Source organism: Altererythrobacter xiamenensis, from assembly GCF_900177715.1.
GTDB classification, from domain to species: domain Bacteria; phylum Pseudomonadota; class Alphaproteobacteria; order Sphingomonadales; family Sphingomonadaceae; genus Erythrobacter; species Erythrobacter xiamenensis.
On record NZ_FXWG01000001.1, the window covers coordinates 445928 to 559200 of the forward strand.

General features: G+C 62.8%; 110 protein-coding genes and 2 tRNA genes (2 of these 112 running past the window's edge). 66 read left to right on the top strand and 46 right to left on the bottom strand.

What is annotated here, in order from left to right:
- Both CCE89_RS02310 and CCE89_RS02315 read right to left on the bottom strand, forming a co-directional pair.
- Positions 1-277: the beginning of a calcium/sodium antiporter gene (locus CCE89_RS02310; RefSeq protein ID WP_086436407.1), read on the bottom strand. Its footprint begins 647 nt before the window's first position; the window shows 277 of its 924 coding nt (coding positions 1-277); it begins with the start codon at positions 275-277; its stop codon lies beyond the left edge, outside the window.
- A gap of 27 nt (positions 278-304) precedes the next feature.
- Positions 305-928 carry a ribonuclease HII gene (locus CCE89_RS02315; protein ID WP_086436962.1) on the bottom strand — a complete coding sequence of 208 codons (624 nt, stop codon included), beginning with the start codon at positions 926-928 and terminating at the stop codon, positions 305-307.
- Between CCE89_RS02315 and CCE89_RS02320 the strand changes: the two genes are divergently transcribed.
- From CCE89_RS02320 to CCE89_RS02345, 6 genes are all read left to right on the top strand, one after another.
- On the top strand, positions 927-2108 hold the full coding sequence (locus tag CCE89_RS02320; protein ID WP_086436408.1) for a PQQ-dependent sugar dehydrogenase: 1182 nt from the start codon (positions 927-929) through the stop codon (positions 2106-2108). The genes CCE89_RS02315 and CCE89_RS02320 overlap by 2 nt on opposite strands.
- Before the next feature lie 188 nt (positions 2109-2296).
- On the top strand, positions 2297-2815 hold the full coding sequence (locus CCE89_RS02325; RefSeq protein ID WP_086436409.1) for a GNAT family N-acetyltransferase: 519 nt from the start codon (positions 2297-2299) through the stop codon (positions 2813-2815).
- Between the two features lie 54 nt (positions 2816-2869).
- Complete coding sequence (locus CCE89_RS02330; protein WP_086436410.1) at positions 2870-3418, top strand: DUF1285 domain-containing protein; 549 nt, start codon at positions 2870-2872, stop codon at positions 3416-3418.
- On the top strand, positions 3415-4023 hold the full coding sequence (locus CCE89_RS02335; RefSeq protein WP_086436411.1) for a CoA pyrophosphatase: 609 nt from the start codon (positions 3415-3417) through the stop codon (positions 4021-4023). The genes CCE89_RS02330 and CCE89_RS02335 overlap by 4 nt, the downstream gene beginning before the upstream one ends.
- Entirely contained in the window at positions 4013-5191 is a 1179-nt protein-coding gene (locus CCE89_RS02340) for a CCA tRNA nucleotidyltransferase (RefSeq protein ID WP_086436412.1), read from the top strand. Before CCE89_RS02335 ends, CCE89_RS02340 begins: the two co-directional genes overlap by 11 nt.
- A 227-nt stretch (positions 5192-5418) precedes the next feature.
- On the top strand, positions 5419-6003 hold the full coding sequence (locus CCE89_RS02345) for a hypothetical protein (protein ID WP_086436413.1): 585 nt from the start codon (positions 5419-5421) through the stop codon (positions 6001-6003).
- Positions 6004-6128: 125 nt separating this feature from the next.
- Here CCE89_RS02345 and parC read toward each other — a convergent pair whose 3' ends face one another.
- Positions 6129-8432 (bottom strand): DNA topoisomerase IV subunit A, encoded by a 2304-nt coding sequence (parC, locus tag CCE89_RS02350; RefSeq protein ID WP_086436414.1) that lies wholly within the window; start codon positions 8430-8432, stop codon positions 6129-6131.
- 98 nt (positions 8433-8530) lie between these two features.
- Between parC and CCE89_RS02355 the strand changes: the two genes are divergently transcribed.
- The 4 genes from CCE89_RS02355 (at position 8531) to CCE89_RS02370 (ending at position 11861) form a co-directional block, all read left to right on the top strand.
- Positions 8531-9073 (top strand): type 1 glutamine amidotransferase domain-containing protein, encoded by a 543-nt coding sequence (locus tag CCE89_RS02355; RefSeq protein WP_086436415.1) that lies wholly within the window; start codon positions 8531-8533, stop codon positions 9071-9073.
- A gap of 320 nt (positions 9074-9393) precedes the next feature.
- Complete coding sequence (locus CCE89_RS02360) at positions 9394-9903, top strand: PilZ domain-containing protein (protein ID WP_159456560.1); 510 nt, start codon at positions 9394-9396, stop codon at positions 9901-9903.
- A 192-nt stretch (positions 9904-10095) separates the two neighbouring features.
- A complete protein-coding gene (locus CCE89_RS02365; RefSeq protein ID WP_086436417.1) occupies positions 10096-10524 on the top strand; it encodes a hypothetical protein in 429 nt (142 codons plus the stop codon).
- Positions 10525-10628: 104 nt separating this feature from the next.
- Positions 10629-11861, top strand: a complete 1233-nt coding sequence (locus tag CCE89_RS02370) for a cell wall hydrolase (RefSeq protein ID WP_086436418.1) — start codon at positions 10629-10631, stop codon at positions 11859-11861.
- Between the two features lie 107 nt (positions 11862-11968).
- Here the strand turns inward: CCE89_RS02370 and CCE89_RS02375 are convergent, their stop codons facing one another.
- Together CCE89_RS02375 and CCE89_RS02380 are read right to left on the bottom strand one after the other, a co-directional pair.
- The gene (locus tag CCE89_RS02375; RefSeq protein WP_234989897.1) at positions 11969-12544 is read right to left on the bottom strand and encodes a LuxR C-terminal-related transcriptional regulator; all 576 of its coding nucleotides are present in this window, start codon (positions 12542-12544) and stop codon (positions 11969-11971) included.
- A gap of 437 nt (positions 12545-12981) precedes the next feature.
- Positions 12982-13584, bottom strand: a complete 603-nt coding sequence (locus tag CCE89_RS02380) for a polysaccharide biosynthesis/export family protein (RefSeq protein ID WP_234989898.1) — start codon at positions 13582-13584, stop codon at positions 12982-12984.
- 298 nt (positions 13585-13882) lie between these two features.
- On the opposite strand from CCE89_RS02380, the gene CCE89_RS02385 reads away from it, so the two are divergent.
- From CCE89_RS02385 to CCE89_RS02415, 7 genes are all read left to right on the top strand, one after another.
- Positions 13883-14632 carry a sugar transferase gene (locus CCE89_RS02385; protein ID WP_086436420.1) on the top strand — a complete coding sequence of 250 codons (750 nt, stop codon included), beginning with the start codon at positions 13883-13885 and terminating at the stop codon, positions 14630-14632.
- Between the two features lie 326 nt (positions 14633-14958).
- The gene (locus CCE89_RS02390; protein WP_159456561.1) at positions 14959-16302 is read left to right on the top strand and encodes an outer membrane beta-barrel protein; all 1344 of its coding nucleotides are present in this window, start codon (positions 14959-14961) and stop codon (positions 16300-16302) included.
- A gap of 28 nt (positions 16303-16330) precedes the next feature.
- Positions 16331-18466 (top strand): GumC family protein, encoded by a 2136-nt coding sequence (locus CCE89_RS02395; protein ID WP_086436422.1) that lies wholly within the window; start codon positions 16331-16333, stop codon positions 18464-18466.
- 35 nt (positions 18467-18501) lie between these two features.
- Positions 18502-19605, top strand: coding sequence for a glycosyltransferase (locus CCE89_RS02400; RefSeq protein WP_327078632.1), 1104 nt, complete (start codon positions 18502-18504; stop codon positions 19603-19605).
- Positions 19606-19617: 12 nt separating this feature from the next.
- Positions 19618-21072 (top strand): glycoside hydrolase, encoded by a 1455-nt coding sequence (locus CCE89_RS02405; protein WP_086436424.1) that lies wholly within the window; start codon positions 19618-19620, stop codon positions 21070-21072.
- Positions 21069-22178, top strand: a complete 1110-nt coding sequence (locus CCE89_RS02410; RefSeq protein ID WP_086436425.1) for a GNAT family N-acetyltransferase — start codon at positions 21069-21071, stop codon at positions 22176-22178. Before CCE89_RS02405 ends, CCE89_RS02410 begins: the two co-directional genes overlap by 4 nt.
- Positions 22175-23680 (top strand): lipopolysaccharide biosynthesis protein, encoded by a 1506-nt coding sequence (locus CCE89_RS02415; RefSeq protein WP_234989899.1) that lies wholly within the window; start codon positions 22175-22177, stop codon positions 23678-23680. The genes CCE89_RS02410 and CCE89_RS02415 overlap by 4 nt, the downstream gene beginning before the upstream one ends.
- Positions 23681-23708: 28 nt before the next feature.
- Here CCE89_RS02415 and CCE89_RS02420 read toward each other — a convergent pair whose 3' ends face one another.
- The 7 genes from CCE89_RS02420 to CCE89_RS02450 all read right to left on the bottom strand — a co-directional run bounded on the left by CCE89_RS02420 (position 23709) and on the right by CCE89_RS02450 (position 30709).
- Positions 23709-24842 carry a glycosyltransferase family 8 protein gene (locus CCE89_RS02420; RefSeq protein ID WP_234989900.1) on the bottom strand — a complete coding sequence of 378 codons (1134 nt, stop codon included), beginning with the start codon at positions 24840-24842 and terminating at the stop codon, positions 23709-23711.
- Positions 24833-26065 (bottom strand): class I SAM-dependent methyltransferase, encoded by a 1233-nt coding sequence (locus CCE89_RS02425; RefSeq protein WP_086436426.1) that lies wholly within the window; start codon positions 26063-26065, stop codon positions 24833-24835. The genes CCE89_RS02420 and CCE89_RS02425 overlap by 10 nt, the downstream gene beginning before the upstream one ends.
- The gene (locus CCE89_RS02430) at positions 26062-27327 is read right to left on the bottom strand and encodes a class I SAM-dependent methyltransferase (RefSeq protein WP_086436427.1); all 1266 of its coding nucleotides are present in this window, start codon (positions 27325-27327) and stop codon (positions 26062-26064) included. Before CCE89_RS02430 ends, CCE89_RS02425 begins: the two co-directional genes overlap by 4 nt.
- Positions 27328-27338: 11 nt before the next feature.
- Positions 27339-28394 carry an NAD-dependent epimerase/dehydratase family protein gene (locus tag CCE89_RS02435; RefSeq protein WP_086436428.1) on the bottom strand — a complete coding sequence of 352 codons (1056 nt, stop codon included), beginning with the start codon at positions 28392-28394 and terminating at the stop codon, positions 27339-27341.
- Positions 28318-29199, bottom strand: a complete 882-nt coding sequence (gene rfbF, locus CCE89_RS02440; RefSeq protein ID WP_086436429.1) for a glucose-1-phosphate cytidylyltransferase — start codon at positions 29197-29199, stop codon at positions 28318-28320. Before rfbF ends, CCE89_RS02435 begins: the two co-directional genes overlap by 77 nt.
- Positions 29200-29201: 2 nt before the next feature.
- Positions 29202-30149, bottom strand: a complete 948-nt coding sequence (locus CCE89_RS02445) for a glycosyltransferase family 2 protein (protein WP_234989901.1) — start codon at positions 30147-30149, stop codon at positions 29202-29204.
- Positions 30150-30400: 251 nt separating this feature from the next.
- Complete coding sequence (locus CCE89_RS02450; RefSeq protein WP_086436431.1) at positions 30401-30709, bottom strand: hypothetical protein; 309 nt, start codon at positions 30707-30709, stop codon at positions 30401-30403.
- 497 nt (positions 30710-31206) lie between these two features.
- On the opposite strand from CCE89_RS02450, the gene CCE89_RS02455 reads away from it, so the two are divergent.
- From CCE89_RS02455 to CCE89_RS02465, 3 genes are all read left to right on the top strand, one after another.
- Positions 31207-31920 (top strand): GIY-YIG nuclease family protein, encoded by a 714-nt coding sequence (locus tag CCE89_RS02455; RefSeq protein ID WP_086436432.1) that lies wholly within the window; start codon positions 31207-31209, stop codon positions 31918-31920.
- 52 nt (positions 31921-31972) lie between these two features.
- The gene (locus tag CCE89_RS02460; RefSeq protein WP_086436433.1) at positions 31973-33100 is read left to right on the top strand and encodes an acyltransferase family protein; all 1128 of its coding nucleotides are present in this window, start codon (positions 31973-31975) and stop codon (positions 33098-33100) included.
- 89 nt (positions 33101-33189) lie between these two features.
- Positions 33190-34407, top strand: coding sequence for a polysaccharide pyruvyl transferase family protein (locus CCE89_RS02465; protein WP_159456562.1), 1218 nt, complete (start codon positions 33190-33192; stop codon positions 34405-34407).
- On the opposite strand, the gene CCE89_RS02470 is transcribed toward CCE89_RS02465, so the two are convergent.
- Positions 34378-35253 carry a glycosyltransferase family 2 protein gene (locus tag CCE89_RS02470; protein WP_159456563.1) on the bottom strand — a complete coding sequence of 292 codons (876 nt, stop codon included), beginning with the start codon at positions 35251-35253 and terminating at the stop codon, positions 34378-34380. The genes CCE89_RS02465 and CCE89_RS02470 overlap by 30 nt on opposite strands.
- 234 nt (positions 35254-35487) lie before the next feature.
- On the opposite strand from CCE89_RS02470, the gene CCE89_RS15210 reads away from it, so the two are divergent.
- The 4 genes from CCE89_RS15210 to CCE89_RS02485 all read left to right on the top strand — a co-directional run bounded on the left by CCE89_RS15210 (position 35488) and on the right by CCE89_RS02485 (position 40322).
- Positions 35488-37002, top strand: a complete 1515-nt coding sequence (locus CCE89_RS15210) for a glucosamine inositolphosphorylceramide transferase family protein (protein WP_159456564.1) — start codon at positions 35488-35490, stop codon at positions 37000-37002.
- A complete protein-coding gene (locus CCE89_RS02475) occupies positions 36999-38288 on the top strand; it encodes a glycosyltransferase family 4 protein (protein WP_159456565.1) in 1290 nt (429 codons plus the stop codon). Before CCE89_RS15210 ends, CCE89_RS02475 begins: the two co-directional genes overlap by 4 nt.
- A 67-nt stretch (positions 38289-38355) precedes the next feature.
- A complete protein-coding gene (locus tag CCE89_RS02480; RefSeq protein WP_086436437.1) occupies positions 38356-39489 on the top strand; it encodes an aspartyl/asparaginyl beta-hydroxylase domain-containing protein in 1134 nt (377 codons plus the stop codon).
- Positions 39465-40322, top strand: coding sequence for a glycoside hydrolase family 16 protein (locus CCE89_RS02485; RefSeq protein ID WP_086436438.1), 858 nt, complete (start codon positions 39465-39467; stop codon positions 40320-40322). The genes CCE89_RS02480 and CCE89_RS02485 overlap by 25 nt, the downstream gene beginning before the upstream one ends.
- Positions 40323-40343: 21 nt before the next feature.
- On the opposite strand, the gene CCE89_RS02490 is transcribed toward CCE89_RS02485, so the two are convergent.
- Both CCE89_RS02490 and CCE89_RS02495 read right to left on the bottom strand, forming a co-directional pair.
- Entirely contained in the window at positions 40344-41201 is an 858-nt protein-coding gene (locus tag CCE89_RS02490) for a proline dehydrogenase family protein (protein WP_086436439.1), read from the bottom strand.
- Positions 41194-42273 (bottom strand): GNAT family N-acetyltransferase, encoded by a 1080-nt coding sequence (locus tag CCE89_RS02495; RefSeq protein ID WP_159456567.1) that lies wholly within the window; start codon positions 42271-42273, stop codon positions 41194-41196. The genes CCE89_RS02490 and CCE89_RS02495 overlap by 8 nt, the downstream gene beginning before the upstream one ends.
- A gap of 128 nt (positions 42274-42401) precedes the next feature.
- Between CCE89_RS02495 and CCE89_RS02500 the strand changes: the two genes are divergently transcribed.
- Positions 42402-43505 carry an NAD(P)/FAD-dependent oxidoreductase gene (locus CCE89_RS02500; RefSeq protein WP_086436441.1) on the top strand — a complete coding sequence of 368 codons (1104 nt, stop codon included), beginning with the start codon at positions 42402-42404 and terminating at the stop codon, positions 43503-43505.
- Positions 43506-43511: 6 nt separating this feature from the next.
- Here CCE89_RS02500 and CCE89_RS02505 read toward each other — a convergent pair whose 3' ends face one another.
- From CCE89_RS02505 to CCE89_RS02515, 3 genes are read right to left on the bottom strand one after another with little or no spacing between them, the layout of a single operon-like run.
- Positions 43512-43847: a 2Fe-2S iron-sulfur cluster-binding protein gene (locus CCE89_RS02505; RefSeq protein ID WP_086436442.1), complete on the bottom strand. Its 336-nt coding sequence runs from the start codon at positions 43845-43847 to the stop codon at positions 43512-43514.
- Between the two features lie 2 nt (positions 43848-43849).
- Complete coding sequence (locus CCE89_RS02510) at positions 43850-44935, bottom strand: cysteine desulfurase family protein (protein WP_086436443.1); 1086 nt, start codon at positions 44933-44935, stop codon at positions 43850-43852.
- A complete protein-coding gene (locus CCE89_RS02515) occupies positions 44932-45978 on the bottom strand; it encodes a cysteine desulfurase family protein (RefSeq protein WP_268762213.1) in 1047 nt (348 codons plus the stop codon). Before CCE89_RS02515 ends, CCE89_RS02510 begins: the two co-directional genes overlap by 4 nt.
- A 135-nt stretch (positions 45979-46113) precedes the next feature.
- On the opposite strand from CCE89_RS02515, the gene CCE89_RS02520 reads away from it, so the two are divergent.
- Positions 46114-46770, top strand: coding sequence for an alpha/beta hydrolase (locus tag CCE89_RS02520; protein WP_086436445.1), 657 nt, complete (start codon positions 46114-46116; stop codon positions 46768-46770).
- 165 nt (positions 46771-46935) lie between these two features.
- Positions 46936-47610 (top strand): energy transducer TonB, encoded by a 675-nt coding sequence (locus CCE89_RS02525; RefSeq protein WP_086436446.1) that lies wholly within the window; start codon positions 46936-46938, stop codon positions 47608-47610.
- A gap of 120 nt (positions 47611-47730) precedes the next feature.
- On the opposite strand, the gene CCE89_RS02530 is transcribed toward CCE89_RS02525, so the two are convergent.
- The gene (locus CCE89_RS02530; protein ID WP_086436447.1) at positions 47731-47940 is read right to left on the bottom strand and encodes a hypothetical protein; all 210 of its coding nucleotides are present in this window, start codon (positions 47938-47940) and stop codon (positions 47731-47733) included.
- A gap of 122 nt (positions 47941-48062) precedes the next feature.
- Here CCE89_RS02530 and CCE89_RS02535 point away from each other — a divergent pair, with 122 nt between their 5' ends.
- Both CCE89_RS02535 and CCE89_RS02540 read left to right on the top strand, forming a co-directional pair.
- Complete coding sequence (locus tag CCE89_RS02535; RefSeq protein ID WP_086436448.1) at positions 48063-48428, top strand: DUF3597 domain-containing protein; 366 nt, start codon at positions 48063-48065, stop codon at positions 48426-48428.
- A gap of 63 nt (positions 48429-48491) precedes the next feature.
- Positions 48492-50345, top strand: coding sequence for a DUF885 domain-containing protein (locus tag CCE89_RS02540; protein WP_086436449.1), 1854 nt, complete (start codon positions 48492-48494; stop codon positions 50343-50345).
- A 32-nt stretch (positions 50346-50377) separates the two neighbouring features.
- Here the strand turns inward: CCE89_RS02540 and CCE89_RS02545 are convergent, their stop codons facing one another.
- Positions 50378-50698: a hypothetical protein gene (locus CCE89_RS02545; RefSeq protein ID WP_086436450.1), complete on the bottom strand. Its 321-nt coding sequence runs from the start codon at positions 50696-50698 to the stop codon at positions 50378-50380.
- Positions 50699-50810: 112 nt separating this feature from the next.
- Complete coding sequence (locus CCE89_RS02550) at positions 50811-52415, bottom strand: phosphoenolpyruvate carboxykinase (RefSeq protein WP_086436451.1); 1605 nt, start codon at positions 52413-52415, stop codon at positions 50811-50813.
- Positions 52416-52649: 234 nt separating this feature from the next.
- Between CCE89_RS02550 and CCE89_RS02555 the strand changes: the two genes are divergently transcribed.
- The 7 genes from CCE89_RS02555 (at position 52650) to CCE89_RS02585 (ending at position 57955) form a co-directional block, all read left to right on the top strand.
- Positions 52650-53399 carry a response regulator transcription factor gene (locus CCE89_RS02555; protein ID WP_086436452.1) on the top strand — a complete coding sequence of 250 codons (750 nt, stop codon included), beginning with the start codon at positions 52650-52652 and terminating at the stop codon, positions 53397-53399.
- Positions 53392-54963, top strand: coding sequence for a sensor histidine kinase (locus CCE89_RS02560; RefSeq protein ID WP_086436453.1), 1572 nt, complete (start codon positions 53392-53394; stop codon positions 54961-54963). The genes CCE89_RS02555 and CCE89_RS02560 overlap by 8 nt, the downstream gene beginning before the upstream one ends.
- A complete protein-coding gene (locus CCE89_RS02565) occupies positions 54960-55391 on the top strand; it encodes an HPr kinase/phosphorylase (RefSeq protein ID WP_086436454.1) in 432 nt (143 codons plus the stop codon). The genes CCE89_RS02560 and CCE89_RS02565 overlap by 4 nt, the downstream gene beginning before the upstream one ends.
- 51 nt (positions 55392-55442) lie before the next feature.
- Positions 55443-56375, top strand: a complete 933-nt coding sequence (gene rapZ, locus CCE89_RS02570) for an RNase adapter RapZ (RefSeq protein WP_086436966.1) — start codon at positions 55443-55445, stop codon at positions 56373-56375.
- 61 nt (positions 56376-56436) lie between these two features.
- On the top strand, positions 56437-56862 hold the full coding sequence (locus tag CCE89_RS02575) for a PTS sugar transporter subunit IIA (protein ID WP_086436455.1): 426 nt from the start codon (positions 56437-56439) through the stop codon (positions 56860-56862).
- On the top strand, positions 56859-57137 hold the full coding sequence (locus CCE89_RS02580; protein ID WP_086436456.1) for an HPr family phosphocarrier protein: 279 nt from the start codon (positions 56859-56861) through the stop codon (positions 57135-57137). Before CCE89_RS02575 ends, CCE89_RS02580 begins: the two co-directional genes overlap by 4 nt.
- Complete coding sequence (locus CCE89_RS02585) at positions 57134-57955, top strand: TrmH family RNA methyltransferase (RefSeq protein WP_086436457.1); 822 nt, start codon at positions 57134-57136, stop codon at positions 57953-57955. The genes CCE89_RS02580 and CCE89_RS02585 overlap by 4 nt, the downstream gene beginning before the upstream one ends.
- 196 nt (positions 57956-58151) lie before the next feature.
- Here CCE89_RS02585 and rmuC read toward each other — a convergent pair whose 3' ends face one another.
- Positions 58152-59561, bottom strand: coding sequence for a DNA recombination protein RmuC (rmuC, locus tag CCE89_RS02590; RefSeq protein WP_086436458.1), 1410 nt, complete (start codon positions 59559-59561; stop codon positions 58152-58154).
- An 87-nt stretch (positions 59562-59648) separates the two neighbouring features.
- Complete coding sequence (locus CCE89_RS02595) at positions 59649-60014, bottom strand: DUF1622 domain-containing protein (protein ID WP_086436967.1); 366 nt, start codon at positions 60012-60014, stop codon at positions 59649-59651.
- A 103-nt stretch (positions 60015-60117) separates the two neighbouring features.
- Between CCE89_RS02595 and CCE89_RS02600 the strand changes: the two genes are divergently transcribed.
- The gene (locus CCE89_RS02600; RefSeq protein ID WP_086436459.1) at positions 60118-60516 is read left to right on the top strand and encodes a four-helix bundle copper-binding protein; all 399 of its coding nucleotides are present in this window, start codon (positions 60118-60120) and stop codon (positions 60514-60516) included.
- A 275-nt stretch (positions 60517-60791) separates the two neighbouring features.
- Here CCE89_RS02600 and def read toward each other — a convergent pair whose 3' ends face one another.
- Both def and recR read right to left on the bottom strand, forming a co-directional pair.
- The gene (gene def / locus CCE89_RS02605) at positions 60792-61364 is read right to left on the bottom strand and encodes a peptide deformylase (RefSeq protein WP_086436460.1); all 573 of its coding nucleotides are present in this window, start codon (positions 61362-61364) and stop codon (positions 60792-60794) included.
- A 54-nt stretch (positions 61365-61418) separates the two neighbouring features.
- Entirely contained in the window at positions 61419-62015 is a 597-nt protein-coding gene (gene recR, locus CCE89_RS02610) for a recombination mediator RecR (protein ID WP_086436461.1), read from the bottom strand.
- Positions 62016-62067: 52 nt separating this feature from the next.
- Here recR and fmt point away from each other — a divergent pair, with 52 nt between their 5' ends.
- The 3 genes from fmt to CCE89_RS02625 all read left to right on the top strand — a co-directional run bounded on the left by fmt (position 62068) and on the right by CCE89_RS02625 (position 64914).
- Positions 62068-62973 carry a methionyl-tRNA formyltransferase gene (gene fmt / locus CCE89_RS02615; protein WP_086436462.1) on the top strand — a complete coding sequence of 302 codons (906 nt, stop codon included), beginning with the start codon at positions 62068-62070 and terminating at the stop codon, positions 62971-62973.
- Entirely contained in the window at positions 62970-63719 is a 750-nt protein-coding gene (truA, locus tag CCE89_RS02620; RefSeq protein WP_086436463.1) for a tRNA pseudouridine(38-40) synthase TruA, read from the top strand. The genes fmt and truA overlap by 4 nt, the downstream gene beginning before the upstream one ends.
- Positions 63720-63801: 82 nt before the next feature.
- Positions 63802-64914: a zinc-binding dehydrogenase gene (locus CCE89_RS02625; protein WP_086436464.1), complete on the top strand. Its 1113-nt coding sequence runs from the start codon at positions 63802-63804 to the stop codon at positions 64912-64914.
- 141 nt (positions 64915-65055) lie between these two features.
- Here CCE89_RS02625 and CCE89_RS02630 read toward each other — a convergent pair whose 3' ends face one another.
- The 3 genes from CCE89_RS02630 to CCE89_RS02640 all read right to left on the bottom strand — a co-directional run bounded on the left by CCE89_RS02630 (position 65056) and on the right by CCE89_RS02640 (position 67748).
- The gene (locus CCE89_RS02630) at positions 65056-65310 is read right to left on the bottom strand and encodes a hypothetical protein (RefSeq protein WP_143255943.1); all 255 of its coding nucleotides are present in this window, start codon (positions 65308-65310) and stop codon (positions 65056-65058) included.
- Between the two features lie 97 nt (positions 65311-65407).
- The gene (locus CCE89_RS02635; protein WP_086436466.1) at positions 65408-66640 is read right to left on the bottom strand and encodes an MFS transporter; all 1233 of its coding nucleotides are present in this window, start codon (positions 66638-66640) and stop codon (positions 65408-65410) included.
- Between the two features lie 124 nt (positions 66641-66764).
- Positions 66765-67748, bottom strand: coding sequence for an asparaginase (locus CCE89_RS02640; RefSeq protein WP_086436467.1), 984 nt, complete (start codon positions 67746-67748; stop codon positions 66765-66767).
- 109 nt (positions 67749-67857) lie between these two features.
- On the opposite strand from CCE89_RS02640, the gene CCE89_RS02645 reads away from it, so the two are divergent.
- Positions 67858-67933: transfer RNA gene (locus CCE89_RS02645), tRNA-Val, on the top strand.
- Positions 67934-68014: 81 nt separating this feature from the next.
- Here CCE89_RS02645 and CCE89_RS02650 read toward each other — a convergent pair.
- Entirely contained in the window at positions 68015-68491 is a 477-nt protein-coding gene (locus CCE89_RS02650; RefSeq protein ID WP_234989903.1) for a TlpA family protein disulfide reductase, read from the bottom strand.
- A 112-nt stretch (positions 68492-68603) separates the two neighbouring features.
- Here CCE89_RS02650 and argH point away from each other — a divergent pair, with 112 nt between their 5' ends.
- Genes argH through CCE89_RS02670 form a run of 4 tightly spaced genes read left to right on the top strand, consistent with a single transcriptional unit; the run spans position 68604 to position 72306 of the window.
- Complete coding sequence (gene argH / locus CCE89_RS02655; protein WP_086436469.1) at positions 68604-69980, top strand: argininosuccinate lyase; 1377 nt, start codon at positions 68604-68606, stop codon at positions 69978-69980.
- The gene (locus CCE89_RS02660) at positions 69980-70228 is read left to right on the top strand and encodes a hypothetical protein (protein ID WP_086436470.1); all 249 of its coding nucleotides are present in this window, start codon (positions 69980-69982) and stop codon (positions 70226-70228) included. Before argH ends, CCE89_RS02660 begins: the two co-directional genes overlap by 1 nt.
- Positions 70229-70243: 15 nt before the next feature.
- Complete coding sequence (gene lysA, locus CCE89_RS02665) at positions 70244-71506, top strand: diaminopimelate decarboxylase (protein ID WP_086436471.1); 1263 nt, start codon at positions 70244-70246, stop codon at positions 71504-71506.
- The gene (locus CCE89_RS02670; RefSeq protein WP_086436472.1) at positions 71494-72306 is read left to right on the top strand and encodes a precorrin-2 dehydrogenase/sirohydrochlorin ferrochelatase family protein; all 813 of its coding nucleotides are present in this window, start codon (positions 71494-71496) and stop codon (positions 72304-72306) included. The genes lysA and CCE89_RS02670 overlap by 13 nt, the downstream gene beginning before the upstream one ends.
- Here the strand turns inward: CCE89_RS02670 and CCE89_RS15380 are convergent.
- The 5 genes from CCE89_RS15380 to CCE89_RS02690 all read right to left on the bottom strand — a co-directional run bounded on the left by CCE89_RS15380 (position 72303) and on the right by CCE89_RS02690 (position 76566).
- Positions 72303-72746: a winged helix DNA-binding protein gene (locus CCE89_RS15380; protein WP_327078633.1), complete on the bottom strand. Its 444-nt coding sequence runs from the start codon at positions 72744-72746 to the stop codon at positions 72303-72305. The genes CCE89_RS02670 and CCE89_RS15380 overlap by 4 nt on opposite strands.
- 161 nt (positions 72747-72907) lie before the next feature.
- Positions 72908-73276, bottom strand: coding sequence for a hypothetical protein (locus CCE89_RS15385; protein ID WP_234989904.1), 369 nt, complete (start codon positions 73274-73276; stop codon positions 72908-72910).
- An 84-nt stretch (positions 73277-73360) separates the two neighbouring features.
- Positions 73361-73957 carry a L,D-transpeptidase family protein gene (locus CCE89_RS02680; protein WP_086436473.1) on the bottom strand — a complete coding sequence of 199 codons (597 nt, stop codon included), beginning with the start codon at positions 73955-73957 and terminating at the stop codon, positions 73361-73363.
- 50 nt (positions 73958-74007) lie between these two features.
- Entirely contained in the window at positions 74008-75297 is a 1290-nt protein-coding gene (locus CCE89_RS02685; RefSeq protein ID WP_086436474.1) for an adenylosuccinate synthase, read from the bottom strand.
- Positions 75298-75486: 189 nt separating this feature from the next.
- Positions 75487-76566 (bottom strand): AI-2E family transporter, encoded by a 1080-nt coding sequence (locus tag CCE89_RS02690; RefSeq protein ID WP_086436475.1) that lies wholly within the window; start codon positions 76564-76566, stop codon positions 75487-75489.
- Between the two features lie 108 nt (positions 76567-76674).
- Here CCE89_RS02690 and CCE89_RS02695 point away from each other — a divergent pair, with 108 nt between their 5' ends.
- Complete coding sequence (locus CCE89_RS02695) at positions 76675-77496, top strand: aldo/keto reductase (RefSeq protein ID WP_086436476.1); 822 nt, start codon at positions 76675-76677, stop codon at positions 77494-77496.
- A 20-nt stretch (positions 77497-77516) separates the two neighbouring features.
- Here CCE89_RS02695 and CCE89_RS02700 read toward each other — a convergent pair whose 3' ends face one another.
- From CCE89_RS02700 to CCE89_RS02710, 3 genes are all read right to left on the bottom strand, one after another.
- A complete protein-coding gene (locus CCE89_RS02700; RefSeq protein ID WP_086436477.1) occupies positions 77517-78635 on the bottom strand; it encodes an ATP phosphoribosyltransferase regulatory subunit in 1119 nt (372 codons plus the stop codon).
- Positions 78636-78663: 28 nt separating this feature from the next.
- Positions 78664-80247, bottom strand: a complete 1584-nt coding sequence (gene serA, locus CCE89_RS02705; RefSeq protein ID WP_086436478.1) for a phosphoglycerate dehydrogenase — start codon at positions 80245-80247, stop codon at positions 78664-78666.
- 87 nt (positions 80248-80334) lie between these two features.
- Positions 80335-81498: a phosphoserine transaminase gene (locus CCE89_RS02710; RefSeq protein WP_086436479.1), complete on the bottom strand. Its 1164-nt coding sequence runs from the start codon at positions 81496-81498 to the stop codon at positions 80335-80337.
- Positions 81499-81797: 299 nt separating this feature from the next.
- Between CCE89_RS02710 and CCE89_RS02715 the strand changes: the two genes are divergently transcribed.
- On the top strand, positions 81798-82991 hold the full coding sequence (locus CCE89_RS02715; RefSeq protein ID WP_086436480.1) for a glycosyltransferase family 4 protein: 1194 nt from the start codon (positions 81798-81800) through the stop codon (positions 82989-82991).
- Positions 82992-83004: 13 nt separating this feature from the next.
- Here the strand turns inward: CCE89_RS02715 and CCE89_RS02720 are convergent, their stop codons facing one another.
- Positions 83005-83451, bottom strand: coding sequence for a hypothetical protein (locus CCE89_RS02720; protein ID WP_086436481.1), 447 nt, complete (start codon positions 83449-83451; stop codon positions 83005-83007).
- A 110-nt stretch (positions 83452-83561) separates the two neighbouring features.
- Complete coding sequence (locus tag CCE89_RS02725; protein WP_234989906.1) at positions 83562-84200, bottom strand: PadR family transcriptional regulator; 639 nt, start codon at positions 84198-84200, stop codon at positions 83562-83564.
- 103 nt (positions 84201-84303) lie between these two features.
- Between CCE89_RS02725 and CCE89_RS02730 the strand changes: the two genes are divergently transcribed.
- From CCE89_RS02730 to CCE89_RS02780, 10 genes are all read left to right on the top strand, one after another.
- The gene (locus CCE89_RS02730) at positions 84304-85620 is read left to right on the top strand and encodes a replication-associated recombination protein A (protein WP_086436482.1); all 1317 of its coding nucleotides are present in this window, start codon (positions 84304-84306) and stop codon (positions 85618-85620) included.
- The gene (locus CCE89_RS02735; protein ID WP_086436483.1) at positions 85607-86491 is read left to right on the top strand and encodes a hypothetical protein; all 885 of its coding nucleotides are present in this window, start codon (positions 85607-85609) and stop codon (positions 86489-86491) included. Before CCE89_RS02730 ends, CCE89_RS02735 begins: the two co-directional genes overlap by 14 nt.
- Positions 86492-87609: 1118 nt before the next feature.
- The gene (locus CCE89_RS02740) at positions 87610-87996 is read left to right on the top strand and encodes a helix-turn-helix domain-containing protein (protein ID WP_086436484.1); all 387 of its coding nucleotides are present in this window, start codon (positions 87610-87612) and stop codon (positions 87994-87996) included.
- Positions 87993-88385, top strand: coding sequence for a hypothetical protein (locus CCE89_RS02745; protein WP_086436485.1), 393 nt, complete (start codon positions 87993-87995; stop codon positions 88383-88385). The genes CCE89_RS02740 and CCE89_RS02745 overlap by 4 nt, the downstream gene beginning before the upstream one ends.
- A gap of 421 nt (positions 88386-88806) precedes the next feature.
- Positions 88807-88882 (top strand) — tRNA-Thr (locus CCE89_RS02750).
- 243 nt (positions 88883-89125) lie between these two features.
- Positions 89126-90568 (top strand): methyl-accepting chemotaxis protein, encoded by a 1443-nt coding sequence (locus CCE89_RS02760; protein WP_234989907.1) that lies wholly within the window; start codon positions 89126-89128, stop codon positions 90566-90568.
- Between the two features lie 126 nt (positions 90569-90694).
- A complete protein-coding gene (locus CCE89_RS02765) occupies positions 90695-91813 on the top strand; it encodes an efflux RND transporter periplasmic adaptor subunit (protein WP_086436487.1) in 1119 nt (372 codons plus the stop codon).
- Positions 91803-94907, top strand: a complete 3105-nt coding sequence (locus tag CCE89_RS02770; RefSeq protein ID WP_086436970.1) for an efflux RND transporter permease subunit — start codon at positions 91803-91805, stop codon at positions 94905-94907. The genes CCE89_RS02765 and CCE89_RS02770 overlap by 11 nt, the downstream gene beginning before the upstream one ends.
- Positions 94907-96295, top strand: coding sequence for an efflux transporter outer membrane subunit (locus tag CCE89_RS02775; protein ID WP_086436971.1), 1389 nt, complete (start codon positions 94907-94909; stop codon positions 96293-96295). Before CCE89_RS02770 ends, CCE89_RS02775 begins: the two co-directional genes overlap by 1 nt.
- A gap of 161 nt (positions 96296-96456) precedes the next feature.
- Positions 96457-98487, top strand: coding sequence for a CHAT domain-containing protein (locus tag CCE89_RS02780; protein WP_086436488.1), 2031 nt, complete (start codon positions 96457-96459; stop codon positions 98485-98487).
- 9 nt (positions 98488-98496) lie between these two features.
- On the opposite strand, the gene CCE89_RS15215 is transcribed toward CCE89_RS02780, so the two are convergent.
- Genes CCE89_RS15215 through queF form a run of 4 tightly spaced genes read right to left on the bottom strand, consistent with a single transcriptional unit; the run spans position 98497 to position 103333 of the window.
- Complete coding sequence (locus CCE89_RS15215) at positions 98497-98664, bottom strand: hypothetical protein (protein WP_159456568.1); 168 nt, start codon at positions 98662-98664, stop codon at positions 98497-98499.
- A gap of 10 nt (positions 98665-98674) precedes the next feature.
- Positions 98675-99268, bottom strand: coding sequence for a DUF6338 family protein (locus tag CCE89_RS02785; protein ID WP_086436489.1), 594 nt, complete (start codon positions 99266-99268; stop codon positions 98675-98677).
- 27 nt (positions 99269-99295) lie between these two features.
- Positions 99296-102820 (bottom strand): bifunctional proline dehydrogenase/L-glutamate gamma-semialdehyde dehydrogenase PutA, encoded by a 3525-nt coding sequence (gene putA / locus CCE89_RS02790; RefSeq protein WP_086436490.1) that lies wholly within the window; start codon positions 102818-102820, stop codon positions 99296-99298.
- Positions 102821-102862: 42 nt separating this feature from the next.
- Complete coding sequence (gene queF, locus CCE89_RS02795; RefSeq protein ID WP_086436491.1) at positions 102863-103333, bottom strand: preQ(1) synthase; 471 nt, start codon at positions 103331-103333, stop codon at positions 102863-102865.
- Positions 103334-103442: 109 nt separating this feature from the next.
- Here queF and CCE89_RS15065 point away from each other — a divergent pair, with 109 nt between their 5' ends.
- The 9 genes from CCE89_RS15065 (at position 103443) to CCE89_RS02845 (ending at position 111892) form a co-directional block, all read left to right on the top strand.
- The gene (locus CCE89_RS15065) at positions 103443-104597 is read left to right on the top strand and encodes a hypothetical protein (protein ID WP_159456569.1); all 1155 of its coding nucleotides are present in this window, start codon (positions 103443-103445) and stop codon (positions 104595-104597) included.
- A gap of 65 nt (positions 104598-104662) precedes the next feature.
- Positions 104663-105505 carry a sulfurtransferase gene (locus CCE89_RS02810; protein ID WP_086436493.1) on the top strand — a complete coding sequence of 281 codons (843 nt, stop codon included), beginning with the start codon at positions 104663-104665 and terminating at the stop codon, positions 105503-105505.
- A gap of 7 nt (positions 105506-105512) precedes the next feature.
- Positions 105513-106721 (top strand): cystathionine beta-lyase, encoded by a 1209-nt coding sequence (metC, locus tag CCE89_RS02815; protein WP_234989909.1) that lies wholly within the window; start codon positions 105513-105515, stop codon positions 106719-106721.
- On the top strand, positions 106718-107806 hold the full coding sequence (locus tag CCE89_RS02820; RefSeq protein WP_086436495.1) for a mechanosensitive ion channel family protein: 1089 nt from the start codon (positions 106718-106720) through the stop codon (positions 107804-107806). Before metC ends, CCE89_RS02820 begins: the two co-directional genes overlap by 4 nt.
- A 97-nt stretch (positions 107807-107903) precedes the next feature.
- A complete protein-coding gene (gene cobA, locus CCE89_RS02825; RefSeq protein ID WP_086436972.1) occupies positions 107904-108686 on the top strand; it encodes a uroporphyrinogen-III C-methyltransferase in 783 nt (260 codons plus the stop codon).
- Positions 108683-108979, top strand: coding sequence for a DUF2849 domain-containing protein (locus tag CCE89_RS02830; RefSeq protein WP_086436496.1), 297 nt, complete (start codon positions 108683-108685; stop codon positions 108977-108979). The genes cobA and CCE89_RS02830 overlap by 4 nt, the downstream gene beginning before the upstream one ends.
- Before the next feature lies 1 nt (position 108980).
- Positions 108981-110612, top strand: a complete 1632-nt coding sequence (locus CCE89_RS02835) for a nitrite/sulfite reductase (RefSeq protein ID WP_086436497.1) — start codon at positions 108981-108983, stop codon at positions 110610-110612.
- Between the two features lie 39 nt (positions 110613-110651).
- A complete protein-coding gene (locus CCE89_RS02840) occupies positions 110652-111113 on the top strand; it encodes a DUF934 domain-containing protein (protein WP_086436498.1) in 462 nt (153 codons plus the stop codon).
- Complete coding sequence (locus CCE89_RS02845) at positions 111110-111892, top strand: phosphoadenylyl-sulfate reductase (protein WP_086436499.1); 783 nt, start codon at positions 111110-111112, stop codon at positions 111890-111892. Before CCE89_RS02840 ends, CCE89_RS02845 begins: the two co-directional genes overlap by 4 nt.
- 1 nt (position 111893) lies before the next feature.
- On the opposite strand, the gene CCE89_RS15220 is transcribed toward CCE89_RS02845, so the two are convergent.
- The 3 genes in view from CCE89_RS15220 to proB are tightly spaced (each overlapping or abutting the next) and all read right to left on the bottom strand, a layout consistent with a single transcriptional unit that may run on beyond the window.
- Positions 111894-112067 carry a hypothetical protein gene (locus tag CCE89_RS15220; RefSeq protein WP_159456570.1) on the bottom strand — a complete coding sequence of 58 codons (174 nt, stop codon included), beginning with the start codon at positions 112065-112067 and terminating at the stop codon, positions 111894-111896.
- A complete protein-coding gene (locus CCE89_RS02850; protein WP_086436500.1) occupies positions 112064-112981 on the bottom strand; it encodes an NAD-dependent epimerase/dehydratase family protein in 918 nt (305 codons plus the stop codon). Before CCE89_RS02850 ends, CCE89_RS15220 begins: the two co-directional genes overlap by 4 nt.
- Positions 112978-113273, bottom strand: partial view of a glutamate 5-kinase gene (gene proB, locus CCE89_RS02855; RefSeq protein ID WP_086436501.1) — the final stretch only. Its footprint extends 838 nt past the window's final position; 296 of the gene's 1134 nt are visible here — the last part of the coding sequence; its start codon lies beyond the right edge, outside the window; the stop codon is at positions 112978-112980. Before proB ends, CCE89_RS02850 begins: the two co-directional genes overlap by 4 nt.

The window sequence follows — 113273 nt, forward strand, 5'->3', positions numbered from 1 at the left end:
GGGCAACCAGCGCCGTAAAGCCGAGGATCAGCAGCGTGTTGGCGATATTCGACCCGATCACATTGCCCCAGGCAAGCTCTGGAGAGCCCTGCAAGGCGGCTTCGACGCTGGCGACCATTTCCGGCATCGAGGTGGCGAAGCCGACGATGACGAGGCCGGTCACGAGATTGGACACGCCAAGACGGTGCGCGATGCTTACCGAACCGCGCACGAGAAACTCGCCGCCGACGGCCAGGCCGACAAGGCCGACGATGCTGAAAAGGATCGCTTCGATCATGTGGCGCTATGTAGTGAAGTCCGCGCGTTAGAGAAGCGCCAATTGTGCGATGGGCGCAAAACTCTGGCGGTGGAGCGGCGAAGGCCCGTGATGGCGCAAAGCCTCCATGTGCTCGCGGGTGCCATAGCCCTTGTTCCGCTCCCAGCCGTAATGCGGATGGTCCTGCGCCGCTTCCAGCATCAGGCGATCGCGCCATTCCTTGGCGACGATCGAGGCGGCGGAAATCGCAGGCTCCAACCCGTCGCCGCCGACGATCGCGCGCGCTTTCCAGCGCCATTCCCTGCAGCGCCCATGAGGCGTGAGATTGCCGTCGATCAGCACGTCCTCCGGCTCGCAGCCCAAACGCTCGACCAGCCGCTCGACCGCCAGTGTCATCGCACGCATCGTGGCGATCAGCACATTGACCCGGTCGATTTCCTCGGCCTCGATGACCCCCACGCCCCACACGCAGCTATGGCGGATATGACTATCGAGTTCTGCGCGGCGCTTGGCGGAAAGTCGCTTGGAATCGTCGAGCCCTTCGGGATATGCGCTACCCAACACGACGGCTGCGGCGACGACAGGTCCGGCGAGCGGACCACGACCCGCCTCGTCGACGCCGACAATCAGGCGCTCGGCACCGAATTCATTTTCAGGAGTTCCAGAAAGCATGAACATGATCGCAAAGCCCTTCGCCCTCTTCTCGCCCGCCCTGCTCGCAGCCGCAAGTTGCAGCGCGCAGTCAAATGTGGACAGCGCCAGCAATGGCGATGCGCTGTCCGGAACCATGGACGCGGACGAGGTCTTCGTGATCGAGGAACGCGGCACTTATGACGAGCCATGGGCTGCGGCCTTCGTGCCTGGAACCGAAGTTCTGGTGATCACGACCAAGCCGGGACAGCTGATCGGCTATGACACCGCGGCGGATCGCGAATTCACGATCTCGGGCGCACCGCAGGTCGACTATGGCGGCCAGGGCGGGCTGGGAGACATCGCCTTCCTCCAGAGCGAGGCGGCCGATACGCTTGCCTCGCGCACGATCTTCCTCAGTTTTGCCGAGGCAGGCCAGGGTGACACCCGCGGTGCAGCCGTCGGCAAGGGACAGATGGTGTGCGACGATCAGCGGAGTTGCGAGATCCGCGATTTCGAAGTGATCTGGCGGCAGACCCCCAAGGTCACCGGGCGAGGCCACTTCTCGCACCGCCTGCTGTTTTCGCCGGACGAGCGCTATCTCTATGTCGCGAGCGGCGACCGGCAAAAGCTTGAACCCGCCCAGGACACCTCGAACACGCTGGGCACGATCGTCCGGCTCAATCTCGATGGGTCGGCAGCCGAGGGCAATCCGGAAGTCGGTGACGACACGCCGAGCAACGAGATCTGGTCGTACGGACACCGCAACATCCTGGGAATGGACTGGGACGAGCAAGGGCGACTGTGGGAAGTCGAGCATGGCCCTGCCGGCGGCGATGAGCTCAACCTCGTCAAGAAGGGTGCGAACTATGGCTGGCCGACACGTTCCAACGGCGACCACTATAACGGCGACCCGATTACCGATCACAGCGCCGACGATGGCTTCACCAAGCCGGCAGTGAGCTGGAGCCCGGTGATCGCGCCGGGGGACATGCTGTTCTACAGAGGCGATCTCTTCTCCGCCTGGCAGGGCGATGCGCTGATGCCTGGCCTCAAGACCCAGGCGCTGATCCGCGTCGAGATCGATGGTGAAAATGCCCGCGAAGCTGCCCGGTACGAATTCGACGATCGTCTGCGTGCAATTGCCGAAGGCCCCGACGGCGCGCTGTGGATCCTTGAAGACCGCGAGGGCGCGAGCCTGTTGAAGCTTACGCCCAAGTGATCTTCCGCACACCCGCCCGGGCGTGCGATTTCCTCGCTCACGCGACCTGACGGTCGCATCGCTGCGGGCGGGCTTGCAGGTGTCCTTCGGACAGCTGCGTCTTCGACTGCGCTTCCGCCCTTGCGGCCCTGCGGGCCGGTTCTATTTTTGTCGACAGCGCGCGCGCGTGAAACTAAGCGCGCTTCGCCATGGCGACACTGATCCCTCTTGCGAATGTCGAACCCGACATGATCGAGCAATTGCTCGACCGTGCTTTCGGGCCCGACCGGCATGCCCGCACCGCCTATCGTATTCGGGGAGAGGCGCAGTGGCTCGAGGCGCTGAGCTTCGCCGCGCTCGACGACGAGGACATGCTGGTGGGGACGATCCAGCTCTGGCCAGTCGCGCTGACCGACAAGGAAGGCCGCGCCCATCCGATGATCATGGTCGGTCCGGTTGCTGTGCTGCCGGAGCATCAGGGCGGCGGCTATGGCAAGGCGTTGATGTTTGCGGCACTCGACGCGGTGGAGCGAAGCGGCGGCGACGCCCCCGCCCTGCCGCTGGTGATGATTGGCGATGCAGAATATTACGGCCGCTTCTTCGGTTTCAGCGCCGAGCACACGCGCGGCTGGCACTGCCCGGGCCCGTTCGATCCCGCGCGATTGCTATTGAGATACGCAAATCCGGCGGTGCTGCCGGACGAAGGAATGCTCGGCCCCTGGCAATAGTCGTCAGGACAGGGTTGGCGAATTAACCACCTTCTGGCATCGATCCTCGCACCTATGCCTTACACTCCGCCCCCGCACCTCGCAGAGCTGTCTTTGCCTGAAATCGCCAAGCTGGTGGCGGAGCGAAAGCTGCCGCCTGTCGAGCAATGGGCACCCGAGGCAAGCTCGGACAGCCGTATGCGGATCGCGGCGGACGGAACGTGGTATCACGACGGCTCACCCATCCGCCGCGAGGCGATGGTGCGCGCCTTCGCCAGCCTGCTGATGCGCGACGATGCGGGCCAGCACTGGCTCGTCACGCCCTATGAGAGGCAATCGATCGAGGTCGAGGATGCGGCGCTGATAGCCGTCGACGTGAAGCAGGACGACGGCGCGCTCGCCTTCCGGCTCAACACCGACGATCTCGTGATCGCCGGTCCCGACCATCCACTGCGCGCGGCCGGCGACCCGGAGACGCCTGCGATCTACCTGTCAGCGCGGCGCGGCTGCGAGGCGAAGCTGAACCGCAGTACCTACCAGCAGCTCGCCGATATCGCGCTTGCAGCGGGCGACGACTGGAGGGTCACCAGCATGGGCGAGCGTTACTCGCTTCTTCCCGAATGAGCCCTCTGTTCGATCGCCTGGCCGACCTGTTCGAACGCGGGCATCGCACGCCTGCGAACGGACTGCTGAGCGATGACCGTTTCATCAAGGACAGCCCGACCGCCGATGCCGCCGTTCTGATCGCGGTGACAGATCGGGACCGGCCGGGCGTGCTGCTTACCCAGCGCCCCAACGACATGCGCGATCATCCGGGGCAGGTCGCTTTTCCGGGCGGCAAGGTCGACGAAGGCGAGGATGCGGTCACCGCCGCGCTGCGCGAAGCCGAAGAGGAAATCGCACTCGCCCGCCATCATGTGCAGGTGATCGGCACGACCGACCGCTATCAGACCGGCACCGGTTTCGACATCACCCCGGTGCTCGGCGTGGTCCCGCCCGATCTCGACCTCACGCCCAACCCGACCGAGGTCGAGGACTGGTTCGAGGCACCGCTAGACCTGCTGCTGAAGCCGGAGAACTGGACCGAACACGAGGTTATCTGGCGCGGCCATCCTCGCAAATATCTCGAAATGCACTATTCCGGCTTTCGCATCTGGGGCGTGACTGCAGCGATCATCTTCAACCTGTCGCAACGCATCACTTACGAGGGGCTGTTCGGTGAAGGCTGATCTGTCAGATGCCGCATGGACGAGGCGCGAGGGGCTCGCCGAACTCACGCAGGCTCTGGGCGCCGAGGCGATCCGCTGGGTCGGCGGCGCGGTGCGCGACAGCCTTCTCGGCCACGAAGTCGCCGATGTCGATTGCGCCACCACGCATCTGCCCGACGCCGTGATAGAACTGTGCAAGCAGGCTGGCATCCGCACGGTCCCCACGGGGATCGATCACGGCACCGTGACCGCCATACTGTCGGGCGGGCCGGTCGAGATCACGACCCTGCGCCATGACGTCTCGACCGACGGACGGCGCGCGACAGTCGCCTTCGCGCAGGAATGGAAGGAAGACGCAGCGCGGCGCGACTTCACCATCAACGCGCTCTACGCCCATCCCGAAACACTCGCGATATCCGACTATTTCGGCGGGCTTGAAGACCTCGCGGCGCGGCGGGTGCGCTTTATCGGCGATGCGCGCGAACGGATCCGCGAGGATCACCTGCGGATCCTGCGCTACTTCCGCTTCCAGGCGCGCTTCGGAGCAGAACTGGACCGCGAAGCAGAGGAAGCCTGCGCCGAACTCGCACCAATGCTCAAGGGGTTGAGCCGTGAACGCATCGCGAGCGAATTGCTCGCAATCCTTTCCCTGCCCGATCCGCATGAAGTTATCGCGCGCATGCATGAAAAGGGCGTGCTCAAGGTCATCCTTCCTGAAACCTGCCGCCAACATATCGCCGCTCTCGAACGACTGATTGCCGCGGAGCGTGATCAAGGCTTCGCGCCATCGCCCATCCGCCGTCTCGCTGCCTTGCTTCCACCCGTTACCGATGTTGCTGGCGACGTCGCGGCTCGCCTTCGCCTGTCGCGCGCCCAACGCGGATTGCTCGTTACGCTGGCGGAGCGAAAGCCCGAAGATTGCGAGGCTGCAAAAGCCATCGCCTATACCGAAGGAGTCGATGCGGCAGCCGGCCGTATCCTGCTGCAGGGCGGCGATGCCAGCGCGATCAAGGACTGGGTTCCGCCGCAATTTCCGTTGAAGGGCGGCGTGATCGTCGAGCGCGGTGTGGCTGCCGGACCCGAGGTCGCGCGGATCATGCGTGCGGTTGAATCGCAGTGGATTGCCGAAGGTTTTCCGGGCGAGCAGCGGATCGCGGAATTGCTCGAACAGGAGCTGGCCAAACGCTGAGCGGCTCCTTCAGCGTAGCTTCAGGCTGGGACAGCTATCACAAGCGAGGTTGCAAAAACGCGCCTCTATTGGTTATTGCGCACAACCGCGAGGTGGCCTGGCCCCACGCTGGCTAGGTCGTCGGTTCATTCCCACCAAGCCGCCTACAATCGAATATCTACCGGTAGCAGCGCTCGGGGACTGTGCGCAGCAATGCCATTGAAGTTGAGAAATAACGGAGACAATTCATGAAGTTCACGAAGCTTGCCCTGCTGGCCACCGCTATGGCCGCCGCTCCTTACGCCGCGAACGCGCAGGACGTTGGCGCCACCGTTTTCGGTAACGACGACGCCGCAATCGGTACCGTCACCACCAATGACGGCAGCGTCGTGACCGTCGACACCGGCAAGCACAAGGCTCCGCTGCCCGCCAATCTTCTCGCCGAGCGCGAAGGCAAGTGGACGGTGAATGCCACGAAGGCCCAGATCGACCAGATGATGGACGCCCAGGTTGCTGCCGCCAATGAAGCGCGCGACGCTGCGCTCATCGAAGGTGCTGCAGTAATGAGTGCGGACGGCCAGCCGGTCGGCACCGTCTACACTGTCGACACCGAAGACATGGTCATCATCAAGAACGATGCCGGCATTATCACGCTCACGCGTGACAGCTTTGCTGCCGACGCAAACGGTGCGCTGATCGTGCTCTATTCGGCTGCGGATATCGCTTCGAACACCACGCCGGTCCCCGAGGGTGCAGAAATCCTCACCCCGGCACAGGCTCGCGCCAAGGAAGCTGGCGCAGGCGCAGGTGACGAGGCCGAAGCCGAAATGTAATCACGCCTGATTGCCTGCTTCCAGCGGGAAGCATCTAGAAAGCCGCGCTCGCCCTTTGGGGTGGGCGCGGTTTTTCTTTGCGATGAAGCTTGAGGCGCGGGTTTCAGCAATCCCGGCGCGGCCCACTACTCGTCTGTAAACCTGTTGTCCTTGGGGAAGCCCTGCGGCGGCATGCGTCCAGCCGCACCGCGTGCGACCTTCCATTGCCAGATATCGTTCTCGGTCCGGGTGCGGTCGCCCTTCCCGCCCATCTGCCAGCTCAGGCCTTCAGCCAGAACGAAGGTCTTGGCATCGGACAGTCCGCCGTCGCGATAGCGTTGCAGCATGACACCCTGGCCACGCCCCATCACCGGCACTTCCTCCAGGTTGAAGACCACCAGCTTGCGGTTGTCGCCCACGCAGGCCACGTGGTCATGCCCCTCAGCGATCTCGCGCATCACCTGCAGCTTCGCATCGCCCTTCAAATTGACGACCTGCTTGCCCTTCTTGGTCTCGGCGACGAGGTCCTTGGTCTCCGCGACGAAGCCCTTGCCGATGGACGATGCGAGCAAGAGGCGCCCGCCTTCGCGGTTTACCACCATGCCCGCAATCCGCGTCTCCGCCTCGAGGTCGATCATCGACTGGACCGGCTCGCCAAAGCCGCGCGCACCGGGCAGCTTGTCCGCGCCCAATGTATAAAAGCGCCCGTTTTCCGCCGCGATCAGCACCTTGTCGGTGGTCTGCGCATGGACGATGAAGCCGAGCTCGTCGCCTTCCTTGTACTTGAATTCCTGATCGAGCGGGACGTGACCCTTGGCCGCGCGGATCCAGCCTTTCTTTGAGAGGATGACCGTCACCGGCTCCTTCTCGATCATCGCGTCCATGCTGAACTCGACCGCAGGGGCGGCTTCCTCGATCCGCGTGCGGCGCGCGCCGAGATCCGTATCCTCGCCATACTCCTTGCGCAGCGCCTTGAGGTCGCGCTTCAGGCGCGTGCGCTGGCGGGCAGGGGAGTCCAGCAGTTTCTGCAGTTCGTCCTGTTCGGCGAGAAGATCATCCTTCTCCTGCCGCAGCTGCATTTCCTCCAGCTTGCGCAAGCTGCGGAGGCGCATGTTGAGGATCGCTTCGGCCTGGCGGTCGGTGAGCGAAAACTCCTCCATCATCACCGCCTTGGGTTCATCCTCGTATCGGATGATCTCGATCACCCGGTCGAGGTTGAGGAAGGCGATGATATAGCCTTCGACCAGCTCCAGCCGCCGCGCGATCTGGTCGAGCCGGTGCTGGCTGCGCCGCTGCAGGATCTCGATCTGGCTGGCGACCCAGTTCTGCAGCAGCTCCTTCAGTCCCATCACCATCGGCGTGCGCGAAGCGTCGAGCACGTTGAGGTTGAGGCCGAAGCGGGTTTCCAGATCGGTCAGCTTGTAGAGCGATTCCTTGAGCAGTTCGGGATCGACATTGCGGCTGCGCGGGACGAGCACGATGCGGATGTGCTCGTCGCTCTCGTCGCGCACATCGTCGAGGATCGGCAGCTTCCTGTCGGCAATCGCCTGCGCGATCTGCTCGATCAGCTTGCCCTTGGGCACCTGGTAGGGGATTTCGGAAATGACGAGCTGCCATTGTCCGCCGCCCAGCCGTTCGATCCCGGCATCGCGATCCTCGGCCTTGTCCGCTTCGGGCGCATGGAAGCGGCCGCGCACGCGGAAAGAGCCGCGTCCCGTTTCGTAGGCCTTTGAAATCGCTTCCGCGCTTTCGGGGACGATCCCGCCGGTGGCAAAGTCCGGCCCCTTGAAGACTTCCATCAGTTCCTGGTGCGTGACATCCTTGTTGAACATCACCAGCTCGGTCGCGTCGATGATCTCGGCGACATTATGCGAGGGGATATTGGTCGCCATGCCGACCGCGATCCCGCTCGCCCCATTGGCGAGCAGGTTCGGGAACAACCCCGGGAAGATCTCCGGCTCCTGCTCTTCGCCATTATAGGTCGGGATGAAATCGACCGTCCCTTCGTCCAGCCCTTCCATCAGGCGCAGAGCGGTCCTGGTCAGGCGCGCCTCGGTATAGCGATAGGCGGCGGCGTTATCGCCGTCGATATTACCGAAATTACCCTGCCCCTCGACCAGCGGATAGCGGAGCGCGAAATCCTGCGCGAGGCGCACCATCGCGTCATAGACGCTGGCGTCGCCATGCGGATGGTATTTACCGATGACGTCGCCGACCACGCGCGCAGACTTCTTGAACGCGCTCGACGGGTCGAGCTTCAGCTGCCGCATGGCCCAGAGCAGGCGGCGGTGGACCGGCTTCAGCCCGTCGCGCAGATCGGGCAGCGAGCGCGCCGTGATCGTCGAGAGGGCATAGACGAGATAGCGTTCTTCGAGCGCGGAATCGAACGGCGCATCGACGATCGCATCGAAGGGATCTGGGCCGGAATCATCGAGATCGGTGGTGGACATACAAGTCGGCTTATCAGAGCCACGGCTCGCCTGTCAGCAAGGAACATTTGCCTGTCCCCACTCATTGAAGGAGTAACAGCAAATCAAGGAGTTATACTATGACACGCGTGCTTATTATCGCCACCGACGGGTTCGAACAATCGGAACTCATGAAGCCCAAGGCCAATCTCGAAGACGCCGGCGTATCGACGACCGTTGCAAGTCTCGAAGATGGTGAGATCAAGGGTTGGGACCAGAAGGACTGGGGTGAAAGCGTCCAAGTAGACATCACGGTCGATGAGGTATCGAGTAACGACTATGACGCGCTGATGCTGCCGGGCGGTCAGATGAACCCGGACATCCTGCGCATGAACGACCGTGTCATCGATCTCGTTCGCGAGTTCGACAAGGCGGGCAAGCCGATCGCAGCCATCTGCCACGCACCGTGGTTGCTCGCCGAAGCCAAGATCATCGAAGGCAAAACCGTGACCGGTTGGCCGTCAATCCGCACCGACCTCAAGAATGCCGGTGCCGCCGTGGTCGATGAAGAAGTCGCACAGGATGGCAACCTCATCACCTCGCGTAATCCGGACGACATCCCCGCATTTTCGAAGGCGCTCATCGGCGCACTCGACAAGGTGAAGGTCTCGGAGAACGCCTGATCCGACAGCTTCTGGGCCGGTCCATCCCCGGTCCACAGCGAGGACCCCGCTGCGTCACTGGCGCGGCGGGGTTTTTGCTGTCCGTCGCTCGTGCGAATCTGCTATCGAGAACTCTCGATAATACGCCTTGTCGGCTTCATGATCGCGTTCGCCCAGTTCGGGTTAGGCCGGTATAACCCCAATGAGCGTCAATTTTCGGTCGATATACTGACAACGCGTGCTTGATAAGCGGCAGGCTCCCTTTAGGAATTTGCAAGGCGCATAATTCTTATGTGACTATGATCGTAAGTTCCGTTCCGCAGGTGGGGTTGGATGGCCGAATGGGTGGATTTGCACGCCCTCTCCTTGCTGAAATACATCAGGACAGCCGCCGGGCCGAACGGCGGACTCTGAGCCTGTCGACGCAGGTCTCATCCTATGAGGATTCGACCAAGGCGCTGATCCATGACCTGTCCGAGAACGGGCTGATGATCGAAACCTCGGCCGAGCTCAAACCGGGTGACAGCCTGTTCGTGGACCTTCCCTTCGTCGGCACCATCGAGGCGCGCATCGTGTGGCAGAAGGATTCGTCCTACGGTTGCGAGTTCATAGAACCTGTCTCGCAAGCTACGGTCAGCGCCGCATTGTTGCGGTCCACCCCCGAGATTCCCCAAAGCCGTCCCGAAACGGTGATCGAGGAGCTCAAGGTAGGTGTGAAGCCGACGCTTGAAGAAATGACCAGTTGGGAAGTCGAATTCGAACGCACCAAAGGTGCCACCGGATACCAGCTTATCGGTTTTCGCCAGACCCAGGACGGCACCATTATCGCCATGGTCACGAAGACGAATTGAGGCGGATTTCCGCTCTTTTTCCCGGTTTTTCGTGCCGATAGCAGCAACCCTTTAGAGTAATATCCATTGGCCGTCAGCCGATGTAACCTGCCATCACAATCTGGCGGTTCAACAGGCGTCCTGCCCACTATTCAGGTGCGCCCGCAGCCGCCAGCTTGGCGATTGCCGCAAACCTTGAAACGGGGGGTTGTTATGAACCAGGACGGAAATGCACGGGGCACGCGTTGTCTGGCCGGAATCGAAAGCGATCTGATGAAAGCGGAAGAAGCCTTCATCGATGCCGACACGCGCTTCAAGAAGGCCGAGCTTGATCGCCAGGCCGCGCTGGAGACGATCAACAAGCATCAGATCGAAATGGACAATTTCATCGCCGAGATGCGTCAGCACAGCGTTCCTGGAACCAAATGGCATCCGTCACAAGACGACAACGGAGCCGATACCCTGGAATTGCACAACGAGGACATCGTTCGTGGCGAGGCGCGCGATGAACCTGTCGACCTTGCGCTTTCGTCCGAGGAGAACAAGCGGCTTCTCGAATCCGAGTTCAAGGATGCCAAGGAGCCGGTCCGCGAGCGGAGTGATGACCCCGTTCTCAAGGTCGTTTCCGGCAAGCGAGCCTGATCGGACCTTCTTAAAAGCCCAGCGATAACCCCAAAGCGCAATAGCGGGTCGGACCTGTGCGATGCTAATTTCTCGACATTGATCGAGAGGGCATCGAACGAGGCATGGAATCCGATCTTGCCAGCAGGCTGAGGACTGTCACCGGCACCGCTACCGAGCGGGTCCGGTCAGCCCTGCAGCATCGCCGCGCCAAGCCGTTATCGCTGGCAATCGCATCGAGCTGCGCTGCCGCCCTCATCTTTCCGAGCCCCCTCGCCCGCCACGAAGGCTGGACGCACATCGGTGCCGGAAGCGCGCGGGCGAGCACATTTGCAGCGGGCACCGAGTTGCCTGATGCCGCCCGCACGAACGCCCTTCTTTCCACCGTATCGGCACAGGCGATAAGTGCAGCGCCGACGCTGCGAAACGCCCTACCCTTCCGCTACAGCGGCAGCGATGCCAATCGCTCTCGCGCAGCAGAATGCCTTGCGGCCGCTGCCTGGTACGAGATCGGCAACGATCGCGAGGGCCAGAGGGCAGTTATCCAGACGGTGATCAACCGGGTGAACCATCCCGGCTTTCCCAATTCGGTTTGCGGCGTGGTATTCCAGGGATCGCACCTAAGGACGGGGTGCCAGTTCACCTTTACCTGCGACGGCTCGCTGCAGCGCCGCCGTCCCTCGGCCGCCTCATGGAAGAAGGCTTTGGCCGTCGCGGAAGAAGCGCTCGACGGTTTTGTCGACACATCGATCGGGACCGCGACTCATTATCACGCGGACTATGTTTCGCCCTGGTGGAGCTCCCACCTACAGCGCCTGACCGCTGTCGGACCGCATGTGTTCTATCGCTGGTCCGGTAGTCGCGGCAATTTCTCGAGCCGCGTCAGGCTCGATGCCGAACAGGACTACGACGCCCTGGTTCGCAAGAGCGCAGAGACCGAGCGCGATATCGAGGCGGGCAGAGAGATCGCCGGCGGCACGGCCGAGACACAACTCGCCAGCCTGTCCGGCCCGCCGACCTCCCCGGGCAAGATGGCGCCGGTCCAGCCAAGCGATAGCGCGATCGTGGTTACGCTAGCTGCCAACCAGCCGAGCGGCCGCTGGGCAGTCGAAGCGATGAAAGCTTGCAGCGGAAGCAGCGATTGCCGCGTCATCGGTTATCGCAACAGCGGTCTTGCTTCAGCCAACCGCGCACGCGCCGCCGGCATGCGCGACCGGCCGACGTTTCTCTTCCTGCGTGACGAGGTATCAGGGATGAACCTGGCCCTATGGGACTGCGAAACCATAGAGCGGCCGCAGAAAAGCCAATGCCTCCCCGATGACGGAGCGGCTCTGCGCAAATTGATGGTGGAAAGCTGACGTAGCCGAAGAGCCTCCGACAGCACAGGAAGTCATCGACCAGTGATAGCCGGGGAGGACAGGCGCAGTTGTCCAGCCTGCGCTTATCTACTCAACCCGATAGCTGATCAGCCGTTTCCGACGGCAACACGGTCCTGCGATGCAGAGTGATAGTTGGAAAAGCCGCGCGTGCTTGCCCACATGGCTGCCTGCGTGCGGTTGCTCACGTCGAGCTTGCGCAGGATCGCCTTTACATGGACCTTCACGGTGGCTTCGCAAACATCGAGTTCGCGCGCGATCACCTTGTTCGAATAGCCTGCCATCAGGCAGCAGAGCACATCACGCTCACGCAGTGAGAGCTTGGCATCCTCCATCTCGTGCTCGAGATCGGGAGCCGGCATCGCCTGGTCGAAATTGTGACGACCCAGTACGTCGGCAAGCTGGGAAGGCAGCACCTTCTCACCCATCGCGACAAGCTGCAGCGCGGTGATCAGAGGATCGGAATTCATCGATTTCACGATGTAACCATCGACCCCTGCATCGAAGCACTCGATGAGCCGATCCATTTCGAACTGATCGACCAGCACAGCGATCCGGGCCGATTCATACTCGGCCGCAATCTGCCTGATGGCATCGAGCTGGGCCGTGCGGTCCGGAAGGTCGATCAGCACGGTGAAGTCGGCATCGAGTCCGGCCTTCGCCACTCGCTCCACCCCTCGGCAGGACATCAGGACATTGAACCCGTTGGCCGACAGAATCCTGTGTAGCCCCTCCCGGGAGATATCGTTCAAGCTAATAAGGCAAAGGTCGCTGGACATAGCGAGTTTCCTCGAAAAATTATCTACGGTTACCCCAAAGCCGTAAAGGTCAGCAAAACCACGGTTGGGTTATCCTTTTAGATATTGGCCGTGGCAGCGACTCCGAACGGCTAACGAGGATGATGCTGTAAACCCGACTAAGAATCAACGCCCTTTTTGAAATTAGATCGAAGCGCCCCAGAGCGGGTCAGTTTGAGTTAGTCTCTCGGACTTACAGCATTTCGGCACCGCTGACTTGTATCAAATCGACGCGCGACAAGGCTGCCTGACGATTCAATCGATTGCGCGTTCGATCTGCCGAATTTTCGCCGATTTTGAGCGGATCAGAAGAAGGATTCGCGCACCGTGATGGTGTCGCCAGGCGCCACTTTGAGCGGAGCCTGGCCGAGTCGCACCAGCTTGCTCTCGGGCCAGATCTGGCGCTTCAGAACGACCGAATTGCGCTCCGCCCGCGGCGTGAAACCGCCAGCCTTCGCGACCGCCTGTTCCAGGGTAAGTTCGCCATTGTGCGGATATTCGCCGGGAGTCGCGACTTCGCCAAGAATGAAGAAGCTGCGATGCTCGAGTATCTCGATCGACACCTTGGGATAGAGAACATAGCCCCCGTCGGAGAGGCGCGTCTCGATCAGCTTGGCGACCTCTGACGGCGTCTTGTCCTTCACCACGATCGGTTCGATCAGCGGCATCGCCAGCGTGCCGCCAATCCCCACGTCGTAATCGCCGGTCAGCGTCTCCTCGTCGAAAACGGTGACCTTGAGCTGGTCGCCCGCGTCGATGAAATAACCCGGTGCAAGCTCGCTATTTGCCTGCGAAGCGGACATGACTGAAAGATCGCTTCCCCCGCAGGCCGCAGCCAGCGAAATCGCTCCTGCAACAATAAGGCCGCGTGCCGCGATGGGCATTCTGGCGAGCATTCGCTTGGACATCGCACAACCCTCCTCAACTGGTCTGCCAGAAGCGCATCCGCGCACCCGGCGTGTCGTGTCAGATAGTGCCAGATTATGCCAAGGCCTCAGCCGATTACATTACCATTTGGGGGGAGCGCGGCGGGAAGTGGAGCACCCTCTTATGCCCCCTTTGGCGGGAAGGGTTTACACCCGATGCGCGATTGTTCGCAGAGCCAATCTGATGGAGTTTGATGGTCGGCTCTCTCCTCGTTCGAACCGCACGGGGAGAGGGCTTCCACAGGGATCTTCTCGACCAGCGATCAAGCAACCGGACCAGATGCATACGACGAGACATGACAGCGCTTTGGGGGAGGCGAGAACGTCTGCGGACGCAGGCCTTTTCAGCTCGACCTCTTCGCTCTCGGAGCGGGAACTGATCGCGACGGCGTCGCATCTGGTAACCGCTTCGCGTGAGCAAGAGAGCTGGCATTACCGCGCTGTCGACATAGTGGTGGCCACCGCGCTGCTCGTCTTTCTCGCGCCGGTAATGCTGCTGGCAGCACTTGCCATCAAGCTCTCCAGCCCGGGGCCGATCATCTTCAATCAGACCCGCGTAGGTATGAACGGGCGGACCTTCGGGTGCCTCAAGTTCCGCACCATGCGGATCGATGCAGCAGAGCAGCTGGCAAATCTTCTCGCCAACAATCCGGAACTTGCCGAGGAATGGGCGCGCGACCAGAAGCTGAGCAGCGATCCGAGGATCACGCCGGTCGGCGCGTTCCTGCGCCTTTCGAGCATCGACGAATTGCCGCAGCTCTTGAACGTCATCCGCGGTGAAATGAGTCTCGTCGGCCCGCGTCCCATCGTCGAAGACGAAGCGCTGCGTTACGGCCGCTATATCACGAGCTACTTCAGCGTCCGCCCTGGCCTGACCGGAATCTGGCAGGTCAGCGGACGCAACGACACGTCCTATCGCAGGCGCGTTGCCGCCGACGTCGTTTACGCACGGTCGCGCTCGTTCTGGCTCAACATGAGAATATTGCTGGCAACAATACCGGCGGTGATCAATGCGGAGGGGGCGCGCTGACTATGCTGAATGAAGCGGTTCAAATCAGCCAGAAAATGAGGGCCCAGAGCCCGACGGCCAGCGGCGCCGCGAACATGAGCCCGCGGGCGAAGCTGCCGGAGCGTGGCGCACGACCGCGCGCCCCGCGCGATTTTACCGGCGCGGACGACTCTTTCGCGATCACTGCCCTATCCATAATGGCTATCGATCTACTCCTTTTGGCGGAGAAATGCCAGAGGGCACTACTACCTAGTCGCACCTTCTTCTCAAACCCCCTGCGGGCGGTGAGGTTCCTCAGGAACGCTGAGTCGAGCGCGCGGCGGTCCATTCTCCATGTCTGGCGCGAGATGGAAGACATCCTTTTCATCCTGCGCCTACTGATCGAACCGAAACCCAAATGCCGCCGGAGCCTGCACCGCGCGATCACCGATCGTTCGCGTAAACGGCGTGCGCGCCAACCCGCTCTCGTCTTGCGGATCGCGGCCTTCATTCTGCTGTGCCTGATCGCTCCGCGGCTTGCCATCGCGCAGCCCGAGGAGGTCGTCACACCGGTCGAGATGTTCGATGCCGATGCGGGTGAAGGCGTGCGCCTCTCCTCGTCCTATATCTTCTATCCGCGCGCAGTGATCGACCTCACCTACGACTCCAATGTCTACAACGTCGATGCGCCCGAGACCGAGGATGCCTACGTCTCGTTCCAGCCGGGATTTGCGCTCAAGTCCGACTTCGGCCGCCACGCAGTCGGCCTCGAAGCACGCGGCGAGATCCGGCGCTATTTCGACATCTCGGACGAAAACAGCGAACAGTATGATATCGTCGCCACTACCCTGCTCGAACTGGGCGAAGGCATCGACGTCGACACCTATGTGGGCTTCGCGCGCGGGATCGAGCGGCGCGGTACGCTCGGCGACGTGTTCTTTACCGACGAGCCGGTCGCTTACCACGAGAAGCGCGCGGGGCTCGACATCACCCGTGACGGAGGGAGGCTCGTGCTCGGCGCGGGCGCGGCGATCCTCAAGCGCGACTATTCCGATACGTTGGTCGGCGGTGTGCCGACCGATCTGTCGATCCGTGACGTAAAGGTCGCCAATGCGAAGCTGCGCGCCGACCTCGGTCTTGACCGGCGCACCGGCCTCTTTGCGGAAGTCGGCGTGAACCAGATCGACTACGAACTGCCGACCGTCACACCGCGCGATTCCGATGGGCTTTCCGCTCTCGTCGGGGTGCGCCACGAGGTGACCTCGCTGCTCGAGGTGGAAGCGGGCGTCGGCTACATTCACCAGAATTTCGACGATCCGGCGACTCCGTCTGCCAACGAGTTCAACTATCGCCTCGCGGCAAGCTGGACGCCCCGCCCGCAATGGCGGTTGACGGCGGCTGCAGCGCGGCTGGTGGACGCCAGCCGCAGCCAGGAATCTCCCGCCATCATCACCAGCGATTTCCGCCTCGGCGCACAGCGCGCCCTGGGCGACCGGATCCTGGTCGGCGCGGAGGCTGCCTATACCGAGGAAAACTACCGCGGTTCGCCGCGCAAGGACGAGCGCTTCACTGTCGCCGCCTCCACCACATACCGGCTGGCAGAACGCATCGGGATCACCGCGAAGGCGGGATACAGGGATCAGGACGGCGGCGCATTCGGCCGCTCCTACAACGGATTTACGGCGAGTATCGGCGTGAGGGCGGCATGGTAATCCCCCTCGCCCTGCATGGAGAACGATCATGAGTGGATCACGTGATCTGGTGGCTACCGGCACGGGTGGCACGGCGGTTGCCAATTATGGCGACTATGCCCCGCTGAGTGCCGATCGGATGGACCTGTCGGAAAGCGTCAGCTTCTTCCGACGCCAGTTCAAGCTGATCGCGATCATCACCGCTCTCGCTCTCGCGGCGGGCGCGTTGATCTCCATCCTCGCGGGCAAGACCTATCTGGCGGAATCGACGGTCATGTTGACCAATGATGCGGCCATCGTCACCCAATCAACAGCCGCCACGACGCCCCAGCCAGCGCTAAGCAGCGAAGTCGTCGACACGCAGATGCAGATCATCTCCTCGCAGGAAATGGCGCAGCGTGTCGCCCAGTCGCTCGGCCTCACCAACGGTCTCGACGGCGCAGGGCAGCGCAAGGTCATCGACGAGCTGCAGGAGAATGTCGGCGCGCGGCGGGCTGGCGAGAGTTACGCGCTGACGATCAGCTATCAGGCGGAGAAGGCCGCAGACGCTTCCACGATCGTCAACGAGTTCACGCGCCAATTCGTCAATTGGGAGCTTTCGGCAGAGCAGGAGCGCAATGCCGAAGCGCGTGCGATAGTCGAGGAACGCCTCGGCGAACTGCGCGACAGGGCGCAGGCGGACACGCAGGCGCTCCAGCAATATCGCATCGCCAACAACCTGCCGAGCATGACCGGCGCCTCTCTCACCGAGCAGGAAATCTCGACCTACAACCAGGAAGTGACGACGGCCCGTGCAGCGGCAGCCGAAGACCAGGCACGGCTAAACACCGCGCTCGCCCAGCTCCGTTCGGGTTCGAGCGGCGACGATGTCGGTGAAGCGCTCGGTTCGCCGGTAATCGCTTCGCTGCGCGCGCAGGAAGCGCTTGCGGCCACGACCGTTGCCGACCTCTCGGCCAAATACGGGCCCAATCACCCGCAGCTGATCCGGGCGAACAGCCAGCTTTCCGAAGTGCAGAACCGTATCCAGTCGGAAATAGGCCGCGTGATCTCCAACTTGCGCGCGAAGCAGGAAGTTTCCGCCCAGCGGCTCGCCTCGCTCAACGGCAGTCTCGCCAATGCGCGCGCGAAGCTTTCGCAGAACAACAGCGCGATGGTGGGCCTGAGCGAGCTCGAGCGCGCCGCAGAGGCGTCGCAAGGCATCTACGAGACCTATCTCAACCGCTTCAAGGAGCTGATCGCGGCCGAGGGTAGCGAGAAGCCCAATGCCCGGATCCTGACGCTGGCGGAAACCCCGATTTTCCCGAACTCGCCGAACATTCCGCTGAACCTCGCGCTGGCGCTGGTCATCGGCCTCGGCCTCGGCATCCTTGCCGCCTACATCAAGGAAGCGCTGTTCCACGGCATCTCGACGCCGGACGAGGCGGAGCGTGACCTGGGCGTGCCCTGTCTTGCCTCGATTCCGCTGCTGGAATCGATCGACGGCGGAGAGGATCATCCCGCCACCGCAATCCAGGAATCGCCCAAGTCCGCCTTTGCCGAGAGCTTCCGCTCGCTCGGCGCATCGATCGATCTCGCAACGCAAGGACAGGCGAAGGTGATCGCGATCACCTCTGCATTGCCCGGCGAAGGCAAGACGGTGATGTCCTGCTGCCTCGCAAGCGTGCTTGCGGCAGGCGGCCAGCGCACCATGCTGATCGATTGCGACCTGCGTCGCCAGGGCATCAGCCGCCTGCTCAACATGCAGGAAGGTCAGAAGGGCCTCGTCGACGTGCTCGACGGCTCAGCCCCGATCGACCTCGAACAGTATGACGGCGACAATGTCTTCTGCGTCCTGCCGCTTTCGCCCAGTCGCGAGGAGCCGGAGCACTTGCTGCGCGGGCAGGAGTTCGTCGATCTGCTCGAACAGCTGCGCGGCCACTTCGACCGCATCATCCTCGACCTGCCGCCGGTCCTGCCGATTGCCGCAACGCGGATCCTCGCGAGCCGGGCGGACGTGGTGGTGATGGCGACCAAGTGGCGTGACACTTCGCGCTTCGCCATTCGCGCGGCCCTGCGCCGCCTGCCGCCTGATCAGGTCAATGTGCTGGGGGTGGTGCTGAGCGGTGTGGACATGTCCCGCCGGTCCTTCCTCAACCCGCACGACCCCTATTTCTACTACTCCCAGTACAAAGAGTATTATGCGTAGCGCGCCGGAAACGGGCGCGGGGACGGGCTAGATCCTTGGCGCGGGGTGGCTTCTCTGACCGGCGGGTAGCGATCGTCCACTACTGGTTCGTCTCCATGCGCGGCGGCGAGCGGGTGGTCGAACGTCTGCTGCACCTGTTCCCCGATGCCGACATCTTCACCAACGTCTATGACCCCAGCAAGATGTCGGCGACGCTCAACCGCGCGCCGATCAAGGCAGGATTCGTCAACCGCCTGCCCTTCGCCAATCGCTTCTACCAATATTACCTGCCGCTGATGCCGATGGCATTGGAAGGGCTCGACCTCACCGCCTACGACCTAGTCATCAGCAGCGAGAGCGGCCCGGCCAAGGGGGTCATCACCCGGCCCGATACAACGCATCTGTGCTATTGCCACTCGCCGATGCGGTATCTGTGGGACCACTACCACCAGTATCGTGCCGAAGCCCCTTCCCTCGCCCGCCGCGCCATGCCGCTGATGTATCACCGCCTGCGTCAGTGGGATGTTTCCTCCAGCGCGCGGGTCGATCGCTTCGTCGCCAATTCCAGCTTCATCCAGCAGCGCATCCGCAAGGTGTGGCGGCGCGAATCCGATGTCATCCATCCACCTGTCGAAACCGGGCTGTTCTCGCCTGCGGACGAAGTGAGCGATAGCTACCTCTGGGTCGGCCAGATGGTCCCCTACAAACGCCCCGACCTCGCCGTCGAAGCCTTCAACGCCAACGGCCTTCCGCTGACGATGGTCGGCACCGGCAGCATGCTCAAGCGGCTGCGCGCGATGGCGAAACCGAACATCACCTTCATCGATCATCTCGATTTCGCCTCGCTGCGGGCAGCCTACGCGAATGCCCGCGCCTTCATCATGACGGCAGAAGAGGATTTCGGGATCACGCCGGTCGAAAGCATGGCATCGGGCCGTCCGGTGGTGGCTTTCGGGCGCGGCGGGGCGAAGGACAGCGTGGTGCCCGGACGTACCGGCCTGTTCTTCGACCGGCAGGAGCCGGAGGCCCTGATCGACGCTGTCCAACAGATGGAACGCTTTCTGCCCGACTATAACCCCGAATGGGCGGTGCAGCAGGCGAGCAAGTTCGCGCCCGAGCAGTTCGACCGCAAGTTCCTCGAAACGGTCGAGGCCAGCTGAGGGCGGCGCGGCATGGAACTCACTTTCATCGGCCTCATCCAGATCGCCATCGGCACACTGATCGTGCTGGTCGGGAGCGTGCGCAGCGCGGTGATTTTCCTGGTCGTCAGCGCTCTGTTTGACGGTTCCGCCGCGATCGCGCTCCCCGAACTGGGCGGCTCGTCGATCCCGCCCGTGCAGTTCGCGCTGCTCTTCACCACCTTGCGGATTATCGCGCCACGCGGCGGCTATCTCGGCTATCTTCCCGCCGCCATCGCAGAGAACAAGTGGATCGTCTTCTTCGCGATCTACGGCGTGGTCGCGGCCTATCTCGCGCCGCGCATGTTCGGGACATCGATAGAGGTTTTCCCGATGCGCCCTGAGCTGGGCATGGGGCCGTTCGACACAATCCCGCTCGTGCCCTCACCGCAGAACCTTACCGCAGCCTTCTATCTGATCGGCACGCTTCTGCTTGCGATTTCCAGCTATATCTTCTGCCGCATGCCACAGGGCGGCGCGGCGCTGGTCGCGGCGCTGCTGATCGCCAGCTGGCTCCACATCGCGACGGGCGTCATCGATCTGGCAACCCGCGGGACAGCTGCGGAAGTCATTCTCTCGATCTTCCGCAACGGCGGATACACGCCGCTCGACCTTTCCATTTCGGGCTTCATCCGCATCAGGGGCGTATTGCCCGAAACCTCCAGCTATGCGGGGCTCGGCTTTGCGCTTTTCGTGGCCAATGCGGAGCTCTGGTATCGCTCGATCCGTTCCCGCACGACGGGCCTTGCGGCGAGCGCGCTGGCCCTGCTGCTCGTGCTCAGCACTGCCTCCACCGCCTATGTAGCGCTCGCCGCCTACGTGCTGTTCCTGGTGTTTCGCGCCATGCTGTTCCCTGGCGCAGCGCCGCGCGGCAAGCTGCTCAGGGCGACCTATCTGGCGGCGGCCATCGGTTTCCTGATCGCGCTCCTGATGGCGCTCGTCCCGCGCCTGCCTTTCGCGGTGTATGAGCTGGTGCTCGACATGACGGTCGCCAAGCCTGCGACCGATTCAGGGCAGCAACGCCTGTTCTGGGCGCTGCAGGGTTGGGACACTTTCCTCGCGTCCTACGGGCTTGGCATCGGCCCGGGCAGCTTCCGCAGCTCGAGCATGCTGACCGCGATCCTCGGGTCGATGGGGGTCGTCGGGGCTGTCACCTTCGTGATGTATTGCAAGAAGGTCTTCGCCGCCTCGCGCCAGTCGACTTGGGGCGAAGCGGCGAGCCCGCTGCTATCGGTCAGTGGCGCCTTGGGAACTGCGGCCCTGATCTGCCTCGTTCCCGCCGCCATCGCATCGCCCCACGCCGTCCCGCCCGCGCTGTTCTCGATCATGGCGGGTGCGGCGATCGCCCTGCGAAGCGAGATGGTGCTTCCCACTCGTAACGAAGCTATGCCGCGCCGCCCCTTCCGCTGGCCGCCCGAGCGGCCGAGTGAAGAGGTGCCGGCAGAATGAGCGCGCTGCTTCATCCCGGGGACCTGACGCCTGACCTGATCGAGCGGTGGCGTGGTTTCTGCCTGGCCGATCCGCTCTATCACAGTCCGTTTTACGCGCCCGAGTTCACCCAGGCCGTTGCGCATGTGCGCGATGACGTGCGCATTGCGGTGTTCGAGCGGGCCGGAGATGTGGTCGGCTTCCTCCCCTTCCACCTTACGCGTAGCGGCACGGCGAAACCGATCGGTGGGCAGCTCAACGATTACCAGGGCCCCGTTACCGCTCCGCACACGAGGCTGACCCCGGGCGAGTTGCTGAACGGCGCGCAGGTTTCGAGCTATGACTACAACCACCTGCCGACCAGCTTCACCGCGCTGGCGCAGGACGCACACAGCTTTTCCGCATCGCCGCAGATGGACTTGTCGCAAGGCTACGAGGCTTTCGTCGGGCGCAAGGATTCAAAGTGGACCAAGGCGAAGCGCGAGATCCGCCGCCGCTATCGCAAGACCGAGAAAGATATCGGCCCGATCCGCTTCACCTTCCACGACCCCTCGGACACGATCTTTGCCGAACACATCGAAATGAAGAATGCCCTGCTGAAGCGGGTCGGATCGCATCTGCAAATCGGTGACGACTGGCTCGGGCAGGTACTCGACGTGTTGCGGTACAGCGAAGGGCCCGGCTTTGCCAGCGTCATGACGACGCTCCACGCCGGCGACAAGCTGATCGCCGCGCATTTCGGCATTCGCACGGCGGATGTGTGGCATTGGTGGTTTCCGTCCTATGACCTCGCCGCCTACAAGCTCGGCCCCGGCATCAATCTCGTCGATCAATGCGCCCAGGCGGCGCGGGACCATGGCATCGACACCATCGACTTCGGCCGCGGCGATGGCGCGTTCAAGCTGCTGTTCGCCGATCGCCAGGTCGATCTATGCGAAGGCGCGGTCGCGCGCCCCGGTAGCCTTGCCAAATTCGTGCGGCAGGGCACGCAGTCGCTGGTGTCTGCGGCAGAGCGCCTTCCGCTGGGTCGTTACAGTTCCTATCCGCGCCGCGCAGCGGCCAAATTCGTGACTGGCGTCGCGCTTCCCGGCATGGCCGCAAAAGAGACCGAAAGCAGGGCGCTGTGAACCTGCGCCAGGGGGTCATGCGCGGAGCGTTCTCGCTCGGCAGCGCGCGGGTCGCGTCGAACCTCCTCAATGCCGCAGCGATCCTGATCCTCGCGAGGCTGCTGACGCCCGAGGATTTCGGCATCGTTGCCATCGCGATGGCGGTGCTGACAGTCGTCCAGTCGGCGACCGAGCTTTCGCTTAACAACGCCCTGATCCAGAAAGACAAGGTCGAGCGTTCACACATCGACACGGCGTGGACCATGGCGCTGATCCGCGCCGCGATCATCGTCGCTTTCTTCGTCCTCGCCGCATGGCCGCTGTCGATGATCTATTCGCGGCCCGACATGGTGCCTGTGTTCATCGTATCCGGTGTGACGGGCGCGATGATCGGGCTGCAGAACCCGCACATCTGGCTCGAGACCAAGTCGATGCGGTTCTTCCCGCTCGCGCTCGTCCAATTCGCCTACAAGGGCTTCGGCGTATTTGTCGCGATCGGGCTCGCCATCGCGCTCGAATCCTACTGGGCGATCATCGCCGGCAATGCGATCGGAGCATTGGGCGCAGGCCTGCTGAGCTATATCCTCGTCCCCTATCGCCCGCGTTTCACGCTCGAGCACTGGCGCGAAATCTGGGCCTTTTCGGGCTGGATGTTCTTCAACCAGCTGTTCGAGACGCTCAACTGGCGCATCGACCAGCTGATCATCGGCCTCGTGGTGCCCAAGGGGGCGCTGGGCATCTATGCCATGGCCGACAATCTGGCGGTGATCCCGACGCGCGAGACGATCCAGCCGATCCGTCATGCGCTCTTCCCCGGCCTCGCCAACTTGTCGAAGGACCTCGCTCGCCTCACCCGCTCGCACCTGCTGGCGCAATCCTCCATCGCGATGCTGATAGCGCCGCTGGGTATCGGCCTCGCGCTAGTGGCAGAGCCTGCCGTTGCGATCGCACTCGGCGATCAGTGGCGCGCGGCGGTGCCCTTCGTCGAGATCTGCGCGGTTTATTACGCGCTCGGCACCTTCAGCATGGGCTTACAGCCGGTCGCGATGGCGCTGGGCAAGACCAAGCTGCTGTTCATTCGCCAGATCGTGGCCGTATGCGTCAAGCTACCGCTGATCATCGCGGGCCTGCTGTATGGCGGCCTGATTGGCGCTGCGCTTGGCCGCCTCGTCAGCGAGTTGATCACGGTGATGATCGAGTTTCTCTTCCTGCGGCACATGCTTGCGCTGTCGCTGTGGAATCAGCTCAAGCATCACGCACTCACGATTTTCGGACTGACAGCGATGACGCTGGGGCTGGCACTGGTCAGCCCGGCGCTTCCGGAAATGGCCGTAGCGCTCGAACTCGCCATCAAGGTCACGGTCGGCGGCGCCTGCTATGCAGCAGCGGTGTTCATCGCCTGGCTGGTCAGCGGCAAGCCTGCGGGACCGGTGACGGAATTGATGGGCGCGGCCGAACGCGCGCTTGCCAAGCGCCGCAGTCCGCAGGCGAGCAAACTCGAACCCGGAACCGCCGAAAACTGATTTCCATAAGGGTTGGTAGAACGGGTGGTCAGGCGAGCCCGATCGGCTGCCCTTCTCCATAGCCGTCGAGCACCGCTTCGGGCGGACGGATAAAGCCCCGCTCGCCATGCGCTTCCGACACCAGGGCCTGCGCCATGTCCTCGACATCCTTGCTGTTGCGCGGCGCCCAGGGCAGCTCGGCATCGTCCGAACGGTGGCGCGGAACCTTCATCACGTCGAGCGCGAAGGGCGCGTAGGATGACAGCGCGTCGCGGATCTTGGGGGCGTAGCGGAAGCGCAGGAAATCGACCTGCGCGCCGATCTTGTCCCCTGCACTCTGCGACGGAATGAAGCCCGCCCAGATCGTGTCCTTCAATTCCTCGCGATACCACTCGGCCGCATGGGCCCAGCGCGGGGGGCGGCGCTTCGACCATGGCTTGGTCGAGGTGTAGTGTTCAAGGTACGGCTTCAGCTTCCCGCCGAAATTGAGATAGGTTTCGTGCAGGTTCCAGCGCGGGTCGAGCGGCGTCCACTTGCCCTCGAGCGCATGATTGAGCGCGTCCTGATCGGGCGCTTCCATGCAGCCTTCGGGATGGTCGACGAGGAACTGCCGCGCGCGTTCGAGCGCGCCGTCTTCGAGCAGCTTTGGCCAGTCGAACACCATGACGCCCGACTGCAGATAGGGCGCATCGTCCGACAGGAAGAGATCACGGCGGCGGCGACGGATATTGCCGGTGAGGTAATAGACGAAGTCATGCACCGCGCCGGCGGGGAAGCCGTTGAGGTCGAAATCGAGCAACGGCTCGACCGACGACATCACGCGCGTATCGGCATCGAAATAGATCAGCCGGTCGTACTCCGGGCCGAAGATCATGTCGAAATAGAGCCTCAGATACGCCGCGCGCGGCCAGCGATCATTGATCGGCCTGACCTTCTCCTCGACGAAATCGGGGACGATGATCCGGGCCGGAACCTCTTTGCGCTCAAAGAAACTCTTCGCCGCTGCAAGGTCTTCGTCACTGACGTCGCAGCACACGAGGAACAGGCTGACATCGCGACCGGCAGGCAGATTGTCGGCGACCGTTTTCAACTGGCAGCAGGCCGCCGGAAGGTAACCGCTGTCGGTCGCGGTCGTGATCGCCGTTTTCATCGACTGCCGGATCGCCATCTCGGTCACAGGCATTCCACCGCACATTCGACGCCGATGTCGGCGAGCGACTGCTTGATCTCGTCTTCGTAGATGCGGTTCATCACGATCACGAGGCCGGGCTCGATCTCGGCCAATTGCTTGGGCGCGACGATCAGCTGACCGGTGCCCGGCATGAAGTGATTGTGGCGATTGGGGTTGATGTCCGTCACGAAATCGACGGAGTCCGAAATGCCGAGCGAGGTGAGGAAGGACACGGCCTTGGAGCCCGAGCCCCACAGGACCACGGTCTTGCCTTCGGCCTTGGCCTTCTCGACCAGGTCGCGCCAGTGCTGCTTGTGCAGTTCGAGCCGCATCGGGAAGCTGCGGACCAGTTCAGCCATCTCCGCGACCTTGGCAGAGACATCGCTCTCCGGCTTTTCGGACGCGGGTACAGCCTCGATCGTGAGGTATTGATCATCATATTCGATCGCGGTGCGGGTCACTTCAAATCCCGATTGCTCGAACAGATATTCGAGCGAGCTTTCGGTGAAGTAGCTGCAGTGTTCGTGATAGATATCCTCGAAAGCGCAGTGGCGGATGATGCGGTCCGCCTCGGGCACCTGGAAGAACACCACGGTCTGCTTTTCCGGATCGAGCCCGGCGCGGATCGTCGTAATGAAGTCCGATGTATCGGTAATATGTTCCAGCGTCATCTTGCAGCACAGGAAATCGGGCTGCTCGTCACAGTGGCGCGGTTCGAAATATTCGGGGATCAGCGTGATGCGCTCCGCGCCTTCGACCCCTTCGAGCCGTTCGGGAATGGCGCTGGGATCGACGCCGACCCCGCGGTTTTCGCCGAGCTGCGAGAGCAGGACGAGGAACTCGCCCTTGCCGCAGCCGATCTCCATCACGTCACGCCCCTTGAGCCCATGACGCTCGATCATCTCGGATGCGAGGTTCGTGTGAAAGCGCGAGAAGGTCGGAGAAAAACCCTGGGTTTCCTCGTAACGACCTGAATACTCAGTCAAATCCTGCCGGAAAGCGGCATTGTAGATGAAGCCGCAATCATGACAGAAGCGCAGCGCGATCGCACCGCGACTGCAATTGAGCGCATCGCCGCGAGTCTCGAACAGGATGCACGAATTGGTCGGGACGTTGTGGACCTCGTGAAATAGCTCGGTCCGGCCCCCGCCGCATGTCGGGCAGGCGAACTCCTCACCAGCGTCTTCGATCTCGGGCGCATTGTCGGTGGCGACGGGCTTTTCGATAAGGGTCATTCGACAATCCTCGGTTCGGGAACGGGCACGATGAAGCGGCCGCCTGCCGCGAGATAATCCTGCTGCTGCGCGATGATCTCGTCGGCGAAGTTCCAGGCGAGCATCAGCACGTAATCGGGCTGCTTCTCGACAAGCGCCTCAGGCGGGAGGATCGGCAGGTGTGCGCCCGGCATATACTTGCCTTGCTTGTGCGCATTGCGGTCCACCACAAAGTCGATCTGCGTGGTGTCGAGCCCGCAATAGTTGAGCATGGTCGCGCCCTTGGCCGCAGCGCCATAGGCGGCAACCGAATGGCCTTCCGCCTTGAGGTCGGAGATGAGCGCGAGAAGCTTCGAACGCAGGCCATCGACCCGCTCGGAAAACTCGGCGAAGAACTCGGGCGTGTCGAGGCCGATCGCGCTTTCATTGGCGAGCATGGTCGAGACGCTTTCGCCGACATTCTCTTGCCTTTCGACGAAGATACGCAGCGAACCGCCGTGGATCGAGAGCTCCTCCACCCGGTTGAGGTAGAGGCCATGGCGACGGAACAGCTTGTCGAGCGCGGTGAGCGAGAAATAGCACAAGTGTTCGTGATAGATCGTGTCGAACTCGATATGCTCGATCAGCGGGAGCAGATAGGGCATTTCGATCACCGCAACGCCGGTCGGCTTCAGTATTTTGCCTATCCCGGCGACGAAACCGTTGGTGTCGGCGACATGCGCGAGCACGTTGTTGCCGTGGACGACATCGGCCTGGCCCTCTGCTTCGGCGACATCGGCGGCCATTTCCTCGGTGAAGAAGCCGCAAATGGTCTTTACCCCGACCTTGCGCGCCGCGGCGGCAGGACCATCGGCCGGATCGATGCCAAGCACCGGAATGCCTTTCTCGACGTAGTTGCGCAGCAGATAGCCGTCATTGCTTGCAAGCTCGATCACGAGACTGTCGGAGCCAAGATCACGGTCCTTGATCCGCGCCAGCGCGTTCTTGCGCGAATGCTCCATCAATGCAGGCGAGAAGGACGAATAATAGGGATAGGCATCCGCGAAGAGGATTTCGGGCGATACCGTCTCGAGCATCTGGACCAGCGAGCAATCCTTGCAGAATGCCACGACGAGGGGGAAGGTCAGCTCCTCTTCGGTGAGCATCTTTTCCGTCAGCAGACGGTCCGCCAGCGGCGTCGATCCGAGATCGAGAAAGGCTTCCAATGCGCCGCTGCCGCAAGAACGGCAGCACGTTTCGGTGCGCGAATACTTGCCCGGTTGTTCGAGAGTGATCTGGTTCATGTTTTCGCCTTTCACACGCTGACCAGTTGGCGGACGGGGCGCAGGTCCTGATCGACCGATCCCGCTTCGATCCGCTGTTTCATATGCGCGATGCGCTTGTATTTCGGGCCTTCGAACTCATCGAGCTTCAGCCCGCTGGAGACGAAGGCATCGTAGAGCTGCTCGACCCCGCGGCGGCAGGTCCACTGCGGTTTGAAGTTGTGCAGCTTGCGCGCGATGTAATTGCAGTCGACGCGGTAGTTGCGCACGTCGGGGCTGGCATCGTCGGAGAAACCGACCCGCGAATTGGGCACCACGTCGCGCACGATCTCGGCGATCTCGCGGATCTGGTAGTTCTCGGATGTCAGGCCGACGTTGAAGACCTCGCAGTGAACGTCGGTCCGCTCGGCCTCGAGGCTGGCGATATAGGCGAGCGCGATATCCTCGACATGGACGATCGGGCGCCAAGGCGAACCGTCGCTCTTCAGGTGAACCTCGCCGGTGGTCGCCGCCCATGCTGTGAGGTTGTTCACCACCAGATCGAAACGCAGCATGGGCGACAGGCCGTAAGCGGTGGATGCGCGCAGGAAGGTCGGGCTGAAACTGTCGTCGGCGATCGCACGAATGGCGATCTCGGCCTCCACCTTCGACACGCCATAGGGCGTCACCGGATTGAGCTCGCCGCCTTCGTCGATGAAATCGTCGCCCGATGCGCCGTAGTTCGAGCAGGACGAGGCGTAGATGAAACGCGGTACACCGGCCTGCTTGGCCAGATGCGCGAGGTCGATCGAGCCTTGCGCGTTGATTTCCTGTGTCAGGCCCGGACGATAATCGCCGAGCGGATCGTTCGACAGCCCTGCCAGGTGGATGATCGCATCGAGCCCGCGCAGTTTCTCGACAGCATCGGGATCGCGCACGAAGTCACGCACATCGCCGCCGATCGACGGCACCTGCGCTTTCGCAGGGAGGAAGAAGCAGTGTTCGAAGAGCTCGCTGTCGAGCCCTACGACATCATGACCGCGCTCTAACAAGCGCGGCGTCAGCACCGTTCCGATGTACCCCTGATGTCCAGTCAAAAGAACTTTCACTGCCCTCGTCCTTCCATAGTTTCCACGGGGCATTGCCCGAATCCCAGTATTCATTGAGCAGCTGCTTTTCGCGCATCGTATCCATGCACTGCCAGAAGCCGGTGTGGCGGAACGCCATCAGTTCGCCATCGGCAGCGAGGCGCGAAAGCGGACGCTGCTCGAACATTTCCTCTTCGTGATCGATGTAGTTCATCACTTCGGGCTCGAGCACGAAGAAGGCGCCATTGATCCAGCCTTCGCCGATCTGCGGCTTCTCATTGAACTCGGTGATGGCATCGCCATCGAACTCGAGATGTCCGTAACGCGCCGGCGGGCGCACCGCGGTCAGCGTCGCCAGCTTGCCATGCGATTTATGGAAGGCGAGCAGCGCGCCGATGTCGATGTCGGAAACACCGTCACCCCAGGTCACCATCGCGGTCTGATCGCCCAGCCAGTGCGAGAGCTTCTTGATCCGTCCGCCCGTTCCGGCCTTGAGGCCCGTTTCGACCAGGTCGACGTTCCAGTCGGGCACGCAATCGGGCGAGTGGCGCGTGACCGATCCTCGGCGGGTGCCGATCGAGATCGATCCCGACACGCTGAAATGTTCGCGGAACCAGCGCTTGATGTAATCGCCCTTGTAGCCGAGCGCGACGCTGAAATCCTTGAAGCCGTAATGCGAATAAATCTGCATGATGTGCCACAGGATCGGCATCTCGCCGATCTCGACCATCGGCTTGGGCCGCACGTCGGTTTCTTCGGAAAGGCGCGATCCGAGCCCGCCGGCAAGGATGCCGACTTTGACGTTGGAAAGGTCGTGACTGGCCATTGTTATACCGCCTCGCTTGCTTGCTGGCTTCGTGCGGGCCGCACGAAGAGGTTCTTTGCAGCGCCTGCCGCTGCCGGAGAGATCATGTTGGCCAGCTCGAGCCCGTAGCGGCCGAGCTGGATCGGTTTCAGGCTGCGCCCGAGGAGATGCCCGTAGAGCCTCCAGGGCGAGACGATGTCGCCATGACGCGAGGCAATCTCGAACAGATGCTTCGTCAGATTGAGGTGCTCGGCAGCAGCCCCCCGGCTCTTCTTGCCGGTCTGCCACAGGCTGCGCTGCACCTTGTCGTCGATATTGATCGAGCGCTGTTCGTGTTCGCGGTTGTAGAAGATCGCGTCCTCGACCCGCACGAATTTGCCCATGATCGCGTGCTCCGCGATCACGCCGCGATCCGAGCCGTAATAGGGCCGGTGGAGCGTCGACCGGTCGAGATTTGCGCGGCGGAACACGCCGAAAATCGGAAAACAGGTGCCCGACAGCTCGATTGCCTGGCGGAAGCGCAACGCCGGATCGCTATCTTCGAGCGAAGGTGTTTCCTCGCCCGTCGGCCGGGTGATCCGGCCACTACCGGTGATCCCGCGCGTCGAAGCGAAGGCGAGCGCAACGTCGGGGCGCGCATCGAGCACTTCGATACAGGCTTCGAGGTTGTTCGGGCTCAGCGTGTCGTCATGCGCGCACCACTTGAGATACTCACCGCGTCCGTGCTCGTAGCCGAGGTTGTAATTAGCCGAAGCGCCCAGATTGCGCGGATTGCGGATCAGCCGGATGCGGTCGTCCTTGGCCGCATATTCCTCGACCACCGCGCAGGTTTCATCGTCCGACGCATTGTCGCAGACGATCAGTTCGAAATCAGTGAAGGTCTGGGCCAGGATCGAATCCAGCGCATCCCGAATGTAATTCGTCCCGTTGTACACGGGCATCGCAAGGGTAAGCTTCGGATTGGATTGCACCACAGTATGTTTCCAGTTTCGTCCCAACAAGTGCGCGCTTCACGATGGAAGCGCTGTGCGAGGACACCCCCCGTGCCCTCGCGCAGCAATGTGCCGGGACCGGACGGGGTGTGCCCGGTGCGGAACATCGTCTGCTGGAACAAATTACTAGCGGTGCAGAACCCTCAACGGGAGACGCGCACTGTGCTTAGACCAAACGCGCAGGAGGGTAATCCGAAAGGGCAGTTCAGCCCCTAATTGCTATCGGCCCGTCAATTGCTGTCGGCGGCGTCGTGCTCGATCCGATCGGCAAGGATGCGCAGTAGGCCCGGCAGATCGGCCTGCATTTCGAACATCTCGTAAAGATTGACGAGCCCGCCCATCATCGCTGCGCCAACCGCTTCGCGCGGATGGCCGCGTTCGACCAGCCGGGCGTAGCCGGCCATGAGGTTCTCCGAAACTTCGGAAAGGTCGCGAAACGGGATGCTGTCGATACGATCGTATGACAGGCCGAATTCTTCGAGGATCTGGGGGTGCTGCGTAAATATGCCCCCCGCGCGTCCTGTTGCTGGCTTGACCAAGGAACTCTCCCACTTTTCGAAACGACCCAGTGGGACTTGCGCGGTTCTTATTCGCTTCATCCGTCTGGCATCACTGCACTAGGGTAAATAGAGAAACTCTAGCAACAGCTATTCCGGTCAGATTTCCTGTATGATTACGTAATCCACATTCTCTGATGCTGCGCCAAGGGATTGGGAAATTTCCCTAGGTTCTAATACCTTGGAAGCATTGGCCTCATGCCTCGCCCCCCTCCGCCAGCACCCGATTAAAAGGCGGCAAACCCGCGCTGCGTGTGGTCCGTTCACCGCGCCGATTGCGCGACCTGGAATACCCCTTTCGCAGTCAAAATCGGTCTAGTCCGAGATAGCCTTTGCCCACGCACTCTCGCGCGCGATAGTTTTTCCGCCAATTTCGTTCGGCATCGGACGGACTGGCGTGCGGGCATTCACCCAGAGTTCCCTTCAGCACCCCCGACCGTTTCGCACAGCCGCGCATCATACGGCGGAGGGACTCAACGATGAGCGCAAAAGAGGGAACGGTCTTCATCCTGACCAATGACGCGATGCCAGGCTTTGCGCGGCTCGACTTCACGACCAAGGATGATCTCGCGACCCGCATCCGCAAGATCAACCGGTCCGAACTGCCGGTGCCCTTCAGGCTCTATTTCGCTGCGCAGGTCGCCAATTGCGAACTGGTGGAGCGCAATATGCGCTATCTCTTCGCTGACTATGCCGAGGCGCGCGACGCGACCTACTTCAAGGTCAATCCCGACATGCTGCGCGCCGCGATCGAACTGGCCGCGACCGCGATTGTCGAATTGCCGGATGAAGAGATCGGCATCTCGCCCCAGGACCGAGAGCAGATGGACAAGATGCGCGCCTATCACGACGCATTGCGCTTCGAAGCGCTCAATGCCGAACCGGGGGCGACGCTCTGCTTTTCGCGGGACCGGAGCGTGACCTGCACCGCGATCGGCAATGGCATGGTCGAATTCGACGGAACGGCCGCGACACCTGCCGATGCCTCGGCCAAGGCTATGGAATCGCTCGGTTTCGACTGGGGCGAGGTTGCGGCGACGGAATACTGGATACCGCATGCCGGACCATTTGCCGCCACGCCGCGCACGAGCGCCGAAGCGCCCGGAATGGACAGCGTGCTGACCCGCATGCCCAATGGCCGCGAAGAGGCGAGCAGTTCGCCCGTCATGTTCATCCGAAACAACAAGATATGACCCGGCACCAGGCCTCATTCGAGCATAGCCCCCGGCGGCGGAGCGATTGCGTGTGAGGTATTTCTGGGGCCTCGATCTCATCCGCTTCATTTCGGCGGTGATGGTGGTGTTGTTCCACTTCGCAGCCTTCGGCGGCGATGTGCCCGCATGGCCGGTTGACCCTGCCGAAGCACCGATGGGCTGGCTCTCGCCCTACGCCTGGATGGGCTGGATCGGCGTGCAGATATTCTTCGTCCTTTCGGGTTTCGTGATCGCCGCCAGCGCGCGCGGATCGACCTCGATCACTTTCCTCAAGAAGCGCGCGATCCGTCTGCTGCCGGCCCTGTGGATCTCGGCCTGTCTCGCGCTGACCGCTCGCGCGCTCTGGGGCGAGCCACTTGGCGAGTTGATCCCCGCCTTCCTCCGCACGCTCGTGCTCTCGCCCAAGGGGCCGTATATCGACGGGGTCGTGTGGACGCTGGTGGTCGAAGCCGCCTTCTACCTTTGCGTGGTCGTGGTAATCGCCCTCGCCTCGCGGCTGGGCGGCCATGAGAAGGCGCTCGGCCGGTTCGCCTGGCTGCTCGGCGCGGCAAGCGCGGCTTTCACGATCGTGTATTGGGCGAGCACCGCCTCGCCTGGGATCGCCAGCGTTACAGGCACCATAATCCCGCTCGACTCCTTCGTTTTCGACGTCTCCTTGCTGAGACAAGGCGTCTTCTTTGCGCTGGGCATGCTGCTGTTCGAAGCGATCGAGCGCGGCATGACGCCAGCCCGGCTTGCCGTCATCGCGGCGCTCACACCCTTTTGCGCGCTGCAGATTCACAACAATGTCGGCGAGGCACCCGCCTCGCTCGTCCCCATCGCGATCTGGGGGCTGGCGACGGCGCTGATCTACCTTGGCGCGCGCTATGGCGATCGGCTCGTGAAGCGCGACATGCGGCCAATCATGCGCCCGATCGGCCTCATGACCTATCCGCTCTACCTCAACCACTTCGTGCTGGGCGCAGCCCTGCTGCCGATCCTCGCCAACTGGATCGAGAGCTCCGCGATCGTCTTCGCATTGCTTTTTGCGATCCTGCTCGCGAACGCCTGGGTCATGGCGCAATATCCCGAACGCTGGATCCAGCGCCGCCTCAAGCGCTTTCTCCTTGAGCCGCGTGAGCCCGCCAGCCCGGGGAAGATCCAGGTCCTCGCCGGATGAACTACCATATACCTCGGGATGGAACTGACCGGAAGGCCAGTTGCGAGCCCGCGTCCGGGAAGGACAGGCTGCGCATCGGCCTCCTCAATGTGAAACACAGCCCGAACCTTGGCGACGGCATCATCGCCGAATGCCTCGAAACCGAGCTATCCCGCATCCGGCCCGACTGGCAGGTCGCATCGATCGACCTTGCGGGACGCGAGGAATACGGGACGGGCCTCGATGCCTCGCGCGGGCTTGTCCTGCGTATCCTGGAGGCCCTGCCGGGACCGCTTCGGCAAATCGCCACCAGTGCCGCCCTGTCGCTGCTCATCGCGACCAAATACCGCCCGCGTTGGCGTCGGCGCCTTGAAGGCACGGCGGGCGTCGTCGTCGGAGGCGGACAGCTTTTTGCCGATACCGACCTCAATTTCCCGCTCAAGCTACGCGCCGCTCTCGGCGAGGTGCGGCGGGCCGGTGCGCATGCCGCTGTCTTTGGCGTGGGCGTGGCACGGGAAATGTCGAAACCTGCGCGCAGCCTGTTCCTGTCCGGATTGCGCAAGGTCGATCTGTGCCACGTAGCGGTGCGTGACGGAGCCTCGCGCTTCAACTGGAACCGGCATTTTTCGCGATCCGGGTTGCCAGAGGCAAGCCTGTGCTGCGATCCAGGACTGCTGGCCGGTGAGATCTACCCTTTGGCAGAGCAGTCGGAACGCGACCGCCCGCTGATCGGCTTGGGAATCGTCAATCCCCGAACCCTCGACCTTCATTCGCACGACGATGACGACTTCTCGGTCCGCGTCGCGCGCGAGTTCTGGGTGAAACTGGCGCACGCTCTTCTTAAAACAGGTCTGGATGTCAGCCTTTTCACAAATGGCCCGCACGACGACGAGTTGTTCCTCGAGAGCGTCCTTTCCGCCGCGAGTGACCCGCGGATCGCACGTGCAGCGCGGCCACGCACGCCGTCGGATCTGGCGGCAACCATTGCCGGCTTCGACGGTGTCGCTGCGCACCGTCTTCATGCCTGCATTCTCGCCTACGCTTTCCGCGTTCCGCATGTCGGATTGTCCTGGGACCCCAAGCTGGAGGCATTCTTCACCTCGGTCGGCAGGCGGGGCTATGTCGCGAACCATACCGAGGGCGAGGCGGCCGAAATCGCCGCGATGGTCGGCACGGCTCTCGATGAAGGGATCGATCCCGCGACCCATGCGAGAACGATCGCGACAACCCGCCATGCAATAGAGCAATGTGCGGAGAGTCTGGAGCGAGCTATCGGCGGCGCGAATGCCGCCGAGCCATCAAAGATCGAGGATACGGTCGGGGCGTGATCGCCCGCGCATGATGTCGACCAGTCCCACGAGATTGCCCTTCAGCCGGCCACGCCGATCTATGAAGGGTTCGGGCCAGACCGATCTGATCGTGTTCACCACCAGGTATTTGGCAATGTTCTCATACATCGGACGCTTGGGCGCGGTCCCCTTGCGAATGAGATACATCGAGTTCGCGACCTGCGAATAGCCGAGCCGCACACCCGAGGTGCGCCCGGCCTTGATTCCGCGATGCACACCCACCAGCCGGCTCAGCCGCAAGAGCTTGCCCTCGGTCATCAGCTGATAGGTCAGGTCGAGGTCTTCCATCCAGCCGTAGAGCGGCAGGTTCTCGTCGAAACGGCGATTGCCCAAGGCCGCGCTACGGACCGCCATATTGCACCCGTAGAGGCCGAACAGCTGTTCTTCATCGGGATTGCCATTGGGGAAGAGCTGCGTGTGGCGCTCGATCGTCTCGCAGGCTTCGGCGCGGCTGAGCCCGGCGCCATGGACCCCGTCGGCCAATACCAGCCCCGTAGCCCCGACGAGATCGCGGCGCGCCTTGAAGACCTTTTCCAGCCGCTCGAGATAATGTTTCTCCGGAACGAAATCGTCGTCGAAGAAAACCAGCACATCGCAATCATCGGCCACCAGGTCGATCGCAAGGTTGCGCTGGATGCAGCTGCCCTTGTGCTTGCTCAGCAGCGTTTCGTTGCCGAGCTCCTCGTTCGGCGAAGGCGCATCCTGCGGTCGTGCAACGGAGAAGATCGTGCGGTCGGGCTTGCGGGTCTGAGCGCACAGATCCTCCACCAGCTCCTCGGCCGCTTCACGCCGGCCAAGCGTCGCCACGATCACCGCTATTCGCACGCCCTGCTCCCTTCCGATGGATAGCCCAGATGGCGTCATAGCGTGTTTCAGGGGTCAAGCGGCACTGACCAAGAATCGTACCACTTAATATACCATGCTCCGCGCTCGCCGGGCGCGTATGTTTCGTCCGAGATGGGCAGACGCGAAACCTCCAGGTTGCCGTTGAAAGTCGCGATCCTCGTGAAGGAGGATCGTGCGCTTGAATCATGGGAAACCGCCCTATTTGAGCGGGTTATGCGCAATCCGGAAGTCGCGGTCACGGCGTTCGTGGTGGCGGGCCCGAGCGATGCCGCCATCCGCCCCTCCCTTCCATTCAGGCTGGTTTCGGCGCTCGACCGGCGCCTGTTCGGCCGCGCAAACGATGCCCCTTTCGAAGGAGTGATGGGCGCTTACCACCAAATCCCGAAGGTGCATTGGAATGACTGGATAAAACAAAGCGGGGACGTCGACGTCCTGCTTGCGCACTGTGCTACCAAGTCGGCGCCGATCGCGGCAGAGCTGTGGGAATACCATTTCAATGCAGATTCGGGCGCCTCTCCGCAGGCTTTCGGCTTCAGCGAGGTGCTCGCCGGCGAACCCGTTACCGAGCTTGCCATCCTGCGCAGGCGGCCCGATGGAACCCGGGACGTAGCGTGCCGCTGCACCAGCGGAACCAAGTTCAGCGCTGCCTTCAACGCCGCATATGCGAAAGGCATGCTGCCATCACTGGTGGAGCGTGAACTGGTGAGCAGTGCGCGCGGCAGGTCCAGGGCCGACCACACGCAATCGGCAAGCTTCGACATCCCTTCCCCTCCGCGCCAACCGACACTCGTTGAAACCGCGCTCTATTGTGCGAGGTTAACCGCGACAGTGGTCCGCCGCATGGTCACCGGCGCCCTTCGCAAGCTGGGCGGCGAACCGGGAAACTGGTCGCTTGTCGTCAGCGAGGGCGACATCCTCAACTCGCCGCTCGACCGCCTGACCGAGCTCAAGCAGCCCAAGGGCGAGTTTCGCGCCGACCCCTTCCTGTTCGAGCGCGGCGGAGAGAAATACGTTTTCTTCGAAGCCTGCGGCCACGGCGGAGCAAAGGGACGGATCGAGGTTGGCCGCATCGCGGGCGATCGCCTCGAAGATGTCCAGGCGCTCGATCTCGGCGATGCGCACAATTCCTACCCCTACATCTTCGAGCATCGCGGCGACGTTTTTATGATCCCCGAGACGCATGAGCGAAACCGCGTCGAAGTGTGGCGCTGCGTCGATTTCCCCGGGCAGTGGACACTTCATGCGACCGCGCTGGAAGGGGAGTCTCCGGCGGATACCGTGCTGTTCGAATGGGAAGGCCAGCACTGGCTCTTCACCAATCTCGGATCCGGCAGCTTTCATGACCATTGCGCCGAACTTCATGTCTATCGCGTCGATGGACCGGGTCTTGAGACAATCGAGCCGCATCCGCTCAACCCGGTCGTGATCGACACCACCAGCGCGCGCAACGGCGGACGACCGTTCATCCGCGACGGAAGGCTTATCCGACCGGGCCAGATCACCAGCCATGGCCTCTATGGCTACGGTCTCAAGCTGCTCGAAGTGACCCGGCTTTCGATGGACGACTATGCGGAATGCGAGGTCCGCAGGATCGAGCCGCAACTCGATCGCAGCACTACCGGTTGCCATCATTTCGATGTCGCGCAGGACATGTTCATCATGGATGTGCGGCGCGCCTATGGCGCCAAGCTCCTCGGCGCGCGTCCCATCGCGGTGCGTGCGACATGAACCCGCAGCGGATCATCATCCTCAACGACCGTTCGAAAGCGACCGGCGGGGCAACTTCGCTCGCGCTGCTTTCGGCGCGGCAATTGGCTTCCGCCGGATACGAAGTCATCTACGTGACCGGCGACGATGGCTCGGAAAGCGAGCTTCCCGAGGGGATCGAACTCGTGACGCTGGGCGACAGGTCGCTGCTGGAGCTACCCTTCGCGCAGCAGGTTTCCAAAGGCCTCTACAACCGGGCGGCGGCGAGGCTGGTGGAGCGCGTGATCGACCGCTTCGATACGCCGGGCACGGTCTATCACCTGCACGGCTGGGCGCAGATCCTTTCGCCCGCGGCGCTCGGTGCGCTGTCGCGTGTCGAAGACCGGCTGGTGGTGCACGCGCATGACTTCTTCCACGCCTGCCCCAACGGTACCTATTTCGACTTCCGCAAGGAGGCTGTGTGCAATCTAGCGCCGCTTAGCGCCGCGTGCCTCGCCACCAATTGCGACAAACGCAGCCGCGCGCAAAAGGTGTTTCGGACGGCCCGCATGCTGGTGAAGGACCAACTTCTCAGCCTGCGGCACACGCGCGCATTGGTGGCAGTGATCCATCCCTTCATGGCAGAATGGCTCGTCCGGGCGGGAATCGATCCCGACCGCATTCGCGTGGTCCGCAATCCGGTGAAGCCGTTCCGGCCGGACCGGGTCGAGGCAGAGCGAAATGCAGAGATCGTATTCATCGGACGGGTCGAGGAAGAGAAAGGCGCCGATCTGGCGGCGGAGGCCGCGCGCGCAGCAGGCCGCCCTTTGAGTATTATCGGCGATGGATCGGACAGGGCGCGACTTGCCGCGCAGTACCCTGAAATTACCTGGCATGGCTGGCGCTCTCACGCCGAGATCGCCGATCTGATTGGCAGCGCGCGCGCGCTCATCATGCCCAGCAGATTGCCCGAACCGTTTGGTCTCGTCGCGCTCGAGGCCCTGCAAAGCGGCGTTCCACTGGTCGCATTCGACGACAGTTTCGTCGCCCGTGAAGCGGCCGAGCTTGGATGCGCTTTCCTCGCCCGGGGGCGGCACGCGGGATCGCTTGCGAGTGCAGTCACGGAGCTCGATGATGACGAGCGGATCGAGGCGGCCAGCCGTGCCGCATTCGAACAGTCACACGCTCTTTCGCACACGCACGAAAGCTGGCGCGACGGATTGCTCGACCTTTACCGCGAGCTTCTGGAGAGCGAGCCGAGCGTGGTGAGAGAGCCTTCGAAATCGTCCAGCACAAACGCCGGGATACAACAAGTCCTTTCGCCCTGAGCGAAGCGGGCGGCTTGACACGAACATAGAGAAACAGGGCCATTTCAAGGCCCGAAAGGGAAGAAAGATGGACGGGATTGCAGCCTTCAAACGGATATTCACCTTCCTCATCGCGCAGATCGTGTTGCTGATCACTGCCGCAAGCTATCTCACCTATATCGCAATGCACCACGCGGGCAGGCCGGACATGGCAGTTGCCGCCGCGACCGCACTAATCTTCGCGGCAATCGCCCTGCTGGTCATGCGCTATGCTTGGCCGATCGGGATCACCGGGGTCGAGCTGTTCTGGGGAACGAGCGTCAAACAGCATGTCGAACGGCTCATGCTGCCAGCGCTCGCTTTCGGCGCAGGCGCGATGTTCCTCACGGCCGGCGCCTTCGCATTTGCCGGCCGCACAACGGTCGCTCGCCTTGTCGAAGCGCTGCTGGCAGCCTCCGCCATCGGTGTGCCCCTGATCGTCTCCTTGCTTCTGATCGTGTCGGCAACCCGTCGGCTGAGGGCTTATCGGAAAGGCCATGCGATGATGGAGGCCAAGCTGGAACAGATGCCCGAATTGGAGAGGGTTTCCGTTTCGATTGCGAGCGAGGAAGGATCGACCGACACGACGGTGAGGCCCGATCCACAAGGCTTTACCTTCGCCGGACTGACATCGAAACCATGGTACGAGGCGAGCGATTTTCCCTGGGTCGCCGCGTTCGAGGACGCGGTCGACGAGATCACCGCCGAATACGAAGCGCTGCGGGAGCAGCATGCGGACGGCATAAAGGCATACAGCTACGCTGGCCTGGAAGGGGATTTCTGGCAGAGTTTCCAGTTCGTCACGCGGCACCGCGAAATGCCCGAAAGAACCGTACTCTGTCCGAAAACCGCCGCTCTGCTAAAGACGATCCCCCACTATCCGGCCTTCCGCGATGCGATGTTCTCCATCCTCGAGGGCGGCGGGGTCATTAGCCCCCATCGTGACGTGTCGAATGTTTTCCTGACGATGCACCTGCCGCTAATCGTGCCGGGCAACGGCTTCATGGAAGTCGGCGGCCTCAAGCGCGAGTGGAAGCGCGGTGAGGCGATGATCTTCGATTCTTCCTATCATCATCAGGCGCAGAACAATTCTAACGAGGACCGCGTGGTTCTGCTGGTCGATTTCCTCCACCCCGACCTGACCGATGACGAGGCGCGGTGGGTCCACGCGTCGCGGCTATGACGGGTCTCGCGCGACCATGGTTCGCCTCGCTCGCGCTGCTGGCACTGTTCAGCTGCAGCGGCGCGGCCGAGGAAGCCCGCGGTTCCCGAGGGACTGAAGGCCAGACACTCGATCTGGCGGAGTTCGAACCGTCCTTCGCCGAGGAATTCGATAGCCTGGACGTTTCCGAATGGGGCTGTCTCACCAAATGGATCGCGCACACGCCCTGGGCGGGCGACTTCGGCTCGGCGCGCTTCATGGCGCCGGGCAAGGAGTTCCCCTTCACTATCGAGAGCGGCGTGCTATCGATCCATGCGCGGCGGCGCGCAGGGGGAAGCTGGCAATCGGGCATGCTGTCGTCCTGGGACGCATGCAACAGCGGCTTTGCCCAGAAATACGGCTATTTCGAAACGCGGATGCGCCTGCCCGAAGCGCCCGGTTTCTGGCCGTCATTCTGGCTGATCGGTGTCGACAAGAGCCGCGGCACGGCGGAGATCGACGTGTTCGAATATCTCACACATGAGCCAGGCAAGTTCAGCCTCGGTCTTCTCAAGCATCCTGCGAAGGAGGGACAGGAACGGCTGAGCTACACGACCAAGCATCAGATCGAACCCGGCCTGCTCAGCGATCGTTTCAACACCTTCGGAGTGGAAGTCTCGCAAGCGGAGACGGTGTTCTATCTCAACCGTGAAGCGATCTGGCGGACCGAGACGCCGGACGAGTTCAACCAGCCGATGTATATGCTCGTCTCTTTCCCCGCCGATACGGGTGAGATGGACAGGACGACGCCCGACAATGTGCGGATGGAGGTCGACTACGTCCGCGCCTACCAGCGAAAGCCGATCGGATTTTGAATATGTAAGAGGCGGGTCCGCTCAGGCGGGCTCGCGCTCGGGCACCTTGAAGGTCCGGCCCAGGATCGTGTCGCGCGCCAGCCAGTAGAGCATCACCGGATTTCGTGCCGCGCGCGAAAGCGAATAAGGGAGCCAGGCCGATCCATAAGGCAAGTAGAGCCGTGCCTTGGCGCCGAAGCGTTTGCCTTCGGCCAAGGCCGGTTCAACCGGCAGCGGGAAGACGAACTCCTGCTCGAACGGCGTGCCGGCATCGTGGAGTATTTGCATTGCCTTGGCGGCCAATGGCGCGTCATGCGTGGCAACGCCGACGAAGGACGCGCGGCCTGCGAGCCGCTCTATGACGCGCAGATATCCCTCGCGAAGGTCGATGTCGGGATCGGTCGGGTCGACCCACTGCCCCTTCACCACGCGCACCCGTACGCCCATGTCGATGGCGATCTCGGCATCTTCCAGGCTGCGATGCCAGCGCCCCGGAATGGCCCAGCCCATCCCCTCCGGCCCGGTCTTTTCGAGGGCGGCAATAATATCGTCAGACTTGTGCGGATCATGCGCGTCGAAAATGACCTGTTGGCCCAGTTCACGTGCCCGCGCCACGACACGGTCGATCTCTTCCTGCCGTTCCCACAGCGCAGGAATCTTCGCCGCCAGCGCGAGGTCGAGACCGCGTTCCGCGCCCTGTTCCATTATCTTGAGATATTCGTCGGCGACGACGGGGGGCTGCTCCTTGCCATCGTTCCAGTAACACATGGTGCAGGAGAAACCCGCGTGTGCGGCCCGCTCGGCAAAGTCGAGCGCGCCGGGAAGATCGTCTCCCGCGACATAGGCACGCGTGGCATGCTTCACGAGCGGCATGACCATTGGCGCAATGAGTTTACGCATGCTGTTCCCCCGGTTCGGGATTCAGGCGCGCCGCGATCCGTTTGCGTACAACGGCAATGCCGTCCGCCAGAAAGGCGGCGAGCCCGCGCAAATTATACGGATAGGTCCTGAGCGTTGCGATCGGCCGAGCATCGCCGGCCCAAAGCTTGGTCCATTCGGCTTCCTTGCCGAGAAACTCGTAAGTTTTGAGGCCCCTGGCCGCTGCGTGCGAGATTGTCTCGCGCATCAGCAGATTGCCGGGCGAGACCTGCTTGAAGGCATCGTCATAGCCGACCTTGATCAGCCAGAAGCGGTCGTCGCTTTCGACAGCGAACTGCATCGCTGCGGCCTTACCGTCGATCCGCATGAAGCACAGCCGCAGGATACCCGCTTCCATCGCACGCTCGGCATAGGCGCGGTAGAAAGCTTCGGTCCGCTCGTCCTGATTGATCGCGGTGCCCGAACGCCCCTTCCAGCTTTGCGCTTCGACCGCGAAGGCTTCGTCGAGCAGCCGCTGGAGATTTCCGGCATCCGGTTCGACGATCTCGTAGTTTATCTCGCCGAGCGCCTCGGCCTTGCGCGACATCCGGCGAAAATCGGAACGGCGGCGGCTGTTGAAATGGCTCTCCGGCTCGGTCCAGCTTTCGTCGAGTACGATGCGCGGCATGGCCCGCATCGGCTGTTCGGCCACGACGACCTTCGCCTTGCCGCGACAGGCGGTGCGCAGGAGTTCGAGGAAGCGCGTGTCGGTTGGGTGGTGGCCGAAGCGCATCGGCTCGCCCGAATTGGCAATCCGTTCGGCGAGCTCGCGCAGCGCCTGCTCGTCTTGTGCGGCAACCTCGATCGATTCCCACAGGTCCTCTGCGCCCAGCAGCACCTGACGGCGCGGGCCGGACGCAGGCTCGGCGAAGGGGGCAATTGCGACCGGCTGGCCAGGCGAGCCGACCAGTATTGCGCGCACGTCGCCGCGGGCCAGCGTATCCTGATAGGCTCGCGCCCAGATGTACTGGCGCATCGGCGTGCGCGGTTCGGCTGGGGCGGAGTCCCAGATTTCCTGAGCAATTTCAGACAGAGGTGTGGTTGCGGCCAGCATCACGCGCTTTTCTAGCCCAGGCAGGACTGATCCCGGAAAGGCTCTTATGACGTACCGCCTTGGGAGCAATATGGCGCAAAGGGGTGAGGTATCTGGCGCGGGGACCGGCAGCTGGGCTAGCAGCAGGCATGGACGAAGTGGAATGCATCGTGATCGGCGCCGGTGTCGTGGGCCTCGCTTGCGCTGCCGCGCTTGCCCGGGCGGGGCGCGAAGTGCTGGTGCTGGAAGCGCAAAGCGCGATCGGCACGCAGACCAGCAGCCGCAATTCCGAAGTGATCCATGCCGGGATCTATTACGAGCCGGGCAGCCTCAAGGCGCAGCTATGCCTGCGCGGCAAACAGTTGCTCTATCGCTATGTCGAAGAACGCGGGATTGCGCACCGCCGCACCGGGAAGCTGATTGTCGCCGCCGATGAAGAGCAAATCGCGCGGCTAGAGGCCATTCGCGCCAATGCAGAGGCAAGCGGGGTCACCGACCTGCAGAGGATTTCCCGTGACGAGGCTCGCGAACTGGAGCCGCAGGTCGCCTGCTATGCAGGGATGCTCTCGCCGTCGACCGGCATCGTGGACAGCCATTCGCTGATGCTGTCGCTCCAGGGCGATCTCGAGAATGCAAGTGGAATGGTCGTGCTCAATACGCCTGTCGAGGGATGCGCCATCGAGCAGGGTCGCTTCGTCGTCACCACCGGTGGCGAGGCACCGATGCAGGTCCGCTCGCGTATCCTCATCAACAGCGCGGGACTTGCAGCGCCGAAAGTGGCTCGCGCGATTGATGGACTGGATGCGGCCAACCTTCCCGAAGCCCACTACGCGATCGGGCATTACTACCGCCTGTCAGGCCCCTCGCCCTGCAACCGGCTGGTCTATCCGCTGCCGGAGGAAGGCGGGCTCGGCATTCATCTCACGCTAGACCTCGGTGGGCAGGCGCGTTTCGGACCGGACGTGCGCTGGATCGACGGGGTCGACTACAGCTTCGACGATGCACGGCGCGAAGAGTTCATCACCGCAATCCGCAGCTACCTGCCGGACCTCGATGCGGACAGGCTTGCGCCCGATTACACCGGGATCAGGCCGAAGCTGGCCGGACCCGGCAGCGGTGCTCAGGATTTCCGCATCGATGGCGAAGCAGCGCATGGCGTGCCCGGCCTCGTCAACCTGTTCGGGATCGAATCTCCGGGCCTCACGGCGAGCCTCGCCATCGGGGACTACGTTACCGGGATGCTCACAAACTGAGCGCGGCTACATGCGCCGCATGTCGTAGCTTTCGACCGGGATAGTGACCGTCAGCCCGTCCATCTCTGCCGTCAAATCGATCTGGCAGGACAGGCGGCTGGTGCGCCGCACACCGGCGGCAAAGTCCAGCATGTCCTCTTCTTCCTCGACCGCGCCGGGCAGCTTTTCGAACCAATCGGGATCGACGATCACATGGCAGGTCGAACAGGCCATCTGGCCTTCGCAAGTGCCCTCCAGCGGCATGCCCGCAGCCTGCGCCACGCGGAGCAGATTGTCGCCCGGCTCGGCGCTCGCTTCGTGCGTATCGCCGTTGGAATTGATGAAACGAACCGTGATGCTCATGGCTATTGCTCCGTCAGTCCCTGGTCTTGCGCTGCAGCATTGATCTCGGCAGCGGCCTGCTCGATCTCTTCGAGGGTCGTGTAACGCCCGAAGCCCAACCGGATCGAGTTTTTCGCCTGCTTGTCCGAAAGGCCAATCGCCTTGAGCACGTGGCTGGGCCGGCCAGACCCGCTGGCGCATGCCGAGCCGGCGCTGAACATCACATTGCGGCAGTCGGACATGAGGCGGTTCACATCGAGACCCGTGCGGCGAATGTTGAGATTACCGTGCCAGCGCGCTTCGGCGCTGCCGTTGAGCGTCCAGTCGGAAAACAGCTCTCGCGCGCGCTTCCACAGCATTTCGACATGGGCCGCATCCTCTTCCAATCGCTCGCTCGCGACCTCGGCCGCCGCGCCGAAGCCCGCGATCAGCGCCGGACTGAGCGTGCCCGAGCGCAAACCATGCTCTTGCCCACCGCCGGTCTGCTGTTCTTCGAGCGAAACACCATCGCGGACCCACAGCGCGCCGACGCCCTTGGGCCCATGCAGCTTGTGCGCCGATACCGCGATCATGTCGGCACCGGTCACCAGCATCTTACCATAGGCTTGCACCGCATCGCACAAGAACAAGGCATTGTTTTCCTTGGCCTTGCGGTGCCATTCGACCGTTGGCTGGATCACGCCGATCTCGTTATTGGCCTGCATCACGGCGATCAAGCGCGTGTCATTCGGCACGTCCTGATTGGTGTTGCATTGCCCGTCCTTGGCAACGTTGAGAATATGCGCCTGTCCCAGCGCCTGTGCCGTGTCCAGCACGGCGGCATGTTCGATCGCGCTGACCGAGACGCTGCCGTTCTTGCCCGAACCGCGGATCGCGAGGTTTATCGCTTCGGTCGCGCTGCCGGTGAAGATCACCTGTCCTCCGGCGGGGAAAAGCGCCGCGACCCGCTCGCGGGCAAGCTCGATTGCGGCCTTCGCCTGCCGCCCCATGCGATGCGGGGAATGCGGATTGCCAAAGCCAGTGCCATCGGGCCCGTCAAGCCAGCGGAGCATGGCATCGCGCGCATCCGGCGCGAGCGGAGTGGTGGCCTGATAGTCGAGATAGATCATGATTTTGCCATCTCTAACCACACATCACAGAAGCGTTCCACCTCTGCGCGGGTGGTGTCCCAGCCGATACTGACGCGGATCGTGTTGGCCGCAACGTCCGGCTCGACCTGCATCGCCTCGAGAACATGGCTGGTTTTCATCGTTCCGGAAGAACACGCACTGCCCTGGCTGACCGCGATGCCTGCCATGTCGAAGCGCATGACCTGCGCCGTGGCACTCATATTCGGCATGGCGATGGCGCGAATGTAGGGGGTGGGGTTGGACAACCTGTCGGACAGGCAAGTGCCGCCGATGCCGCGCACTTCACCCACAAACTGCTCCAGCGGCTCGACAACATCGGGATCAACATAGGGATCGCTTGCGCCTTGCAGAGCTGCAGCCATTCCCATCGCGCCCGGCAGGTTCTCGGTCCCCCGGCGGTAGCCGCGCTCATGCCCGCCGGAAGGCGAGAGCATGGCATAATCCTTCACTAGCAATGCGCCGATACCGATCGGCCCGCCGAACTTGTGCGCGGAGATGATCGCCATGTCGCATTGCGGCAACGCGAGTTTCCCTGCGCTTTGCGCGCAGTCTGCTAGAAGCAAACCACCCGCATCGCCCACCAGTCGACCGATCGCTTCGAGATCCTGACGGTTGCCCGTTTCCGAATTGATCTGCTGCACCGCGACCAGCGGCTTCTCACGCTGCACTGCCTCTGCCAGCACTTCCATATCGAGCGCACCGTCTGATCCGACCGGCAACCGTTCCGCATCCGGCACAGCTTTCAGCACCGCATCATGTTCGACCGCGCTGACCAGCCTAGCACCCGCCTGCGCATTGTGCAGCGCCAGCGCGGCGGCCTCGCTCGCGCCGCTGGTGAAAATCAGTTCGCCGTCCCAGCCGAGACTCGCCTTGATACGATCGCGCGCATCTTCGAGCGCAGCGCGGGCCTTGCGCCCTTCGGCATGGGGGCTTGAGGGATTGGCCCAGATTGCGATGCCTTCCTCCATTGCCGCGCGCGCTTCGGGGCGCAGCGGACTGGTCGCGGCATGGTCGAGATAAATCCGGTCGGAAATGGTGAAGCCCCGCTCTGTTTGGCTGTATGGTTATCGCAATTGCAGATTTCCCCGCTCGCACTATATAGGCGGGCAAACGGGCAGCGCCAGTTCGGGCGCAGCCGATCAAGCAGGTTACTCACGATGCCGTCAGTCATTTTTCCCGGTCCAGAAGGCCGTCTCGAAGGTCGTTTCTCTCCGCCCCCGCGCCCGCGTGCGCCAGTAGCGTTGATTCTCCACCCGCACCCGGAAGGCGGCGGTACAATGAATGACCGCATCGTGCAGCGGATGTACAAGACTTTTTCCGACCGCGGTTTCGCCACGCTGCGCTTCAACTTCCGCGGCGTCGGTCGCAGCCAGGGCAGCTTCGACAACGGGATCGGCGAATTGTCGGATGCCGCATCGGCGCTCGACTGGGTGCAGTCGATCCATCCCGAAGCGCAGACGACCTGGGTCGCCGGCTACAGCTTTGGCGCGCTCATCGGCATGCAGTTGCTGATGCGTCGCCCCGAAGTGCGCGGCTTCATCTCGGTCGCGCCACCTGCAAACATGTACGACTTCAGCTTCCTCGCGCCTTGCCCCGCCTCGGGCATCTTCATCCAGGGCGCATCGGACACGGTGGTTCAGCCACCTGCCGTGCAGAAGCTGGTCGACAAGCTGCGCACGCAGAAGCACATCACGATCCACCACGAGGAAATTCCGCGCGCCAACCACTTCTTCGAAAACGAAATCGAAGATCTGATGGGTTCGGTCGATAATTATCTCGACTTCCGCCTGGATCCCGACTGCCCGATCAAGTGATCGGGAGCGGCTGCGCGCCGCCCTCTTCCAATTCGTAGCAAACCCGCGCTCGGGCCTGTCCGGCCTGGTGCAAAGGTGCTTGCTTTGACTTGATTTGTGTTATGTTGTAACATTGCAATTAGTCGCAGAGAAACCGCGGCCTTTTGGAGAAGAGGAGCAAAGACAATGGCATTCGCAGACGAGAAGAGCCTGAGAGATCGCAGCGCCGGAATAGGCGGGGTCGTGGTCGTCCATGCAGGATTGGCAGCACTCCTCGTGCTGGGCCTCAGCACAGAGGTCACGAAGCAGATCTTTACCGGCCCTCTGCCGACGAGGGAATTCAAGGATCCTCCGCCGCCCCCTCCTCCCGAACCGCCCAAGCCGCAACCCCGGCAGCAAGCACCGGCGAACCCGGTCGTCACCCCTCCGGTTCCGATCCCGATGCCGCCCAAGCCGAACCTGTTCGAGACGACCATCGAACTGCCGCCACTGAGCGATGACCTAAGGCTCACGCCGCTGCCGAAGGGCCCGATCGAGCCGCCTGCTCCGCCAGCACCTGCTTTCGATCCCGTGCCTGCGATGCCGCGCAACGATGCCGCAAGCTGGGTGACCGACAATGACTACAAGAGCCGCTGGATACGCGAAGGCATGACCGGCACCGCGCGATTCCGACTGGAAATCGCAGCGAATGGTCGCGTGTCGGATTGCCGCATCACCCAGTCTAGCGGTCACTCCGCGCTCGACGAGGCGACCTGTTCGCTCATCACGAAACGGGCGCGCTTCAATGCCGCCAAGGACGGCAGCGGAGCGAAGACGACCGGCTCCTTCAGCAGCTCGATCCGTTGGCAACTGCCCAACTGAGTGACCCGTTTGGCCGGGTGCACTGGCAAACGCTCCCTGATTGCCAAGACGCACCCCGAGGCCGCTTGCCGCCCCCCCCAACCGGCAAGCGGCCCAGCCTTGCTCGACTAAAGTTCGCTCTTAAGTGCGCTCGCTTTCGGAAAGCTTGTCGATCGGAGCATCCCCGCTTGAATCGGGCACGGTCCAGATCGCGACATTGAGCGCCGCGATTGCCGCGAGGAAGACCATCAGAAGGGCCTTCTTCGTATCGCCCGTTCTTTTCCAGAGCACGAAGGCCCCAACCAAGAGCGCTAGCGCGGCAAGCATCACGATCGACAGAACGACACTCATGGCAGACTCCTTTGAAAACTCGCCTCGCGCTATCCGAGATGCCGAGGAATTGGAACATTGGATGCCTGTGATCCGTTGAAAGCAGCGAGCGACGGCCTGTCGCACCAACACGGAGCATCGACATGGGTATTTTCAGCAAGATCAAGAACGCGATTTTCGGCAAGGACGACAAGAAGGCACCGCCCGCCTCCGCTCCCACCCCTGCCGATCCGACACCGGTCGATCCTCAGCCTATCAGCGACGTCGACGTCGAAGCGCGGCTCGATGCGATGGACGGTTCGGACAGGCTCAACTGGAGGACCTCGATCGTCGATCTGATGAAGCTGATCGGCGTCGATTCCTCTTACGAGAACCGCAAGGAACTGGCGCAGGAGCTCGGCAATACCGACTATTCGGGCAGCGCCGATGACAATATCTGGCTGCACAAGCGCACCATGCAGGAACTGGCGGCCAATGGCGGCAAGGTTCCGGCAGAGTTCCGCGATTAGCCATCGCGATCAGCCGGTAGAGTGCGATTGACTCGCTTGGTCGGGCGCTTACTACCTGCCCGCATGAACGATATTCCCACGAACTTCACGCGCCGTCAGGCCCTTGCCGGGCTTGGCGGCGTTTCCGCATTGGCGCTCCTTCCGGGCTGCGCACAGCAGGCGGGTCTTGGCGCTGCTGCTCCGGTTACGCTCACGCCTGATGAAATGCTCGACCAGATCGCTTGGGCGCTGCTCGAGCATGAGCCGGAACGCGCGACGAGCCTGGGTGTCGACACCGGAGAGCATGCGGATCTTCGCAGCCGCTTGACAGACAAGACGCCCGAAGGCGTCGCCGCCTATGCCGCAAGCCTGCGCTGGGGTCTCGAACAGGCACGGAGCTACCCTAAAGAGGGCCTGACCGACGAGCAGCGCACCTCGTTCGACGTGATCGAAAGCGGATACAGCCTTGCCCTCGATGGCATGGCCCTGCCCTATGGCGATATTCCGGTCGGCAGCTGGCGCACTGCGCCCTACGTCGTCATTCAGAATGTCGGTGCCTATCTCGACCTGCCGCGCTTCATGGATTCGATCCATCCGCTGCGCGACACCGACGACGCCGAGGCTTATATTGCGCGGATCGAGGCAATCCCCGGCGTCCTTGCGGGCGAGCTCGAGCGGATGAAATCCGCACGGGCGATGGGTGTCGTGCCGCCTGACTTCCTGATCGCCAAGGCCACCGGCCAGATGCGAACGACCTTGCTCGACGCGATGGAAGGCGGAACGCTCGTCGCTCCGCTGGAGAAAGCCGACACCACGGTCGATCCCGACGGCAGCTATGCGCGCCGTGCGCAGGAAATCGTCACCACGCAGATTGCGCCCGGTTTCGAAGCGCAGCTTGCCGAACTCTTCGCACAGCAAAAGGTGGCGACAGGCGAACCCGGCATGTACGCGCGCCCGCGTGGCGAGGAATGGTATGCCTGGGCGCTGCGCTCAAGCACCACGACCACGCTTTCGCCGGACGAGGTACACCAGCAAGGGCTGGAAGAGCTAGACGCGCTTCATGCCAGGATGGATCCGATCCTGCGAGAGATCGGCTTTACCAGCGGTACTGTTGGCGAGCGAATGCAGGCGCTGGGTGCCGATCCGCGTTACCAGTTTGCCGAGGGCGATCCCGGCCGCGCCGAGATCATGTCCTTCATCGAGGAGCGGATCGACTGGATCAAGGCGCAGATGCCGCGCGCTTTCAACACGCTGGTCGATCCCAATCTGGAAGTCCGCCGTATCCCGCCAGCGGAAGAAGTCGGTGCGCCCGGGGCCTATGGCGGCGCGGGCAGCAAGGACGGCACGATCCCGGGACGCTTCTGGATCAACCTGCGTACCACCGACCTGCATCGCAAATATGATCTCGCCGATCTGACCTATCACGAGACCATTCCCGGCCACGTTTGGGAGGGTGAATATTCGAACCGCCTGCCGCTGATCCGTTCGATCCTCGCCTTCAATCCCTTCAGCGAAGGCTGGGCGCTCTACGGCGAGCAACTGGCGGACGAACTCGGCGCCTATGACGACTACAAGGTTGGCCGACTGGGCTATCTCCAGTCGCTCGCATTTCGCGCCTGCCGGATGGTGGTCGACACCGGGCTCCATGCGAAGGGGTGGAGCCGGGACAAGGCCGTCGATTTCTTCGTCACCCGCAACGGCAGCAAGCGCGCGGAAGTCGAAGGCGAGGTCGATCGCTATTGCAGCTGGCCGGGCCAGGCGACCGGCTACAAGCTCGGCCACAGCCGGATCGTCGATCAACGCGCGCGGGCGCAACGCGAGCTAGGCGGTGCCTACGACTTCAAGGCATTCAACGATGCGGTTGTCCTCGGCGGCAATGTGCCGATGGATGTTCTGGAGAAAAACGTCGGACGTTACATCGCGGCGAACAGCCCGTGATACCCCAAGCGAAAAGCTGACAGGCAGGAAGGCTAGCTCTTCCCGAAGAGCTTGCCGGCGAAACCGGCAATGTCGTCAAACGGATTACCGTCATGATCGGCATCGAGGATCTGCATGAACTTGGCGAGCGAACCTTCGCCACCAACCTGGTCGCGCACGCTGGCAAGCACGCTCTCGTCGATCCCGGTCTTCTTGGCAGCGAGACCGACCGTATCGCCATCCTGGTGATGCGCCTCTGTCAGCGCGGCGATGGCTTTTTCTGCGGTCTCGCTGTCGATCCCAAGTTTTTCGGCGAGGTTTTTCACCGTCGGGTGATCGTGGGCTGCACCGAGAATTTGGTCGAACATACTCATGTCGCTCTCCTTGGATCGAGTCGGTGCCCGATCATGGCGCAGAGTCATGACATAGAAAAGGCCCCGTTCCTTGCGAAACGGGGCCTTCCTCTCCCAACCTTGTAAAAAGGTGTCAGGCGGCGACCGCGTTGCTCGGCGCAGCCTTGCGAACGCCTTCATCGACATGGCTTTCGAACTGTTCGAAATTGTCGATGAAGAGCTGCACCAGCTTTTGCGCGGTGCGATCGTATTCGTCCTTGTCCGCCCAGGTCGAACGCGGATCGAGAATACCGTCATCGACACCCGGCACGCTGATCGGCACTTCGAAACCGAAGTTCGGATCGATGCGGAACTCGGCATCGTTCAGCGAGCCGTCGAGCGCGGCATTGAGCAAAGCGCGGGTTGCCTTGATGGGCATGCGGCTGCCCGTGCCGTACTGACCGCCGGTCCAGCCGGTGTTGACGAGCCAGCAGGACGCGTTGCCATTGGCGATCCGCTCCTTCAGCAGGTTTCCGTAAACGCTCGGATGACGCGGCATGAAGGCAGCGCCGAAGCACGTCGAGAAAGTTGCTTCGGGCTCGGTCACGCCGATCTCGGTACCGGCAACCTTGGCAGTATAGCCGGACAGGAAGTGGTACATCGCCTGGTCGGGCGTCAGCCGCGAAATCGGAGGCAGCACGCCGAACGCATCGGCAGTGAGCATGACCACATTGCTTGGCACCGGGCCGAGGTTTTCTTCCGATGTGTTCGGGATGTAATCGATAGGATAGGCGCCGCGAGTGTTCTCGGTCTTGCTCGTATCGGTAAAGTCGATCGTGCGCGTGTCCTCGTCCATCGCGACATTTTCGAGGATCGTGCCGAACATCTTCGTCGTCGCGTAGATTTCCGGTTCGCCTTCCGCCGAAAGGTCGATCATCTTGGCGTAGCAGCCGCCTTCGAAATTGAAGACCGCCGTGTCCGACCAGCCGTGTTCGTCGTCGCCGATCAGCGTGCGGCTTGCATCGGCAGAAAGCGTGGTCTTCCCCGTGCCCGACAGGCCGAAGAAAATGGCGGTCTTGCCGTCGGGTCCAACGTTGGCGGAACAGTGCATTGGCATCACGCCTTGGGCGGGCAGCAGGTAGTTGAGGATGCCGAAAACACCCTTCTTCATTTCGCCGGAGTATTCGGTGTTGCCGATCAGGATCAGCTTCTCGGTGAAGTTAACCGCGATCACCGTATCGCTGCGGCTGCCGTGCCGCTCGGGATCCGCCTTGAAGCTCGGCAGGTTGATGATCGTGTATTCGGGTTCGAAATCGCCCAATTCTTCCCGGGTCGGGCGAACGAGCAGTGTCCGCGCAAACAGCGAATGCCAGGCCATCTGCGTAATGACGCGCACATTGACGCGATATTCGGGTTGCGAACCTCCGAACAGGTCGGCGACGTAGAGCTCGTCCTGATCCTTCAGCGCCTCGAGGAAATCCGCCTTGAGATTGGCGAAATGTTCCGGGCTCATCGGCTGGTTGATCGCGCCCCAGTTGATCGTGTCTTCGGTGGTCGCATCGCGAACCACGAACTTGTCCTTCACGCTGCGGCCTGTGAATCGGCCGGTATCGACGACCAGCGGACCATCTTTCGCCAGCTTGCCTTCGCCGCGGTCCAGCGCGTGCTCGACAAGCTGGGGCGTTCCCAGATTGGGGTAGATCTTTGCTGAGGTTTCAATCCCTTGGCTCGAAAGGGGATAGGCAAGCGGGGTCGACACGCGATTCTCCTGCGACAGGTTCCGGATGGGCCGGGATGGTCTTGCTGTGCGATTCGCTTGCAACTGCCTGCATACGAATGCACTAGCTTCGTCTGACCCTCTAATGCCCGCTCGCCCGTGCGTCAAACAGACTCGCCTTGCGCTATGTCCACAATAGCGTGCAATTTTCGCATCCGTTGTTTCGCTGGACGGAAGCGGCTAACCGAAAAACCTGTCTGCTGGGAAAGGATCAGGATGGCCGAGGAAACCGGCGAAACATCGAATGCGCGCGAAGATACGGTCATCGCGCTGGTCGACGATGATCGCAATATCCTTACGACGGTTTCGATTGCCCTCCAGGCAGAGGGCTATGTCACGCGCGTCTATTCGGATGGCGAGACTGCCCTGAAGGCGCTGCTCGACAATCCGCCTGACCTGGCGATCTTCGACATCAAGATGCCCAAGATGGACGGGCTGCAACTGCTTCGCGAAGTGCGGCAGCATTCTGCTCTTCCCGTCATCTTTCTCACCAGCAAGGATGATGAGGGCGACGAGGAGCAAGGACTGGAACTGGGCGCGGACGATTATATCGCCAAGCCGTTCAGCTTGCGCCTGCTGCTCGCCCGGATCCGAGCCATCCTGCGCCGCGCCGACCCTTCGCGGCCGCTCGACGGCGACACCGATGCGAGCGAGAACGCCCATGCTTCACTGACGCGCGGCCGGCTGTTCATGGATCCTGCCCGACATCACGTGACCTGGGACGGCGATCCCGTCTCGCTGACCGTTACCGAGTTTCTCATTCTCGAAGCGCTCGCGGCGCGTCCCGGCGTCATCAAGAGCCGTAACCAGTTGATGGATGCGGCTTACCCCGACGACATCTTCGTCGACGATCGCACGGTGGACAGCCACATCAAGCGGATGCGGCGCAAGTTCCGCCAGGTCGACCCGACCTTTGGCGCTATCGAAACGCTGTACGGGGCTGGCTACAGCTTCTCCGATGGCTGACGAATTACCGGCAAATCGCCTCGATCGCGGGCTTGAGCGGCTGACATGGAGCGGCAAGCTTTCGCTCACATCGCGCATCCTGGCGGTCAATCTGCTGCCGCTCCTGCTGCTCGGCGGCGGGCTGTTCTACCTCGATTCCTATCGTACGCAGCTCCTCAACGAGCGCTACAAGCTTGCCCGGATCGAAGCACAGATCACGGCCGAGGCGCTCGCCGGCGCGAGCCGCGAGCGGCAAGAGGCGCTGCTCATCCAGATCGGGAAGGAGCAGCGCATGCGGATGCGCATGTTCGATGCGGAGGGACGGCTGTGGGCGGACAGTTTCGCGCTCGACGAGGAGCCTTCCTTCCAGTTCGACGACATAACCGACGACAGTTGGGATCAACGCTTCGCTCGCTGGCTCGATCGCGCGGTCGATACCATCGTAAGCGCAGAGCCGGTCACCGATTACGTCGAACCGGAAGCGCAAACCGCCGATGCCTGGCCCGAACTGGTCAAGGCGCGAGAGGAAGGCCTGAGCCAGATCACACTTTATGACTGGCGGGACGGGACACCCGTGATCACGGCAGCGGCACCCGTCGGTCTTAACGGAGCGACACTGCTAACCACGCGCAATGCGGTAGACATCACCGAATCCGTGCGCAGCGCGCGCTCGACCCTGGGTCTGGGCGTCCTCCTGGTGCTCACGGCCTCGATCTTGCTCTCGCTCTTCCTTGCGCGAACCATTATCGCCCCCCTGCGCCTGCTGTCGCGCGCAGCCATGCGCGTCCGGCAAGGTCGCGAGCGCGAAGTGGAGGTCCCGCGTCTGCCGGAAAGACGCGACGAAATCGGGCTACTGGCCCGCGCCGTTTCCGACATGACTGGCGCGCTCCGCCACCGCATCGACGCGGTCGAGAGCTTTGCCGCCGACGTGGCGCATGAAATCAAGAACCCGCTCGCAAGCTTGCGCAGTGCCATCGAGTCCCTGCCCCGCGTCGAAGATCCCGAATTGCGGCGGCAACTGGTCGATATCGCAACCCATGACGTCCGACGGATCGACCGCCTGGTGACCGAAATCTCCGATGCGAGCCGGATCGATGCCGAGATGTCGCGCGCGACGCTCGAGACAATCGACCTTGCAGATCTCGTCGAAGCGATCGTCGGTTCACGCGAGGCGCGCGCCGAAAACCGCGACCACCGGATCGAACTCAAGCGCAAGGGCTGGCCCTCGCCCGTTACCGGTGTCGCAACCCGGCTGGAACGTGTAGTCGAAAACCTGCTCGACAATGCCGTGTCTTTCTCTCCGCCCGACGCTCCAATCGAAGTGGAGATCGGCAATGTGGACGACCGCGTAGTACTCACGGTCTGCGATCGCGGGCCCGGCATCCCAGAGGATTCGCGGGAGAAGGTCTTCCGGCGGTTTCATTCGGTAAGGCCCGAGGCCGAAGACTTCGGCAATCATTCTGGGTTGGGCCTGGCGATCGCCCGCACAATTGCCGAGGCGCATGACGGCTCGCTCATCGCTGCAGGTCGCAGCGACGGCAAGCCGGGCGCCTGCCTGCGCCTTGAATTGCCTGCCGCGCAATGAGCAAAGACACGCGCCTGCTTCAGGCCAGCGCAGTGGCGGTAGAAGGGCGCGCCATATTGATCACCGGCAGACCGGGCAGCAGAAAATCCTCGCTCGCTCTCGCCCTCATCGACCGGGGTGCGCAACTCATCGGCGACGACGGCGTTACCCTTGAGCGTGAGGGCGACCGGATAATCGCCAGCCCCCCGCCGAATATCGCGGGCAAGCTCGAGATACGGGGTGTTGGGATTATCGACCTAACGCCTGTCAATGCGCCGCTTGCTCTGATTCTCGATCTTGACGGGGAAGTGTGCCGACTTCCCCCCGAAATACTCGGCACGCGCGAGATTATCGGCTGCGCGATGCCTTGCCTGCCCTTCGACACGTCGGCACCCTCGCCCGCCCTGCGCGCCGAATGGGCGCTGCGGGTCCACGGCCTTGCTGATTGAACCCGCACAAAGGGGGTTTTCATTATGCCGCATCGCAGCGAAAAGAGGCGCATGGAAGAGAGCGAACGAGAGAGCGCTTCGGCTGGGCGCAAATCCGGCCAGCAGCGCGTCCTGCTCGTCACCGGCGTTTCCGGAGCGGGAAAATCGACCGCGCTCGACGTGCTGGAGGACCTCGGTTGGGAGACGATCGATAATTTCCCGGTTCGTCTTCTCAAGCGTCTGCTGTCACGGCCCGACGGTGAACATGGCAATCTGGCGATCGGCTTCGATTCGCGCACACGGGGCTTCGTGCCCGCCAAGATTATCGACATCGTAAAGGACCTCTCGCGGCAGGAAGACCTCCTCGTCTCGACCCTTTTCATCGATTGTTCGAGCGGTGAACTCGAGCGTCGCTACAACGAGACCCGCCGCCGCCACCCGATGGCACAGGGTAGCCCGGTCCAGGAGGGCATCAGGGCCGAGCGCGAGTTGATGGAGCCGCTACGGCGCTGGGCGGACATGGTCGTCGATACAACCGATTTCTCGACCAACGATCTGCAGCAGCACATCCGCGAACTGTTCGCCGCCGAGGCGGATCAGCCCATGACGGTGACCGTGTCGAGCTTCGGCTTCGCTCGGGGTATGCCGCCGCTGGCCGATCTCGTTTTCGACATGCGTTTCCTCGACAATCCGCACTGGGTGGACGAGCTTCGCGAGCAGACCGGGCTGGATCCGGCTGTCGGTGAGCATATCGAGAAAGACGCAGGTTTCGCGCCAGCCTTCTCGCAGATCCGCGACCTTCTCGACACGTTGCTTCCGCGCTATCAGGCGCAGGGCAAGAGCTACGTCCATATCGCCTTCGGTTGTACCGGCGGGAGACACCGCTCGGTATTCACCGCCGAACGTATGGCCCAAGCCTTGCGCCACGCAGGATTTTCGCCCACTGTCCGCCACCGCAATCTGGGATCGCGCGCCACCGATGCGGTCGAAGGGATGAAGCGTTGATGAGCCGGACCGAGAAACAACGGCGTCGCATGACCACCAAGACCGGAAACAGTATTCTCTCATGATCGGCATGATTCTCGTGACGCACGGCCATTTGGCCGAGCAATTCGTCGAGGCAATGGAGCACGTCGTGGGCCTGCAGGAAGCGGTCGCTACCGTATGCATCGGACCCAATGACGACATGGAGCAGCGGCGCGAGGAAATCGCCTCCGCCATCGGCGCGGTCGACAGCGGCAATGGGGTCATCATCCTGACCGACCTGTTCGGCGGCACGCCCTCGAACCTTGCCATATCGCTGCTCGATGCCGGACGGGTCGAAGTGATCGCGGGCATCAACCTGCCGATGCTCATCCGTCTTGCCGGCGCACGCAAATCTATGAGCGTTGTTGAAGCTGTCGAGGCAGCGCAGACTGCCGGCCGCAATTATATCACGGTGGCGAGCGAGTTCCTCGGGCATGAGGATGCGCCGAAGAAGGCCAAGGCATGAGCGAGCATCGCCAGGCCGTCACCATCATCAACAAGCGCGGCCTGCACGCGCGCGCCAGTGCCAAGTTTGTCGGAGCAGTCGCGGCTTTGCCCGATGGCACTCAGGTGCGCGTCGCCAAGGGGGGCAACGAAGCTGAAGGCGGCTCGATCCTCGGCCTGATGATGCTCGGCGCGGCCAAGGGCGACGAGATCGAGGTCATCGTGGCGGGCGACAACGCAGAGGATGTACTGGGCGAGTTGGTGGCGCTGGTCAGCGACGGGTTCGGCGAAGAGTGAGCCCTTCATCCGAGCGGCGGACCATTACGGGTTTTTCAAACTCGACCGTCAAATATCTGAGATCACTGCGGGAAAAGAAGCACCGCAAGCGAGAGGGCAAGTTTCTTGCCGAAGGTCTGCGGCTTCTCACCGACGCGCGCGAATGCGGCCATGTGCCCGAGATTCTGGTGATGTCCGATACTCGCGATCCGCACCCTTTGTTGGCCGAACTCGAAGCGGCAGTCGCGGCAGCCGGTGGCGCCATCATCGAAACGTCGCCCGATATCCTGACCAAGATCACCGGCAAGTCGAACCCGCAGGCAGTGGCCGGGATGTTCGCGGAGTTCGACACTTCGCTGACCCAGCTCGCCCGCAGCGCCGCTCCGATCTGGCTTGTCGCCCAAGAGCTGCGCGATCCGGGCAACCTCGGCACCATGCTCCGAACCTGTGACGCGGTGGGAGCAGGCGGACTGATCCTGATCGACGATTGCGCCGATCCGTTCAGCGTTGAAGCGGTGCGTGCCAGCATGGGCGCGGTCTTCACGCAAGCCATTGCGCAAGCGCGATGGGACGAGTTCGTGCCGTGGCTGCGTGGCGGAGAGGGCCAGCTGGTCGCCGCATCGCTGAGGGACGCAGTGCCCTATCGCGGTGCACCCTACCAAGCGCCCTGCTTCATACTGGTCGGCAATGAATCGCAGGGATTGCCAGAAGATTACGAGGCAGAGTGCGACCTGCGCGTCACCATGCCGATGAAGGGGCGCGCGGACAGCCTCAACGCCGCGGTGGCCGGTGCCGTGCTGGCCTATGAGGTGCTCGACAGCCTTTCCCAACAAACTTGACACAATTGACAGGTTGTCAAGCCGCGTAAACGCCACCTTCCCTTTAATATTCAGATACTTAAGTCGAATCCGGCAACTTGACACCTTTCCAACGCGATCGCGCGTCGGGAGGCGGTGGATGGGCGGCTTCGGCTGGTAAGTCATCGCCCTCGGCTATGCGCCGAAAGGCCCCGAGTAGGAAAGCGCCTGGTCGGCCTTACTCGGCTGCGTCGCGTTTGCCGTCCTCGATCTGTGGGGCGTCGGCAGCGTCGTCATTGTTGTAGCGCGGCGTAGCCTCAACCAGTGGCACATCCTCGATCTCGCGCTTGCCGATCTCGATGCCCTTGTCGGCCAGCCGCCGACCTGAGGAAAGCACGTTGCGCTCAAAACTGCCGACGAACTTGTTGTAGTTGTTCACCGCCGTTTCGAGTCCCCCACCAACGCGCTTCATATGCTCGGCAGCCACGGCCAGACGGTCATAGAGTTCCGCGCCAGCCTTGCCGATTTCCACCGCTTCACGGGCGATCGTATCCTGCCTCCAGACCTGCGCCACAGTGCGCGCGATGGCGACGAGATTGGTCGGTGTCGCAAGCAACACCTTGTTATGAAAGGCGAAGTCCCACAGCTCCGGATCGTGCTCGAGTGCGGCAGCGACGAAATGTTCGCCCGGCACGAACATCACGACGTAATCGGGCGCGTCGTCAAACTGGCTCTGATACCCTTTGGATCCAAGCGTCTGAACGTGGCCCCGCATGGACTTGGCGTGCAGGTCGAGGTGACGCTTGCGCTCCTCATCGTCATCGGCCTCGAACGCCGCCTGATAGGCGTTGAGCGAAACCTTGGCGTCGATAACCAGCTTCTTCTGCCCGGGCACATTGACGATCGCGTCGGGACGCAAGCGCCCCTGGTCGGTATCCATCGATTGCTCGAGATGGAAATCGGTGTGTTCGGCAAGCCCGCATTGCTCGAGCACATTCTGGAGTGCCCGCTCGCCCCAGCGCCCGCGTGCCTTGGGCGCATTGGTGAGCGAATTGCCCAGCCGCTGCGCTTCCTTGCGAACCTCTTCCTGTCCGCGCTGCATTTCGGTGATCTGCTGGTAAAGCCTGCCGAAAGCGTCGGTGCGCTTTTCCTCCAGGGCAGCGACCTGCTCCTCGTATTTCTTCAGTCGATCGCCAACCGGCTGCAGCAGCGCCCTGATCTTCTCCTCGGAGGACTTCTCGGCATGACCGAAGCGTTCGGTTGCGCTGGCAAGGAATTTCTCCTGCGCCGCGCCGAGAACCTTGGCACCGGTGTTCTCGAACTCCTTTAGAAGCTTTTCGCGACTCTCCTCGAGCAGCCGCTTCTGCTCCTCGAACCCCGCCCGTTCCGCCTTGAAGCGCGCATTTTCTTCGCGTGCACGATCAAGCTGTTCGGCAAGGCCGTCCGCTCGCGCAGCACGCTCGGACATGGTCGCAAGCTCAGGCGTCATGCGAGAAAGCTTTTCGGAAAGCTCCTTCGCCTCGCCGTCACGCTCTGCATGGCGCGCCTTCCAGTCGGCCACAGGTCGCGAGCCGAAAAACCATCCGGCGACCCCGCCCAGGGCAAGGCCGATAACGAGCGCGAATATAGTCAGAACAGTGGCATCCATTTCGGGAACATAGCTGGAACGCAGGCTCGCGCCAAGCCACCTCGGCAACTAATCCCCGCGTTGGAAGCTTGCCCCTACGCCTGCCTGCTAGGACTTCCCTTCGGCGCCCTTTTGCCACGGCCACTTGCCGTCGATTTCCACTTCAAGACTGAAGCTCAGGAATGTCCGGATGATCACGATCAGGCCGAGCACGAGGACGGATTCGAGCGTCGGGTCGACCGCAACGGTGCGGATGATGTCGGCCGCCACCAGCAGCTCCAGCCCCGTCAGGATCGAGCGCCCGAGCGTGCTGCGAAAGCGCGCGACCAGATCTCGCTCCCGCCCGGCTTCGCTGCCTCTGCCGACAACCAGATTTCGCCCGAATTTCACGGCGGCGATGATTGCGCCGATGATGATTACGGCAATTCCCGCCAATTCAAACAGCCGCGCCACATCGACTGCGATTGCGAGCATGATCTGATCGGTAAGCATGGTGACTCAACCGGCGAAAGGGAGGACCGGTTCCGCCGGAACAATCGCCATTCTCGCTCGCTGAGGAGATGAAGGAGAATTGACGATGTCTATCAAGGAAATGATCAAGGAACACCCGCAGGTCGGGGCAGACTGGAACGACCAGCTGGGCGAAGCCGTGCGCCACGCGATGTATTGCGCGGCGATCTGCAACAGCTGCGCCGATGCCTGCAGCGCGGAAGAAATGGATATGCGCGAATGCATCCGGCTGTGCATGGATTGCTCGGACGTCTGCACCGCAACCTACCGGGTCGCGACGCGCCGTACCGCTGGCAATGTCGCAGTGATCGAGGCCCAGCTGCGCGCCTGCATCGCGGCATGTGAAGCCTGCGTCGAGGAATGTTCGAAGCACGATAACGACCACTGCCGCCGCTGCGCGCAGATGTGCCGCGAATGTGCCGACGATTGCCTCAAAGCACTCAATGGCATGATGCAGAACGCGTAAGTTTGCGAACCCGCATCCGCGGGTCCGTCCTCGGCGCAGTTCCCTCGCTGCGCTCGGGGCACCTGCGGGGCGGGCGCGTGCCCTTGCGGTCGGCTGGTCGCCGACCGACACCACTCATCTGATCAGCGAGAGATCGATGCCGCAGGTATTGATTTCGTATGAGGACGTTGAATGAGATCGGTCACGGTAGTGACCGCAAGGCCGACCGGCCGTCGCGCGGTTAGCGCGGAAGCCTAAGGGGCCGGATGGCCCCGCCGGCGCTCGAGGCCAACAAACTACGCCGCCTGACGCAGCTTCTTGAGCTTTTTCAGGGCCATCTGCTTCTTGAGGCGGCTCAGATGGTCGATGAAGAGAATGCCCTCGAGATGGTCCATCTCGTGCTGGATGCACGTGGCCATCAGCCCCTCCATCGTTTCCTCATGGCTGTTACCGTCGAGGTCCTGGTAGCGGACCTTGCAGGTCGCCGGACGATCGACATCCGCATAAATCTCGGGAACCGAGAGGCAGCCTTCCTGATAGGTCGTCAGGTCCCCTGCCGGATCGACGATCACCGGATTGATGAAGATGCGCGGCTCTTTCTTGAGAGGATAGTGCACATGCTCATGTCCGTCATGATTGCACGGTTCCGGCTCGTCATCCTTGTCTTCCGGCTGCAGGTCGATCACCAGCACGCGCTTGGGAACGCCCACCTGGATCGCCGCGAGGCCGATACCGTTTGCGTCATACATCGTTTCGAACATGTCATCGACGAGGGTCTTGAGTTCGTCATTGAACTCGCCCTCTGCGACGGGTTCGGACACGACCTTGAGCCGGGGATCCGGCACTTCCAGGATTTCACGAATAGCCATGAGGGTGATTTAGTGTCGGCCGGGCGCAATCGCAAGCGCAGCAATGCGATCACGCTAATCGACAGGCCGCCTCGCCCTGAGCGCCTGCGCCAGCGTCCCCTCGTCGAGGTAATCGAGCTCGCCGCCTACGGGCAGGCCATGCGCCAGCTGGGTGATGCGCAACGGGAAGCCTTCCAGCCGCTCGGCAATGTAATGCGCGGTCGTCTGCCCCTCAAGCGTGGCGTTCATCGCGAGCACGACCTCGTCGATGCCGCCTTCCTCGATCCGGCCTAACAGGCTGGCGATGTTGAGATCCTCCGGCCCGATACCGTCGAGCGCCGACAGTTTGCCGCCAAGCACATGATAGCGTCCTGAAAAAAGCCGCGAGCGGTCGAGCGCCCAGAGGTCCGCGACATCCTCGACCACGCAGAGCGATTTCCGGTCGCGACGCGGGTCGGCGCAGATGCCGCAGGGGTTCTTCGTATCGACATTGCCGCAGGTGTCGCATTCGACCAGCGTGTCCTGAACGGTACCGAGCGCGGTTAGAAGCGCCGGGAGAGCCTGCTCGCGGTTCTTGACCAGCCAAAGCACCGCACGCCGTGCCGAGCGCGGGCCAAGCCCGGGTAGCCGCGCCAATGCGCCGGCCAATGCTTCGATCTCTTGCGATGCCATGGGGTGACAGATAGGGGCCAGAGCGCGACCAAGAAAGGCCACAAACACCGTCATGCGCATAATCTTCATGGGAACCCCCGATTTCGCGGTACCGGCGCTCGAAGCGCTGCATCACGCTGCGCATGAAATCGTGTGCGTCTATACGCAGCCGCCGCGTCCGGCGGGCCGGGGCAAGAAGCTGCAGCCCTCCCCCGTCCAGAAGGTCGCCGAGCGTCTGGAGATCGAGGTGCGCCATCCGAAATCGCTGAAATCTGCCGAGGAGCAGGAGAAGTTCGCCGCGCTGGAGGCCGATGTCGCTGTCGTCGCGGCCTATGGCCTGATCCTGCCGCAACCCATACTCGACGCGCCTAAGCACGGCTGCCTCAACATCCACGCCTCGATCCTGCCGCGCTGGCGCGGGGCCGCGCCGATCCACCGCGCGATCATGGCGGGCGATCCGACCACCGGCGTGACCATCATGCAGATGGAGGCGGGGCTCGACACAGGGCCGATGCTCGCCACCGTCCGCACCCCGATCGAGGACAAGACGACCGGCGAACTGACCGGGGAACTGGCCGAGCTTGGCGCGCAGTTGATGGTCGGCACGCTGCGCGATCTGCAAATCCATGTACCGGTGGCGCAGGACGACGCAGACGCGACCTATGCGCCCAAGATCGACAAGGCGGAGGCGCGGATCGACTGGTCGAAACCCGCAAAAGAAGTTGTGCGTCACATCCACGGCCTTGCCCCCTTCCCCGGTGCCTGGTTCGAGGCAGACGGGGAGCGCGTGAAGCTGCTCCGCGCTGAAGTTTCGGACGGCGCAGGCACTCCCGGTGAAGTGCTCGACGATCAGTTGACCATCGCTTGCGGAGAAGCCGCGATCCGCCCCTTGCGCCTCCAGCGTGCGGGCAAGCCGGCGATGGACCGCGCGGACTTCCTCCGCGGCAGGCAAGTGCCCAGGGGCACGAAGCTGACGTGACCCGTTTCGCCCTCACGCTCGAGTTCGACGGCACGCCCTTTTCCGGCCTCCAGCGGCAGGAGAATGCGCCCTCCGTCCAGCAGGCAGTAGAGGAAGCCGCCAGCGCGATCACCGGCGAAGACGTGACGATGTTCAGCGCGGGGCGCACCGATGCGGGCGTCCACGCGCTCGCGATGCGCAGCCATATCGAGATTGCAAAGGAGATGACGCCTTTCCGCCTGATGGAGGCATTGAACGCGCACCTTCGCCCCCAGCCCATCGCGGTGACCCATTGCGAGGCGGTGGCGGATGATTGGCACGCGCGCTTTTCCTGTATCGGCCGCTCCTATGTCTATCGCATCATCAACCGCCGCGCGCCGCTGACCTTCGACAAGAACCGCGCCTGGCAAGTGCCGCAGCCGCTCGACGAAACCGCGATGCACGATGCCGCGCAGGCGCTGGTCGGGCTGCACGACTTCACCACCTTCCGCAGCGTCCAGTGCCAGTCGCAGAGCCCGGTAAAGACGCTCGACCTCTTGACCGTCGAGCGAGAGGGCGAGGAAGTGCGCGTGCACGCCGCCGCGCGCAGCTTCCTCCACCACCAGGTCCGCAGCATGGTCGGCTGCCTCGCGCTGGTCGGCATGGGGCGCTGGGACAGGCAGCGGCTGGAAGAGGCGCTCGAAGCGCGCGATCGGCAGGAGCTTGGCCTCAACGCCCCGCCGCATGGGCTCTACTTCGTCGCAGCCCAATATCCCGACGAGACTTGACCTAACGTCACCCTAGCCAAGCGCGGATTGCAGGCGTAGCCATGCGGGTAATTCGAATTATCCGACATTGGGAGACACCGACATGAGCACTACCGGCAAACAGCTTTTCACCACCCTGACGAGCGACGGCACGCTGACGGTCGAGATAGAGGACGTCACCTTCCCCGACCCCACCGGCAACCAGGTGCTGGTCAAGATGGAGGCGGCACCGATCAACCCTTCGGACCTCGCGATCCTGACCGGCGCTGCCGACCTCGAGAATGCGGACTACTCGCCGGGCAAGTTCGTCGCCAACATGCCCGAACCCTTCAACACCGGGTCAAAGGCGCGCCACGGCCAGAAACTGCCCGCCGGTAACGAAGGCGCAGGCACGGTCGTTGCGACGGGCGACAGCGACGCTGCCAAGGCGCTGATGGGGCAACGCGTGGCCTGTGTTCCCGGCACTGCCTTCAGCCAGTATGCCATCGCCGATGCCGGTATGTGCCTGCCGCTGGGCGATCACAGCGCCGAAGCGGGCGCGTCCAGCTTCGTCAATCCGATGACCGCGCTTGGCTTTGCCGAGAATGCCAAGATGGATGGCGCCAAGGCGATGGTGCACACCGCCGCTGCCTCCAACCTCGGCCAGATGCTCATCAAGATATGCCAGGAAGACGGGATCGAGCTGGTCAACATCGTGCGCAAGCAGGAACACGTCGACATGCTCAAGGGATTGGGCGCGAAATATGTCGTGAACTCGTCCGACGATGATTTCATGAAGCAATTGCGCGAGGCGATCGACGCAACCGATGCCTTCTACGGCTTCGATCCGATCGGCGGCGGTCAGGCCGTCGACAACGTGTTCAAGGCGATGGAACAAGTCGCGGTTTCGAAGATGACCGAATATTCGCGCTATGGCTCGAACCAGCAGAAGCGCATGTTCATCTACGGCCGCCTCGACCTCGGCCCGACGATCCTGACTCCGAGCTACGGCTTCGGCTGGACGCTGTCGGGCTGGCTGCTGACGCCGTTCCTCGCCAATGCCGGCATGGAAACCGTGGGCCGGATGCGCAAGCGCGTGCTCGACCAGCTCACGACGACATTCGCCAGCAGCTACAAGCGCAAGGTGACGCTGGAGGAGATGCTGACGAAGGACGCGGTGCTCGACTATCGCCAGATGAAGACGGGCGAGAAATACCTCGTCACACCCTGGGGGTAAAACGCCTCGGCATTTGCGCGACTACGGGATCTGGAACTGTGCGGCCCCGGTCTTTGCCGGGGCACAGTTTTCACTTTATAGCGGACCTCTCGGGTCGTCGATCCCGTGTCGCGCTCAAAGCGGAAATGATGCGTGTCGCGATCAATCGGATGGCGGCGTGCTCGGGCCTGGGTCCGATACGTAGCGAGGGTCTTCCGGGCCAATGCATTCGCCGGTGACCGTGGCGCTGGACACTACGATCGCCTCGGTCTTCTTGGAATCGGTTTTCACGAACTGCTTGCCCATCGCTTCACATTGCGCGGCAGCATTTTTCGTCGCACCCTCTTCGAGATAGGTTGCACAACCCGAGAGCATTCCCACAGCGGCAGCTACGGCCGCAATCTGAGCTTTATTCATGAAGCGAATCGACCCTTAGGCCATTGAATTATGGCACGAAGCATCGATTATTCGTTTTCAGAAAAGGCGCAAGAAAATCCGGCATCAATGGCTGGACTCAAGAATCTTCGCCCATGTCTTCCGCCTCGAGCACCGCCACCATCGGCGTCGTGCGCGGCAGGCTCTGGAACAGTTGCTGTTCGCCGGTGGGCACGGCCGCCCGCCTCACGGTACGCCATATGCCGAACAGGGCAGCACCTGCCGAAAGCGCCCCGATCACGGCGAAAAGTCCCGCAGGACCAAACGCGCTCATCGCGCTCGACCCGATCATCGGTCCCGCCATCGCGCCGACCGAATAGGTCAGGACCAGGCCGCTGCTCGCGCCGACACGCTGGTCTTCATCAAGGTGGTCGTTCGAATGCGCGACACACAGCGGGTAAAGCGCGAAGGCGAACCCGCCGAAGACGCTGCCGATTGCGATCGTGCCGATTGCTGGCAGTTCGAGTGCCGCGATGGCAGCGCTGACGGCCGCAGTGATTGCAAAGCAGGCGATGATGACGCGCCGTCTGTCGAATCTGTCGGACAACCTGCCCAGCGGATATTGCAGCGCCACGCCGCCTGCAATGACGCAGGATGTAAACAGCGCGACTTGCGCGAGGCCCATTCCTATGCGCTGCACATAGACCGCGCCCATCGCATAGAAGGCGCCCAACATCGCGCCGTTGGCAAGCGTTCCTATGATCCCGAGTGGTGACGCTGCGTAAAGCTTGCGTATCGAGAAGGGCGTGATCGCTTCGATCTGGGGTTGCTCCATGCGTGTCAGCAGCACCGGCAACAGGGCGATCGACAACAGGACGGCGGAGATCATGAACGGAAGGTCAGGGGCATCCTGACCGAGATTCAGCAGGAACTGCCCCCCCGCCTGACCGCAGTAAAGCGCGATCATGTAGGCAGCGAGCACCGTGCTGCGATTGGTCGGCGTCGCTTGTCGATTGAGCCAGCTTTCGAGGCAAACGAAAACGCCTGCCATCGCGAATCCATCGATGAAGCGCAGCACGATCCATATGGTCGGCAGCTCGAGGATCGCATAGGCCAGGCTACTGGCGGAAAAGACGGTCACGAATGCCGCAAAGGCGCGGATGTGGCCGATGCGCGCAATCAGCAATTCGGCTCTCAGCGAACCGAGCGTCAACCCGGTGAAGTAACTTGTCGCAGCGAGCCCGATGATCAGCGAAGGGACGCCCGCACTCTCGAGCCGGATCGCGATAAGCGTAGACAGAAAACCGCTACCCGCCATCAGGATGAAGATCGCGAGCAGCAATGCGCGCACTGAGAGAGCAGATGCGATCATGTCAGCCGGATAGCGCCCATGCCAGTCGGCATCAAAACATTACTGGCCGGATTTGCGAGGTCATACATTCGAGCAGACCGACAACCTTCCGGAAGACTCGCAGCAACGCGGGCCTTTCCGCTACTCACCGCCCGTCGAATGCCTGCTGGATTTCCTTGAGATCGGTGGTTCCGCTGGCGATCAGCAATTGCGACAGGATGCGCGCCTTTTGCGGATTGAGAGCGCGCGCGGCGACGAAGCCATTGACGTCGTCCTCCGGCTCGCGGTCGACCAGCCCCTCGTCGGCCCGGCTGGCGCGGGCCACCAGCACGCCATCCTCCTTGCGCAGGCGGACGAGTTCGCGGCGAACGCTTTCGGGCATGTTGCCCTCGCCCACCCCCGCGATCACGATCCCACGCGTCTCCGGCCCGATCATGCAGGTCGCGGCCACCGGGTCCATGCCCGCATAGACATAGATCACCGGCACGGCAGGAAGGTTGTCGTCCCATTCGAATTGCGCAGGCTCACCGCTGCGCCACGGCGCGCCGAACCATTCGAGCGAGGACGGCGTGACCAGCCCGACCGATTCGCGCGGGAACCCGCGGAAGGCATCGGTGCCGCGGGTGCGGACCTTGCGCACGTCGCGCGCGCCGAACACCCGGTCGCCCATCACCACCAGCACGCCGCGCCCGGCAGCGTCCGGATCGCTCGCAACCCGCACCGCATTGGCGAAGTTGCGCAGTCCGTCATAGCCGACCGCGTCGGCGGGACGCATCGCGCCGACCACCACAACCGGCTTGGTTGCGGGCAGCGTCAGGTCGAGCAGGAAGGCAGTCTCTTCCAGCGTGTCGGTGCCGTGGGTGACGATGATCCCGTCGCAGCCGTCGTCTTTTAGCGCGTCATCAATGGCGCGGTGGAGCTCGTTCCAGACCTGCGGGCCGATGTCCGCCGAATCGATATTGGCGATCTGGCGCCCGCTCAGTTCGGCTTCGAGGCCTAGCGCGCCGACTTTTTCGAGATAGTCCCCGATCTCGATCTGGCCCGCGCGATAGTCCTTTGCGATCGCTGATCCTGCGATTCCTGCTATCGTGCCGCCGGTGGCGAGAACGGTGATCCTGGTCGATGTCATGGGTGCGGCGATAGGGCAGCGTGGAGCCGAATTACAATCGGCAATTGATTTTGAACGAATCGGCGCTAGATAGCGCCCACCCGCAGCGGCGATTACGCCATGGGCCGTGGGGCGATTAGCTCAGTTGGTAGAGCATCTCGTTTACACCGAGAGGGTCGGCAGTTCGAGCCTGTCATCGCCCACCAGCATTTTGCGACGCGAAACCCTCCGGGGGAGGGTTTCAGCCACAATGCTCCCAAGCGACAGCGCGGGAGGAAACCCGCGCCCTACTCCGCAACCGCCTCGCGCACTGCCGCGATCGCCTCTTCGCTGTTCCAGTGATAGCCGCCCGCCACGCGGAAGACCTCTCGTCCCTGCGCATCGAACAGCACCGTCAGCGGCATTGCGCCGACATCGTCCAGCGCCCCGCTCAGTTGCGCCTCGGGGTCGAGCCACGGCTCCAGATTGCGAAAATCTCGCTCGGCAAAGAACGGGTCGACCACTTCTGCGCCGCGCATGTCCTGGCTGACGGTAACGACCCGAACCTCGTCCCCGAGCGTATCGGCAAGCTCGTCCAGCATGGGCATTTCGACCACGCAGGGCGCGCACCACGTCGCCCACAGGTTGAGCAGCACCGGCTGCCCTTGCGTTGCGCCCAGATTGAGCGTTTTGCCAGAAGGATCGGTCACGTTGATCGCCGGCATCAGCGTGCCCGCCTGCGAGCGGTCGATCTCGCCGCTCAAGCCCTGCTTCTCGCCCGCCAACTCTCCCTGTTGTTGCGCGGGCTCGTCTGCGCCCCTATCGCAGCCAGCAAGAAGCAGCGCCGAGGCAAGAAAAGTGAGCGATAACCGTAAGGACACGGGCGTCTCCAACAAGATGTGGGGCGGGAGGTTCGCCGAAGGGCCTAGCGCGATCATGCGCGAAATCAATGCCTCGATTCCCTTCGACAAGGCACTGTGGCGGCAGGATATCACCGCCAGCCGCGCCCATGCCGCAATGCTCGCCGCGCAGGGGATCATCACGGAAGAGGATGCGGCGACGATCGACGGCGGGCTGGATCGGATCGCCGAAGAATACGAGCGCGATGGCGTGCCCGAGGACTGGGACCTCGAGGATATTCACATGACGACCGAGGCGCGGCTTGGCGCCCTGGTCGGACCCGCCGCCGGACGGCTCCACACCGCGCGCAGCCGCAACGACCAGGTCGCGACCGATTTCCGCATGTGGGTGCGCGATGCGATCGACCAGGCGATTGCCGGTCTGCACGCATTGCAGCATGCGTTGGTTGCGCGGGCAGAAGAGCACGCCGACAGCATCATGCCCGGCTTCACCCATTTGCAGACCGCGCAACCGGTCACGCTCGGCCATCACCTGCTCGCCTATTACGAGATGATTGCGCGCGACGTGTCCCGTTTTTCCGACGCGAGGGTGCGAATGAACGAAAGCCCGCTTGGCTCTGCCGCACTAGCGGGCACGGGCTTCCCGATCGACCGCGATGCAACCGCGAGTGCGCTTGGCTTCGACCGGCCGACCGCCAACAGCCTCGATGCCGTATCCGACCGCGATTTCGCGCTCGATTACCTCATGGCGGCGAGCCAGTGCGCGCTGCACCTCTCGCGGCTTGCCGAGGAGATGATCATCTGGGCGAGCCAACCCTTCGGCTTCATCCGCATGCCCGATACGTTGAGCACCGGCAGCTCGATCATGCCGCAGAAGAAGAACCCCGATGCCGCCGAGCTGGTGCGCGGTCATGCCGGACGGGTGATCGGTTGCACCACCGCGCTGATGATCACGATGAAGGGCCTGCCGCTCGCCTATTCGAAGGACATGCAGGACGACAAGCCGCCGGTGTTCGAGGCTGCCAGCCTGCTCGGCCTTTCCATCGCGGCGATGACGGGCATGGTGGCCGACAGCACGTTCAACACGGACCGGATGCGGCAGGCAGCCGAGCTCGGCTATGCCACCGCAACCGACCTTGCCGACTGGCTGGTGCGCGAGGCGGACATCCCCTTCCGCGAGGCGCATCACATCACCGGCGCTGCCGTCAAACTGGCCGAGCAGCGCGGGGTCGCGCTCGACCAGCTCTCGCTCGATGACCTGACAGAGATCGACAGCCGGATCGGCGAGCGCGTGTTCGATGCGCTCTCGGTCGATGCCTCGGTCGCCTCGCGCGCATCCTATGGCGGAACCGCGCCCGAACAGGTAAGGGCGCAGGTCAAGCGCGCCAAGGCGCGGCTCGCGGAGAAAGATTGATGCGTAGGCTCACCCAAACGATCCTTGGCCTCACGGCCTTTATGGCGCTTTCCGCCTGCGGGCAGCGTGCCGATCTCGAACCGCAGGCCGGGCAAAGCCTGCCACCGGCGGAATATGGCAGCCAGGCGCAGCCCACCGCCGAAGAACTGCTCGAACTGCCTACCCTCGCCGCGCCCGAACGCAGCGTCGAATTGCGCCGCCGCTCCGAAGAGCGCGAAGACGATCCCTTCGATCTGCCCCCCGAATAGGAATACCGACGCACAATGGATCATTTCGCGCTTCGTGACGGCGTGCTTCATGCCGAGGACGTGCCGCTTCCGCGCATTGCGGAGGAGGTCGGGACGCCGGTCTATGTCTATTCGCGCGCCACGCTGGAACGCCATGCGCGTGTCTTTGCAGAGGGGCTGGCAGACGTCCCCGACAAGCTGATCGCATTCGCGGTCAAGTCCAACCCCAACCTTGCCGTGCTCAAGGTGCTGCAACGCGCAGGCTTTGGCGCCGACGTGGTCTCCGGCGGCGAGATGCGGCGCGCCCTGGCTGCTGGCATGGCGCCCGAAGCGATCGTCTTTTCGGGCGTCGGCAAGACGATGCACGAGCTGTCCGAAGCACTCGATGCAGGGATCGGCCAGTTCAACATCGAATCGCGCGAAGAAGGCCGCGAGCTGGCCGAACTCGCCGCCGCCCGCGGACAAAGCGCTCCTGCCTGCCTGCGCATCAATCCCGATGTCGATGCGAAGACGCACGAGAAGATCTCGACCGGCAAGGCCGAGAACAAGTTCGGCATCCCGCTGATCCATGCGCGCGACGTTTTCGCCGAACTGGCCGGTCTGGAGGGCCTCGATCTGCGCGGCGTGGCGGTGCACATCGGCAGCCAGCTGCTCGATCTCGAACCGCTCGAAACCGCCTTCGGCAAGGTGGGTGAACTGGTCGCGGACCTGCGCGAGGCGGGCCACACGATCACCCATGTCGATCTAGGCGGTGGTCTGGGCGTGCCGTACAAGGCGGGTGAAAACCCGCCCTCGCCCGCCGAATATGGCGCGATGGTCGCGCGCGTGACCAAGGATTGGGGCGTGCACCTGACCTTCGAACCCGGCCGCGTGATCGCGGGCAATGCCGGTGTGTTGCTGACCCGCGTGGTCAGGGTGAAGCGCGGCGGCAATGGCCCGCCCTTCGTCATCGTCGACGCCGCCATGAACGATCTCGCGCGGCCCGCGCTCTACGGCGCATGGCATGATTTCGAAGCGGTCGAACCCAGCGGGGAGCGCCTGACCGCGAACATCGTCGGCCCGATCTGCGAGACCGGCGATACCTTCGCGCGCGACCGTGAATGCGATGCGCTGAAATCGGGCGACCTCGCCGTGTTCCGGACCGCCGGGGCCTATGGCGCAACCATGGCCTCGAGCTACAACTCGCGCGGTTTCGTCGCCGAAGTGCTGGTCGATGGCGATAAATATGCGGTGGTGGCAGACCGCATCGATGCAGGCGCGATCATGGATGCCGAGCGCGTGCCCGAATGGCTGGCATAGGCTCGCTTCCGCTGTTCCACCAGATCCGCGGGCAGAAAGTGCTCGTGCTGGGGGAAGGCGAAGCGGCTGAGCCGAAACGCCGACTGGTCGAACGCGCCGGCGGTATCATCGAGGATGACATGCAGCGCGCGGTCGATGAGGGCGTGCGGATCGCCTTCGTCGCCTATGACGATGCGCGCGCTTGCGAGAACGCCGCGATCAATCTGCGCTGCGCCGGAATGCTGGTGAACGTGGTCGACATGCCCGCGCTGTGCGACTTCACCACGCCGAGCATACTCGACCGCGATCCGGTGCTGATCGCGGTGGGCACCGGTGGTGCGTCGGCGGGGCTTGCCAAGCACGTCCGGTTGCGGCTCGAGCGCATCCTGCCAGAGACGCTGGGCGATCTTGCCAAGGCGCTTTTCGGCGCGCGCGACAGGTTGCGCGAACGCTTTCCGCAGGGTGCGGAGCGGCGCCGAGCACTCGACGAAGCTCTGCGCGAAGGCGGCGCGCTCGATGCGCTCGATCCCGCATCTGCGGATCGCGTCGACGCATGGATGGAGGGAGCGGCAGCAGCGCGCCAAGCCACGGGCAGACACGAGATTGCGTTGACCTCGACCGATCCCGAAATGCTCACCTTGCGCGATGCGCGCCTTCTCGGCGAGGCGGATACGATCCTGCTCGACGGCGACATTCCCGAAGCCATTCTGGCCCGCGCGCGCGCCGATGCCGTGAGGCTGCCCTATGGCGGAGTGACACATGACGAGACCGAAGCCGGTCTTACCGTCATCATGCGCGCGCCACCTTCGACAAAGGCCTAGGCCGCAGCCACCAGCGGAGCTTCGATCAGGGCGAAATAGCGCGACATGGGATCGCGCGATTTGGCGCTGAGCGAGATGAATGCGCGGCGCTTGTCACTGGGATCGTCGATCCGTTCGAACAAGCCGTTTTCGGTCATCTGGCGCACCCAGCGCAGCGCGGTCGTCGGCGGAACGCCAGAGGCGATGCACAGCGACGTGACCGAGACCCGCACGCCTTCGCCATGCGCCGCCGTCAGGTCGAGAAGCATGTCCCACGCCGGATCGGCGAAAAGCTCCGCATCGAAGAACTTCGAGCGCGCCTGACGCTCGGTAATGATCCGCCGTACGTGGCTCGGACTGGGAAAGCGCAGTTCCTTCGCGCTGCTATCGTCTTGCGAGAAACCCGAGAACACCGAACGCTCTCCTGCGCCCGCTGCACCGCCTCCGGACTGTCCGGCCATCGCCTGTGGGTTGTTCGAAAGGCCTCGATCTTCTGCGCGATGGCATCGACCTGTTCGGACAGGCGGAGCAGCGCCAGGCGATCGGCCTCCGACAATTCGCGAACCTTGCCGCCCGATATGCTTCCGAGCGTCCGGCCCACCGCGACCACACGTTCGGAGCGTTACGCATCGACAAGGATCTGCGGCGCGGACTGGTCGAAACAGGCGAACACCTCGTCCAGAGCATCGAGCGAGGTCGTGACGATCAGCTGCGCACCGCTCCGGGCGATCCGCATGTCGAGCCGCGAGAGCGCGGCACACAGCTTGACGTCGACCGATACGCAATCGAGCAGGACGACATCGCCGAGGCTCTTCGCTTCCCCTTCGAGCAGTTCCTGCAAGGGGGCGCTGCGCAGCACGCGAAAGCCGGCCGCTTCCATGTCCTCGGCCATTTCGTGGCGCACGCCAGCGCGGTCGGCAAAGATCGCGACACCTGCCCGAAGTCCCGCCGCATCCTCGGCGGAATGATAGGATAAGTCGTTATCGCTCATCGAATCGCCTCCATGTTCTATGGAAACGTAAGTAGAACAAACAGGGTTCATGTCAAGAAAAGCGTTGTGAGATCAGCGCTCTGGCTATTGCCGTATCACGATGGGCGTGCCGTTGGGCACAAGCCGCCACAACTCCTCGATCTCGTGGTTGGCGAGCGCGATGCAGCCATCGGTCCAGTCGCCACGCATCCGCAAATCGCTGGCAAGACCGTTGGGCTGACCGTGGATGAAGATGTCCCCACCGGGCGAACGGCCATAGCTCGCGGCGAAGGCCCGATCCGAACGATTGGGATAGGATATACCGAGGCTGAGGTAATAGGAGCTCTGCGGATTGCGCCGGTCGATGGTGTAGCGCCCTTCCGGCGTGCGCTCGTCCCCTTCGAATCGCTTGTGCCCGAGGGGCGCGTCACCGAACTGTATCCCGCGATAGGCACGGATCGCCTTGCCATCCGAATAGGCGACGAGGATGCGATCCGATTTGTCGACCAGCACGAAGTCGGCAAAGGCCGGTCCGCCCGGTCGCCTGATTTCGCGCGAGGCACCGCGCCGCTGGTAGTCGGCGCTGGCATAGGCGCTCTCGGCGGGGGCGAGACCCGCATCGCCGGACACCGTTTCGGCCCCCTGCTGGTCTGCCGCGCAGCCGAACAGTACGAGCATCGGCAAGAGCACTTCGATACGCATGGGCGAGGAAGCTATCGCGCGATGCGTCGCGGCGCAATCCGCAGCGATGCCTAGTCCATGAATGGGTCAGTTACGAGGATCGTATCGTCGCGCTCAGGGCTGGTCGAGACCAGCGCGACAGGCGTTTCGATCAGCTCCTGAACGCGCTGGATATACTTGATCGCATTGGCGGGAAGCTCGGCCCAGCTGCGCGCACCCGCAGTGCTTTGCGACCAGCCTTCCATTTCCTCGTAGATCGGTTCGACCGCGGCCTGGTCGGCGGCATGAGCAGGATAGTAATCCATGATCTTGCCGCGCAGGCGATAGCCGGTGCAGATCTTCACCGTCTCCAGGCCGTCGAGCACGTCGATCTTCGTCAGCGCGATGCCGGTCACGCCCGAAATCGCACAGCTCTGGCGCACGATCACCGCATCGAACCAGCCGACCCGGCGCTGACGCCCGGTGACGGTGCCGAATTCGTGTCCGCGCTCGCCCAGACGCTGGCCAACCTCGTCATCGAGCTCGGTCGGGAAAGGGCCGCTGCCGACGCGGGTGGTGTAGGCCTTGACGATGCCGAGAACGAAGCCGGTAGCATTGGGGCCGAGGCCGCTTCCGCTCGCCGCAGTCCCGCTCACCGTGTTCGAGCTGGTTACGAAGGGATAGGTGCCGTGATCGATGTCGAGCAGCACGCCTTGCGCGCCTTCGAACAGGATGCGCGCGCCGGCCTTGCGCACCTTCTTGAGGCGCTTCCACACCGGCTGGGCAAAACGCAGGACGGAGGGCGCGATTTCGCGCAGTTCGGCGAGCAACGCCTCGCGATCGACCGGCGGCTGGTCGAAACCGGCACGCAGCGCGTCATGGTGCGCGCAAAGGCGGTCGAGCTGCGGTTCCAGATCATCGAGATGCGCAAGATCGCAGACGCGGATCGCGCGGCGGCCGACCTTGTCCTCGTAAGCCGGGCCGATCCCGCGACCGGTGGTGCCGATCTTGCCCGACCCTGCCGCGGTTTCGCGCAGGCCATCGAGGTCGCGGTGGATCGGCAGGATCAGCGGGCAGTTGTCGGCAATCGCGAAATTGTCTTCGTGGATAATGACGCCCTGGCTTTCGAGCTTTTCGATTTCCGACTTCAGATGCCAGGGGTCGAGCACAACGCCATTGCCGATGATCGACAGCGTGCCGGTGACGATACCCGAAGGCAGCAGCGAGAGCTTGTAGGTGGTGTCGCCGACGACCAGCGTGTGCCCGGCATTGTGGCCGCCCTGGAAACGGACGACGGCATCGGCGCGGCTGGCGAGCCAGTCGACGATCTTGCCCTTGCCCTCATCGCCCCACTGGGCGCCGATTACGGTTACGTTGGCCATGCTTACACCTTACCCCCTGCCCGGGGGATCCTCATGGTCCTTCGACAGGACTCGACCGTGGGATTTGGATGAAGGGACGAGATGCGTCCCGAATGCGCCGCGCGGGTTAGGGCTTGGCATGGGGGCGAGTCAAGCATGTCCCCCGTTCCTTTCTGAATCCAGCGCAATCAACGCAACTTCTCAAGGCTGCTAGCGATCCTCGCCGGGTATCGGCGTTGGTGTATCCAGCGCCTCCTGCACGTAGAGCTTCTTGATGAGGACGTAGAAGACCACCGTCAGGGGCGCAGCCATGAGCACGCCGACCACGCCGAAAATATAAGTAAAGATCAGCAAGGAGAACAACAGGATAGCGGGCGGAAGCTCGACTGCGTGTTGCTGGATAATGGGCGTGATCAGATTCCCCTCGGTCTGCTGGATCACCAGATAGAGACCGGCGGCAAGCAGAGCATGCGTCGGGCTGACCAGCAAGGCCAATAGAATGCCCGGGACCGCCGCCAGTATCGGTCCGAAGAACGGAATGATCTCCAGCAGGCCGGCAAGCAGACCAAGCGCCAGGAAGGATGGGACGCCGATCAACCACAGCCCGATCCCGACGAGCAGCCCCACGCCGATCATTGCAACCAGGCGGCCCTTGAACCACAGCCGCAGGGCTGTCTCCATGTCGTCGAGCGTGGCCGCTGCGACGTTTCGCCGTGCGGCGGGTACGAGCTTGATCAATCCGGTCCGATAGAGTTTGGGCCGCGCTGCCAGAAAGATGCTGCCGACCACGACCACGATGAAATCGGTGAGGCCATTGCCGATGGACATGAGCATGCCGCCAAGGCTGCCTCCTTCGGCAAACGCCCCTGTCAGGCGTTCGACCTGCTGGTCGACCCATCCGCCCACGCCGAATTCGCGGGCCGTGGAGCGAAGCTGGTCCAGCGCGTCGGGCAGTACCGCCGCTATCGATTCGGCCTGTTCGGCAATCTCCGATCCGAACAGATAAAGCATGCCCGCTGTAAAGGCGACCACAGCGCCGACGGTTATGGCGAGCCCGACGCTCTGAGGTACATGGGCGCGATCATGCAGCCAGCGGGCCGCTGCGTGCCACAAGACGCCGAGCAGGACCGCGCCGAATACAAGCACGAGGATATAGCGCATTTCCCAGAGAAGCAGGGCGATACCAATGACGAGTATCGCCAGGATCAGTCGCCGGACAAACCAGCCATCGCTCTTTTGAGCTTGCTCCTCGATGATGCTCTCCTGCTGCTTGCTGGTAATCCAACGCAGTAGCGCGCGATTGGTTCACGCTCGGTAGGCAAGCTGTTGTTTGCAAGGTCGACACGCAATTCGGAAACATATGCGGCGCCGCACCATTGATGGGGCAAAGGAGACTTCATGACTACTCAACCTACACTCGCCCTCAACGATGGCCGCCAGATTCCCCAGCTCGGTTTCGGAACCTGGGAGATTGCCCCGGAGGATGCCGAGGAAGCCGTGCACCACGCGGTCAAGGTCGGCTACTGGCTGGTCGATACCGCCGCGATCTACCGCAACGAGGAAGAGGTCGGCAAAGGGATCGGCGACTGGTCCGATATCTTCCTGCAGACCAAGATCTGGAACGCGAGCCAGGGCTATGACCGCACGCTGAAGGCTGCCGACAAGTGCCTCTCGCGCCTTGGCCGCGAGCATGTCGACATGCTGCTGATCCACTGGCCCTGCCCCGACAAGGGCCTGTTCGTCGACACCTGGAAAGCGCTGATCGAACTGCGCCGCCAAGGCAAGGCGAAGTCGATCGGCGTATCCAATTTCCGCGAGAAAGACCTGAAGCGCATCGTTGGCGAAACCGGCGTCACGCCCGCGCTGAACCAGATCGAACTCCACCCCTCGTTCCAGCAGCGCGACATGCGCCGCGTGCACGAGGAGATGGGCATTCTCACGCAAAGCTGGTCGCCGCTCGGCCAGGGCAATGCCTTCGGCAACGACACGATTGCCGCAATCGCGCAGGAAACCGGCCAGTCGGCGCCGGCCGTCGTCATTCGCTGGCACATCCAGCATGGCTTCAGCACGCTGCCACGCTCGACCAATCCCGATCACATCAAGGACAATTTCTCCGCCTTGTCGTTCGAACTGTCGGACGAGCAGATGGCGCGGATCGATGCGCTCGACAGCAAGGATGGCCGGATGGGTCCGAACCCCTCGAACTTTCAGGACATGTAGGCCGGGAAATCCGGCAGCGCCTAGAGCGCGACGGTATCCTTGCCGTCGAGCCTGTGGGTGCAGCCGAGCGCCTGCGGGTCCTCGCCCTCGCCGATCTGTGCGACCGTGCGCCAGCCGATGGCGCGCAATCGGCGAGCGGCCTCGCGGTCATGGCCGGTCGGCAGGTAGAGCGTGTCCGCCCGTTCGGGATCGGGGACCGCGCTGGCAATCGTATCGAGGAATAGCGAGAAACCGGTTGCCGGTTCCTCGCTGCCCGCGATGCAATAGGTGCCGCCGCGCCCTGCAGCGCCGCGCACATTCTCGGCATAGAGGGTGAAGCCGAACCAGCTCTGGTATTCGAAACCGTGGCGCTCGGTCGGATCGAGCGTGATGCGCGCAGCATCGCCAATCCGCGCCGCGACCTGTTCCAGCCCGGCAATGCGCGTCGCGAGCGCACCGCCCGCGTCGATCGCCCGCAGTTTCTCGACCGCATCGGCAAAGGGGCCGGTAGCAAAGAGCAGCGGCAGGTAAGCCTCGCCGCCTGCATCCTTCAGCCCGCCTGCGTCCTTGGTATCGAGCTCGCGGCGGACTGCTTTGCGCGCCTCTTCAGGCAGCGGCATGGCATTGTCGGCCAAAGTATCGACGAGGTCGGGCAGCGTGAAATCGACCGAGATGCCGGTCACACCCGCAGCTGCCACGGCCTCGATCGCGAGTGTCACGACTTCTGCGGCGGCCTCGACCGTATCGGCCCCGATCAGCTCGGCACCCAGCTGCACGCGCCCGCGCGCGGGGTCGAGCTGGTCGGCGCGGATCACCGCCGTGTCTCCGCTATAGGCCAAGCGAAGCGGACGCGGCGCATTGGCCATGCCGGTTGCGGCAATACGGCCGATCTGCGGCGTGATGTCGCTGCGCAGGGCAAGCGTGCGCAGGCTGGCCGGATCGACGAAGCGGAACATGCGGCGCGGCTGCGCCTCGTCCGGCCCCTTGGCCATCCGCCCGGCGAGCGATTTCTCGAACTCGATCAGCGGCGGCAGGACCCGGTCGTAGCCATGCGCGTCCAGCACACCGAGCGCGGCGCGCATGGCATGGGTGATGCGGCGCGCCTCGTCCGGCAGGCGGTCTTCGAGACCTTCGGGCAGGAGATCGTCTGGTTCGGTCATTGCGCTGGCGCGCTTGCCCTATTGCGGATCAGAACTCCAGCCCCTTCACCGTCTTGACGCCCTCAAGTTTGCAGGCTGCATCGATCACGTCCTGGCCGATCGGCTGGTCGACGCTGAGCAGCAGGACCGCCTCGTCGCCCGCGTCGCGGCGCCCAAGGTGGAACGTGCCGATGTTGATGCCTTTTTCGCCCAGCAGCGTACCGATCCGGCCGATGAAGCCGGGCGCATCCTCGTTGACGATGTAGAGCATGTCTCCGGCAAGGTCGGCTTCGATGCCGACGCCGAAGATTTCCACCAGACGCGGAGCCTCGGGGCCGAACAGCGTGCCCGCAACCGAACGGTCGCCGGTGCTGGTGCCAACGGTGACGCGCAGCAGCGTATTGTACGCCCCCTCGCGCTCGTGGCGGACCGAGCGCACGTCGAGCCCGCGCTCCTTTGCCAGATAGGGCGCGTTGACCATGTTCACGCTGTCCGAATAGCGGCTCATGAACCCTGCCAGCACAGCCGCTTCGATCGGCTTGCCCGAAAGCTCTGCCGCTGCGCCTTCGCGCTCGATGCTGATCTTGGTCAGATTGCCATGCGCCAGTTGCCCGACGAGGCTGCCGAGGCTTTCGGCGAGCTTCATGTAAGGGCGCAGCTTCGGCGCTTCTTCGGCCGAAAGCGACGGCACGTTGAGCGCGTTGGTGACACCGCCGTTGACGAGATAATCGCTCATCTGTTCCGCAACCTGCAGCGCGACATTGACCTGCGCTTCAGTGGTCGAAGCGCCAAGGTGCGGCGTGCAGATGAAACCAGGCGCGCCGAACAGCGGGTTTTCCTTGGCCGGTTCGGTTTCGAACACGTCGAATGCCGCGCCAGCGATATGGCCGCTTTCGAGCAGGTCCTTGAGCGCCGCTTCATCGACCAGCCCGCCGCGCGCGCAGTTGATGATGCGGATGCCGGGCTTTGCATTCTCGAGCCGCTCGCGGTTCAGGATGTTGCGCGTCTGGTCGGTCAGCGGAGTATGCAGGCTGACGAAATCGGCACGGCTCAGCAGCGTGTCCAGATCGACCTTCTCGACGCCCAGTTCGACGGCGCGCTCTTCGGTGAGGAAGGGATCGTAGGCGATGACCTTCATCTTGAGGCCCTGCGCGCGGCTCGCCGCGATCGTGCCGATATTGCCGGCACCGATCAGGCCGAAGGTCTTGCCGGTTACTTCGACGCCCATGAAATCGCTCTTGGGCCATTCGCCCGCCTGCGTGCGTGCGTTGGCAGCAGGGATCTGGCGAGCGAGCGCCATCATCATCGCGATGGCGTGTTCGGCGGTCGTGATCGAGTTTCCGAAGGGCGTGTTCATCACCACGACGCCCTGCGAAGAGGCAGCAGGAATATCGACATTGTCGACGCCGATGCCGGCGCGGCCGATCACCTTGAGGTTGGTCGCGGCCGACAGGATGTCGGCGGTCACCTTGGTCGAGGAGCGGATGGCGAGGCCATCGTATTCTCCGATGCGCGCTTTCAGTTCTTCAGGCGTTTCGCCGGTGATGACGTCGACGTCGCAGCCGCGCTCTTCGAAGATCTTTGCGGCATTCGGGTCCATCTTGTCGGAGATGAGGACTTTGGGTTTGGTCATGATGGAATTGTCCTGTCGTTGCCCGGCTCTTTTCCGGTTCAGGAATTGGGAAATGGCGGCGGCCCGTCTGCCGAGCCGCCAGCCGGATCAGCCGTTCTTGACTTGCTCGTAGGCCCACTCGATCCACGGCAGGAGACGCTTGAGGTCTTCCTGCTCGACCGTACCGCCGCACCAGATGCGCAGCGACGGCGGGGCATCGCGATAGCCGTTGAAGTCGTAGCCGACGTTGCGCTCTTCGAGCATCTTGACGATCTTCTTGGGCACGCCCGCCTTGTCCTCGTCGGACAGGCTTTCGTACCAATCGCCCTGGAAGACGAAGCACACACCGGTGTTGGTGCGCTTGGCAGGGTCGGAGACCATATTGCGCAGCCACGGGGTCGCCTCGATCCAGTCGGTCACGATCTTGGCATTGGCATCGGCGCGTTCGAACATCGCCTTTCGCCCACCGATCGACTTCGCCCATTCGAGCGCGGCGATATAATCCTCGGTCGCGAGCATGGACGGCGTGTTGATCGTCGCGCCCTCGAAGATGCCGCGGTTGATCTTGCAGCCCTTCTTCAGGCGGAACAGCTTGGGCAGCGGCCACGCCGGATCATAGCTTTCGATCCGTTCGACAGCCTTGGGGCTGAGGATCAGCATGCCGTGCTGGGCTTCCGAACCCATGACCTTCTGCCAGCTGTAGGTCGTGGCATCGAGCTTCGCCCAGTCCATCTCCATCGCGAAGACGGCGCTGGTCGCGTCGTTGATCGTTACCCCTGCGCGACCCGGCTCTAGCCAATCGGTGTTGGGAATCTTCGCGCCCGAAGTCGTGCCGTTCCAGGTGAAGACGACATCATTGTCCTGCGGGATGGACGCGAGGTCGGGGATTTCGCCGTAGTCGGCGTCGAGCACCTGCAGGTCGGGCAGCTTGAGCTGTTTGACCGCGTCCTGAATCCACACATTGCCGAAGCTTTCCCATGCGGCGACGGTTGCGGGACGCTCGCCCAGCATGGTCCACATCGCGCATTCGAGCGCGCCGGTGTCGGACGCGGGCATGATCCCGACGAGGTAATCCTCTGGCACGCCGAGCAGCTCTTTCGAGAGGTCGATGGCGTATTTCAGGCGCGCCTTGCCGGTCGCCGAGCGATGCGAGCGCCCGAGCGATTCGGTTTGCAACTTGTCGAAGGACCATCCGGGGAACTTGGCCGTCGGACCGGATGAAAAGAAAGGACGTTCCGGCTTCAGAGCCGGCTCGGCAGTGGTATCAGTCATGTATTCTCTCCTTGCAGAGAGCACGCGCGGCGTTGGGACCGCGTGGCCCGCTGGCGGCATTAGTGTCACGCATGGGCAAGTCAATGCGCAAATGCGTATTCATCGACAGAGCGCATCGGAAAGGTGTTCGGTTCCGTTTTTTGTTTGAGCCCTCAGACGCCGGGCGGCCTTGCGGGCCTGTGGCCCGAACCACCGCCGGATATCGAGCGGTAAACGGTCAACGGATTTCGCGCGTAGGGATTGAGGTGCGGCAAAACAAATATCGCCTTCTGCCCGCAGCTTCTCTATGCGCGTGAGCCATGGATGTCGCAGATCTTCGCATCGCGCTGTTCAGCGGGAACTACAACTACACCCGCGACGGTGCGAACCAGGCGCTGAACCGCCTTGTGGGATACCTTCTGGCGCAGGGCGCCAAGGTGCGCGTCTACGCGCCTACCGTCGAGAAGCCGGATTTCGAGCCGACCGGCGACCTCATTGGCGTGCCCAATGTGCGCATGCCGGTGAAGGGACGCGGCGAATATCGCCTTCCGCTGGGATTGAGCCGCGCCAACAGGCAGGACCTAGAACGCTTCGCGCCCAACATCGTACATCTCTCCTCGCCCGATCCGACCGGCCATGCCGGGCTGCGCTGGGCACAGGATCACGACATTCCCGTGCTTTCCTCGGTGCACACCCGCTTCGAGACCTATCCGCGCTACTACGGTCTCAAGTTCATGGAACCGTCGGTCGAGTGGATATTGCGGCGGTTCTACAATCGCTGCGATGCATTGGTCGCGCCGTCGCAGAGCATGGTCGACACGCTGATCGAGCAGGACATGCATGACGACATCGCGATCTGGTCACGCGGGGTCGATCGCGAGATATTCTCGCCCGAGAAGCGCGATCTGGCGTGGCGCCGCTCGTTGGGGCTGGAGGATGACGACGTTGCAGTGGTCTTCCTCGGGCGGCTGGTCATGGAAAAGGGTCTCGACGTCTTTGCCGACACGGTGATCGAGCTGCGCAAGCTGCAGGCCCCGCACAAGGTGCTGGTGATCGGCGATGGCCCCGCGCGCAAATGGTTCGAACAGGCGCTGCCGGGCGGCATTTTTGCAGGCTTCCAGACGGGCAAGGATCTCGGCCGTGCGCTGGCGAGCGGCGACATCTTCCTCAACCCCTCGATCACCGAGACGTTTGGCAATGTCACATTGGAAGCGATGGCCTGCGGTTTGCCGGTCGTCGCTGCGGGGGCAACGGGTGCCTCCAGCCTGGTCGACGATTGGGAAACCGGCCGCCTTGTCCCGCCGGGCGATGCGACGGCCTTCGCCGAGGCGATTAAGCCCTATTGCAGCAATGACGACCTGCGCCGCCGCCACGGTGAAGCGGGCGCCAGGAAGGCCGCCGAATACAGCTGGGACGCGATCAACAAGGTCGTCGCCGACACCTACGTGCGCCTCGTCGAGGAACGCCGCGCCCTGCAGGAAGCCGAAAACACGGTGGCAGAAGCAGAGGCCTGACCGACGGGTCGACCTAGCGCAGCACGCCCTTCGCCCTCATCCTGACACTGTATACCAACAGCAGGATGGCGATGCCCCAGAGCAAGAAGGGAAACCACGCAGGCTGGATCTCCGCAAGCTCGGGCGGCACCTCCGTCCCTGCCTCATACAGCGTCGTAATCGCGATACCGACAAGCGAGATCGCGAATGCCCATACCGCATAGCGGCTGCGGAAAAGCAGCAATAACGAACCGAGAAAAGCCCCGATCGTACCGAGCGCCCATCCGCCATGGGCCCATGCGGGAAATCCTTCGAGATAGGCAATACCCTCCGGCGGGTATTGCATCATTTCAAACCACGCTTGGCTGCGCAGGCTCGAGAAAGTGTAGTCGGCAGCGCCGATCGCATTCCACAAGAGCGACACGATCCCGACAACCCAAAGGTGCCAGGGCGTCTTACCCGAACTGATCGCCTCATCCATAATGCTTCTCCCCTCCCGCCCGGAGCGAGGCCCGGGCCAATGGAGGGAAGAATACGCTCTTGCGGCCATGCTGCGCAATCGCGTTAAGAATTACCGCAAGGCGGGTTGTTTCAGAGCCGCTCTATCCGCTTGGCGACCTCGTCGATGATGTCGACGATCTCGTCGATCGCCGCCTTGTCGAGCTTCCCGGCGCGGGCGCGGTTCTTGAGCACGCTCGCGAGGTTGCCCATCGCGCGGAAGAGGTCGGGAGAGCGGACGTGCGAACGCTTTTCGCCCATGCGCGAGAGGCGCTCCATCAGGCCGTCGAGTTCGTCGGCACGGCTGTCGAGTTCGGCAATGCCCTCGACCGTCGCTTCGTAGGGCTTTTTCGAGCCTTCTGCTTCGGCCTCGGCAATCATGCCTTCGTCCTCAAGCATCTGCAGCGTCGGATAGACCGCACCCGGACTCGGCGCATATTCGCCGCCGGTGAGTTCCTCGATCGCCTTGATCAGTTCGTAGCCGTGGCGCGGTTCCTCCCGGATCAGCGCCAGCAGCGCGAGGCGCAGCTCGCCCTGTCCGAAGACGCGGCGACGACGGCGATGGCGGCGTCCGCCACGCGGAAAGTCCTCGTCCTCGTCATCGTCCCAGCCGCCAGCGAAGCCGGAACCGAAGCCCGAACCCCAACCGCCGCCGCGCGATTGGGCGGCCATCATGGCGAGGAAAGGCCAGGCGTCGGAGCGCTTGTTTCTGCGGTGCTTGTGCCAGGTCATGGGGGGTCTCCTGTATGATTCGATAGCTCTACGATATATCTTAGACGCATCTTGGCAAGTCGTGCATGGCAATTTCCGACGAGCAGCCTATCTCGACCGACAAATGGCAGACCTGTTTCAAGACGACCCTCCCCCGCCCGCCCGTGACGACGCGCCGCGCGATGATGCGCCACTGGCCGACCGCCTGCGCCCGCGCACACTGGGCGAAGTGATCGGGCAGGAGCACATCACGGGGGCTGAGGGCGCGATTGGTCGAATGGTCGCGGCCGGACGGCTCTCCAGCATGATCCTGTGGGGGCCGCCCGGCACCGGCAAGACGAGCATTGCACGCCTGCTCGCCGACAGCGTGGGAATGCGCTTCATCTCGGTCAGCGCGGTGTTTTCAGGCGTCGCGGACCTCAAGAAAGCCTTCGCCGAGGCTGACAGGATGGCCGAGGCGGGCCAGCGCACGCTGCTGTTCGTGGACGAGATCCACCGCTTCAACCGCGCCCAGCAGGACGGCTTCCTGCCCTTCGTCGAGCGTGGCACCGTGACGCTGGTCGGCGCGACGACCGAGAACCCCAGTTTCGAACTCAACGCCGCATTGCTCAGCCGCGCTCAGGTGCTGATACTGGAGCGGCTCGACCACCAGGCGCTGAGCGCGCTGCTCGACAAGGCAGAAACGCTCGAAGGGCCTCTCCCCCTCGACGAGGATGCGCGCGCCGCGCTGATCGCCAGCGCCGATGGTGACGGGCGTTTCCTGCTCAACCAGGCCGAAACGCTCTACAATGCAAAGATCGAGGCGCCGCTCGACCCTGCCGGTCTTGGCAAGTTCCTGCAGCGCCGCGTCGCAGTCTACGACAAGGACCGCGAGGGGCACTACAACCTCATCAGCGCGCTTCACAAAAGCTTGCGCGGCAGCGATCCGCAGGCCTCGCTCTACTATCTCGCGCGGATGCTGACTGCAGGCGAAGAGCCGCTTTACGTGCTGCGCCGACTGGTACGCTTCGCCAGCGAGGACATCGGCCTCGCCGATCCGCAAGCGCTGAGCCAATGCCTCGCCGCGAAGGACGCTTACGAGTTTCTGGGCTCTCCCGAGGGCGAACTCGCGATCGTTCAGGCCTGTCTCTATTGCGCCACCGCGCCCAAGTCGAACGCGGCCTATGCCGCGCAGAAAGCCGCCTTCCGATCGGCCAGGGAAACCGGCAGCCTGATGCCGCCGCAGAATATCCTCAACGCGCCGACCAAGCTGATGAAGGATATCGGATACGGCGCGGGCTACAGCTACGACCACAATGCGGAAGAGGGCTTCTCCGGCGACAATTACTGGCCTGCTGAGATGGAGCCGCAGACCTATTACACACCGGTCGAGCGCGGCTTCGAACGCAAGGTGAAAGAGCGCATTGCATATTGGGACAAGCTGCGGCGTGAACGCAGCTAGATTCCAGCATTTCCTCGCGATCGACTGGTCCGGCGCGAAGGGCGAACGGCAGAAGGGGATCGCGCTGGCGCTGGCCCATGCGGACGGCGGCCCGCCCGTCCTGGTTGATCGGGGTAAACCGTGGGCGCGCGAGGAGGTTCTCGCGATATTGCTCGACCTGCCCGAGAATACGCTGGTCGGCATGGACCTCGGCATCTCGCTTCCCTTCGCCGACTGCGGCGCGTTCTTTCCCGGCTGGGAAGACAGTCCCGGCAATGCGAAAGCGCTCTGGGAATTGATCGACCGGATCTGCGCCGACGACCCCCATCTGGAGGTCGGCAGTTTCGTCGCGCATGACGAGGCACGCGAGCATTTCCGCCACGGTAAGGATGACGAGGGCGCGCATTTCCACCTCGATAGCGCCGCCACGCGCGAGGGGCGCTTCCGCAAGGCCGAACTGGCCCAGCGCGCGATGGGATGCCGCCCGGTCAGCAATTTCAACCTCGTGGGTGCGGCACAAGTCGGGAAATCTTCGCTCACGGGCATGCGAATGCTCAACCGACTTGCCGGGCGCGTGCCGGTCTGGCCGGTCGACCCCTTGCCGCAAAAAGGCTCGGTCATCGTCGAGATATACACCGCGCTCGCCGCGCTCGAGGCATGGCCCGAAGGCAAAGGCCGCAAGCTGCGCACAATCGAGGATCTCAACAACGCGCTGGAAGGTCTCGGCTCACCATCCGTTCGAGGCTCGGGCGCGATCGACGACCACTCGTCCGATGCGCTGATTACCGCCGCCTGGCTGCGCGCGGTCGCCCACGATCCGGCGCGGTGGACGCCCGATGCGCTCACTCCCGAAATCGCACGAACCGAGGGCTGGACATTCGGCGCGTTATGAAGGAAAGGCGCTCCCGCCCTCAAGCAGCGCAGCGACAGGGCGGACAACAACGCCCTCAAGCAGCGTAGCGATAGGGCAAACAACAACGCCCTCAAGCAGCGCATCGGTAGGGCGAGATATGTGCCGGCTTAGCTCAGTTGGTAGAGCAGTTGATTTGTAATTTCAGCGTGTCTTTGATTTTACAAAGTTTTTTTGTAAACTTTTTCCTTCAGCTGCCCCTAACGCCCCTCGGCGCCCCTCAACACTGTAAACTTTTTTACCGCTTAACGGAGGGAAAATTCGTGCCCAAACGAAACCGGCCACAGCCAAAATTTCCGTCGACACCTGAGATCAAAAGGGTCCTCTCTGCGCTGCGAAGTGTAGGCCTCTCAGTCGCATTGGTAGAGATCGAGGAAAACCGAATTCGAGCCTTTACCGCTGACGCTTTGCCTGAGCCCGAAATCTGGGACACCCCGTTTGACGAATGGAAGCGATGCCGAAACTGGACAACTTAACTGGGCGAGACTTGAGCGACTTGTGAATGCGGTTGATTTCGCGTTTATTGCCAAGCGTGCTTAGCCTCACCAGCTCAATCCCATTGACATCGGACAGTTCAAATATATGTTAATTCCTGCACCCGTAAAAGCTGCTTTGCAGAGCGGGGCAATAACGAAAGCCCGCCCGATCACAAGCTGGGCGCCAGAGGCAAGAGTTGTGTTTCTATGTGAACCAATACGAAACTCGATCGAAAGCGGGAGAAGCAGTTCCGATGCCAAAGAGCGGCAGTGTTGGGCAAAGGTTGAAGCAGCGTTCTCACAGTTTATTGAGGGCGGCTCGGTCTCCGAGCAGCTTTTGAAGCAGCTCAGAGATTACAAGTATGAACATTGGGAATTTCGATGTCGGCGACCAAGGCCGTCAATTCGTGTGTTTGGTCGCTTTGCAATGCCTGATGTGTTTGTCGCGACACATGCAGCATACCGCAAGAAACTAGGAGGGATGAACTCCCCAGAATTTGAGCATGAGAAACTTGTTTGTGAGGAACATTGGGACGCGGCAGGGCTTGGTAAGCCTTTCACTGATGCGCCCACTTTTCGTTACGAATCATACATTACAAGCAATTCGAGCAGGAATATCCGAATATGACCTATACCTATGACGCCGCGCTTTTCGCCGAGAGGAATCGCAATCGCGTTTATGATGTAGTCATAAAGGCGCTAGAAGACGCCGCCCGCAAGAAGGGCCTGACTCGGAAGCAGGTTGCTGAAAAAATTGGGCGCAGCCCTTCTCAAGTATCGACCTGGTTATCTGGGCCATCTAATTGGACCCTCGATACCGTCAGTGACTTACTTTACGCCGCCGACGCTGAGATGGATTATGATGTTGTCCAATTCATTGATCGAGCAAAGTCAAATTTGCACCACCCAGCATCATTGGAGCCTGAAAAATCTCATTCTTACTGGATAGCTGAAAGCGATTCCGGGGCTGTGACGAATGATGAGAAAAATTTGGAATGGGTGCTTAGGTGAGGAAGCTCCGGACCGACAACGTTGTTGTTTGCGAGTACGTCGCCAAAGGCGCTCACTCTAAGCATACATTGGTGAACGTATATACCGGTGATATCATCGTCAGAGAGTTCCCGGCCACTTTTCCGTTGGCGTTCTATATAGAGATTGTCCCCTTTGAAGATCTCCCTGAGAAACTTACATTCCAAGTAAAAAAAGGCAGGAAGGTAGCCGCCGAAATTGAGGTGGGCTTCAAATACGAGAAGGGCAAGACGGCTCTTTTAACTCTTCCGCAAATACCGATCACATTCACCAAGAATGTAGACATATCGGTCGTTGCGATGGGGGACGGGCTGCAAACGACCACAGTGGTCAAAAAGAAAGTCAGCACTGGAGAAATACCGAGCGGGTAAAACACTCTCGGAAAAACAATCAGCAAGCCAAGCGGTTGAGGCCAGGCACCGACCAAAGTGCCCGGCCTCCCCATGCTAGCTGGGACCCCAAAAACCCAGAGAAATTGGGGCAAGGCCGCTCTATTCATACGCTTTAGATTAGCAACCTTAGGAACCGATAAGCCTGTGTAAATTAATGAAGATTTTACCGCTTCTTATCCGTGCGGTGATCGCGAGAATCCTCGATGTTCGGATAAGGCTAGCTTCAGCATAGGAAGCACGCTAGAGGCGCCGACCCAGGAGCACATCATGTAGAATTAATTGCTCATCGTGTGTTTTCAGTGACTTATTGGGTTGGAACGTAAACTTTTCAAAAAAACGCGTAAAAGCTGTAAACTGAAAGGAATGCCAAAACCCACTTAAGTGCTTGTTTTTAAAGGATGCCGGCTTAGCTCAGTTGGTAGAGCAGTTGATTTGTAATCATCAGGTCAGGGGTTCGACTCCTCTAGCCGGCACCACACCACCCGTTCCCGACTCGTGCGTTCGGCGTTCGCCTCGCCCGCCAACTTCGCAATTGCAGAAGAATCTTCCCGCGATCCATGCGGCATGGTTAGCGCACAGTTTACCGTGACGATGCCTTTCCCTCGGGCCAGCAGCATTTTCACGTCTTCGCTCAAGCCGAAAAAACTAGGGGTTGTTACCAAGCCGATCCGAGTTCTTCGTGCAATCTTCAAGACTACCGGCATCTGCCAGACGCGCATTTGAAGATTGCCCAGGAGGTCGAGAAAGCCATGCTGTACTGGTTTGAAGCGGAAGCCCCTATTCGTCGGAAATTCGATGTCCTGATCGGCATTTTCGGATCGGTCGCGATTGCCAATATCACCGTCGCCTATCTGTCGCAGACCGGCATTCTGGGTCCAATTGCCGCAACCTTGTCAGCGGCCATTTCCGCCAGCTTCCTGCTGGCGATTTTATTCGTCGCTAAAGACCGGGTCTGTAGGCCTTACGTAAATACGGTCGTCAGGATGGAAGCGCTTGCGGATGGCGATACGGACTCGGCGTTTTCCTACACCGACTACAAGGATTGCGTCGGCCGAATGACGAAGGCGATGTCCGTCTTTCGCGACAACGCCGTTCTCGTCCAGAAGACGGCGTTGGAACAGCAAAAGGTGGTCGAACACCTGTCCTCGGGTCTCGACAGCCTGGCCAAGGGCCGCCTCGACGATCGCCTGGAAACGACATTCCCAGCGGAATATGAAGGACTTCGCAAAGCGTTCAATGAATCCGTCAGCAACCTCGCAGACATGATCGAGCAGGTGCGCGGGTCCGCGAGCAGTGTAATCAATGGCGCCAACGAAATCCGCGCCGCTTCCGACGATCTGGCAGAGCGCAACGAACAACAGGCCGCAAGCCTTGAGGAAACAGCAGCGGCGATGAGCCAGATCACCGACCTTGTGAAAAACTCCGCCGACAATGCCGCCGAAGTCCAATCGACGATGATCGCCACACATCGCGAAGCGAGCGATGGAGGCGAGGTTGTGCAGCGGGCCGTCTCCGCAATGGCCGTTATCGAGAAGTCGGCACAGGAAATTACCCAGATCATCGATGTGATCGACGGGATCGCTTTTCAGACGAACCTGCTGGCGCTCAACGCCGGAGTAGAGGCTGCTCGCGCTGGCGATGCCGGCAAGGGCTTTGCCGTGGTGGCCAACGAAGTGCGTGCCCTGGCGCAACGCAGCGCCGAAGCTGCGCAGAACATCAAGAGCCTGATCAACGCCAGCACCCAGCAGGTTGGCCAGGGTGTCGAACTGGTGGGAGAAACGGGACAACTCCTGGCAGGCATCGTATCGCGCATCGGAGAAGTCAGCGAACAGGTAACCGTGATTGCCGAGATGGCTGCAAGCCAGGCGGCGAGCCTTGAACAGGTCAACCTATCGGTCAGCAGCATGGATCGCATGACCCAGCAGAATGCGGCGATGGTCGAGGAAGCGACAGCGGCCGGTCGCAGCCTGGCCAACGAGGCTGATGAGCTGGGCCGCCTCGTCCAACAGTTCCGGACCGGCCGAAGTGAGCAGAAACGGGACGCGCGCCCACCGATCCGGTTGAATGCCGGAAGCGCAAGGCGTCCGGTGCAGATCCCCGCATTCGAGGGCAATCTCGCGCTGAAGGAAAAGGCCGAAGAACAGGATTGGAGCGAGTTCTGACGCCGTCCTCGATTAAGCCACGCAATCACTTCGCAAAAGTGCTGCACGCTTTGCGATCAGTGTAAGCGAATTTTCAAACCGGATTATTGCTTTTGATAATCATTCCGATTGTCTACGCCCTCCGGCATGACCCCCTTCAATCGAGCGCTCGGCCTGCTGGGCGCGATACTTCTTGCCAGCTGCTCGTCCGAAAACGAGGAAAGAACCGAGGAAGCAGTCCCGGTCGTCGCCGAGGACGTCCGCTTTCTTCCCGAACAGACGCAGGTTGAGGCGATCGGAACGGCGCGCGCGGTGACGTCTGCCGAGATTTATCCCGAAACCGCTGGCCGCGTGACGCGCGTGATGTTTTCTGCAGGCGATTACGTCCGGTCCGGCCAGCCGCTGCTAGAACTCGATGCGCGGCAGGAAAGGCTGGCGGTCGATGCGGCGCGGGTACAGGTCCTCGAAGCAGAGCAATTGCTCGGGCGCTATCGCCGAATCGAGGATACCGGCGCAATTTCGGAGAGCCAGATCGAGGCCGGCGAAACCGCGCTTGCCTCGGCCAAGGTGGCACTGCGTCAGGCGCAGGCGGCGCTTGCCGACAGGACCATTCGCGCGCCGTTTTCCGGTCACATCGGCCTGACCGAAATCGACCCCGGCGACCGGGTCAACGATAATACGCCGATCGCGCAGATCGATCAGCGCGGCCGCCTGTTCATCGACTTTCCGGCGCCTGAAGAAGTGTTCGCCTCGCTGCAGGAGGGACAGGTCGTGCAGGTCGCGGCATTTTCCGACCCCGAAAACCCGATCGATGCGCGCATCGTATCGACCGACACGAGAATTTCGAACGAGAGCCGCAATTTTATTGCACGGGCGGCCATTCCGAATGCGAATGATCGCTTCCGCCCGGGCATGAGTTTTCGCGTCACATTCACCCGCAACGACACCACCCGCGCAGCCGTTCCCGAAGAGGCGATCGTCTGGGGCGGAGAAGGCTCTCACCTGTTCGTAGTGCGTGACGGGAAAGCCTCGCGCGTCCCCGTCACCATTACCTCGCGCCGCAACGGTATAGCGCTGGTCGACGGCGAGCTGACCGAAAGCGATCGCGTGATAGTCGAAGGGGTGCAGAAGATCCGCGACGGACAGGACATCCGACTGGTGCGCCCGGTCTCGGCCCCCGAAGCCGATGTGCAACTGCGCTCTGGCGAGAAGGCAGGGGCTGACACCGGCGATGGCGATGGCGGCAGCGACACCGATGGCGGATAAGTCCGACCTACCCATGCTCGCGGTCAAGCGGCCGCTGCTGGTCGGGGTTCTCAACCTCCTGATCGTGATCGCGGGTCTTGCGGCCTTTGCCGGGATCGAGGTTCGCGAGCTTCCCAATGTCGATCGCCCGATCGTCTCGATCTCCGCATCGCTGCCAGGTGCCGCGCCGGAAACCATGGACAGCGAGGTAACCAGCATCCTCGAAGATGCGGTCGCCCGGGTCACCGGCGTCCGGCAGATCAATTCGTCGAGCGAGGAAAACAATTCGCGTATCCGGGCCGAGTTCAACCCGGGCGTGGACCTCGATACCGCCGCATCCGACGTACGCGAGGCGGTAAGCCGCGTGACGCGCGACCTTCCCGACCGGGTCGAACAGGTCAACATCGTCAAGGCCGACGCCGACGCCCAGCCGATCATGATCCTCGCCGTCTCGAGCACCCGCTATGGCGAGGCCGAGCTGACCCGGGTGGTCGAGAACGACGTGATCCCAGAACTGCTCAATGCAGAAGGTGTGGCGAGCATCGACCAGTTCGGCACGCGCGCGCTACAGATGCGGGTTTCGGTCGATCCGGCACGGCTCAACCGCTTCGGCCTGACCATGAGCGATGTCGCTGCCGCGCTCGAGCGCGCACCATACGACGTGCCGGTCGGTTCCTTCCGCTCCGACGCGCAGGAGCTTGTCGTGCGCGCCGACGCTAGTGCCACCGATCCCGATCTGGTGCGCGAAGTGATCATCGAGGGGACCACGCGCGTGGGCGATGTCGCTGAAGTGACGCTCGCCCCCGCCGATGCGACCAATTTCGTCCGCCTCGATGGCAGGCCGATCGTCGGCCTCGGCGTGGTCCGGCAGGCGAGCTCCAACACCATCGAGATTTCGGATTCGATCCGCGCGTCGGTCGAGAGGGTCAACGCGCGTTACGACGGCATCGAGATAAGCGTCGTTTCCGATGAGGCCGACTTCATCGAGATTTCGGTGCGCGAAGTCCTGATAACATTGGCCTTCACGATCCTCGTGGTTGTCAGCACGATGCTGCTGTTCTTCCGCGGTTGGCGCCCCACGATCATCCCCAGCACCACCATCCCGGTGGCGCTCGTCGGAGTGCTGGCAGGCATCTGGCTGATGGGTTTCTCGATCAACCTGCTGACCCTGCTAGCCCTCGTCCTCGCCACAGGGCTGATCGTGGACGATGCCATCGTCGTGCTCGAAAACGCCCAGCGCCTCCAGAACAAGGGCCTTGGTCGGCGCGCAGCAGCAGTTGTCGGCACGCGGCAGGTGTTCTTCGCGGTGGTCGCGACGACCGCAGTGCTCGTCTCGGTATTCCTGCCGATCAGCTTTCTCCCTTCCGAAACCGGCAGGTTGTTCCGCGAGTTCGGCTTTGTCCTCTCGGTCGCGGTGCTGATCTCCTCATTTGTCGCCCTGTCCCTCGTTCCCGCGCTGGCGGCGAAGTTCGACATCAGGAGCACGCACAAGGAAAACGATCGGCTATCCCAAATCGGCGGCAAACTGCGCGACCGCTACAGCTCGGCGCTGGGCTGGTGCCTCGATCACGGCAAGATGGTGGCCGGCAGCGCGGTGGTCGTCGCAGCAATGACGGGACTGCTTTACACGCAGCTCGATAGCGAACTGGTGCCGGACGAAGATCGCGGCGTCGTCGAGATCGACGCGACCGGCCCCGACGGCGTTGGCCTCGATTTCATGGATCGCGAACTCGACGAGATCGAGCTCGCGCTGCAGCCCTATCTCGAGGATGGCACGATCGACAGCACCTTCTCGATTGTCGGGCGCTACGACCCCAATCGCGTCCGGGTAACGGCACAGCTCGTGGACTGGAGCGAACGCGATCGCAGCCAGACCGAGATCGTCGAGGAGCTGAACGGGCCGCTGCGGGAAATTCCCGGCTCCCGGACCAATGCGCGGGGCCGCGGTACGCTGAGCTTCGGTGGCGGCGGAGGCGGCAATATCGAGGTCGCGCTGACCGGCGGCGAATATGACAATATCTACCGATCGGCACTCGCGCTGAGCGAGGCGATCGACACAGGCTCCGACATCCTCTCCAACCCCGACATCTCCTACCAGCCGACGCAGCCGCAGCTGTCGGTACAGATCGACCGGCAACGGGCGTCCGACCTTGGGGTGGAACTGGACGACGTCGCGCAAACCCTTCGCGCGATGGTCGGCGGCGATGATCTCGTGGATCTCAATGTCGGCGATCAGGCTGTACCGATATTCCTCACCTCCAAAGCCGTGGCGGTGACCGATCCTTCCGACTTGCGCAATCTCTACGTCCGGACTTCCGGCGGGGCGCTCGTGCCCATGTCGAGCATCACACGGATCGTCGAGGAGGGCATCGCGGCCGAACTCGACCGGACCGAGCAGCGCCGCGCGATCGAGGTCGAGGCCAATATCGCGGAAGGTGTCCCGCTGCAGGATGCAATCGACGAGATCGAACGGCTGGCAAGCGAGACGGTGGCCGACGATATCGACATGCTGCTGCAGGGCGAGGCGGAAAGCCTCGAGGAAACCTCTAACGACGTGCTGCTGACCTACATGTTTGCGCTGGTGATCGTCTTCCTCGTGCTCGTCGCCCAGTTCGAAAGCCTGACCAGCGCGCTGGTCGTGCTGCTCACCGTGCCTTTCGCGCTCGCCGCTGCGATCATCGCGCTGTTCCTTTCGGGAACCTCGCTCAACATCTACTCGCAGATCGGGCTCGTGATGCTGATCGGCCTGATGGCGAAGAACGGCATTCTGATCGTCGAGTTTGCCGACCAGCTGCGCCATCAGGGTCGCAGCGTGCGCGAAGCCGTGGAAGAGGCCGCAGCCATTCGCCTTCGCCCGATCGGCATGACGCTGATGTCGACCGTGCTCGGCTCGGTTCCGCTGATCCTCGCTTCTGGTGCCGGAGCGGAGGCGCGCCAGTCGATCGGCTTCGTGATCTTCGGCGGCCTTGGCATCGCTGGTGTCTTCACCCTCTTCCTCACGCCGGTAATCTATCTCGGCATTGCACGCTTCGGTGAGCCGCGCAGCGTCGACCTGGCGAAGCTCAAGGAAGAGATAGACGACGTCGACGAAGACATGACGATGGCGCCCGCGTGATGCTCCGCAAAGCTGTGATCCTGGGCTGTTCGCTTGTGCTCGCCGGCTGTGCGACCGGTGCCGTCGATGTTCCCCGCCCCGCCGCCATCGAAGCGCCCGCCGCATACAATTCCGACCTGCCGCCGGCCGGATTGAACGAAGTGTGGTGGCGCGCCTTCTCAGATCCGGTTCTCGACGAGCTGGTGGCGCGCGGGCTCTCAGCCAATCTCGATATCGAAGCCGCCAGCGATCGGCTGCGCGCTGCAGAAGCGCTGCTTCGCGCCGAACGCGCCGACCGCCTGCCGACAGTCGATGGCGGCGCGGAGGTCGGCGTCGAAACCGGCGACGGCGGCTCGCGCTCGACCGCAAGCGCCGGACTTTTCGGAAGCTTCAACCCGGATATTTCAGGCAGGCTGGGCGCCGAGATCGACCTCGCCGCCGCGCGCTATGCCGAGGCCGAATATTTCCGTTCCGACCAGCAGCGCTTGATCGCCGCCGCCATCGCTTCGCGCTATGTCGAATACCGCAGGACCGGCGCGCAGCTCGACCTGCTCGAAGAATCGACCGACCTCCAGCGGCAGACGCTGCGGATCGTCACACTGCGCTTCGAAGCCGGCCTGTCCGCCAATCTCGACGTGCGCCGGGCCGCTGCCGACCTTGCCCAGACGCAGGCGCGCCTCGGCCTCATCGAACTGGCACGCGCCGAGGCGAAACACGCACTGGCCGTTCTGGTCGGCGAGGCACCGGGTACGCTCGATATCGCTCCCCCGACGGACAATGGATCGCCCATCCCCGACTATGGCGCGGGGCCGCCCATCGGAGAGCCGGCCAACCTGTTGAGGCGTCGCGGCGATATTCTCGCTGCCGAAGCGCGGCTCGCGGCGGCTGCGGCGCAGGTCGGCATCGAACAGTCCGATTTGCGGCCCTCGCTCGTCGTGCCCGGCTCGATCCTGATCGGCGACGGGTCGATGGACGGGCTGTTTTCGGACTTCGTCGCGACGCTCGGCGCAGCGCTCGACCTTCCCCTGTTCGACGGGGGACGTCGCCGGGCCGAGGTCGAGGCTGCGCGCGCCGAATTGGACGCGAGCCTCGCGGAATACCGCCAGTCCTTCCTCCTCGCGCTGGGCGAGGCGGAGAACGCGCTCGTCGCCATCGATGCTTACCAGAAACGCGCGGATTCGCTCGCCGAAGCGATCGAACAGAGCGAAACCGCGCTCGACCAATCGAACGCGCTCTATCGCGAGGGGCTGGCATCACTGTTCGACGTGCTCGATGCGCAGCGCCAGCTGATCGCGAGCCGCCAGTCGCTGCTCGACAACAGGGCCGATCTGGCGGACGCTTTCATTGCGCTCCATTCCTCCGCCGCCACATCAATTGGCACGGAAGCCGCCGAGGCCGAGGCTCCCTAGCGGGCGTCGCTCTTTCCCGAAGCGCGACAAAATTTGCCAAGTCGCAGCTTCCGTCGCAGTATCAACGAAGGGGGATCAAGAGACGCTGGGTAGCCAGCACCAATATCGCCCTCCCGGGTCGCGCTTGCGGGCAATTCTGTCCCGCCCTCTGGGGGTATCCGATGTCGAACACCAAGCGCTGGAAAATCGAGTTCTCGCCAGTCGGAGACGGGCACTACAACGTCGAGGTTCGCCGATCTGAGGGCATGACGCCCGACCGCTTCACCACGAAAATCCCGCCGGATACGGACGATCTGGTCCAACAGGCGCAGCAGGAAGGCGGTCCAACCCGCAGCTTCCGCAGCGATGCGGCGCAACTCTCTCCCGAAGCGCGGCTGTTCAGCGCGGGCGACCTGCCGACGCTCAAGGAGGTGGGCGACCGGCTGCTCAACTGCATGTTCGACGTCGGTAATGGCACGGCAGGTTACGAGGTGCTCGGCGTGCTCAAGAACGAGATCGCGGAGAACGAGGGGCTCGAACTGCAGATCGACCTGTCGCGCGCGCCCGAACTTTCGAGCATTCCGTGGGAATCGCTTTATCTCAAGTCGACCGACAGCTTCCTCGCGATATCCAAGACCTCGAACATCGTGCGGCGCATGGACGCGCAACGGCAGCTGCCGCCGCCGATCGACCGCCCGATCCGTGTCCTGGTCGTTTCCGCCAATCCCAAGGAAGACCTCAACACCGGTCTCGAGGTCGGCAATATCGAGAAGCGCATCAACGAACTGATCGCGACCGGGAAGGACGATTTCCGGATCGAGACCGTGCCGAACGCCACGCGCAACCAGTTTCGCGAAGCGGTGGGCGATTTCCGGCCTCACATCATCCACTACATCGGCCACAGCTCCTTCAGCGATGGTGAGGGCCATCTCTATTTCGAAAGCGGCGAGAAGGGCGTGTCCGACCCGGTCACCGCCGATGAACTGCGCTTCATGCTGCTCAACGACAGGCCGTGGCTGGTCGTACTCAATTCCTGCGAGAGCGGGATCACCTCGCAGGAGCGCCCGATGGCGGGTGTCGCGCAGAACCTGCTGGGCCGGCTCAACATTCCCTTCGTCGTCGCGATGCAGCAGCCGATTTCGGACGATGCGGCGATTTCGTTCTCGCAGAAGCTCTATGCCGAGCTGACTGCGGGCGAGACAGTCGCGAACGCGGTAACCGCCGGGCGAAGCGCGATCTTCACCGACGCCGACATCCGCACCAAGCTGGAGATCATCACGCCCGCGCTCTACACATCGGGTGCAGCGGATCGGCTTCATTTCAACGAGACGGATGAACCTGCGAGCACATCACCGGTCGAGGCCGCAGCAGCCGCTGCGGCGACCACAGCGGCAGCGCCTCTGACGGGCGCTTCGATTCCCGAACCGCAAACTCAGGCGCCGCCTCCGCCGCCCCCTCCCCCTCCTCCGCCGCCTTCGGAGCCGGTCACGCGCGGCGCTTCCAGCGAAGAACCGGCGGCGAAGAGGGATTGGGTCAAAACGGCCGGGCTCGTCGCAATGGGCATGCTGGCGATGCTCGCCATCATCATCTGGGCGGTAGAGTCGAGTGACGAGCACGATGGCGACGATCTCGATGAAATGGAGGTTGCGGCTGCCAACGGTACGCTGACGAACCCCGTCGGCGCCTACGTCGTGTACGAAGGTGAGGAACTGCTCGAATATGTCTACGCCGACAGCGAGGGTAACGAGTATCTCGGCCGCGATCCTCTCGTTGGCACCTGGGAAATCGTCGACGGGGCTGCCTGTTTCCAGTTCGCTTCGCCCACCACCTGGGGCAGCTGCTATGAGCGCAACCTTGCGATGGACGGTCTCTACTTCGACTCGAAATACGATCAGACCTCGCTCTTTGCTCTCAGCCCGCCGCCCGAGGAGCAGAAGTCAGCGCCCTATCCTGGAGCCTATGTCGTCGGGGTTAGCGATGAGGAGCAGCGCCTCCTGATCCTGTCGGACGAAGAAGACGCCGAAGGCCGGAAGATCGCCTATGCCGCGATGACACTCGATTACGGGACCTGGGGCGTTTCGGAAGGACAACGGTGCACGACCATTGCCGGCGTGACGGAGTGCGACGAGATTTCTGCCGATTCAGGCGACGCCCAGTTCACTTTCGTACGCGAGAATGAGCCGAACCTCACCTTCGTCCGCCTGATGAACTAGCCCGTCGAGCTATTCGCCGGGCTTCTTGCTCGCGCCGCTGCCACCGGTGGGCGGCCCGCCGCCATCGCCCTCGGTCGGCTGATAGCCGCCGCGCAGGCTGGGCGACCAACCGCGCATCTTGCGCGGCTTCGCCTGTTTCTCGTTCGCTGCGTTCGGGTCCTGCTTGTCGTCCGCCATGCTCACCTCTTCAATCGAATATCTCGACCACCTGGATATCCTTGCCGCATAATAGCACACCGCGTTCCGGCTGTACCTTCTCCCACGGCCCGTCGTCGCGCACGACCCAGACTTCCTCGAGATAGAGATCGCGTTCGCCGCCGTTGGACGAGGCGAATGAGCCTGCGCCCATGCGGCCTGCATATTCGGTCCCGTCACCCAGCCGCACGAGCAGGAAATTGCCCTGCTTGAGGTTGGAGAAGGCATAGTCCCAGGCTGCCGGCATGTGATGGGTCAGCTTCAGCCCGAAGCGGTTCGCCTGGCGGTAGAACCATTCCTTTTGGTCCGAGATCACGACGATGAACCCGATGACACAGGGAACGACGAAGTAATAGAGGAAGGCCCAGAGCCAGCCCGGCAGGGCGACGGCTCCGGGGACCTCGAACAGCGGCCTCAGCGCGGCATAATAGACGGCCGAGACCGCGGCATAGGACACCGCGCGATCCTTGAGATCGGGGACCGCCCCTTCCTTGAACCGCGCGCGTATCCCCAGGATGAGGAAGCCCGGCGCCAGCAGCATGGCCAGCGTCGTCCAGTTATCGGGATCGAGAAACTGCGCTTCCATTCACGCAGCATGCCGCCACCGTGGCGATCATGCAACTGCCATCAGGCTCGCATTCCCTCCTGCCGCAGTCGTATCGATCGAGGTAGAGACCTCTTCCAGCATCCAGTCGGTGCAATAGGGCCGGACCGGACTGCCCAGCTGGACGATCGGAATCGGACCATCGCGCTCTGCAATCGCGGTCAGGATCGGGGTAATGTCCGTTCCTGAATCCTCGATCAGGACGTGATCGAAAGGCATTTCGGCGAGCCAGTCATCGACCCATTCGACCTCCTCCTCGGCAAGGCCGATGGCGAGTTCGCGCGCGCTCTCCGGTGCGACAGCGGTGTTGCCGGTCGTGCGCACCGCTTCGAGCTGCTCTTCCAGCCCCTCGCTGGTCGTCGGCAAGAGCAGCACCCGCCCGCGCGGATGGACCGCGTAAAGATTGCGCTCTCCGACAGGGCCGGGAAGCTCCTGCGCCTGGAACAGTTCAGGAGCGTGATAGCCTGCCCCCTTGTTGAGACGTCCGAGATAAAGCGGCCCGCCTGCCTTGGGACCGGTGCCCGAGAGGCCGCTGCCGCCGAAGGGCTGCACCCCGACGATTGCGCCGATGACGTTGCGATTGACGTAGATGTTGCCGACTTCCGCGCGCGCGACAACCGCGTTGACGGTCTCGTCGATCCGGCTGTGCACGCCGAAGGTGAGACCATATCCGGTCGCAGCGATCTGGCGCATCACTTCGGGCAGGTCGCGCCGCTCGTACCGCATCACGTGCAGCACTGGCCCGAAGACCTCGCGCTCAAGCTGGTCGATATCGTCGATCTCGATCATGGTCGGCGGGACGAAAGTGCCGTGCTCGGTCTCCCCGGCGAGGTCGACCTGCTCGACGCGATGGCCTTTCTCGCGCATCGCCTCGATATGCGACAGGATGTTGTCGCGCGCCTCGGCGGTGATGACCGGACCGACATCGACGCTCAGACGGTCGGTCGCGCCCACGCGCAGCTCGGCCAGCGCGCCGCGGAGCATCTCCAGCATCTCGTCGGCCACTTCTTCCTGCAGGCACAGGATCCGCAGGGCGGAACAGCGCTGTCCCGCGCTGTCGAATGCGCTCGCGATCACGTCGCGCACCACCTGTTCGGGCAGGGCCGAGCTATCGACAACCATCGCGTTCTGGCCGCCGGTTTCCGCGATGAACGGGATCGGTGCACCATCGGGCTGGGTGCGCTTGGCGAGTTGACGCTGGATCAGCTTGGCGACTTCGGTCGAGCCGGTGAAGATCACGCCGCAATTCTCTGGCGCACCCACCAGGGCTGCACCGATCGGACCTGCGCCGGGCACAAGCTGCAGCACGTCGCGCGGCACGCCAGCCTCGTGCAGGATGTCCACCGCCTGCGCGGCGATCAGCGGCGTTTCCTCGGCCGGTTTGGCGAGCACGGTGTTGCCCGCGACCAATGCAGCAGAAACCTCGCCGACGAAGATCGCCAGCGGGAAGTTCCACGGACTGATCGCAATCATCGGGCCAACGCCGATCGCGCCTTCCATGTTCTGTCGCGCTTCCTTGGCATAATAGCGCAGGAAATCGACCGCCTCGCGGACTTCGGCAATCGCGTTGGCGGCGGATTTACCGGCTTCTCGCATGATCAGGCCGAGCAGCGGCTCCATCTGTTCGTCGAGCAGATCGGCGGCGCGTTCCAGACACTCGGCGCGCTCCCCCACCGGCCTGATCGACCAGTCCGGATAGGCGGCCTGCGCCCGCTTGGCAGCGGCGCGGGCACCATCCTCGGTCGCCCAGGTGACATGCCCCACCTCGTCACGGTGATCGGCCGGATTGACCACGGCTTCGGTCTCGCTGCCAGCATCCTCGGCGAAGGTCGGCGCGGCGCGCCAGTCACGCGTGGCGCTTTCCTGCAGGGTCTTCGACAGGCGTTCGAGCAGGTTTTCGTCGGTGAGATCGAGCCCGCGCGAGTTTTCGCGTTCCGGATAAAGATTTCGCGGCAGCTTGATCAGCTCGTGGACCGAGCCGAGCGGCTCGATCGCTTCAGCCTCGTCGACCGGGTCGCTCGCCAGTTCTTCGACCGAGATATCATCGTCCCAGATACGATTGACGAAGGACGAGTTCGCCCCGTTTTCGAGCAGGCGCCGAACGAGATAGGCCAGCAATGTGTCATGCGTGCCGACCGGCGCGTAGATGCGGCACGGCCGGTTCAGCTTCTTGGGTCCGACGACTTCTTCGTAGAGTGCCTCGCCCATGCCGTGGAGGCACTGGAACTCGTAATCGCCGATCTCGAAGTCATCGCCGGCGAGGTGATAGATCGTCGCCAGCGTCTGCGCATTATGCGTCGCAAACTGCGGGAAAACGTGTTCGCGCGCATCGAGCAGCTTGCGCGCACTGGCGATGAAGCACACGTCGGTGTGGATCTTGCGCGTGAAGACCGGGAAGCCCGGCAGGCCCTCGACCTGCGCGCGCTTGATCTCGGTATCCCAATAGGCGCCCTTGACCAGCCGCACCATGATCCGGTGGCCGCTGCGCTTCGCAAGATCGATGATCCAGTCGAGCAGCATCGGGCAACGCTTGCCATAGGCCTGAACGACGAAACCAAGCCCGTTCCAGTCTCCGAGCTCGGGATCCATTGCGAGCGTTTCGAGAATGTCGAGCGACAGCTCCAGCCGGTCGGATTCCTCGGCATCGATGTTGAAACCGATGTCGTAGGATTTCGCCAGCACTGCGAGTTCCTTCACGCGTGGCAAAAGCTCGTTCATCACCCTGTCCGCCTGCGAGCGGAAATAGCGCGGGTGAAGCGCCGACAGCTTGAGCGAAATGCCGGGGCCGGCATAGACGCCGCGACCGTTCGAACCCTTGCCGATCGCGTGGATCGCTTTCTCGTAAGCGTCGTAATAGCGATTCGCATCATCCATGGTCATCGCCGCTTCGCCGAGCATGTCGTAGCTATAGCTGAAGCCCTTCGCCTCGCGCTTGCGCGCAGTCTTCAAGGCTTCACCGATGGTTTCGCCGGTGACGAACTGCTCGCCCATCATCTCCATCGCCATGTTGACGCCGCTGCGGATCACCGGCTCGCCCGCACGGCGGATCAGGCCGGTGAGCGAGGCGCCGAGGCTTTTTTCGGGCACCGGCGCGACCAGCCTGCGCGAAACCACAAGGCCCCATGTCGCGGCGTTGACGAAGATCGAACGGTCATCACCGACGTGCGAATACCAGTCGCCGTCCGAAATCTTGTCGCGGATCAGCGCATTGCGGGTCGCCGGATCGGGAATCCGCAGGAGCGCCTCGGCAAGGCACATCAGCGCGATGCCTTCCTGGCTGGACAGCGAATATTCCTCGACCAGTTCCTCGACACCACCCTGCTGCCCTTTCTTGCGCAGCCGCGTGACGAGCGATTTCGCGATTTCGGAGATGGCTTCGCGATCGTCTTGCGGCAGGCGCGCCGCCTCGATCAGCGGGGTGATAGCCTCCGCTTCTGGCAGGCGATAGGCCGCGGTAATGGCACGTCGCAGATGATCCGGTTCGGAAACACGGGGGGCGAATTGGGAGAATGGCGCAGAGCGCGGTTCAGCCATAGGAACTGACCTTAAGTTCGTGTGTAAGTTGGCGGGCGGAGATTAGCCGCGTCCGCGGTATCCTGGAACACCTTGTTCCGGCACCCAAAGCCCCTCGGGCGGCGTGCCGGTCTGCCAGAATACATCGATAGGAATGCCCCCGCGCGGATACCAATAGCCGCCAATGCGCAGCCATCTGGGTTGCATTTCTTCTGCGAGCCGCTGTCCGATTCCCACGGTAACATCCTCGTGGAAACCATTGTGATTGCGGAAAGCTCCCAGAAACAGCTTGAGACTCTTCGATTCGACGATCGTCTCGCCGGGGGCATAGTCGATCACGAGATGCGCGAAGTCGGGCGCGCCCGTAACCGGGCAGAGCGAAGTGAACTCGGGCGCAGCAAAACGCACGAGATAAAGCGCGCCGCTGCGCGGATTGGGGACATAGTCGAGCTTTGCCTCCTCCGGAGAAGCGGGAAGGCTGCTCGTCTGCCCCAGGTGAAGAGTGTCTGGTGTCTTAGGGGGTGTGTCACTCATGTCGCGCTGTTGCCGGTAAGTGAGGCGCGATGCAAGAGAAGTGGTGCGCCTTCGCAATTCAGAACCTATTCAGCGCCGCGACTCTTTAGCTCGATTTTTTGCCCCGACCATGCGTAAACACCTCGTTCTCACACTGACTGCCGGCCTCGCCGTTGCCGCGCCGCTCGCCGCGCAGCAGCAATCCGTGCAGGATTACACCCTGCCCGACCCCGATGCGACGCCGACCCCTGCCCCGCGCGCGCAGGGTCCGGTCGATGACAGCGGAGTCGTGCCCGTTGCACCGCGCGTCATCCCGACCGGTCGACCGACTGCTCAGCCCACGCCAACGCCGCAGCCAAGCCCCACGCCAACCGCGACGCCGGTGCCACAGCCCACTGCGACTGCCACACCCCAGCCGCGCTTCACCAGCGGTCCGGTCCCGGCAGAGCCGCGGGTTGCCCGCCCGCAGGGGCAGGCTCCTTCCGCTCAAACGGTCGAGCCGGTCGAAAGCCCCGACCCAAGCCCCGAAAGCGCTAGCGAATCCTCGGCCGTTCCAGGCCTCTCCGGTGATAGCGCGGCAATCCCGACCGATGTCGATGCGGCCGCAAGCGACGAAGGCGACATCGGCTCCGATGCCCCACTGCCGTGGGGCTGGATTGCAGGCGCGCTCATCGCTCTGCTCGCGCTCCTCGCAGGGTTTATCGTGTGGCGTCGCCACAGCGAAGCCGCGCCGCCCGTCATCGAAAAACCGGTTGTCGCAGCAACAACGGATGCGGCAGCCGCCGCGGCCGCGGAAAAGCCGCGCTTCGTCGCCAATGTCCAGGTCGTGAGCGCGCAGCGTTCGGTGATGATGGTGATGGTGAAATATAGCCTCGCGATCGCCAACCGTTCGGACCGCGCAATGCGCGGGCTGACGGTCAGTGCCGATCTCGTAAGCGCGCGCAATCAGGGCGGGCTCGACGCACAGCTGGCTACGCTGGCGACCGAGCTTCCGGCAAGTTCGAGCATCGAACGGATCGGCCCTCACCAGACCCAGACGGTGACAGGCACGCTGCAGCTGGCGCTGCAGGAAGTCGAAGTGTTGCGCCAAGGCTCGATCCCGATGTTCGTGCCCCTGCTGCGGGTGCGGGTAGAGGGCGAGAACATCGATCCCTTCGTTGAAACCTATGCCGTGGGCGTGGGCAATGCAGGGGCCGGCACCAGGCTCCACCCCCTTCCCCTCAATGGCCCGCCGGGCAGCTACGAAGGTGTGCGCGCCAAGCCGCTTGCGGCCAAGGCCGCCTGAAGCCGACGGATCGCAACCGGCTTTGCACTCGACGCGGGGGGAACCGCTCGCTAACCCTTTGAGCGATGGATAGTCTGGTCAGCACAGATTGGCTTGCCGACGCGCTGGGCGCGAAGGATCTGGTCGTGGTCGACGCCTCGCGGCACCTTCCGATGGCCGAGCGCGATGGCCATGCCGAGTATCTGGCGGGCCATATTCCCGGCGCGCGCTTCCTCGATCTCGCAAAGCTGGTCGATCAGACCTCCGACGTGCCGAGCGCGCTGCCGCGCCCCGAACAGCTGGCAGAGGCGCTCGCCGCTCTTGGCGCGACACCGGAACATCGCATTGTTTTCTATGACGATTCCGCAGTGAAGACAACCGCCCGCGCCTGGTATCTGTGCCGCGCGCATGGAATGGAAAACGTCGCAATCCTCGACGGCGGGCTCGCCAAGTGGAAGGCGGAAGAGCGCCCGCTCGAAAGTGGTGAGCCGGAAATCGAACCCGCAGCGCCTTTCGATCTGGCTGCGCCGTCGGCGATCCGCTTCAAGCAGGACATGCTCGACAACATCGAGGCGGGCAGCGAACAGGTGCTCGATGCGCGCGATCCCGGACGGTTCACCGGCCGCAGCGACGATCCGATCCACAATCTGCCGACCGGCCATATCCCCGGCTCGTGCAATCTGCCCTTCGCGCGGCTCTATAAAGACGACGGCACCTTCAAATCGCCTGCGGAATTGCGCGAGATCATCGAGAGCACCGGGATCGATCCGGCAAGGCCCGTCGTCACCACCTGCGGCAGCGGCGTCACCGCCTGCATTCTCCTCTTTGCGCTGCACCTGATCGGCGCGGAGCAGACCGCGCTCTACGATGGCAGCTGGCTCGATTGGGCGGGCGATCCCGGCACACCCAAGGCAACCGTCTCCCTGTGAGGTTACCGTGAGCAAGGACAAGGACAAACTGCGTCCGGCGACAAGGCTGGTCGAGGCAGGGCGGCGGCCCGAATGGACCGGGGCGGTGGTCAACCCGCCTGTCTGGCGCGCCTCCACCCATCTCTATGCGAGCGAGGCCGATCGCAAGGCGGCGCTCAAGAACAATCGTGACGGCCAGTTCTATTACGGGCGGCGCGGCGCGCCGACGCAATGGGCACTGGCAGAGGCACTGACCGAGATCGAGCCGGGCGCGCATGGCACCGTGCTCTATCCGAGCGGTGTCGCGGCGATATCGGGCGCGCTGATGGCTGTCCTGCGCCCGGGTGACGAGCTGCTGGTCTGCGACAATGCCTACGAACCGTCCCGCGCCATGGCGATGGGTCTGCTCAAGCGCTGGGGCGTCAGCGCGCGCTTCTTCGATCCGCTCGACCTCGATGCCTATGCCGCGATGTTTACCGACAAGACCCGCGCGGTCTGGCTCGAAAGCCCCGGCAGCCTGACGATGGAAGTGTGCGATGTGCCGGCGCAGGCTGCAATCGCGCGCGAGAAGGGCGCGGTCAGCCTGCTCGACAACACCTGGGCGACCGCGCTCGGTTTTCCAGCGCTCAAGCATGGCTGCGACATATCGGTGATGAGCCTAAGCAAGCATGTCGGCGGTCATTCGGACCTGATGATGGGCTCTGCCAGCGCGGGCGAGCGATATTACCGCGCGCTGCGCCGCACCGCGCAGCAGATCGGCCACGTCGTCTCCCCCGACGATGCGGCGCTCGCCCTCAGGGGCCTGCGGACGATGGGCCTCAGGCTCGAACGCAGCACGGCCAATGCGCGGACTGTCGCCGAATGGCTTTCCGGACGCAGCGAAGTCGCACAAGTGCTCTGCCCGCTCCTGCCCGGGGATCCGGGCCATGCGCTTTGGAGCCGCGACTTTTCCGGCGGCTGCGGGCTGTTCAGCTTCATCCTGGCGAGCGATAATCCCGATGCGCAGGCGCAGCTGGTCAATAATCTCGAGCTGTTCGGCATCGGCTATAGCTGGGGCGGTTTCGAGAGCCTTGCCCTCCCGTTTGACGCGAAGAGCATCCGCGAAAAAATGCCCTGGCCCCCGCACAAGGCGGAAACTGGCGGCGGGCACGGCATTCGCCTATCAATCGGTCTGGAAGACCCCGAAGACCTCATCGCCGACCTCGAAAGGGGTCTCGCCGCAACAGGAAACGCATGACCGCGACGACATCGCCTTCTCCGGAAACCAGTCCGAATCCGGATGCCTCACCCACCGCTTCGCCCGAGCCGCTCGAGCCCGGCCAGGCCTGGAGCCTGGGCGCAGAAGCGCCTGAGGAAAGTGTTCAGGCGGCGGAAGGGCTCAAGGAAGCCGTTGCCTCCAAGAGCGAAACCGCCGGATCGGTGCTCGAAGGCCTGGACAAGATCGCCTTCGAGATCGGCGACATGCGGATTTCGATGCTCGACGGGCTCGTGGTGGTCGGCATCATCCTGCTCGTTCTTACCATTGCCTGGTTCGCTAGCCGTGCAAGCAGGGCCCTGCTCAGGCGGTTCACGAGCCTCGACGATACACAGCATTTGCTCGCGGAAAAGATCACCACCATCCTCATCTGGGGTGCGGCATTCTTTCTCGGGATCGACCTGCTCGGGATCGACCTCACGGCGCTTGCCGTGTTTTCCGGCGCTTTTGGTCTCGCCATCGGTTTCGGCCTGCAGAAGACCTTCGGTAATCTGATCGCCGGGATCATCCTGCTGATGGACAAATCGATCAAGCCGGGTGACGTTATTGCCGTGACCGATATGGCGGGCAACGAGAGTTTCGGCCAGATCCGCAAGATCGGGATTCGCGCCGTTTCCGTGACGACCCGCGACCAGCGCGAATATCTCATCCCCAATGAAAACCTGATGATCAACCAGGTCGAGAACTGGTCCTATTCGAGCCGCAACGTCCGCATGCAGGTGCCGGTCGGCGTCAGTTACGCGGCTGATCTCGAAAAGGCAGAAGAGCTGATGCTCGAAGCCGCCAAGATGAGCGAGCGGGTGCTCAAATCGCCTCCGCCCACGGTGTGGATGAGCGAATATGGTGACAGTTCGGTCAACTTCGTCATCCAGTGCTGGATCAACGATCCGGAAGAAGGCGTGGGCAACGTCCGCAGCCAGGTGCTGAAGAACCTCTGGACCAAGTTCCACGAACACGACATCGAGATCCCCTTCCCGCAGCGCGACATCAATCTGCGCAACAACGATCAGGTCGAACGACTGATCGCTGCGCTGGCTGCGCGCGAGGAAAACCGCAGCAAGAACTGAAGCTTATGCAGGTTACGCAGGTGCGGCATAGCTTTGCTACGCGCCCGCAAAACCATTCTCGCTGGAGGCTGCGGCCATGCGCGCCGATATGCGCTGCATGGCACAAAGCGGAATCATATATCTCGTCGGTGCAGGACCGGGTGACCCGGACCTCCTGACCCTGCGTGCGGCCCGCCTGATCGAGCGCGCCGAACTGATCGTGCATGACGGTCTGGTCTCCCGCGAAATCCTTCGCATGGCGCGGAGCGATGCGCAGCTGATCTCGGTCGCCAAGCAACGCTCCAAGCACACGCTGCCGCAGGACGATATTAACGCGCTGATGGTACGCGAGGCGCTTGCCGGGCGCGACGTCGTGCGCCTCAAGGGCGGTGACCCGCTGGTATTCGGTCGCGGCGGCGAGGAAGCCGAAGCGGCCCATGCAGCAGGCGTCCGGGTCGAGATCGTGCCCGGTATCAGCGCCGCCAATGGCGCTGCCGCGGCCGCGCAGATCGCCCTGACCCACCGCGACGCATCCTCGATCGTCAGCTTCGTTGCCGGTCAGTGCAAGGGCCTCAAGGACCAGGACTGGTCGGGCCTCGCTGGCAAGGGACGCACGCTCGTGATCTACATGGGCGTGAAAACCGCGCCGCAGATCGCCGACAAGCTGATGGAAGACGGGCTCGCCCCCGAAATGCCCGTCGCTGTCATCGAAAACGCCGCCCGGCCAGAGATGCGCGTGCTGCGCGGATTGCTCGCCGGGCTGCCCGACCTCGTTTCTCGCGAGAGGGTGCGGTCCCCCGCCCTCATCGTGATCGGCGAGGTCGCCGCACGTTCCCCCAGTGGCGGCGACCTTGCCACGGACACAACCCTTGCTCGTATCGCCACGGAGGCAGCGCAGTGAAAATTCTCACCGGAAACGATCTCAAGTCGGGCGCCGTAGTCTGGTGGGACGGCACGGGCTGGTCGCACTATGTCGATGATGCCGTCGATGTCGGCGACCGTGCCGACGAAATCGCCGCACGCGAGGAATCCTCGCGCCGCGTCAATGTCCCCTACGCGATCGAAGCGGTGCGCGACGATAACGGCGTGCGTCCCGCGCACATCAAGGACCGCGTGCGCGCGCTCGGCCCCACTGTCCGCCCCGACCTGACCCTCAAGCCCGCCGATCCCGAAATTGGCAATTGGGTGATCTGACATGTACAAGTACGATTCCTACGACCAGGCGATGGTCGACACGCGCGTGGAGGAGTTCCGCGACCAGGTTCGCCGCCGTCTTGCAGGCGAGCTGAGCGAAGACGAGTTCAAGCCGCTACGGCTGATGAACGGCCTATACCTGCAGTTACACGCCTATATGCTGCGCGTGGCGATCCCCTATGGCACGCTGAACTCGGACCAGATGCACGCGCTGGCCGACATCGCGGACAAGTATGACCGCGGCTACGGCCACTTCACCACGCGCCAGAACATCCAGTACAACTGGATCAAGCTGGAGGAAGCAGGCGACCTGCTGGCGGATCTCGCCAAGGTCGAGATGCACGCCATCCAGACCAGCGGCAACTGCATCCGCAACATCAGCTCGGACCATTTCGCGGGCGCTGCGGCAGACGAACTGGTCGACCCGCGCCCCTATGCGGAACTGCTGCGCCAGTGGTCGAGCTTCCATCCCGAGTTCAGCTACTTGCCGCGCAAGTTCAAGATCGCGGTGATCGCTTCCGACACTGATCGTGCTGCGATGAAGCTGCACGACATCGGCATCCAGATCGTGAAGAATGACGCGGGCGAGATCGGTGCGGCTTTCTACGTCGGCGGCGGCATGGGCCGCACCCCGATGATCGCGCCCTGCATTCGCGACTTCGTGCCGCTTGACCAGCTGGTCACCTATGCCGAGGCGTGCCTGCGGGTCTACAACCGCTACGGACGGCGCGACAACAAGTACAAGGCGCGGATCAAGATCCTCGTCCACGAACTGGGCGCGGAGGAATACACTCGCCAGGTCGAAGAAGAATTCGCGCATATGCTCGAAGTCGGCGTCGAACCGCCGCTTGCCGAGATCGAGCGGCTCAAGACTTTCTTCGCCGATCCTCCATTCGAGGACGGGCCGAAGACGGTCGACCGCTCGGATCCCGATTTCGCGCTGTGGGTCGATCGCAACACCCAGCGCCACAAGCATGACAGCTATGTCTCCGCCGTCATCAGCCTCAAGCCCGTCGGCGGCATCCCGGGCGATGCTTCTGCCGAGCAGATGCACCTGATGGCCGAACTGGCAAAAGAGTTCAGCTTCGACGAATTGCGCGTGATGCACACGCAGAACATCGTGCTTCCGCATGTGAAGATCGCCGACCTGCACAAGCTGTGGACGCAGCTCGAAGCCGCCGGCCTGGGTGCACCCAATCTCGACTCGATCGAGGACATCATCGCCTGCCCCGGCCTCGACTATTGCAGCCTTGCGAATGCTCGCTCGATCCCGGTCGCGCAGCGCATTTCGGAGCGTTTTGCGGAAAAGGGCCGGACCGCCGAACTCGGCGAGCTGAAGCTCAAGATATCGGGCTGCATCAATGCCTGCGGGCACCACCATGCGGGCCACATCGGCATCCTCGGCGTCGATAAGAAGGGCGTCGAAAATTACCAGCTGCTGCTCGGCGGCAGCGAAGCGCAGGATACCTCGCTCGCCAAGATTACCGGCCCCGGTTTCGACGAGGCTGGGATCGTCGACGCGGTCGAAACCGTGACCGAGGTTTACCTGCGCGAACGCGAGGAAGGCGAACGATTCCTCGATACCTATCGCCGCATCGGAATGGATAGCTTCAAGGAGGCGCTTTATGGGTGACGACTGGGCGAAGCCGCCGCGCTTCACCGGAGGCGCATCATGACCGAAGTTCTCGGCACAAGCCCCGACGACGTGCAGTTCCGCTTTCGCGATGACGAAATGGCGGACCACGCACAGGTCACGGTCGACTCGTTTCTCGAGCAGTCGAATGCGGCAGCCGTCCGCATCGAGCCAGGCGACGATGCGCGTGAACTGATCCCGCATCTCGAGCGGCTGCGCCTTGTCGAAGTGAACTTTCCGGCCTTCGGAGACGGACGCGGCTATTCCTCGGCCCGCATCCTGCGCGAGGCGGGATATGATGGCGAATTGCGCGCCGTGGGCGACGTGCTGATCGACCAGCTCGCCTATATGCGCCGCTGCGGTTTCGACGCATTCGCGCCCGACAAGAAGCTGAACGAAAGCGACGCGAAAGCCGCTTTCGAGCGTTGGGAGCTTGTCTACCAGCATGCTGCCGACCGTCGCCAGCCGATCCCCGATCGCCGCCATCAGGCCAATTCATGAACAAGCCCACCTCGAATCTGAGCACCGGCGCGCATCAGGCAGACCGGATCGACACCGGCCCGCGCTTCAGCGAGCACGATGCCGTGCGCCTCAACCGCATGTTTCGCGGCTCCTCGACGCAGGAAATGCTCGAAGGGGTGATCAAGGACGGCATGGCGGGCGACGTCGCAAGCGTTTCCAGCTTCGGCGCGGAGAGCGCGGTGCTGTTGCACCTCATTGCATCGGTCGACCCTTCGGTGCCGGTGCTGTTCCTCGAAACGGGCAAGCACTTTCCCGAAACGCTCGCCTATCGTGATGACCTCGTCGCGCGGCTCGGCCTGACTGACTTCCGCAATCTGCATCCCGATCTCGATGAACTGCAGGCCAAGGACGAAAGCGGCCTCAGGTGGTCCTACGACCCCGACGGCTGCTGCGAGCTCCGCAAGGTACGTCCGTTGGCCAAGGCGCTCGAAGGCTTCGATGCGAGCTTTACCGGCCGCAAGGCGTTCCAGTCGGCGACCCGCGCCAACCTGCCGCGTTTCGAGATCGATACGAGCGACGCGCAAGGCCGGCTCAAGATCAATCCGCTGATCGATTGGTCGCAGGACGACATCGATGCCTATTTCGCCGAGCACGACCTGCCGCGCCATCCGCTGGTCGATCAGGGCTACCCCTCGATCGGCTGTTCGCCCTGCACGCGCCCCGTCGGCGATGGCGAAGATGCCCGCGCCGGACGCTGGTCAGGTTGGGACAAGACCGAGTGCGGCATCCACAAGCCGGGCGAAGAACCGTTCCTTTGAACTAATCCCAGGTGACCAGCATCATCAATCCGGGCCAGACGCAAGCCCAGATAGCGATGTTGAGCGGATCCACCCAGGGACCGCCGATCGCGACACTGATGAGGTCGAGCGCCATGCCAATTGCAAACCAGATCCCGATGGCCCGCATGTAGCCGAACAGGATGCGTCGATTCACAGCCAGCCCTGCTCGCGATACCAGCGCGCGGTCTTTGCGAGGCCTTCCTCTCCGCTGATCTGCGGCGTCCAGATTGCTTCGGGCACTTTTCGATCGGAGCGTGCGACCCAGTTGGGGTGCGCCATATAGCCGACCCGGTCGGCCGTCAGCTTCGCCTTGTCGCCGCGCAACATGCGGTCCGCCGTAGCCGCGACATCGAGCACGGAGCGCGGCAAATGCGGCGCGAAAACCTTGCGGCCAACCGCGCGACCGATTTCCGTGGCGAGTTCCTTGTGGCTCCAGCCGCCTTCGCGCGCATCGTCGGGTTCGAAGGTCTTTTTGCGAACGAGCGCGGGCTGCGCATCGACCAGGTCGAGCAGCAGACGTGCGAGATCGTCGACGTGGATGATCGAGCTCGCCCCACCCGGCGGCAGCGGCACGAAGCCGAACCGCGCGGTCCTGAACATCTCCAGATAATCGACGTCGCGCGGGCCATAGACACCGGGCGGCCTCACGATGGTCCAGTCGAGCCCGCTAGCCTTGACCAGTTCCTCGGCCTCTGCCTTGGACGCGCCGTAGCGCGACAGTTCCGGCTTTCGCGCAGAGAGCGAGGAGACAAAGACAAAGCGCTTCGTACCAGCGTGCTTTGCGGCGTCGATAACGCGCTGCGTCCCTGCGACATTGGCATCGTGGAAAGCTGAAGGGTCAGGGGTATTGGTCAGTCCCGCAATATGGATCAGCGCGCGCGACCCTTCGGCCAGCGCGCCAAGCGCCGCTTCGTCCCGCAGATCACCGGCAATCCATTTTACATTGTCGCGCGGTGGCTGGTCGCGCCTTGTGATCGCCTTGACCGGGAGGCCCGCAGCCCGTTCGAGCACGGCCTGCCCGACAAAGCCGGTCCCGCCCGTAATGGCGATCGGCGGCGCTCCGCTCACAGGATGACCAGCTGATCTCTGTGTATCACGGCCGAGCGTGGCAGGTGGCCGAGCCGGTCGGCAACCTGGTCGGAACGCAGGCCCTTGATCGCGTCGGCCTCGTCATAGTCGTATTCGGACATGCCCTTGGCGACCATGCGCCCTTCCTTGTCCTTGATCGCAATCACGTCCCCGCGCTCGAAATCGCCGGTAACCTCGATGATACCGGCGGCAAGCAGGCTCTTGCCGTTCTTGAGCGCTTCTATGCAGCCATCATCCACCGTGAGCGAACCGTTGAAACGCAAACGGCCGC

What these genes read in the sequence shown, in the direction of transcription:
- CCE89_RS02320 (WP_086436408.1), top strand. Translation starts at nt 927, where the DNA reads ATGAACATGATCGCAAAGCCCTTCGCCCTCTTCTCGCCCGCCCTGCTC.
- CCE89_RS02315 (WP_086436962.1), bottom strand. Translation starts at nt 928, where the DNA reads ATGCTTTCTGGAACTCCTGAAAATGAATTCGGTGCCGAGCGCCTGATT.
- CCE89_RS02325 (WP_086436409.1), top strand. Translation starts at nt 2,297, where the DNA reads ATGGCGACACTGATCCCTCTTGCGAATGTCGAACCCGACATGATCGAG.
- CCE89_RS02330 (WP_086436410.1), top strand. Translation starts at nt 2,870, where the DNA reads ATGCCTTACACTCCGCCCCCGCACCTCGCAGAGCTGTCTTTGCCTGAA.
- CCE89_RS02335 (WP_086436411.1), top strand. Translation starts at nt 3,415, where the DNA reads ATGAGCCCTCTGTTCGATCGCCTGGCCGACCTGTTCGAACGCGGGCAT.
- CCE89_RS02345 (WP_086436413.1), top strand. Translation starts at nt 5,419, where the DNA reads ATGAAGTTCACGAAGCTTGCCCTGCTGGCCACCGCTATGGCCGCCGCT.
- parC (WP_086436414.1), bottom strand. Translation starts at nt 8,432, where the DNA reads ATGTCCACCACCGATCTCGATGATTCCGGCCCAGATCCCTTCGATGCG.
- CCE89_RS02355 (WP_086436415.1), top strand. Translation starts at nt 8,531, where the DNA reads ATGACACGCGTGCTTATTATCGCCACCGACGGGTTCGAACAATCGGAA.
- CCE89_RS02360 (WP_159456560.1), top strand. Translation starts at nt 9,394, where the DNA reads ATGGGTGGATTTGCACGCCCTCTCCTTGCTGAAATACATCAGGACAGC.
- CCE89_RS02365 (WP_086436417.1), top strand. Translation starts at nt 10,096, where the DNA reads ATGAACCAGGACGGAAATGCACGGGGCACGCGTTGTCTGGCCGGAATC.
- CCE89_RS02370 (WP_086436418.1), top strand. Translation starts at nt 10,629, where the DNA reads ATGGAATCCGATCTTGCCAGCAGGCTGAGGACTGTCACCGGCACCGCT.
- CCE89_RS02380 (WP_234989898.1), bottom strand. Translation starts at nt 13,584, where the DNA reads ATGTCCAAGCGAATGCTCGCCAGAATGCCCATCGCGGCACGCGGCCTT.
- CCE89_RS02385 (WP_086436420.1), top strand. Translation starts at nt 13,883, where the DNA reads ATGCATACGACGAGACATGACAGCGCTTTGGGGGAGGCGAGAACGTCT.
- CCE89_RS02390 (WP_159456561.1), top strand. Translation starts at nt 14,959, where the DNA reads ATGGAAGACATCCTTTTCATCCTGCGCCTACTGATCGAACCGAAACCC.
- CCE89_RS02395 (WP_086436422.1), top strand. Translation starts at nt 16,331, where the DNA reads ATGAGTGGATCACGTGATCTGGTGGCTACCGGCACGGGTGGCACGGCG.
- CCE89_RS02405 (WP_086436424.1), top strand. Translation starts at nt 19,618, where the DNA reads ATGGAACTCACTTTCATCGGCCTCATCCAGATCGCCATCGGCACACTG.
- CCE89_RS02410 (WP_086436425.1), top strand. Translation starts at nt 21,069, where the DNA reads ATGAGCGCGCTGCTTCATCCCGGGGACCTGACGCCTGACCTGATCGAG.
- CCE89_RS02420 (WP_234989900.1), bottom strand. Translation starts at nt 24,842, where the DNA reads ATGCCTGTGACCGAGATGGCGATCCGGCAGTCGATGAAAACGGCGATC.
- CCE89_RS02425 (WP_086436426.1), bottom strand. Translation starts at nt 26,065, where the DNA reads ATGACCCTTATCGAAAAGCCCGTCGCCACCGACAATGCGCCCGAGATC.
- CCE89_RS02430 (WP_086436427.1), bottom strand. Translation starts at nt 27,327, where the DNA reads ATGAACCAGATCACTCTCGAACAACCGGGCAAGTATTCGCGCACCGAA.
- rfbF (WP_086436429.1), bottom strand. Translation starts at nt 29,199, where the DNA reads ATGGCCAGTCACGACCTTTCCAACGTCAAAGTCGGCATCCTTGCCGGC.
- CCE89_RS02455 (WP_086436432.1), top strand. Translation starts at nt 31,207, where the DNA reads ATGAGCGCAAAAGAGGGAACGGTCTTCATCCTGACCAATGACGCGATG.
- CCE89_RS15210 (WP_159456564.1), top strand. Translation starts at nt 35,488, where the DNA reads ATGCGCAATCCGGAAGTCGCGGTCACGGCGTTCGTGGTGGCGGGCCCG.
- CCE89_RS02475 (WP_159456565.1), top strand. Translation starts at nt 36,999, where the DNA reads ATGAACCCGCAGCGGATCATCATCCTCAACGACCGTTCGAAAGCGACC.
- CCE89_RS02480 (WP_086436437.1), top strand. Translation starts at nt 38,356, where the DNA reads ATGGACGGGATTGCAGCCTTCAAACGGATATTCACCTTCCTCATCGCG.
- CCE89_RS02490 (WP_086436439.1), bottom strand. Translation starts at nt 41,201, where the DNA reads ATGCGTAAACTCATTGCGCCAATGGTCATGCCGCTCGTGAAGCATGCC.
- CCE89_RS02495 (WP_159456567.1), bottom strand. Translation starts at nt 42,273, where the DNA reads ATGCTGGCCGCAACCACACCTCTGTCTGAAATTGCTCAGGAAATCTGG.
- CCE89_RS02500 (WP_086436441.1), top strand. Translation starts at nt 42,402, where the DNA reads ATGGACGAAGTGGAATGCATCGTGATCGGCGCCGGTGTCGTGGGCCTC.
- CCE89_RS02505 (WP_086436442.1), bottom strand. Translation starts at nt 43,847, where the DNA reads ATGAGCATCACGGTTCGTTTCATCAATTCCAACGGCGATACGCACGAA.
- CCE89_RS02510 (WP_086436443.1), bottom strand. Translation starts at nt 44,935, where the DNA reads ATGATCTATCTCGACTATCAGGCCACCACTCCGCTCGCGCCGGATGCG.
- CCE89_RS02520 (WP_086436445.1), top strand. Translation starts at nt 46,114, where the DNA reads ATGCCGTCAGTCATTTTTCCCGGTCCAGAAGGCCGTCTCGAAGGTCGT.
- CCE89_RS02525 (WP_086436446.1), top strand. Translation starts at nt 46,936, where the DNA reads ATGGCATTCGCAGACGAGAAGAGCCTGAGAGATCGCAGCGCCGGAATA.
- CCE89_RS02530 (WP_086436447.1), bottom strand. Translation starts at nt 47,940, where the DNA reads ATGAGTGTCGTTCTGTCGATCGTGATGCTTGCCGCGCTAGCGCTCTTG.
- CCE89_RS02535 (WP_086436448.1), top strand. Translation starts at nt 48,063, where the DNA reads ATGGGTATTTTCAGCAAGATCAAGAACGCGATTTTCGGCAAGGACGAC.
- CCE89_RS02540 (WP_086436449.1), top strand. Translation starts at nt 48,492, where the DNA reads ATGAACGATATTCCCACGAACTTCACGCGCCGTCAGGCCCTTGCCGGG.
- CCE89_RS02545 (WP_086436450.1), bottom strand. Translation starts at nt 50,698, where the DNA reads ATGAGTATGTTCGACCAAATTCTCGGTGCAGCCCACGATCACCCGACG.
- CCE89_RS02555 (WP_086436452.1), top strand. Translation starts at nt 52,650, where the DNA reads ATGGCCGAGGAAACCGGCGAAACATCGAATGCGCGCGAAGATACGGTC.
- CCE89_RS02560 (WP_086436453.1), top strand. Translation starts at nt 53,392, where the DNA reads ATGGCTGACGAATTACCGGCAAATCGCCTCGATCGCGGGCTTGAGCGG.
- CCE89_RS02565 (WP_086436454.1), top strand. Translation starts at nt 54,960, where the DNA reads ATGAGCAAAGACACGCGCCTGCTTCAGGCCAGCGCAGTGGCGGTAGAA.
- rapZ (WP_086436966.1), top strand. Translation starts at nt 55,443, where the DNA reads ATGGAAGAGAGCGAACGAGAGAGCGCTTCGGCTGGGCGCAAATCCGGC.
- CCE89_RS02575 (WP_086436455.1), top strand. Translation starts at nt 56,437, where the DNA reads ATGATCGGCATGATTCTCGTGACGCACGGCCATTTGGCCGAGCAATTC.
- CCE89_RS02580 (WP_086436456.1), top strand. Translation starts at nt 56,859, where the DNA reads ATGAGCGAGCATCGCCAGGCCGTCACCATCATCAACAAGCGCGGCCTG.
- rmuC (WP_086436458.1), bottom strand. Translation starts at nt 59,561, where the DNA reads ATGGATGCCACTGTTCTGACTATATTCGCGCTCGTTATCGGCCTTGCC.
- CCE89_RS02595 (WP_086436967.1), bottom strand. Translation starts at nt 60,014, where the DNA reads ATGCTCGCAATCGCAGTCGATGTGGCGCGGCTGTTTGAATTGGCGGGA.
- CCE89_RS02600 (WP_086436459.1), top strand. Translation starts at nt 60,118, where the DNA reads ATGTCTATCAAGGAAATGATCAAGGAACACCCGCAGGTCGGGGCAGAC.
- def (WP_086436460.1), bottom strand. Translation starts at nt 61,364, where the DNA reads ATGGCTATTCGTGAAATCCTGGAAGTGCCGGATCCCCGGCTCAAGGTC.
- recR (WP_086436461.1), bottom strand. Translation starts at nt 62,015, where the DNA reads ATGGCATCGCAAGAGATCGAAGCATTGGCCGGCGCATTGGCGCGGCTA.
- fmt (WP_086436462.1), top strand. Translation starts at nt 62,068, where the DNA reads ATGCGCATAATCTTCATGGGAACCCCCGATTTCGCGGTACCGGCGCTC.
- CCE89_RS02625 (WP_086436464.1), top strand. Translation starts at nt 63,802, where the DNA reads ATGAGCACTACCGGCAAACAGCTTTTCACCACCCTGACGAGCGACGGC.
- CCE89_RS02630 (WP_143255943.1), bottom strand. Translation starts at nt 65,310, where the DNA reads ATGAATAAAGCTCAGATTGCGGCCGTAGCTGCCGCTGTGGGAATGCTC.
- CCE89_RS02635 (WP_086436466.1), bottom strand. Translation starts at nt 66,640, where the DNA reads ATGATCGCATCTGCTCTCTCAGTGCGCGCATTGCTGCTCGCGATCTTC.
- CCE89_RS02640 (WP_086436467.1), bottom strand. Translation starts at nt 67,748, where the DNA reads ATGACATCGACCAGGATCACCGTTCTCGCCACCGGCGGCACGATAGCA.
- argH (WP_086436469.1), top strand. Translation starts at nt 68,604, where the DNA reads ATGTGGGGCGGGAGGTTCGCCGAAGGGCCTAGCGCGATCATGCGCGAA.
- CCE89_RS02660 (WP_086436470.1), top strand. Translation starts at nt 69,980, where the DNA reads ATGCGTAGGCTCACCCAAACGATCCTTGGCCTCACGGCCTTTATGGCG.
- lysA (WP_086436471.1), top strand. Translation starts at nt 70,244, where the DNA reads ATGGATCATTTCGCGCTTCGTGACGGCGTGCTTCATGCCGAGGACGTG.
- CCE89_RS02670 (WP_086436472.1), top strand. Translation starts at nt 71,494, where the DNA reads ATGGCTGGCATAGGCTCGCTTCCGCTGTTCCACCAGATCCGCGGGCAG.
- CCE89_RS15380 (WP_327078633.1), bottom strand. Translation starts at nt 72,746, where the DNA reads ATGGCCGGACAGTCCGGAGGCGGTGCAGCGGGCGCAGGAGAGCGTTCG.
- CCE89_RS15385 (WP_234989904.1), bottom strand. Translation starts at nt 73,276, where the DNA reads ATGAGCGATAACGACTTATCCTATCATTCCGCCGAGGATGCGGCGGGA.
- CCE89_RS02680 (WP_086436473.1), bottom strand. Translation starts at nt 73,957, where the DNA reads ATGCGTATCGAAGTGCTCTTGCCGATGCTCGTACTGTTCGGCTGCGCG.
- CCE89_RS02685 (WP_086436474.1), bottom strand. Translation starts at nt 75,297, where the DNA reads ATGGCCAACGTAACCGTAATCGGCGCCCAGTGGGGCGATGAGGGCAAG.
- CCE89_RS02695 (WP_086436476.1), top strand. Translation starts at nt 76,675, where the DNA reads ATGACTACTCAACCTACACTCGCCCTCAACGATGGCCGCCAGATTCCC.
- CCE89_RS02700 (WP_086436477.1), bottom strand. Translation starts at nt 78,635, where the DNA reads ATGACCGAACCAGACGATCTCCTGCCCGAAGGTCTCGAAGACCGCCTG.
- serA (WP_086436478.1), bottom strand. Translation starts at nt 80,247, where the DNA reads ATGACCAAACCCAAAGTCCTCATCTCCGACAAGATGGACCCGAATGCC.
- CCE89_RS02710 (WP_086436479.1), bottom strand. Translation starts at nt 81,498, where the DNA reads ATGACTGATACCACTGCCGAGCCGGCTCTGAAGCCGGAACGTCCTTTC.
- CCE89_RS02715 (WP_086436480.1), top strand. Translation starts at nt 81,798, where the DNA reads ATGGATGTCGCAGATCTTCGCATCGCGCTGTTCAGCGGGAACTACAAC.
- CCE89_RS02720 (WP_086436481.1), bottom strand. Translation starts at nt 83,451, where the DNA reads ATGGATGAGGCGATCAGTTCGGGTAAGACGCCCTGGCACCTTTGGGTT.
- CCE89_RS02725 (WP_234989906.1), bottom strand. Translation starts at nt 84,200, where the DNA reads ATGACCTGGCACAAGCACCGCAGAAACAAGCGCTCCGACGCCTGGCCT.
- CCE89_RS02730 (WP_086436482.1), top strand. Translation starts at nt 84,304, where the DNA reads ATGGCAGACCTGTTTCAAGACGACCCTCCCCCGCCCGCCCGTGACGAC.
- CCE89_RS02740 (WP_086436484.1), top strand. Translation starts at nt 87,610, where the DNA reads ATGACCTATACCTATGACGCCGCGCTTTTCGCCGAGAGGAATCGCAAT.
- CCE89_RS02765 (WP_086436487.1), top strand. Translation starts at nt 90,695, where the DNA reads ATGACCCCCTTCAATCGAGCGCTCGGCCTGCTGGGCGCGATACTTCTT.
- CCE89_RS02770 (WP_086436970.1), top strand. Translation starts at nt 91,803, where the DNA reads ATGGCGGATAAGTCCGACCTACCCATGCTCGCGGTCAAGCGGCCGCTG.
- CCE89_RS02775 (WP_086436971.1), top strand. Translation starts at nt 94,907, where the DNA reads ATGCTCCGCAAAGCTGTGATCCTGGGCTGTTCGCTTGTGCTCGCCGGC.
- CCE89_RS02780 (WP_086436488.1), top strand. Translation starts at nt 96,457, where the DNA reads ATGTCGAACACCAAGCGCTGGAAAATCGAGTTCTCGCCAGTCGGAGAC.
- CCE89_RS15215 (WP_159456568.1), bottom strand. Translation starts at nt 98,664, where the DNA reads ATGGCGGACGACAAGCAGGACCCGAACGCAGCGAACGAGAAACAGGCG.
- CCE89_RS02785 (WP_086436489.1), bottom strand. Translation starts at nt 99,268, where the DNA reads ATGGAAGCGCAGTTTCTCGATCCCGATAACTGGACGACGCTGGCCATG.
- putA (WP_086436490.1), bottom strand. Translation starts at nt 102,820, where the DNA reads ATGGCTGAACCGCGCTCTGCGCCATTCTCCCAATTCGCCCCCCGTGTT.
- queF (WP_086436491.1), bottom strand. Translation starts at nt 103,333, where the DNA reads ATGAGTGACACACCCCCTAAGACACCAGACACTCTTCACCTGGGGCAG.
- CCE89_RS15065 (WP_159456569.1), top strand. Translation starts at nt 103,443, where the DNA reads ATGCGTAAACACCTCGTTCTCACACTGACTGCCGGCCTCGCCGTTGCC.
- CCE89_RS02810 (WP_086436493.1), top strand. Translation starts at nt 104,663, where the DNA reads ATGGATAGTCTGGTCAGCACAGATTGGCTTGCCGACGCGCTGGGCGCG.
- CCE89_RS02820 (WP_086436495.1), top strand. Translation starts at nt 106,718, where the DNA reads ATGACCGCGACGACATCGCCTTCTCCGGAAACCAGTCCGAATCCGGAT.
- cobA (WP_086436972.1), top strand. Translation starts at nt 107,904, where the DNA reads ATGGCACAAAGCGGAATCATATATCTCGTCGGTGCAGGACCGGGTGAC.
- CCE89_RS02835 (WP_086436497.1), top strand. Translation starts at nt 108,981, where the DNA reads ATGTACAAGTACGATTCCTACGACCAGGCGATGGTCGACACGCGCGTG.
- CCE89_RS02840 (WP_086436498.1), top strand. Translation starts at nt 110,652, where the DNA reads ATGACCGAAGTTCTCGGCACAAGCCCCGACGACGTGCAGTTCCGCTTT.
- CCE89_RS02845 (WP_086436499.1), top strand. Translation starts at nt 111,110, where the DNA reads ATGAACAAGCCCACCTCGAATCTGAGCACCGGCGCGCATCAGGCAGAC.